The organism is Streptomyces sp. NPDC008086 (assembly GCF_042957325.1).
GTDB lineage: Bacteria > Actinomycetota > Actinomycetes > Streptomycetales > Streptomycetaceae > Streptomyces.
In genome coordinates this window covers 3,092-101,071 of record NZ_JBIBIA010000020.1, presented here as the reverse complement: position 1 = coordinate 101,071, position 97,980 = coordinate 3,092, and the positions used below count along the sequence as shown (strand labels likewise).

Annotated in this window: 86 protein-coding genes and 1 pseudogene; 27 read left to right on the top strand and 60 right to left on the bottom strand. The window is 71.1% G+C overall.

Annotation, left to right across the window (positions count from 1 at the left end; all coding sequences use genetic code 11):
* Positions 1–162: 162 nt before the first annotated feature.
* The 8 genes from ACFZBP_RS41465 (at position 163) to ACFZBP_RS41430 (ending at position 10,507) form a co-directional block, all read left to right on the top strand.
* Positions 163–3,738: a nitrate- and nitrite sensing domain-containing protein gene (locus ACFZBP_RS41465; protein WP_391421038.1), complete on the top strand. Its 3,576-nt coding sequence runs from the start codon at positions 163–165 to the stop codon at positions 3,736–3,738.
* 9 nt (positions 3,739–3,747) lie between these two features.
* Entirely contained in the window at positions 3,748–4,161 is a 414-nt protein-coding gene (locus tag ACFZBP_RS41460) for a roadblock/LC7 domain-containing protein (RefSeq protein WP_093910158.1), read from the top strand.
* Positions 4,162–4,273: 112 nt separating this feature from the next.
* A complete protein-coding gene (locus ACFZBP_RS41455) occupies positions 4,274–4,672 on the top strand; it encodes a DUF742 domain-containing protein (protein ID WP_003997626.1) in 399 nt (132 codons plus the stop codon).
* Entirely contained in the window at positions 4,653–5,228 is a 576-nt protein-coding gene (locus ACFZBP_RS41450; RefSeq protein WP_030051303.1) for an ATP/GTP-binding protein, read from the top strand. The genes ACFZBP_RS41455 and ACFZBP_RS41450 overlap by 20 nt, the downstream gene beginning before the upstream one ends.
* Before the next feature lie 391 nt (positions 5,229–5,619).
* A complete protein-coding gene (locus tag ACFZBP_RS41445; protein WP_391421037.1) occupies positions 5,620–8,847 on the top strand; it encodes a nitrate- and nitrite sensing domain-containing protein in 3,228 nt (1,075 codons plus the stop codon).
* A 10-nt stretch (positions 8,848–8,857) separates the two neighbouring features.
* Positions 8,858–9,271, top strand: a complete 414-nt coding sequence (locus ACFZBP_RS41440; RefSeq protein WP_004983065.1) for a roadblock/LC7 domain-containing protein — start codon at positions 8,858–8,860, stop codon at positions 9,269–9,271.
* A gap of 95 nt (positions 9,272–9,366) precedes the next feature.
* Complete coding sequence (locus ACFZBP_RS41435; RefSeq protein ID WP_234765771.1) at positions 9,367–9,945, top strand: DUF742 domain-containing protein; 579 nt, start codon at positions 9,367–9,369, stop codon at positions 9,943–9,945.
* Positions 9,926–10,507, top strand: coding sequence for an ATP/GTP-binding protein (locus tag ACFZBP_RS41430; protein ID WP_026248371.1), 582 nt, complete (start codon positions 9,926–9,928; stop codon positions 10,505–10,507). The genes ACFZBP_RS41435 and ACFZBP_RS41430 overlap by 20 nt, the downstream gene beginning before the upstream one ends.
* Positions 10,508–10,658: 151 nt before the next feature.
* On the opposite strand, the gene ACFZBP_RS41425 is transcribed toward ACFZBP_RS41430, so the two are convergent.
* From ACFZBP_RS41425 to ACFZBP_RS41415, 3 genes are all read right to left on the bottom strand, one after another.
* Complete coding sequence (locus ACFZBP_RS41425; RefSeq protein WP_383454244.1) at positions 10,659–10,853, bottom strand: acyl-CoA carboxylase subunit epsilon; 195 nt, start codon at positions 10,851–10,853, stop codon at positions 10,659–10,661.
* Positions 10,854–10,910: 57 nt separating this feature from the next.
* Complete coding sequence (locus tag ACFZBP_RS41420; RefSeq protein WP_391421036.1) at positions 10,911–12,494, bottom strand: carboxyl transferase domain-containing protein; 1,584 nt, start codon at positions 12,492–12,494, stop codon at positions 10,911–10,913.
* Positions 12,495–12,648: 154 nt separating this feature from the next.
* Complete coding sequence (locus ACFZBP_RS41415) at positions 12,649–14,979, bottom strand: polysaccharide lyase family 8 super-sandwich domain-containing protein (RefSeq protein WP_391421035.1); 2,331 nt, start codon at positions 14,977–14,979, stop codon at positions 12,649–12,651.
* A gap of 140 nt (positions 14,980–15,119) precedes the next feature.
* On the opposite strand from ACFZBP_RS41415, the gene ACFZBP_RS41410 reads away from it, so the two are divergent.
* Positions 15,120–15,674, top strand: a complete 555-nt coding sequence (locus ACFZBP_RS41410) for a YceI family protein (protein ID WP_391421034.1) — start codon at positions 15,120–15,122, stop codon at positions 15,672–15,674.
* 35 nt (positions 15,675–15,709) lie between these two features.
* Here the strand turns inward: ACFZBP_RS41410 and ACFZBP_RS41405 are convergent, their stop codons facing one another.
* Together ACFZBP_RS41405 and ACFZBP_RS41400 are read right to left on the bottom strand one after the other, a co-directional pair.
* Positions 15,710–16,261 carry a YdeI/OmpD-associated family protein gene (locus tag ACFZBP_RS41405; protein WP_391421033.1) on the bottom strand — a complete coding sequence of 184 codons (552 nt, stop codon included), beginning with the start codon at positions 16,259–16,261 and terminating at the stop codon, positions 15,710–15,712.
* Between the two features lie 37 nt (positions 16,262–16,298).
* Positions 16,299–16,895 (bottom strand): TetR family transcriptional regulator, encoded by a 597-nt coding sequence (locus ACFZBP_RS41400; protein WP_391421042.1) that lies wholly within the window; start codon positions 16,893–16,895, stop codon positions 16,299–16,301.
* 134 nt (positions 16,896–17,029) lie between these two features.
* On the opposite strand from ACFZBP_RS41400, the gene ACFZBP_RS41395 reads away from it, so the two are divergent.
* Together ACFZBP_RS41395 and ACFZBP_RS41390 are read left to right on the top strand one after the other, a co-directional pair.
* Positions 17,030–17,998, top strand: a complete 969-nt coding sequence (locus ACFZBP_RS41395) for an EamA family transporter (protein WP_391421041.1) — start codon at positions 17,030–17,032, stop codon at positions 17,996–17,998.
* Between the two features lie 229 nt (positions 17,999–18,227).
* Entirely contained in the window at positions 18,228–19,010 is a 783-nt protein-coding gene (locus ACFZBP_RS41390) for a S1 family peptidase (RefSeq protein WP_383454258.1), read from the top strand.
* Between the two features lie 95 nt (positions 19,011–19,105).
* Here ACFZBP_RS41390 and ACFZBP_RS41385 read toward each other — a convergent pair whose 3' ends face one another.
* The 10 genes from ACFZBP_RS41385 to ureA form a co-directional block, all read right to left on the bottom strand.
* A complete protein-coding gene (locus tag ACFZBP_RS41385; protein ID WP_391421032.1) occupies positions 19,106–20,458 on the bottom strand; it encodes a hypothetical protein in 1,353 nt (450 codons plus the stop codon).
* A gap of 75 nt (positions 20,459–20,533) precedes the next feature.
* Positions 20,534–20,968 carry a VOC family protein gene (locus tag ACFZBP_RS41380; RefSeq protein WP_391421031.1) on the bottom strand — a complete coding sequence of 145 codons (435 nt, stop codon included), beginning with the start codon at positions 20,966–20,968 and terminating at the stop codon, positions 20,534–20,536.
* Positions 20,969–21,032: 64 nt separating this feature from the next.
* On the bottom strand, positions 21,033–22,637 hold the full coding sequence (gene cimA / locus ACFZBP_RS41375) for a citramalate synthase (RefSeq protein ID WP_391421030.1): 1,605 nt from the start codon (positions 22,635–22,637) through the stop codon (positions 21,033–21,035).
* A gap of 317 nt (positions 22,638–22,954) precedes the next feature.
* Positions 22,955–24,208, bottom strand: coding sequence for a TolB family protein (locus tag ACFZBP_RS41370; RefSeq protein WP_391421029.1), 1,254 nt, complete (start codon positions 24,206–24,208; stop codon positions 22,955–22,957).
* A gap of 62 nt (positions 24,209–24,270) precedes the next feature.
* Positions 24,271–25,323: a protein TolB gene (locus ACFZBP_RS41365; protein ID WP_391421028.1), complete on the bottom strand. Its 1,053-nt coding sequence runs from the start codon at positions 25,321–25,323 to the stop codon at positions 24,271–24,273.
* Positions 25,324–25,466: 143 nt separating this feature from the next.
* Positions 25,467–26,015, bottom strand: a complete 549-nt coding sequence (locus ACFZBP_RS41360; protein WP_391421040.1) for a TetR family transcriptional regulator C-terminal domain-containing protein — start codon at positions 26,013–26,015, stop codon at positions 25,467–25,469.
* Positions 26,016–26,071: 56 nt separating this feature from the next.
* The gene (locus ACFZBP_RS41355; protein WP_391421027.1) at positions 26,072–26,509 is read right to left on the bottom strand and encodes a hypothetical protein; all 438 of its coding nucleotides are present in this window, start codon (positions 26,507–26,509) and stop codon (positions 26,072–26,074) included.
* A gap of 9 nt (positions 26,510–26,518) precedes the next feature.
* A complete protein-coding gene (locus ACFZBP_RS41350) occupies positions 26,519–27,568 on the bottom strand; it encodes an agmatine deiminase family protein (RefSeq protein ID WP_391421026.1) in 1,050 nt (349 codons plus the stop codon).
* A gap of 9 nt (positions 27,569–27,577) precedes the next feature.
* Positions 27,578–29,290, bottom strand: coding sequence for an urease subunit alpha (locus ACFZBP_RS41345; RefSeq protein ID WP_391421025.1), 1,713 nt, complete (start codon positions 29,288–29,290; stop codon positions 27,578–27,580).
* Entirely contained in the window at positions 29,287–29,997 is a 711-nt protein-coding gene (ureA, locus tag ACFZBP_RS41340; RefSeq protein ID WP_391421024.1) for an urease subunit gamma, read from the bottom strand. The genes ACFZBP_RS41345 and ureA overlap by 4 nt, the downstream gene beginning before the upstream one ends.
* Before the next feature lie 143 nt (positions 29,998–30,140).
* Here ureA and ACFZBP_RS41335 point away from each other — a divergent pair, with 143 nt between their 5' ends.
* Complete coding sequence (locus ACFZBP_RS41335) at positions 30,141–31,592, top strand: cytosine permease (RefSeq protein ID WP_383454281.1); 1,452 nt, start codon at positions 30,141–30,143, stop codon at positions 31,590–31,592.
* Here the strand turns inward: ACFZBP_RS41335 and ACFZBP_RS41330 are convergent.
* The gene (locus tag ACFZBP_RS41330) at positions 31,589–32,677 is read right to left on the bottom strand and encodes a branched-chain amino acid aminotransferase (RefSeq protein WP_383454283.1); all 1,089 of its coding nucleotides are present in this window, start codon (positions 32,675–32,677) and stop codon (positions 31,589–31,591) included. The genes ACFZBP_RS41335 and ACFZBP_RS41330 overlap by 4 nt on opposite strands.
* Before the next feature lie 274 nt (positions 32,678–32,951).
* Positions 32,952–33,995, bottom strand: coding sequence for a 3-isopropylmalate dehydrogenase (locus ACFZBP_RS41325; protein ID WP_383454286.1), 1,044 nt, complete (start codon positions 33,993–33,995; stop codon positions 32,952–32,954).
* 142 nt (positions 33,996–34,137) lie between these two features.
* Here ACFZBP_RS41325 and ACFZBP_RS41320 point away from each other — a divergent pair, with 142 nt between their 5' ends.
* Positions 34,138–35,706, top strand: coding sequence for a fibronectin type III domain-containing protein (locus ACFZBP_RS41320; RefSeq protein ID WP_391421023.1), 1,569 nt, complete (start codon positions 34,138–34,140; stop codon positions 35,704–35,706).
* Between the two features lie 2 nt (positions 35,707–35,708).
* On the opposite strand, the gene ACFZBP_RS41315 is transcribed toward ACFZBP_RS41320, so the two are convergent.
* Both ACFZBP_RS41315 and ACFZBP_RS41310 read right to left on the bottom strand, forming a co-directional pair.
* Positions 35,709–35,849, bottom strand: a complete 141-nt coding sequence (locus ACFZBP_RS41315; protein WP_107083653.1) for a hypothetical protein — start codon at positions 35,847–35,849, stop codon at positions 35,709–35,711.
* Positions 35,850–36,109: 260 nt separating this feature from the next.
* The gene (locus ACFZBP_RS41310) at positions 36,110–36,667 is read right to left on the bottom strand and encodes a GNAT family N-acetyltransferase (protein ID WP_383454294.1); all 558 of its coding nucleotides are present in this window, start codon (positions 36,665–36,667) and stop codon (positions 36,110–36,112) included.
* 93 nt (positions 36,668–36,760) lie between these two features.
* On the opposite strand from ACFZBP_RS41310, the gene ACFZBP_RS41305 reads away from it, so the two are divergent.
* Entirely contained in the window at positions 36,761–36,967 is a 207-nt protein-coding gene (locus ACFZBP_RS41305; RefSeq protein ID WP_217215044.1) for a DUF5988 family protein, read from the top strand.
* 18 nt (positions 36,968–36,985) lie between these two features.
* Here ACFZBP_RS41305 and ACFZBP_RS41300 read toward each other — a convergent pair whose 3' ends face one another.
* The 3 genes from ACFZBP_RS41300 to ACFZBP_RS41290 all read right to left on the bottom strand — a co-directional run bounded on the left by ACFZBP_RS41300 (position 36,986) and on the right by ACFZBP_RS41290 (position 40,488).
* The gene (locus ACFZBP_RS41300; RefSeq protein ID WP_391421022.1) at positions 36,986–37,810 is read right to left on the bottom strand and encodes an alpha/beta fold hydrolase; all 825 of its coding nucleotides are present in this window, start codon (positions 37,808–37,810) and stop codon (positions 36,986–36,988) included.
* A gap of 68 nt (positions 37,811–37,878) precedes the next feature.
* Positions 37,879–39,510 carry an L-glutamate gamma-semialdehyde dehydrogenase gene (pruA, locus tag ACFZBP_RS41295; RefSeq protein WP_391421021.1) on the bottom strand — a complete coding sequence of 544 codons (1,632 nt, stop codon included), beginning with the start codon at positions 39,508–39,510 and terminating at the stop codon, positions 37,879–37,881.
* A 51-nt stretch (positions 39,511–39,561) separates the two neighbouring features.
* Positions 39,562–40,488 (bottom strand): proline dehydrogenase family protein, encoded by a 927-nt coding sequence (locus ACFZBP_RS41290; protein WP_391421020.1) that lies wholly within the window; start codon positions 40,486–40,488, stop codon positions 39,562–39,564.
* 128 nt (positions 40,489–40,616) lie between these two features.
* On the opposite strand from ACFZBP_RS41290, the gene ACFZBP_RS41285 reads away from it, so the two are divergent.
* The 3 genes from ACFZBP_RS41285 to ACFZBP_RS41275 all read left to right on the top strand — a co-directional run bounded on the left by ACFZBP_RS41285 (position 40,617) and on the right by ACFZBP_RS41275 (position 43,101).
* Positions 40,617–41,804, top strand: a complete 1,188-nt coding sequence (locus tag ACFZBP_RS41285) for a helix-turn-helix domain-containing protein (RefSeq protein ID WP_391421019.1) — start codon at positions 40,617–40,619, stop codon at positions 41,802–41,804.
* Positions 41,805–41,870: 66 nt separating this feature from the next.
* Complete coding sequence (locus tag ACFZBP_RS41280; RefSeq protein WP_391421018.1) at positions 41,871–42,368, top strand: oligopeptide/dipeptide ABC transporter ATP-binding protein; 498 nt, start codon at positions 41,871–41,873, stop codon at positions 42,366–42,368.
* Positions 42,361–43,101, top strand: a complete 741-nt coding sequence (locus tag ACFZBP_RS41275) for an ATP-binding cassette domain-containing protein (RefSeq protein WP_391421017.1) — start codon at positions 42,361–42,363, stop codon at positions 43,099–43,101. The genes ACFZBP_RS41280 and ACFZBP_RS41275 overlap by 8 nt, the downstream gene beginning before the upstream one ends.
* On the opposite strand, the gene ACFZBP_RS41270 is transcribed toward ACFZBP_RS41275, so the two are convergent.
* Positions 43,088–43,666 (bottom strand): TetR family transcriptional regulator, encoded by a 579-nt coding sequence (locus tag ACFZBP_RS41270; RefSeq protein ID WP_391421016.1) that lies wholly within the window; start codon positions 43,664–43,666, stop codon positions 43,088–43,090. The two genes, ACFZBP_RS41275 and ACFZBP_RS41270, sit on opposite strands and share 14 nt — an antisense overlap.
* Before the next feature lie 98 nt (positions 43,667–43,764).
* Between ACFZBP_RS41270 and ACFZBP_RS41265 the strand changes: the two genes are divergently transcribed.
* A complete protein-coding gene (locus ACFZBP_RS41265; RefSeq protein WP_391421015.1) occupies positions 43,765–45,312 on the top strand; it encodes an MFS transporter in 1,548 nt (515 codons plus the stop codon).
* 62 nt (positions 45,313–45,374) lie between these two features.
* On the opposite strand, the gene serA is transcribed toward ACFZBP_RS41265, so the two are convergent.
* The 6 genes from serA to ACFZBP_RS41235 form a co-directional block, all read right to left on the bottom strand.
* Positions 45,375–46,964 (bottom strand): phosphoglycerate dehydrogenase, encoded by a 1,590-nt coding sequence (gene serA / locus ACFZBP_RS41260; RefSeq protein ID WP_383454321.1) that lies wholly within the window; start codon positions 46,962–46,964, stop codon positions 45,375–45,377.
* Between the two features lie 388 nt (positions 46,965–47,352).
* Positions 47,353–48,351 carry a ketol-acid reductoisomerase gene (gene ilvC / locus ACFZBP_RS41255; RefSeq protein WP_391421014.1) on the bottom strand — a complete coding sequence of 333 codons (999 nt, stop codon included), beginning with the start codon at positions 48,349–48,351 and terminating at the stop codon, positions 47,353–47,355.
* A 129-nt stretch (positions 48,352–48,480) separates the two neighbouring features.
* Positions 48,481–49,005, bottom strand: coding sequence for an acetolactate synthase small subunit (ilvN, locus tag ACFZBP_RS41250; RefSeq protein WP_030051183.1), 525 nt, complete (start codon positions 49,003–49,005; stop codon positions 48,481–48,483).
* Between the two features lie 21 nt (positions 49,006–49,026).
* Positions 49,027–50,880 (bottom strand): acetolactate synthase large subunit, encoded by a 1,854-nt coding sequence (locus ACFZBP_RS41245; RefSeq protein WP_391421013.1) that lies wholly within the window; start codon positions 50,878–50,880, stop codon positions 49,027–49,029.
* Between the two features lie 237 nt (positions 50,881–51,117).
* Positions 51,118–54,129, bottom strand: a complete 3,012-nt coding sequence (locus tag ACFZBP_RS41240; protein WP_391421012.1) for an EAL domain-containing protein — start codon at positions 54,127–54,129, stop codon at positions 51,118–51,120.
* 453 nt (positions 54,130–54,582) lie between these two features.
* Entirely contained in the window at positions 54,583–55,533 is a 951-nt protein-coding gene (locus tag ACFZBP_RS41235; RefSeq protein WP_391421011.1) for an NAD(P)-dependent oxidoreductase, read from the bottom strand.
* 154 nt (positions 55,534–55,687) lie between these two features.
* Here ACFZBP_RS41235 and ACFZBP_RS41230 point away from each other — a divergent pair, with 154 nt between their 5' ends.
* Complete coding sequence (locus tag ACFZBP_RS41230) at positions 55,688–56,686, top strand: aldo/keto reductase (protein WP_383454335.1); 999 nt, start codon at positions 55,688–55,690, stop codon at positions 56,684–56,686.
* 140 nt (positions 56,687–56,826) lie between these two features.
* Complete coding sequence (locus tag ACFZBP_RS41225) at positions 56,827–57,963, top strand: PQQ-dependent sugar dehydrogenase (RefSeq protein ID WP_391421039.1); 1,137 nt, start codon at positions 56,827–56,829, stop codon at positions 57,961–57,963.
* A 6-nt stretch (positions 57,964–57,969) separates the two neighbouring features.
* On the opposite strand, the gene ACFZBP_RS41220 is transcribed toward ACFZBP_RS41225, so the two are convergent.
* The 6 genes from ACFZBP_RS41220 to ACFZBP_RS41195 all read right to left on the bottom strand — a co-directional run bounded on the left by ACFZBP_RS41220 (position 57,970) and on the right by ACFZBP_RS41195 (position 65,898).
* Positions 57,970–58,197, bottom strand: a complete 228-nt coding sequence (locus ACFZBP_RS41220; RefSeq protein WP_391421010.1) for a DUF6191 domain-containing protein — start codon at positions 58,195–58,197, stop codon at positions 57,970–57,972.
* Between the two features lie 44 nt (positions 58,198–58,241).
* Positions 58,242–61,295: an AAA family ATPase gene (locus ACFZBP_RS41215; protein WP_391421009.1), complete on the bottom strand. Its 3,054-nt coding sequence runs from the start codon at positions 61,293–61,295 to the stop codon at positions 58,242–58,244.
* Between the two features lie 529 nt (positions 61,296–61,824).
* The gene (locus ACFZBP_RS41210) at positions 61,825–62,394 is read right to left on the bottom strand and encodes a hypothetical protein (RefSeq protein ID WP_383454346.1); all 570 of its coding nucleotides are present in this window, start codon (positions 62,392–62,394) and stop codon (positions 61,825–61,827) included.
* A 35-nt stretch (positions 62,395–62,429) separates the two neighbouring features.
* Positions 62,430–63,005, bottom strand: a complete 576-nt coding sequence (locus ACFZBP_RS41205) for a GNAT family N-acetyltransferase (RefSeq protein ID WP_391421008.1) — start codon at positions 63,003–63,005, stop codon at positions 62,430–62,432.
* Complete coding sequence (locus ACFZBP_RS41200) at positions 62,983–65,211, bottom strand: MMPL family transporter (RefSeq protein ID WP_391421007.1); 2,229 nt, start codon at positions 65,209–65,211, stop codon at positions 62,983–62,985. Before ACFZBP_RS41200 ends, ACFZBP_RS41205 begins: the two co-directional genes overlap by 23 nt.
* Positions 65,212–65,457: 246 nt before the next feature.
* Positions 65,458–65,898 (bottom strand): hypothetical protein, encoded by a 441-nt coding sequence (locus ACFZBP_RS41195; RefSeq protein ID WP_391421006.1) that lies wholly within the window; start codon positions 65,896–65,898, stop codon positions 65,458–65,460.
* 189 nt (positions 65,899–66,087) lie between these two features.
* Here ACFZBP_RS41195 and ACFZBP_RS41190 point away from each other — a divergent pair, with 189 nt between their 5' ends.
* Positions 66,088–66,891 carry an SAM-dependent methyltransferase gene (locus ACFZBP_RS41190; RefSeq protein WP_383454360.1) on the top strand — a complete coding sequence of 268 codons (804 nt, stop codon included), beginning with the start codon at positions 66,088–66,090 and terminating at the stop codon, positions 66,889–66,891.
* A gap of 49 nt (positions 66,892–66,940) precedes the next feature.
* Here the strand turns inward: ACFZBP_RS41190 and gatB are convergent, their stop codons facing one another.
* The 5 genes from gatB to ACFZBP_RS41165 form a co-directional block, all read right to left on the bottom strand.
* Positions 66,941–68,455: an Asp-tRNA(Asn)/Glu-tRNA(Gln) amidotransferase subunit GatB gene (gatB, locus tag ACFZBP_RS41185; RefSeq protein ID WP_383454363.1), complete on the bottom strand. Its 1,515-nt coding sequence runs from the start codon at positions 68,453–68,455 to the stop codon at positions 66,941–66,943.
* 15 nt (positions 68,456–68,470) lie between these two features.
* Positions 68,471–68,713, bottom strand: a complete 243-nt coding sequence (locus ACFZBP_RS41180) for a hypothetical protein (protein WP_079055846.1) — start codon at positions 68,711–68,713, stop codon at positions 68,471–68,473.
* Complete coding sequence (gene gatA / locus ACFZBP_RS41175) at positions 68,710–70,203, bottom strand: Asp-tRNA(Asn)/Glu-tRNA(Gln) amidotransferase subunit GatA (protein WP_391421005.1); 1,494 nt, start codon at positions 70,201–70,203, stop codon at positions 68,710–68,712. The genes ACFZBP_RS41180 and gatA overlap by 4 nt, the downstream gene beginning before the upstream one ends.
* Positions 70,204–70,209: 6 nt before the next feature.
* Positions 70,210–70,506, bottom strand: a complete 297-nt coding sequence (gatC, locus tag ACFZBP_RS41170; protein ID WP_030851400.1) for an Asp-tRNA(Asn)/Glu-tRNA(Gln) amidotransferase subunit GatC — start codon at positions 70,504–70,506, stop codon at positions 70,210–70,212.
* Positions 70,507–70,792: 286 nt separating this feature from the next.
* Complete coding sequence (locus tag ACFZBP_RS41165; RefSeq protein ID WP_383454372.1) at positions 70,793–71,164, bottom strand: DUF4267 domain-containing protein; 372 nt, start codon at positions 71,162–71,164, stop codon at positions 70,793–70,795.
* 87 nt (positions 71,165–71,251) lie between these two features.
* Here ACFZBP_RS41165 and ACFZBP_RS41160 point away from each other — a divergent pair, with 87 nt between their 5' ends.
* Positions 71,252–71,833 (top strand): TetR/AcrR family transcriptional regulator, encoded by a 582-nt coding sequence (locus ACFZBP_RS41160; RefSeq protein ID WP_383454375.1) that lies wholly within the window; start codon positions 71,252–71,254, stop codon positions 71,831–71,833.
* A 61-nt stretch (positions 71,834–71,894) separates the two neighbouring features.
* Here the strand turns inward: ACFZBP_RS41160 and ACFZBP_RS41155 are convergent, their stop codons facing one another.
* From ACFZBP_RS41155 to ACFZBP_RS41135, 5 genes are all read right to left on the bottom strand, one after another.
* Complete coding sequence (locus tag ACFZBP_RS41155) at positions 71,895–74,129, bottom strand: EAL domain-containing protein (protein ID WP_391421004.1); 2,235 nt, start codon at positions 74,127–74,129, stop codon at positions 71,895–71,897.
* A gap of 272 nt (positions 74,130–74,401) precedes the next feature.
* On the bottom strand, positions 74,402–76,597 hold the full coding sequence (gene ligA / locus ACFZBP_RS41150) for an NAD-dependent DNA ligase LigA (RefSeq protein WP_383454381.1): 2,196 nt from the start codon (positions 76,595–76,597) through the stop codon (positions 74,402–74,404).
* A gap of 15 nt (positions 76,598–76,612) precedes the next feature.
* The gene (locus tag ACFZBP_RS41145) at positions 76,613–77,614 is read right to left on the bottom strand and encodes a methionine synthase (RefSeq protein WP_391421003.1); all 1,002 of its coding nucleotides are present in this window, start codon (positions 77,612–77,614) and stop codon (positions 76,613–76,615) included.
* Between the two features lie 291 nt (positions 77,615–77,905).
* On the bottom strand, positions 77,906–78,595 hold the full coding sequence (locus ACFZBP_RS41140) for an SDR family oxidoreductase (protein WP_391421002.1): 690 nt from the start codon (positions 78,593–78,595) through the stop codon (positions 77,906–77,908).
* 27 nt (positions 78,596–78,622) lie between these two features.
* Positions 78,623–79,162: a TIGR00730 family Rossman fold protein gene (locus ACFZBP_RS41135; RefSeq protein ID WP_391421001.1), complete on the bottom strand. Its 540-nt coding sequence runs from the start codon at positions 79,160–79,162 to the stop codon at positions 78,623–78,625.
* A 51-nt stretch (positions 79,163–79,213) separates the two neighbouring features.
* On the opposite strand from ACFZBP_RS41135, the gene ACFZBP_RS41130 reads away from it, so the two are divergent.
* Both ACFZBP_RS41130 and ACFZBP_RS41125 read left to right on the top strand, forming a co-directional pair.
* Entirely contained in the window at positions 79,214–79,537 is a 324-nt protein-coding gene (locus tag ACFZBP_RS41130; RefSeq protein WP_383454394.1) for a DUF427 domain-containing protein, read from the top strand.
* Positions 79,538–79,574: 37 nt separating this feature from the next.
* Positions 79,575–80,357 carry an alpha/beta fold hydrolase gene (locus ACFZBP_RS41125; RefSeq protein ID WP_383454396.1) on the top strand — a complete coding sequence of 261 codons (783 nt, stop codon included), beginning with the start codon at positions 79,575–79,577 and terminating at the stop codon, positions 80,355–80,357.
* A 64-nt stretch (positions 80,358–80,421) separates the two neighbouring features.
* Here ACFZBP_RS41125 and mnmA read toward each other — a convergent pair whose 3' ends face one another.
* Positions 80,422–81,552, bottom strand: a complete 1,131-nt coding sequence (gene mnmA / locus ACFZBP_RS41120; protein WP_391421000.1) for a tRNA 2-thiouridine(34) synthase MnmA — start codon at positions 81,550–81,552, stop codon at positions 80,422–80,424.
* 59 nt (positions 81,553–81,611) lie between these two features.
* Between mnmA and ACFZBP_RS41115 the strand changes: the two genes are divergently transcribed.
* Positions 81,612–82,277 carry an N-acetylmuramoyl-L-alanine amidase gene (locus ACFZBP_RS41115; protein ID WP_383454402.1) on the top strand — a complete coding sequence of 222 codons (666 nt, stop codon included), beginning with the start codon at positions 81,612–81,614 and terminating at the stop codon, positions 82,275–82,277.
* Positions 82,278–82,305: 28 nt separating this feature from the next.
* Here the strand turns inward: ACFZBP_RS41115 and ACFZBP_RS41110 are convergent, their stop codons facing one another.
* The 3 genes from ACFZBP_RS41110 to ACFZBP_RS41100 form a co-directional block, all read right to left on the bottom strand.
* Entirely contained in the window at positions 82,306–83,475 is a 1,170-nt protein-coding gene (locus tag ACFZBP_RS41110) for a cysteine desulfurase family protein (RefSeq protein WP_383454405.1), read from the bottom strand.
* A gap of 207 nt (positions 83,476–83,682) precedes the next feature.
* On the bottom strand, positions 83,683–83,961 hold the full coding sequence (locus ACFZBP_RS41105) for a DUF4190 domain-containing protein (protein ID WP_391420999.1): 279 nt from the start codon (positions 83,959–83,961) through the stop codon (positions 83,683–83,685).
* A gap of 117 nt (positions 83,962–84,078) precedes the next feature.
* Positions 84,079–84,231 (bottom strand): hypothetical protein, encoded by a 153-nt coding sequence (locus tag ACFZBP_RS41100; protein WP_167366195.1) that lies wholly within the window; start codon positions 84,229–84,231, stop codon positions 84,079–84,081.
* Positions 84,232–84,379: 148 nt separating this feature from the next.
* Between ACFZBP_RS41100 and ACFZBP_RS41095 the strand changes: the two genes are divergently transcribed.
* Positions 84,380–85,006 carry a TetR family transcriptional regulator gene (locus ACFZBP_RS41095; protein ID WP_391420998.1) on the top strand — a complete coding sequence of 209 codons (627 nt, stop codon included), beginning with the start codon at positions 84,380–84,382 and terminating at the stop codon, positions 85,004–85,006.
* A 92-nt stretch (positions 85,007–85,098) separates the two neighbouring features.
* On the opposite strand, the gene ACFZBP_RS41090 is transcribed toward ACFZBP_RS41095, so the two are convergent.
* From ACFZBP_RS41090 to ACFZBP_RS41080, 3 genes and pseudogenes are all read right to left on the bottom strand, one after another.
* Positions 85,099–85,506: a hypothetical protein gene (locus ACFZBP_RS41090; protein WP_391420997.1), complete on the bottom strand. Its 408-nt coding sequence runs from the start codon at positions 85,504–85,506 to the stop codon at positions 85,099–85,101.
* Between the two features lie 239 nt (positions 85,507–85,745).
* Positions 85,746–86,200, bottom strand: a pseudogene (locus ACFZBP_RS41085) (helix-turn-helix transcriptional regulator); the annotation flags it as partial.
* A 48-nt stretch (positions 86,201–86,248) separates the two neighbouring features.
* Positions 86,249–87,121: a thioesterase family protein gene (locus ACFZBP_RS41080; protein ID WP_383454418.1), complete on the bottom strand. Its 873-nt coding sequence runs from the start codon at positions 87,119–87,121 to the stop codon at positions 86,249–86,251.
* A 132-nt stretch (positions 87,122–87,253) separates the two neighbouring features.
* Between ACFZBP_RS41080 and ACFZBP_RS41075 the strand changes: the two genes are divergently transcribed.
* On the top strand, positions 87,254–88,498 hold the full coding sequence (locus ACFZBP_RS41075) for an alpha/beta hydrolase (protein WP_383454420.1): 1,245 nt from the start codon (positions 87,254–87,256) through the stop codon (positions 88,496–88,498).
* On the opposite strand, the gene ACFZBP_RS41070 is transcribed toward ACFZBP_RS41075, so the two are convergent.
* The 8 genes from ACFZBP_RS41070 to ACFZBP_RS41035 form a co-directional block, all read right to left on the bottom strand.
* Entirely contained in the window at positions 88,407–89,063 is a 657-nt protein-coding gene (locus tag ACFZBP_RS41070; RefSeq protein ID WP_391420996.1) for a TRIC cation channel family protein, read from the bottom strand. The genes ACFZBP_RS41075 and ACFZBP_RS41070 overlap by 92 nt on opposite strands.
* 66 nt (positions 89,064–89,129) lie before the next feature.
* The gene (locus ACFZBP_RS41065; protein ID WP_391420995.1) at positions 89,130–90,404 is read right to left on the bottom strand and encodes a dipeptide ABC transporter ATP-binding protein; all 1,275 of its coding nucleotides are present in this window, start codon (positions 90,402–90,404) and stop codon (positions 89,130–89,132) included.
* Entirely contained in the window at positions 90,401–91,495 is a 1,095-nt protein-coding gene (locus tag ACFZBP_RS41060; RefSeq protein ID WP_391420994.1) for an oligopeptide/dipeptide ABC transporter ATP-binding protein, read from the bottom strand. Before ACFZBP_RS41060 ends, ACFZBP_RS41065 begins: the two co-directional genes overlap by 4 nt.
* Entirely contained in the window at positions 91,492–92,499 is a 1,008-nt protein-coding gene (locus ACFZBP_RS41055; protein ID WP_383454431.1) for an ABC transporter permease, read from the bottom strand. Before ACFZBP_RS41055 ends, ACFZBP_RS41060 begins: the two co-directional genes overlap by 4 nt.
* A 69-nt stretch (positions 92,500–92,568) precedes the next feature.
* Positions 92,569–94,305 carry an ABC transporter substrate-binding protein gene (locus ACFZBP_RS41050; protein WP_383454434.1) on the bottom strand — a complete coding sequence of 579 codons (1,737 nt, stop codon included), beginning with the start codon at positions 94,303–94,305 and terminating at the stop codon, positions 92,569–92,571.
* A 90-nt stretch (positions 94,306–94,395) separates the two neighbouring features.
* A complete protein-coding gene (locus ACFZBP_RS41045; RefSeq protein ID WP_383454436.1) occupies positions 94,396–95,394 on the bottom strand; it encodes an ABC transporter permease in 999 nt (332 codons plus the stop codon).
* A 362-nt stretch (positions 95,395–95,756) separates the two neighbouring features.
* On the bottom strand, positions 95,757–96,557 hold the full coding sequence (locus ACFZBP_RS41040; protein ID WP_383454478.1) for an enhanced serine sensitivity protein SseB C-terminal domain-containing protein: 801 nt from the start codon (positions 96,555–96,557) through the stop codon (positions 95,757–95,759).
* Between the two features lie 188 nt (positions 96,558–96,745).
* Positions 96,746–97,537, bottom strand: a complete 792-nt coding sequence (locus tag ACFZBP_RS41035; RefSeq protein ID WP_383454439.1) for an enhanced serine sensitivity protein SseB — start codon at positions 97,535–97,537, stop codon at positions 96,746–96,748.
* Positions 97,538–97,980: the final 443 nt, after the last annotated feature.

Genomic DNA, 97,980 nt, shown 5'->3' with positions numbered 1-97,980 from the left:
GGGACGTTTCAAGAGGGATGGCAGCGCTTCGGCGGAGCCGGAGCACGGCGGGACCGACCGAGGTCCCTCGACCCAGCACGCCCAGAACCAGGGGGCCCGGCCCTTTCCGTCGACGGCGGTGAGCGCTCCGGGCGCCCCGCCGTGTCGGCGTCCGCGGGGGCGGTGAGCCCTTCCGCGCCGGCCCCGAAGAAGGCCGCCAAGGGCACCGGTGGCCCGGGCACGCGAATAGCCCTGCGCAACTGGCGTATCTCCACGCGTCTGGTGGCGCTGCTGACGCTTCCGGTGGTCGCGGCCACCTCGCTGGGTGCCCTGCGCATCAGCGACAACATGGACGACATCCAGCAGCTCGACAACATGAAGCTGCTGACGGACATGACCAAGCGGGCCACCGAGCTCGCCGCCGCGCTCCAGGAGGAGCGCGACCAGTCCGCCGGCCCGCTCGCGCACGGCGCCAAGGCGACCGACTACACGGTCAAGGGCTACCGGGACAAGACCAACCGGGCCCGTGACAGCTTCATCGAGGCGTCCGAGGAGATCGACGACTCCAGCAAGGACGGCAATCTCAAGGGCGTCCGCGAGAACCTCGTCCAGCTCGTCGGCGACCTCGGCACCATCGAGAAGATCCGCAGCACCGCCTACGAGGCCAAGGACAACTCCACGCAGACCGTGGAGGCCTACCACCGGCTGATCACCAACCTGCTCGGTCTCTCGCAGGACATGGCGGAGGCGACCAGCAACCCGGAGATGATCCAGAGCACGCGTGCCCTGGCGGCCTTCTCCACCGCCAAGGAGTACGCGTCCATCCAGCGCGCGGTCCTCGCCGCGGCGCTGCCCGCGAACAACGACAGCGTCGGCGACCTCTCCGAGAACGACCGGCTCTACGCCGAGTCCGCGCTGGCGAGCCAGCGCTCCGAGCTGAAGAGCTTCCGGAGCATCTACGGCACCCAGGGCGCCGCCGACCTGCTCAAGTCGATCGAGAAGGGCAACCCGACGATCACGGCGAGCGACAAGTACGCCAACCGTGCGCTCGGCAACCCCAACGCCCTGGACGACCTGGAGAAGCGGTCGTACCGCGACTGGGTCGACGACAGCACCACCAAGATCCAGCAGATGCGCGCCATCGAGACGACGCTGCTGGAGGACATGGAGCAGAAGGCCCGCGAGCTGCGCAACGAGTCGGAGCGCGAGGCGATCATCTCCGGTGCGCTGATCCTGCTCGTGCTCGGTGTCTCGCTGGTCGGCGCCTTCGTCGTCGCCCGCTCCATGATCCGCTCGCTGCGCCGCCTGGAGGAGACCGCCACCAGGGTCGCCCAGGACCGGCTGCCCGAGCTGGTCAAGCAGCTCTCCGAGTCCGACCCGCAGGACGTCGACACCTCCGTCGAGTCGGTCGGTGTGCACTCCCGGGACGAGATCGGCCAGGTGGCCGCGGCCTTCGACGACGTGCACCGCGAGGCGGTCCGACTGGCCGCCGAGCAGGCCCTGCTGCGGGGCAACGTCAACGCGATGTTCACCAACCTCTCGCGCCGCTCCCAGGGCCTCATCCAGCGCCAGCTCTCGCTCATCTCCGAACTGGAGTCCCGCGAGGCCGACCCGGACCAGCTGTCCTCCCTCTTCAAGCTCGACCACCTCGCGACGCGCATGCGCCGTAACGGTGAGAACCTCCTCGTCCTCGCGGGTGAGGAGCCCGGTCGTCGCTGGACCCGCCCGGTCCCGCTGGTCGACGTGCTCCGCGCCGCCGCCTCCGAGGTGGAGCAGTACGAGCGCATCGAGCTGGCCTCCGTGCCGACCACCGAAGTGGCCGGACGCGTGGTCAACGACCTCGTGCACCTGCTCGCCGAGCTGCTGGAGAACGCGACGTCGTTCTCCTCCCCGCAGACCAAGGTCAAGGTCACCGGTCACGCGCTGCCCGACGGCCGGGTGCTGATCGAGATCCACGACACCGGTATCGGTCTCTCCCCCGAGGACCTCGCCGCGATCAACGAGCGGCTCGCCTCGCCGCCCACCGTGGACGTCTCCGTCTCCCGCCGCATGGGTCTCTTCGTGGTCGGTCGGCTGTCCCAGCGGCACGGCATCCGCATCCAGCTGCGCCCGTCCGACTCCGGTGGTACGACCGCGCTGGTCATGCTGCCCGTCGACGTCGCCCAGGGTGGCAAGAAGCCCGCTCCGGGCAAGCCCGGTCAGGGCGGTCCCGCCGGCTCCGGTGGTCCCGCCGCCGCGCAGGCCGCCGCGGGTGCGGCCGCCGCTCGTCGTCAGGCCCAGGGCGGAGGCGGCCCGCTCGGCGCGGGTGCGCCCGGTGGCGGTGCCCTCGGTGCCGGTGCCTCCGGCGGTGGCCGGCTCGGCGCCGGTCAGGGTCCGCGGGCCGCGCTGCCCGGACGTGACGGTGGCGGGCTTCCGGGCGGACCGGGTGCCCCGCGTGGACCGCAGGGCCAGGGCGGCGCGCCGTCGCAGGGCCGGCCGGCTCCCGCGGGTGCCGGTGCCGGCTTCGGTGGCCAGGCCCCGGGTGCTCCGCAGGGGTTGCAGGCCGCGGGCACGGGTCAGGACCCGTTCGGCGCGGGCCAGGACGCCTTCGGCGGCTCCCGTGGCGCGGGCCCCGGCCGCGAGCAGTCCCGGCCGGGCGGACCGTCGGCGCCGCAGTCCCCGCCCGTCGGCGGTGAGAAGGGCCGCCGTGGCCGTCAGCCGCAGCTTCCGCCGCGCGGTGGTCCGCGTGCCGAGCTGCCCGGCGGCAACCAGCCCTCCCGCCCCAGCTGGAGCGACGAGAACGCGCAGCCGCCGGTGCCGCGCGCCTCGCTCGACACCCCGCGCGGGCACGACGAGGACCCCTCGCAGACCTCGCGGATGCCGCGCGTCGACGACCGTCAGGGTCCCGGCTCGACGGCGGAGATCCCGGCGATCCCGCGCCCGGACTTCGACGCCGCGAGCCCGGCCTCGTACAACCCGCAGAGCACGGGCCAGTTCGCCCGCCCCGCCGCGAACGAGCCGCAGGGCACGGGGCAGTTCGTCCGCTCGGACGTCTTCGGCGCCCCGAACGGGCAGAACGCCCCGGCGCAGCAGGGCCGGCCGACGGCTCCGCAGGCGTACGACGGCAGCTCCACGGGCCAGCACGCGCTGCCCGGCCAGAACCCCGAGGCCACCGGCCAGTTCGAGCGGCCGCAGGTCAACGGCGCCTACGGCGGCAACGCCGGCTACGGCGCCCCGCAGCCCCCGGCCCCGGCGCGTCCGCAGCAGCGGCCCGCGCGGCAGGAGCCCGAGGCACTGCCGCCGGCGACGGGTCCCGGTGACGGGCGTACGCCGCTGTACGACACGTTGGAGACCAACTGGTTCCACGGCGGTCCGCAGGGGCGTCAGCCCGGTGCGGGCGGCCCGGCTCCGGCCTCCGCTCCCCAGGAGCCGCAGGCTCCCGCGGCTCCCGCGCAGTCGTCCTCCGCCTCCCAGCGGACCTCATCGACCGCCTGGCGCAGCTCGCCGAACGACGATCTCGTCCGGCAGGCGGAACGCGTCCGGCAGCCGGCCGCGGGCGGGGTCACCACCTCCGGCCTGCCGCGCCGGGTCCCCAGGGCGAACCTCGTCCCGGGTACGGCTCAGCAGCAACAGCACCAATCCGGTCCGCAGGTCTCGCGTGCGCCTGACGACGTACGCGGCCGGCTGACCAATCTCCGTCGGGGTATCGCGCAAGGTCGTGAGGTCCGCAACGGCCAGACCGGCAGCTTCCCGAACCCCACTCACCAGCAGGAGCGTTAGTTGAGCCAGATGAGCCAGGCGGCACAGAACCTCAACTGGTTGATCACCAACTTCGTGGACAACACCCCCGGGGTGTCCCACACCGTCGTCGTGTCCGCCGACGGCCTGCTGCTGGCGATGTCGGAGGGCTTCCCCCGCGACCGTGCCGACCAGCTGGCGGCCGTCGCGTCGGGCCTGACGTCGCTGACCGCGGGGGCCTCCCGGATCTTCGACGGCGGCAGCGTGGCCCAGACCGTCGTCGAGATGGAACGGGGATTCCTCTTCCTCATGTCCGTCTCGGACGGTTCCTCGCTCGCCGTCCTGGCACACCCGGAGTGCGACATCGGCCTCGTCGGCTACGAGATGGCGCTGCTGGTCGACCGGGCGGGCGCGGTGCTCACGCCGGATCTGCGCGCCGAACTCCAAGGCAGTCTGCTCCACTGATCACCCCCGGATCCACCCGTCTCACCAAATCACCGTTTGGCCGCCACAATCCCCCCACCGGCCCCGTCAGACGGCTTGACTGACCGACTTGCTGTCCCCGCCCGGAGGATTCATGACCCCGCCCACCGCCTCTCATGATCCGTACGCGGAGCCGTACGAGGATGAGGGCGACCAGCCGCTGGTACGTCCGTACGCGATGACCGGCGGCCGGACCCGGCCGCGCTACCAGCTGGCCATCGAGGCCCTGATCAGCACCACGGCCGACCCGGCAGCGCTCATGGGGCTCCTCCCGGAGCACCAGCGCATCTGCCATCTGTGCCGTGAGGTGAAGTCGGTCGCGGAGGTCTCCGCGCTGCTGTCCATGCCGCTGGGTGTGGCCAGGATCCTCGTCGCGGATCTCGCCGAGGCCGGCCTGGTCGCCATCCACCAGCCGGGCGGCGACGAGAACAACGGCGGCGCTCCGGATGTGACGCTGCTCGAAAGGGTGCTCAGTGGACTTCGCAAGCTCTGAACCAGGCCGGGCGACCACCTCCGCGAAGATCGTGGTGGCGGGTGGCTTCGGCGTGGGCAAGACCACGTTCGTCGGCGCGGTCTCGGAGATCAACCCGCTGCGCACCGAGGCCGTCATGACGTCCGCGAGCGCGGGCATCGACGACCTGACGCACACCGGTGACAAGACCACCACCACGGTGGCGATGGACTTCGGTCGTATCACCCTGGACCAGGACCTGATCCTGTACCTCTTCGGTACGCCCGGCCAGGACCGTTTCTGGTTCATGTGGGACGACCTGGTGCGCGGCGCGATCGGCGCCGTCGTGCTGGTCGACACCCGCCGGCTCGCCGACTGCTTCCCCGCGGTCGACTACTTCGAGAACAGCGGGCTCCCGTTCGTCATAGCCCTCAACGGCTTCGACGGGCACCAGCCCTACACGCCCGACGAGGTGCGCGAGGCGCTGCAGATCGGCCCGGACGCGCCGATCATCACCACCGACGCCCGGCATCGGGCCGATGCCAAGAGTGCGCTGATCACGCTGGTCGAGCATGCACTCATGGCCCGGTTGCGGTAGAGCAAGTCGGTAGCGCAATACGGCAGTTGTCGTAGATGTGCCGGAGCCGGCTGTGGCTTTTGACACGGTCGGCTTCGTTGTTCATAACGTTTCGGCAGAGGAATCGGGTGGTACGGCCACTCGTCGCGGTCGAGCGGTGTCGCTGCGTTCACAAATGCCCCGTCTTTTGACGGGGCTCGCTCTTTATGACCGTTTTATCTAGGGCTTACATCGCTCGGAATCTTCTCCTTCCACTGTTTGGAAGAGCGCAGGCCGACGTGCTGGAATGCGAGAACTGCCCAATAGTCAAAGACGTACTCAGCAGTACTGCGTACTACTCGATGGCGTACTGGGCTCTGAGACACAGCGGCACATACGTAGGTGCCGACCCCGCCGGAAGGTTGTTGGTCGAGTGAGGCGAAGCAAGAACAGTCCCGAGCCGTCGGCCCGGGGCAACTTCACCCCGCCGCCGCGCGGAGCGGCGCCCGCCCCTGTGCCCGGATCGGAACCGTCGGCGGCGCCCGCGCCGAGCGGCGGCCGTCTCTCGCCGCGCAACTGGCGCGTGCCGACCCGGCTGAACGCGATCCTGCTCATACCCGTGCTGGTCGGCCTCGTCATGGGCGGCTTCCAGGTGAAGAGCTCGATCGACACCTGGCAGGAGGCCGAGGACGCGGAGAACACCGCGCGTCTGGTCGCCGCCGCCCTCACCTACGGCGATGCCCTGCTGGAGGAGCGCGACTCGACCGCCGCTCCCCTGCTCCAGGGCAAGGGCGAGGACGACCCGACGGTCGTGGCCGCCCGCAAGAAGACCGACGAGGCCGCCGACGCCTTCGATGTCGCCGCCCAGAACATGCCCGACCGGCCGAACCTGGTGCGCCGTCTGGAGCGCTTCCGTGAGGTCGAGCCGGATCTGACGGACCTGCGCGCGGCCGCCTACACCACCAAGCTCGGCGGCGTGCAGACCGAAGAGGGCTACGTCGAGGTCGAGCACCGGCTGCTGGAGTTCTCCAACGAGCTGGGCCTGGGCACCGGCAACATCACCAGCTACGGCCGTACCGTCTACGCGATCTCGCTGACCAAGGGCGCGCTCTCCCTGGAGCGCTCCATCGGTATGCACATGCTGGTCAAGCCGGGCCCCAAGGCCACGGACCTGGCCAGGCAGCGCGTCGCCCTGTCCTCGTACGCCTACCTGGAGGGCATCGCCATCCAGGAGTACCAGAGCGGTGGCACCGAGGCGGACATCCAGAAGCTCCAGGACGCCACGACGAAGATCAAGGCCGAGGGCGCCGCCATGGCCGCCGCGGCCAAGCAGAAGAACCCGGACTACGTGGCGCCGCCGGCCGACCCCACCAAGATGGTCGGTGCGCTGTCCCAGCTGAGCTCCACGGACACCAGTGAGCGTGCGGCGCTCGCCCAGCAGGGCATCACCGCCGAGAACTGGTGGGCGGTCAACACCCTCAAGTACAACGCCTACCGGGACATCGAGAACGACCTCGCCAACACCGCGGTGAACGAGGCCTCGGTCATCTCCGACGACGCCAAGCGCGACGCCCTCATCACCGGTGCCGCCGTCGTGGTCGCCCTGCTCGCCGCGTTCATCCTGGCCGGCATGGTGGCCCGCCAGATGTCCCGCTCGATGCGCCAGCTGCGCAACGCCGCCTTCGGTATCGCCGAGCAGCGTCTGCCGATGCTGGTCGACCAGCTCTCGCGTACCGACCCGGGCCGCGTCGACACCCGCGTCCAGCCCATCCCGATCAACACCCGCGACGAGATCGGCGAGGTCGCCCGCGCCTTCGACCAGGTCCACCGCGAGGCCGTCCGGCTCGCCGCCGAGCAGGCCCTGCTGCGGGGCAACATCAACGCGATCTTCACCAACCTGTCGCGCCGCAACCAGTCGCTGATCGAGGGCCAGCTGACCCTGATCACGGACCTGGAGAACAACGAGGCCGACCCGGACCAGCTGGAGAACCTCTTCAAGCTGGACCACCTCGCGACCCGTATGCGCCGCAACGGCGAGAACCTCCTCGTCCTCGCCGGCGAGGAGCCCGGCCGCCGCTGGGACCAGCCGGTCCCGCTGGTCGACGTGCTGCGCGCCGCCTCCTCCGAGGTGGAGCAGTACGAGCGCATCGAGCTGTCCGGTGTCCCGGAGGCCGAGATCCACGGCCGCGCCGTGACCGACCTCGTGCACCTGCTCGCGGAGCTGCTGGAGAACGCGACGACGTTCTCCTCCCCGCAGACCAAGGTTCGCGTGACCGCCACCCGTCTCCCCGACGGTCGGGTCATGATCGAGATCCACGACAAGGGCATCGGCCTCACCGCCGAGGACTTCGCCGACATCAACCACAAGCTGGCCAACCCGCCGACCGTGGACGCCGCGATCTCGCAGCGCATGGGCCTGTTCGTGGTCGGCCGGCTGTCCGACCGGCACGGCATCCGCGTCCAGCTGCGCCCCTCCGGCGAGCAGGCCGGCACCACGTCGCTGGTCATGCTGCCGGACGCGATCACGCACGGCGGTGGCGGCGAGCAGCAGCCGGCCCAGGACGAGTTCACCGTCTCGCAGATCATCCCGGAGCAGCAGTTCCAGGGTGAGAACTTCAACCAGCCGCAGATGCGCACGGCCGCCGAGCTGGGCTTCGACGACAGCCGCTACGAGGTCCCGGACGACCTGCGCGACCTGGACCCCGTCGGCCGTTCCCTGATGCGTGAGGAGCGCCGGGCGGCCCTGGAGGCCCAGAGCCACGGCCAGCCGCCCGCTCTGGAGAACCCCGAGGCGTCGGCGTACGACGAGTTCACCGGTCAGCCGGCCTACGACGACCGGGGCGGCTTCCCCGAGCAGCCCGGCGGATACGACCCGCAGCAGGCGCAGCCGACGTACGAGGAACAGCGGCAGACGCAGTACGAGGAGCAGCAGCGTCCGTCGTACGACGACACGTACTACGCGCCGAACGGCGGCCTGTCGCAGAACGACACCTTCTCGTCCAACGGCGGCTACCCCGAGCCCTCCTATCCGGAGCCGGTCCGTGAGGAGCCCGCCGCCACGAGTGCCTCCGCCCCGGAGAGCTTCCCGGCCTTCGAGCAGCGGCGTCACCAGGACGACTGGCCGCAGCAGAACGGCTACCGCAACGGTTACCAGGACCAGTACGCTCCGGAAACGGAATCTGCGCAGGCCGATGACTCCAGCGAGCACGACCGCGTAGGCTTCGACCGTCCGGGACCGGCCTCCTCCGCCGCCCACGCACTGACCGACGCCGGCCTTCCGCGCCGCGGAGCCCCCGCGAGCGGCACCAACGGCGCCCGGCCGGTGCGGCAGGAATCGCCGGCCCCCACGCCGGAGAGCAACGGCGACAGCAGCTGGCGTTCGGCCAACGACGACCGCTGGCAGCAGGCCGCGCAGCTCCGGAAGCCCAAGGCGGGCGGGGTGACCTCCTCCGGACTGCCGCGGCGGGTGCCCAAGGCCAACCTGGTCGAGGGAGCCGCCGAGACCACCCCCCAGGGAGGTCCACAGATCTCCCGCGCTCCCGAGGACGTCCGGGGCAGGCTGAGCAACCTGCGCCGCGGTGTCCAGCGGGGACGCAGCGCGGGAAGTGAAACGAACGGTCAGGGCTTCGGTTCTGACAGCACCTACAACCAGGAGCGTTAGTGTGAGCCCGATGAGCCAGGCGGCACAGAACCTGAACTGGTTGATCACCAACTTCGTGGACAACACCCCCGGGGTGTCGCACACGGTGGTGGTCTCCGCCGACGGACTCCTTCTGGCGATGTCCGAAGGGTTTCCGCGCGACCGCGCCGACCAGCTCGCGGCCGTCGCCTCCGGTCTGACCTCGCTGACCGCGGGTGCCTCGCGGATCTTCGAGGGCGGCAGCGTGAACCAGACGGTTGTGGAGATGGAGCGGGGATTCCTGTTCATCATGTCCATCTCCGACGGATCGTCGCTCGCGGTTCTCGCACACCCCGAGGCGGACATCGGCCTCATCGGGTACGAGATGGCGCTTCTGGTCGACCGTGCCGGTACGGTCCTGACGCCGGATCTGCGTGCGGAGCTCCAGGGCAGCCTGCTCAACTAACAGACAGTCGGTGCGTTTTGGCGTCCCGTGGCCGTAAGGTTTCGGGACGCGGCTCCACATGATGGGTGCCAGGCACAGTCGGAGGAGGAGAGAAAGTGGCAACACCCCCAGGCGGTTCATCGTCGGGTAATTGGTCGTACGGCCCTGGCCAGGGTCAGAACGACGGTTCCCAGAACCCGAACCGTTACAACTTCCCCTCCACGCCCAGCCAGCGGCAGCCGTACGCTCCGCAGGGCCCCGGGCCCTCGCCGTACGACCAGCCGCCGGCGCCGCGCATCCAGCCCGTGCAGCCGCAACGACGCGCCCCTGAGCCGGCGCCCGCCGGGGCGTCGAACAACCCCCTGGTGCGCCCGTACGCCATGACCGGCGGACGGACGCGCCCGCGCTACCAGCTCGCCATCGAGGCGCTGGTGCACACCACCGCGCAGCCGCATCAGATGCAGGGCCAGTTGCCCGAGCATCAGCGGATCTGCAACCTCTGCCGTGAGATCAAGTCGGTCGCCGAGGTCTCGGCCCTGCTGACGATCCCTCTCGGCGTGGCCAGGATCCTCGTCGCCGACTTGGCGGAGGCGGGCCTGGTCGCCATCCATCAGCCGGGCGGCGACGAGAACGCCGGCGGCCAGCCAGACGTGACACTGCTCGAAAGGGTGCTCAGTGGACTTCGCAAGCTCTAGCGGCGGTCCTTCCCGCTCCACCACCTCCGCGAAGATCGTGGTGGCGGGCGGCTTCGGCGTGGGCAAGACCACGTTCGTCGGCGCCGTCTCGGAGATCAACCCGCTGCGCACAGAGGCCGTCATGACGTCAGCTTCGGCGGGCATCGACGACCTCACCCACACCGGAGACAAGACGACCACGACGGTCGCGATGGACTTCGGTCGCATCACCCTGGACCAGGACCTGATCCTGTACCTCTTCGGTACGCCCGGCCAGGACCGTTTCTGGTTCATGTGGGACGACCTGGTGCGCGGTGCGATCGGCGCGATCGTCCTCGTCGACACGAGGCGCCTTGCCGACTGCTTCCCGGCGGTCGACTACTTCGAGAACTCGGGGCTTCCCTTTGTGATCGCCCTCAACGGGTTCGACGGGAATCAGCCGTACAACCCGGACGAGGTGCGGGAGGCTCTGCAGATCGGGCCTGACACGCCGATCATCACGACGGACGCGCGGCATCGGGCCGATGCGAAGTCTGCACTTATCACCCTGGTCGAGCACGCGTTGATGGCTCGCTTGCGGTAGTCGGGTGCGGCTGCTGGGCTGCCGCGGACGGTCGTATGCCGTCCGCGGCAGCCCAGTGGCTTGTCGCGCAGTTCCCCGCGCCCCTGAAAGCCCAAAGCACTCAGGGCCCCCTCTCTTGAGAGAGGGGGCCCTGAGTCGTCGTTTGTGGGGCTTACCGCCAGCTGTGCGGGGCGCGGAAGCCGCCCTCTCGCTCCAGGCGGCGCCAGCCGGCCCGGGGGCGGCCTCGGTGGGCCGGGGTGGGGTCGGTGGGCTGGGCAGCGGCGCGGGCGAGGAGGATGGCCGTGATGGCGGCGACCTCCTCGGGCTCGGCGTGGCCCTTCTCGACGCGGATGTCAGGGGAGTTCATAGGTCACAGTCTCCGTGGATGAGGTTTCCGCGAGGGTGTCGCGGAGGGTCCGCTGGGTTACTGCGGGGGGTTGCCGTGCTTACGGGACGGCAGGTCGGCGTGCTTGGTCTGGAGCATCGCCAGGGACCTGGCAAGCACCTCGCGGGTCTCGGCGGGGTCGATCACGTCGTCCACCAGGCCGCGCTCGGCCGCGTAGTAGGGGTGCATGAGCTCGGACTTGTACTCCTTGACCATGCGGGCCCGCATGGCCTCGGGGTCCTCGGCCTCGGCGATCTGCCGGCGGAAGATGACGCCCGCGGCACCCTCCGCGCCCATCACGGCGATCTCGTTCGTCGGCCAGGCGAAGGTGAGGTCGGCACCGATGGACTGGCTGTCCATGACGATGTACGCACCGCCGTACGCCTTGCGCAGGATCAGCGAGATCCTCGGCACGGTCGCGTTGCAGTAGGCGTACAGGAGCTTCGCGCCGTGCCGGATGATCCCGCCGTGCTCCTGGTCGACACCGGGGAGGAACCCGGGGACGTCCAGGAAGGTGACGATCGGGATGTTAAAAGCGTCACACATCTGGACAAAGCGCGCAGCTTTTTCCGAAGCCTCGATGTCCAGGACGCCCGCGAGGACCTGCGGCTGGTTGGCGACGATGCCGACGACCTGGCCGTCGATCCGGGCGAGCGCGCAGATGATGTTCCGCGCCCAGCGCTCGTGGACCTCCAGGTACTCGCCGTCGTCGACGATCTCCTCGATGACCTTGGCCATGTCGTACGGACGGTTGCCGTCCGCCGGGACCAGGTCGAGCAGGGCGTCCGAGCGGCGGTCGGCGGCGTCGGCGGCCTCCACCCGGGGCGGGTTCTCGCGGTTGTTCTGCGGGAGGAGCGACAGGAGGTAGCGGACCTCGGCGATGCACGTCTCCTCGTCGTCGTACGCGAAGTGGCAGACGCCGGAGGTCTCGGCGTGCACGTCCGCGCCGCCGAGGCCGTTCTGGGTGATCTCCTCGCCCGTCACGGCCTTGACCACGTCGGGGCCGGTGATGAACATCTGGGACGTCTCACGGACCATGAACACGAAGTCCGTCAGGGCCGGGCTGTACGCCGCGCCGCCCGCGCACGGGCCGAGCATCACGCTGATCTGCGGGATGACGCCGGACGCCTTGGTGTTGCGCTGGAAGATGCCGCCGTAGCCGGCGAGCGCCGAGACGCCCTCCTGGATACGGGCGCCCGCGCCGTCGTTCAGGGAGACCAGCGGGGCACCGGCCGCGATGGCCATGTCCATGATCTTGTGGATCTTCGTGGCGTGGGCCTCGCCCAGCGCGCCGCCGAAGATCCGGAAGTCGTGGGCGTAGACGAAGACCGTGCGGCCCTCCACCGTGCCCCAGCCGGTGATGACACCGTCGGTGTACGGCTTCTTGGTCTCCAGGCCGAAGCCCTGGGCCCGGTGCCGGCGCAGCTGCTCGACCTCCTGGAAGGAGCCCGGGTCCAGGAGCAGCTCGATGCGCTCCCGGGCGGTCAGCTTGCCCTTGGCGTGCTGCGCCGTGGTCGCCTTCTCGCTCGGGCCGGCCAGCGCCTGCGCACGGATCTCGTGCAGCTCGGCGGTCCGCCCGCGGGCGTCGATCGGCTCACCCGGTGCCTCATCCAAAACGGTCATGTAGCGACCTTACGAAGGACACCAAGGAAAGCGAGCCGTTGACTCCGTACAGTCCTCGGACCCTTTTCCTGGTACCCCTGAACAGAACCATCGGGGCATGCAGCCTTTCCGACTGCTCAGAGGGCGTCCGCGTTGTGGAGGTCGAACAAAGGCGTCAGCCGAGAAGCACCTCACATCGATGGGTGGCACATACCATCCCCGGAGTGACACGGAGGCGCAGTCGGCGGCCCGTGGCGAGGATCTCGACCGTGTCGTCCTCGCGCAGGACGCCGCGTACGGGGTGGTCCCAGGTGATCTCCAGCGGCTCGCCCGTGCGCGGCGGCTCGCTGACGCAGAGCGTAGCGGTACGGCCCCGGTGGCGGAGCAGCACACTCGCCCCGGCGGACGCGGTGAGCGGGCCGGCCGCGCCCGGCTGCCAGAAGTTGGCGGCCGTGAGGCCCAGGGAGGGGACGCGCACCGCCTGGCGGGTGCGGTCGTTGGCCAGGACCGACATCCAGCGCCGGCCCTGCGCGGCCCGGACGGCGACCTCTCGGCGGCCGGCGCCGGGCATGAGCAGGTAGACGTAGGTGGCGTCGGCCGGGTCGGTGCCGTGGTCCAGCCAGAGAGTCTGCCAGCGCCGGGTGCGGGCCTCCGGGGTGCTGGTGGTGTCAATGTCGGCCCAGGCGCCGGTGCGGTCCTCGCGAAGGGTGCGCAGATCGCCGTACGGCACCACCCAGCCGCCGTGGCCCGCCAGGTGCGCCCAGCCCGCGCCGCGTACGAGGGCCTGGGTGCCGCCCTCCCCCAGGTTCCGGTTGTCGACGACGGTCTCGACGGGGACGCCGTCGGCGCAGCGGATCCCGGCGCCGAGGCAGATCACGGCGTCGTCGGCGCAGAACCACGACTTGCGGGCTTCGAGCGTCGATCCGAGGCCCTTCAGGTGCTGTCCGATCGCCGCGTACTCGCCGTCGGTCGTGCCGCCGACCCAGCGCACGTCGGGTTTGGGCTCGCCCCATTCGCCGCCGGCCTTGTCGGGGAGGCGGAGCGTGGAGACGGTCGTGCCGGGGAGGCGGTACCAGTCGACGGTCGGCCAGTACCAGTCCGTGTACTGATCACCGAGGCCGTCGGCCCACCAGGAGAGCATTCCGGCGCCGGTGTGCCAGCCGCGCGGGTTCTCGCCGTTGCCGCACTCGTAGTGGGCGATGCGGTCGCTGGCCATGGCGAGGTTCGCGACGAAGCGCGGGCGGCGGTGGACGGCTCGGTCCATGGCGGCGAAGAGGTGGTGGCCGGTCGGTTCGGGGGCGGCCGGGAGCGGTGACTCGGCGACGGCGTGCAGGCGGGCGAGGTCGGCCACGCCGAACTGAGGGGACGTCAGGATCGGGGTGACCGTGTCCCGTTGGATCCATCCCTTGACACGGCCGTACCAGCGTTCGCGTTCCGCCGCGCTCGCGCCGCCCGCGAGCAGGGCGATGGCGGCGATGACGCCCTGGCCGTGGAAGTGGTCGCTGCGCAGGACGTGGCGGTCGTCGCTCTTGAGGTAACCCCGGCTGATGGCGCGGCCGTTGACGCTGTCCATCATCAACCCGTCGTGGATGAGCGGGGCGTAGGCGTGCTCGACGCTGTCGAGGATGATCTGCCGGGCGGGGTCGGTCACCGCCCAGTCGGACCCGGCGAGCAGGGCGAAGAGGCGGCCGAGGCCGTCGAGGAGGACCTGGCCGTAGGTGCCGGAGTAGGCGACCCAGGTGTGCTGGACGAAGGAGCCGTCGGCGTAGAGGCCGTCGCCCTTGGTGACGTACGGGAAGACCGGGGAGAGCGCGTCGCGGGCGAGCGCGATCTTCGCGGGGGCGCGGCCGAGGATGCCGCGCAGGGCGACGCTGCGGCAGAGGTCGACGCGGTTGGCGCCGGTGGAGGTGCCGGAGTAGTCGGTGAGCATCGCGTCGGGGACGAAGTGGTCGACGGCCGCGCAGGCGGCGGCGATCTGGGCCTCGGTGAGGTGTTCGTACAGGGCGGCCGTGATGTCCATCAGCAGGCGCGGGCTGCCGATCTGCCATTCCCACCAGTTCCCGTAGCGGGTGGTGCCGGGGTGGTAGACCGTGGCGGAGAGGTGGTCCAGGCCGCGGAGGATGTCGGCGAGCAGGGCGGGGTCGGCGGTGGAGCCGGTGCCCTGCCGGACGTAGGCCTGGGTCATCGTCCACAGGCGGCCGTAGCTCTGGGTGATGCCGGCGGGCGGGTCGTAGGGGTGGCCGGGCCAGAGGGAGGTGGGGGTGGGGGCCATGGTGGTCCGGAAGCCGCGGGCGAGGGTGCCGGTCTCGGCGAGACGGGTGGCGTACGGCTCGGCGGCGGGGTCGTAGCCGCGGCCGAGGGCGATGTCGAGCCAGCGGAGGCGGAGGGTGTCGTAGGCGTCGGCCGGGGCCGCGGGGGCGGTGGTGGCGGTGGTGGCCAGGAGCGCCGCCGCGAGGAGGACGGCTCGGCGGGTGGGTCTCGTGAGCGCGGTGCGCTGAGAGGTCATGCCTTGGGCATCTACCACCTCTCCGTAATCACGCCAACACTTTGCGGATGATGTTGAATCCTGAACGGAATAGGTCTACGGTCGGTCGCGTTGATGTAGTTAAAGATTCAACATCACCGATTCTTCCGAAGGAGCACGCCATGACGAACACCGACCTGACCGCGCTGACCGGCGACTACACGGTCGACACCGCCCACTCCGCGATCGGCTTCACCGTCCGCCACGCCATGGTCACCAACGTCAAGGGCAAGTTCCTCGACTTCAGCGGCTCGCTGCACCTGGACGGCGGCGACCCGTCCGCGTCCACGGCGTCCATCGACGTCAAGATGGACAGCATCGACACCGGCTCCGCCGACCGGGACGGCCACCTGAAGAGCGCGGACTTCTTCAAGATCGACGAGTTCCCGACGATGACCTTCCGCTCGACCTCGGCCGAGGCCCTCGGCGACGACGACTACCGCATCACCGGCGACCTGACGATCCTCGGCACCACCAAGCCGCTCACCATCGACCTCGAGTTCAACGGCGCCGCGAAGGACCCCTTCGGCAACGAGCGCGTCGGCTTCGAGGGCAAGGCGGAGATCAAGCGCTCCGAGTGGGGCCTGACCTGGAACGCGGCCCTGGAGACGGGCGGCGTGCTGATCTCCGACAAGATCAAGCTGAACTTCGACATCTCGGCGATCCGGAACGCGTGACCTTCGCGCACAGGAGGCGCCGGTGAGCGAGTGACTCACCGGCGCTTATCCAACTCCCGTAGAATCGCTGCGACTTGAGCGTTCCGGCTGCGCGGGGCCCGGGCCTGGAGCAGGCCGAGCATGACCTGGTAGCGGTCCGTGCGGCCCAGCCGCGCGAAGACCTCCTTGGCCGCGGGATGCTCCTCCAGGGCCGCGGTCAGCTCGTCCGGGACCCGCGCGTTGCTCTGCGACTCGTACGCCGCCTCCCAACGCCCGTCGGCCTTGGCGGCGCCCACCTCGGCGAGGCCCGCGGGGTGCATACGGCCCTCGGCGGTCAGTTCCGCCACCCGCCGCACATTGACCATCGACCAGAGACTGCCGGGCCGGCGCGGGGTGATCCGCTGGGCGTAGTACGACGCGTCGATCCCCTTGCGCTGTCCGGTGATCCAGCCGTGGCACAGGGCCAGGTCGTTGATCTCGGCCGCGCTGACGGAGGGCACGCCGGAGCCCTTCTTGGCGACCTTGATCCAGAGGCCGGGGTGCGGGGCGGGATGTTCGGTCAGCCAGGCGTCGAGGGCGGGGGCGGACTCGAAGGCGAGAGGGTCCATGCGAGCACGGTAGGCGGGAAAGAGGTCGGATTCCGTCCTATAGGGCCGTCCCGTAGGGCTCGAGGAGAGCTTCGGCCTGTTCGCGGGCGTGCGCCAAGGGGTCCGGGAAGATCTTCAGGCCGTGGGCGACGAGGGCTCCCTCGTGCAGGAGCATGAGCGTACGGCCCAGGCGGTCCGCGTCGAGCCCGCCCTTCGGCGCATCCGAGGCGATGTCCTGGGCGAGGCCCGTGAACAGGGCCAGCATCCACCCCTTCTGGCCCGTGATGACCGGGTGGGCGGGGTGGGCGGGGTCGCTGATCTCGGCATGCGCGTTGACCATGCTGCACCCCTTGGAGGCCTGCTCCGACGACCAGGCCCGTGAGGCGTCGAACACGGCCAGGACGCGGCCCCGGGGCGTCGCATGCGCCGCGTCGAGGTGGTCGTCGACGTACTGCGCGAGGAAGGCCCGCCAGCGTTCGTCGCGGCCCGCCAGGTACTCCACGACGATCTGCTCCTTGGAGCCGAAGCGGTCGTAGAGCGTCTTCTTGGTGACCCCCGCCTCCGCCGCGATGAGGTCCACTCCGACGGCATGGATGCCGCGCTCGTAGAACAGCCGCTCCGCGGCCTCCAGGACGCGCCGCGCGGCGGGCGTCATCGCGACGCGCCGCGGCTGCTCCGCGCCGCCCGTTCTACTGCTCACGCCACTGCTCATGCTCGAAAGTATACCGATCTGTATAGTGGGAACCCGGAGCCAGGTATACCGATCTGTCTAGTGGGTGGGTGGTCCCCGTGGTCCCGGCGAACGCTCTGCTGTCGATCGCCTTCGTCCTCTGCTGGAGTTCCGGGTTCATCGGGGCCAAGCTCGGCGCGGGAAGCGCGGCGGCCGTCACGGTCCTGATGTGGCGGTTCCTGCCGCTCGCCGCCGTCCTGGTCGTCGTCGCCGCCACGGTGGGGCGCGCGTCCTGGCGGGGTCTGACGGCGCGGGACGCCGGACGACAGGCCGCGATCGGGGTGCTGTCGCAGAGCGGCTATCTGCTCACCGTGTACTACGCCATCCAGCTCGGGGTCTCCAGCGGCACCACGGCCCTGATCGACGGGGTCCAGCCGCTCGTGGCCGGCGCGCTGGCGGGGCCGCTGCTGCGGCAGTACGTCTCACCTCGACAGTGGCTGGGGCTGTGCCTGGGGGTGAGCGGGGTCGCCCTCGTCACGCTGGCCGACGCCGCGGCCACGAGCGGGGTCGCCCCGTGGGCCTATCTCGTGCCGTTCCTCGGCATGCTGTCGCTGGTGGCGGCCACCTTCCTGGAGAGCCGCTCCCCCGCGCCGGTCGCACCCGGGGTGGCGATGACCGTCCACTGCGCCACCAGCGCCGTGCTGTTCACCGCGCTCGCCGTGGGCACGGGAGCGGCCGCGCCGCCCGCCGAGGCCGGCTTCTGGGTCGCGATCAGCTGGCTCGTCGTACTGTCCACCTTCGGCGGGTACGGGCTGTACTGGATCATCCTGCGCCGCTCCGGAGTCACCGAGGTCAACGCCCTGATGTTCCTGATGGCTCCGGTCACGGCGGTCTGGGGCGCGCTCATGTTCGGCGAGCCGTTCGGCGTGCAGACGGCGCTGGGGCTGGGCATCGGGCTGGCCGCGGTGGTGATCGTGCAGCGCGAGCGCGGCGGGCGCGGAGGCGGGGGTGAGCGCGGGGGCGGGACGTCTCGCGTTCCTGCCCTACGGCGCCACCGGGAGGCGAAGGCCTGCGGCTCCCGTCCCTAGACAGGGCCCGAACCCCGTGCGACCGGTGTCCTGAAGCTGCCTGGCCGGATTTGGGCCCTTGTCCGGAGGCTCACAGGATCCACAATGGCCAGCAACCGAATTTGACCGGCGCATGCCATACGTAGGGGCTTCCGTCACCTCGCTCCCCCAGAGGCCCTGCATGTCATGCCCCTGACATCTCAGCGCTCCTCCACGTTCGCATGTCCAACCCCCCACGGAAGGCATCACGTTGAAGAAGCTCCTCACCGCGCTCAAGAGATGCGCGGCCCTCGCCGCCGCCGCTCTCGCGATCGTCAGCCTTCAGCCCGTCTCGGCCGCGCACGCCGCGGACTCGCGTGTCGTCGGCGGAACCCGTGCCACGCAGGGCGAGTTCCCGTTCATGGTCCGGCTCTCCATGGGCTGTGGCGGCGCGCTCTACACCCAGCAGATCGTGCTCACCGCCGCACACTGTGTGGGCTCGACCGGCCGCAACACCAGCATCACCGCCACCGCGGGCGTCGTGGACCTCCAGTCCACCAGCGGCCGGGTCCAGGTCCGCTCCACGTACGTGTACCGGGCCCCCGGCTACAACGGCGACGGCAAGGACTGGGCGCTCATCAAGCTCGCCCAGCCGATCAACCTGCCGACGCTGAAGATCGCCACCACGACGCAGTACAACACCGGCACCTTCACCGTCGCCGGCTGGGGCGCGGCCACCGAGGGCGGCGGCCAGCAGCGGTACATGCTGAAGGCCAACGTGCCGTTCGTCAGCGACGCCCAGTGCCGTTCCTACAGCGGCTACAGCGGCCTCATCGCGAGCGAGGAGATCTGCGCCGGCCTGCCGTCCGGCGGCGTGGACACCTGCCAGGGTGACTCCGGCGGCCCGATGTTCCGCCGGGACGCCGGCAACGCCTGGATCCAGGTCGGCATCGTCAGCTGGGGCATAGGCTGCGCCCGGCCGAACGCGCCCGGCGTCTACACCGAGGTCTCGACGTTCGCCTCCGCCATCGCGTCGGCCGCGTCCTCTCTGTGACCTGATCGCCCTCGCGCAACCGCGGGCCCGGTGTCTGAGGACGCCGGGCCCGCTCCGGTGTGCTGTGCTCCGGTACCCCGCGTCCGACGCGGGGCTCAGAAGCCCCCACCGTCGAAGCCTCCGCCTCCGAAGTCGCCTCCTCCGCCGAAGTCACCTCCGCCCCCGAAGTCCCCGGCGTCGAAGTCCGCCCCGGACACGTCGCCGCCCTCGTAGCCGCCGTCGCCATAGCCGTAGCCCGCGCCATAGTCGGCCGCGTAGGCGGGGCCCGCCATCATGCTGCCCAGCATCGTGCCGATGAGGAGGCCGGGCAGGATGCCGCCGCCGAAGTAGCCGCCCGCCCAGGGGCCGTAGGCCGGGCCGGCGTCCCAGTACGGTCGGCGGCCGTACTCCGTGTCGACCTCGCGGATCACGGGGTCGCGGCCCTCGGCCAGCCGGGTGCGGTCGGCCGCGCAGACCGGGACCTCGCGGGGGCTGCCGCCGGGCGGCGTCCAGGTCTCGTCGGCCACCGCGGTGCCGTGCCGGGGGTCGAAGAAGCACGGCGGGCGGCGCTCGGGAAGGGTCCGGCCCTCCCGGCGGGCGGCGAGCTGGGCGAGGGAGAAGCGGCCGTCCGCCAGAGCCTGGGTGACGGCCTTGACGTCCTCCGGTCTGCGCGCCGCGTCCATGAGCCGTTTCGCCTGGTCGTAGGCGTCCAGGGCGTGCTCGTAGTCCTCGCGCATCGCGTCGTCGGCCTCGGGCGCGCCCGGCTGGAAGTCCAGGCGATCCAGTTCCTCGCCGAAGGCGGTGATGTCCTCGTCGACCACGACCCGCAGCTTCTCCAGCGCCGCCTGCCGCTGCTCCTCGCGGCGCCGCCGGTTGCGCTTCACCAGTGCGTAGGCGCCCGCGCCGCCCGCCACCAGCACCGCGCCGGCCGCGATCAGCCCGCTGACGTCCACGCCGGAGCCGCCTTGGCCGTCGCTCCAGCTCGCGGGTGCCGTGCCGCCCACGTTGCGCAGCGCCGCGTCGACGAAGTCGTTCAGCTGGGCTTTGGGGTCGCCGGCGCTCTGCACCGAGGTGACCAGGTTGTCCACCGCCTGCCGGGACAGCACGGAGGCGTCGGCGGCGGCGTCGAAGCGATCGTCGACGCGGACGCCGTACAGGCCCGTGACACCGGTCTCCGTACGGAGGTTCAGCAGGAGGTTCTCGGTCGGCTGGTCGGCCGGGAGGACGGCGACGAAGACGGGCTTGTCGGCATCCTTGATCTTGTCGGCGAGCGCTTCGGCGTCGGCCGACGACAGTTGGTCGGAGGCGGCGGGGTCCACATAGACGGGTTCCTCGCGCAGCGCCTCGGCGACCTTCGAGAGGTCCGTGGCCGCATGTGCGCCGGGCGCGCCGGCCGTGAGCACCGCGACTGTCGCGGCGACCGGCACGATCAGCAGACGCATGAGACCCCGGGAGAGCGGAGTCCTCATACTTCGACGCTACCTGATGCACCGCGAAAAGGCGGCGGCCACGGTGACCGAGATCCTCTGGTCACCGGGGCCGGCTCAGACGTACGGCTCGCCGATGCCCAGCAGGTTGCCCTCGCTGTCGTGGAACCAGGCGGCCCGTTCGCCCCTGAAGCCCTTGGTCGGGTAGTGGCCCTCGATGTCGGCGATGCCGTTCGTGGTGTGGAAGCCGGGCACGTCGACCTCCTCGAACCGCACCCCGCGCCGCCTGAGTTCCGCCACCACCGCCTCGACGTCCTCGACCTGCCAGCCCATCTGGGTGAACGTGCCCGGGGAGGCTCCGGTCGATCGGTACACGGCGAACTCCGTGCCGCCGCAGCGGTACAGCAGCCCGCCCGGGCGTTCGTCGGCCGGTTCCAGGCCCAGTTTCTCGGAGTAGAAGCGCCGGGCCCGCTCCAGATCCTGGGCGGGCAGGCGGGTCGCCACCTGCCCGCGGGCGAGGAAGTGCCGGGCGTCCGTGTCCTTGTCGTCCATGGCTCCACTGTGCCGTGGACGACCGGCCCGGAGGCGGCGGCGGGTCCGTTCGGCCTACGCGTGCCTACTCGGCCGGCTCGACGCCGGCCCGCAGCAGCCCGTAGGCGTACGCGTCCTCCAGGGCCTGCCAAGAAGCGGCGATCACGTTCTCCGCGACGCCGACCGTCGACCACTCCCCCGAACCGTCCGACGTCGAGATCAGGACCCGGGTCGTGGACTGGGTGCCGTGGACGCCCTCCAGGATGCGGACCTTGTAGTCGACGAGGTCGAGCTTGGCCAGCTGGGGGTAGATCTTCTCGAGGGCGACGCGCAGGGCGCGGTCGAGGGCGTTGACCGGGCCGTTGCCCTCGGCGGTGGCGACGATGCGCTCGCCCTTGGCGAAGAGCTTGACGGTGGCCTCGTTGGCGTGGCTGCCGTCGGGGCGGTCCTCGACGATGGCGCGCCAGGACTCGACGTCGAAGTACTTGAGGGGCCTGCCCTCCACCTCCGCCCGCAGCAGCAACTCGAAGCTCGCGTCGGCCGCCTCGTAGGTGTAGCCCTTGAGTTCGCGTTCCTTGACGCGCTCGACGACCCGGCCGACCAGTTCGCGGTCGCCGCCCAGGTCGACGCCGAGTTCCTTGCCCTTGAGCTCGACGGAGGCGCGGCCGGCCATGTCGGAGACCAGCATGCGCATGGTGTTGCCGACCAGCTCGGGGTCGATGTGCTGGTAAAGGTCCGGGTCGACCTTGATCGCGGAGGCGTGCAGGCCGGCCTTGTGGGCGAAGGCCGATACGCCGACGTAGGGCTGGTGGGTGGAGGGGGTGAGGTTGACGACCTCGGCGATGGCGTGGGAGATCCGCGTCATCTCGCGGAGGTGGCCGTCGGGGAGGACCTTCTTGCCGTACTTCAGCTCCAGGGCCGCGACGACCGGGAAGAGGTTGGCGTTGCCGACGCGCTCGCCGTAGCCGTTGGCCGTGCACTGGACGTGGGTCGCGCCCGCGTCGACGGCGGCGAGGGTGTTGGCGACCGCGCAGCCGGTGTCGTCCTGGGCGTGGATGCCGAGGCGGGCGCCGGTGTCCGCGAGGACGGTCGCCACGACCGCCTGGACCTGGGCGGGGAGCATGCCGCCGTTGGTGTCGCAGAGGATGACGACGTCCGCGCCGGCCTGTGACGCCGTGCGGACCACCGATTTCGCGTACTCGGGGTTGGCGCGGTAGCCGTCGAAGAAGTGCTCGCAGTCGACGAAGACCCGGCGGCCCTGGGAGCGCAGGTGGGCGACCGTGTCCTCGATCATGGCCAGGTTCTCGTCGAGGGTGGTGCGCAGGGCCAGTTCGACATGCCGGTCGTGGGACTTCGCGACCAGGGTGATCACCGGGGCGCCGGAGTCCAGGAGTGCCTTGACCTGGGGGTCTTCGCAGGCCTTGGCGCCTGCGCGCCGGGTGGCGCCGAAGGCGACCAGCTGGGCGTGCCGGAAGTCGATCTCCTGCTGGGCGCGCGCGAAGAACTCGGTGTCCCTCGGGTTGGCACCGGGCCAGCCGCCCTCGATGAAGCCCACGCCGAACTCGTCCAGGTGCCGGGCGATGGCCAGCTTGTCCGCGACGGTGAGGTTGATGCCCTCCCGCTGCGCGCCGTCGCGCAGGGTGGTGTCGAACACGTGGAACGAATCGTCGAGCTCGCTGGTTGCGGTCATGGTGTCAAGGCTCCTGCTGTTGGATCCCGTCGGATCACGGTCGTTACCGGAATGACCGGCTCCACCGTCCCCAATGATCCCTCGCGCTTTACTCCCGGCTGAAGGTGGGCCAGAAAAGCGAAAAACCCCTCGCGGGTGCGAGAGGTCTGCGCGCGGGTCGAGGACGACGGTGTCCGCCCGTACCTGGTCGTACGTGGCGGTCACTGCGGACCGGCGCGCCTGCTGCCAATAATCATGGCGAACGAGAGCACGGGGGCAGTCTGGCACACACCGCCCCCGGGCTCACCGTCCGTCTCAGGATGCGAGCACTGCGTTGATCACCGCCGGCGGTGGACGAATCCGTCGTAGTGCCCGTTGGTGTCGTCCGGGACCAGCTGGGCGGAGCGGCTGCCGAAGCTGATCCGTCCGCCGATGCCCACCTCGTAGAGCGTGACGTACTCGTCGGTGACCGGTCCGCCGGTGACGGACGTGCTGATCAGACGGGTCGCTCCGGTGCGCAGGTCGCGGAGGTAGACGTTGTCCGGCCCGTACTGTCCGTCGGCCAGCCGCGGTTCCGCCTCGTAGGCCAGGTGACGGCCGTCCGGGCTGAGCCGCGGGTTGTCCGGCAGGCGTGCCCCGTCGGGGCCGGGGGCGATGCGGCGGGTCGCGTCGGCGCGCAGGTCCCGGACGTAGAGGTCGGTGCCGTCGCCGGGGGCGTCGTCCGGGAGCAGGTCGCCGCCGTCGTACTTGAACGCGACGGTCCTGCCGTCCGCCGAGAGGGAGACGGGCATCGCGTAGCGCCGGGCCGGGGTGCCGTCCGCCTTGACGTTGACCTGTTCCTCGGTGCCGGTGCGGCGGTCGAGCACCCAGGTGACGCCGTCCCCGCTGCGCGGCACCAGCTGGGTGTACGCCACATAGCGGCCGTCGGCGCTGATGTCCTCGAGGAGCGCGGGGTTGGTCGGGCGGTCGCCGTTGCTGATCCGCCGCGTGGTGCCGGTGCGCCGGTCGAGGACGTACACGGCGCCGAAGAGGTCGCGGGCGCCGGGCTCCATGCGGTCGGCCTTGGCGTTGAAGACGATGTGGCGGGCGTCCGCGGACATGTGGGCGCCGGCGGCGAAGGCCGAGCCGCCGTCGTGGGCCACGCTGATCCGCTCCGTCTTCCTGGTGCGGCGGTCGTGCAGGTAGACGTCCTCGGCCGCGTCGTTCGTGGGCGGCTGGTCCCAGTGGACCAGGTTGCGGGCGTTGGAGCGGAAGAGGACGTAGCGGCCGTCGGCGCTGATGGCGGCCAGCGTGGAAGGCTTGTCCGCCGGTGTGCCGTCCGACGCCACGCTGACCCGTTCCACCGTCCCCTTGCGCAGGTCGCGCACGAAGACGTCCGCCTGGCCGTTGGTGTCGCCCGGCACCAGGTTCGCCGCGTAGGCCGTGAAGGCGGCGAACCGGCCGTCCGCGCTGAACTGCGGGCCGTAGGAGTCGCCGTCGCCCTGTTCGCCCGTCGCCGAGAGCGTGATCCGCTCGGTGCCCCGCGGCGGTGCCGGTGCCGCCGCGGTGGCCGTCAGGGCGACCATCGCCCCGGCGAGGACGGCGACGGACATCCCGCGCATGGTTCTGAACACGTTTTCCCCCGTGGTTCGAAGTGGTTGCCGGCTGTTCCCGCTCACCGCGAGTGCCGTACGAAGACGTCGTACACGCCGTTGGTGTCACCGGGGACGACGTCGGTGTCCTGCGAGGAGTAGACGACCGAGCGGCCCCTGGCGGAGACCGAGCCGTCGACGGCGCTGCCGTGTCCGACGAGGACCTGGCGTGTGCCGTGGAGGTCGCGCAACCACAGGTTCGACTGCGCGTCCTGGACCAGGATCCGGCGCCCGTCGGGGCTGACGGCTCGCACGTCGACGCCGGGGAAGTGCTGGACACGGCCGGTGCGCAGGTCCCGTACGTACGAGCCGTCCGCCGAGTCCATCGCCAGGACGCGGCCGTCGGCGCTCAGTTGGATGACGGTCGAGAACGTGCCGTCGTCGGCCTCGGTCTGGGTTCCGGTGGTGCGGTCGGCCACCCACACGTCCCCGCTGCCCTCGTCCTCGTAGGCGACATAGCGGCCGTCGCCGCTGATCGACGCGTCGTCCATGTCCCGGCTCTCGTCGTCCTGCGGTCCGGCGCTGACGGTCTCGCGGGTGCCGGTGACCCGGTCGTAGAGGTCGATGCGGTTCGGGTACTGCGGGTGCCCGGACCAGGTGTGGACGACGTAGCGGCCGTCCGCGCTGATGTCCGGGGCGGACGCGCTGTCCCGGGCGTCGCCGCCGGCCCGGATCCGCGTGCCCGTGCTCAGGTCCGCCAGGAAGACGTTGATCTTGCGGGCGCCCCAGTCGGTGTAGGCCGCCCAACGGCCGCCGGCGCTGAGCCGGGGTGTGCTGAGCGCGGCCTCGATCTTGGTGACGTGGCCGGTTCTCAGATCGCGGATGTAGGAGTAGGTGCCCGGGTGGGTGATGCCCTCGGGCACGAGGTTGGTCGCCGAGGAACGGAACGACACGAAACGGCCGTTCGGCGTGGTGTAGGCGGCGCTGGAGGCACCGTCGCCCTGGGTGCCGTCGGCGGCGGTGCTGACCCGCTCGACGCGCGGTGCGGGGGGCGCGGCGGACACGGTCGTGCCGGTGAGCGCGAGCAGCAGTGCCGCCGCCAAGGAGCCTCCGGACACGCGCGCGGCTGTGGACATGGTCCCCCCTGTGGTCCCCGTGGACGCTTTTCCCCCGGCCCCCTTCTCTTCGGCTCGCTCGCTGCCGGGGGCTCCCACCGAAGGCAAACGCACCACGCGTGACAGGGTCAATCCGACGTATTGCGTACAACCCGGACGTGAGCTCAGGAGTCCGCGAGGAGGCTGTCGTCGAGGAACTCCCTTACGTGGCCGAGAACTTGTGCCCGGTCCGTGCCCCGCAGGCCGATCGCCACATGGATGGAGAACCCGTCGAGCAGCGCCCGCAGCCGGGCGGCGAAACGATCCGGGTCGACCGCCCGGAACTCCCCGCGCGACACGCCCTCCGCGACCAGCGCCACCAGGTCGCGGTGCCAGGCGCCCTCGATCGCGGCCTGCCGGTCGCGGGCGTCGTCGGCGGCGTTCTGCGAGCGGTTCCAGACCTCCAGCCACAGCGTCCAGTGCGGGTCGCGGTGGCCCTCGGGGACGTACAGGTCGACGTACGCCTCGACCCGTTCGCGGACCGTGGCGGACGCCCGCGTCAGCAGCCGGCCGCGCTCGGCGCCGAGCCGGCCCTCGCTCCACTCCAGGGTGCGCAGCAGCAACTCGTCCTTGGAGTGGAAGTAGTAGAGGAGATGGCCGCTGCTCATGCCGACCGCACGGCCGAGCGCGGCCATGGTCAGCTTCTCCAGCCCGCGCTCGGCGATCATCTCCATGGCGGCGGCGAGGACGTCCTCGCGGGGTGGGGCCGGGGTGCGGCGGCGGGCGGGCGTCACGCGGCGGCCTCCACGCGGACGGCGTCCGGGACGAGCCGGGTCTCGTAGCCGCTCGTGCGGTCGGCGCCTACGGCCACCTCGGCCCCGCAGCCGCAGACGTGGTTGACCCCGGCCGTGCCGTCCGGGCCGCAGCAGCCGATCAGACGGTACGGATCGGGGTGCGGGGTGAGGCCCACGGCGTCGTCCGGATGCAGGACGAAGGTGCCGCGCGGCCCGGCGGCGACCAGGAAGCCGCGCTCGTCGGACTTCCACATGCCACCGGGCACGATCCCGTCGTGATCCTCGTCGGGACCGATCGGCTCGAACGGCGCCCCGACCGGCAGCGGGTCCGGACCCGGCAGGCCGTCCCAGCCCGGGTACGCGGGCGTCTCGTCGAGCCGCCGGGCCGGCTCGGTCAGCCGTGTTCCGCGGGTGGCGCAGAGCAGTACGTTCACCCGTACGTTCTACCTGACCACGACCTTCGGCTGCTGCTGGGTTATGCAGTGGATGCCGCCCCCGCCCGCGAAGATCGTCCGCGCGTCGACGAGCGTCACCGTGCGCTCCGGGAACAGCCGGCGGAAGATGCCGGCCGCGATCTCGTCCCGCGGGTCGTCGAAGCCGCACAGGACGACGCCACCGTTGCAGAGGTAGTGGTTGATGTAGGAGTAGTCGGCCCAGTGGCCGTCGGCCTCCAGGACGGTGGGCGCCGGGACCTCGACGACCTCGAGGCTGCGGCCCCGCGCGTCGGTCTGCGCCCGCAGCAGCCCCACGACCTCCTTGGTCACCTCGTGGTCGGGGTGCGCGGGGTCCGGCTGCACATGGGCGACGACCACGCCGGGGCGGGCGAACGCGGCGACGATGTCGACATGGCCGAGGGTGCCGAATCCGTACGGCGGATAGTCGCCGGTCAGACCGCGTGGCAGCCAGATCGCCTTGCGGGTGCCGAGCATGCCGTGGATCTCGGCCTCGACCTCCTCCCGCGTCCAGTGCGGATTGCGCTCGGGGCCGAGCTGGACCGTCTCCGTCAGCAGCACTGTCCCCTCGCCGTCCACATGGATCGCACCGCCCTCGTTGACGAGAGTCGAGGCGTACGTCTTCGTCGAGCCCGCCAGGTCGGACACATACGCGGCGATCTTCGCGTCGTGCTCCCAGCGGGCCCAGTCCTGGGCGCCCCAGCCGTTGAACGTCCAGTCGACGGCGGCGAGTCGGCCCTTGCCGTCGGTCAGGAAGGTCGGACCGATGTCCCGCATCCAGGCGTCGTCGAGGTCCCGCTCGACCGTGTCGACACCGTCGCCGAGCAGCGCGCGGGCCTCGGCCGACTGCCCGGGCCCGCACACCACCGTCACCGGCTCGAAGCGGCGCACCGCACGGGCGACGGACGCCCAGGCCGCGCGGGCCTCGGCCAGGTCCCGTGGGTCCTCGAAGGTCGCGTTGGGGCCCGGCCAGGCCATCCAGGTGCGTTCGTGCGGGGCCCACTCGGCGGGCATGCGGAAGCCGTCGGCGGCTGCGGACATGAGTGATCCTTAGAGGAAGTAGAGGCGGTTGAGGGAGACGGACTCGGCCGGCTCGGAGCGCAGCGGCTCGCCGTCGAGGGTGACCAGACCGGTGCGCTGGTCGACGTCGACGGCTCCGGTACGGGAGTTCAGGCGCAGGTCGGCCGGTCCGATGCCCCGGGTGCCGCGGACGGCGACCCGCCTTCTGCGCGTGGGCATGGAGTCGCCCCCCTGGTCGACGGCGGCCTGCGCGACGAAGGCGACCGAGATGTCGGCGGGCGTGGCGCCGTACGCCCCGAACTGCGGGCCCAGGACGAGGGGTTCGCAGGTGTCGGTGGCGGCGTTCGGGTCACCCACCACGCCGTAGGCCGGGAAGCCGGATTTGAGCACCAGCTGCGGCTTGGCGCCGAAGTACTCCGGCCGCCACAGCACGATGTCGGCGAGCTTGCCGACCTCGATCGAGCCGACCTCGTGCGCGAGCCCGTGGGCGATGGCGGGGTTGATGGTCAGCTTGGCCATGTAGCGCAGGACGCGCTCGTTGTCGTGGTCGTCGTCCGGGGCGCCGAACTCGGCCTTCATCTTCCCGGCCATCGCGAAGGTGCGGCGGACCGTCTCGCCGGCCCGGCCCATGCCCTGCGCGTCCGACGAGGTGATGCCGATCGCGCCCAGGTCGTGCAGCACGTCCTCGGCGCCCATCGTCCCGGCGCGGATGCGGTCGCGGGCCATGGCGGCGTCGCCGGGCAGGTCGGTCTTGAGGTCGTGGACGGAGACGATCATGCCGTAGTGCTCGGCGACCGCGTCCCGGCCGAAGGGCAGGGTGGGGTTGGTGGAGGAGCCGATGACGTTCGGGACGCCGGCCATCTTCAGGACGTTCGGGACGTGTCCGCCGCCGCAGCCCTCGATGTGGAAGGCGTGGATGGTGCGGCCCTCCAGCACCCGCAGGGTGTCCTCGACGGACAGGCACTCGTTCAAACCGTCGCTGTGCAGGGCGACTTGGACGTCGTGTTCCTCGGCGACCCGAAGTGCCGTGTCCAGCGCGCGCGTATGGGCGCCCGTGTCCTCGTGCACCTTGAAGCCGGAGGCGCCGCCCTCGGCGAGGGCCTCGACCAGGGGCGCGGGTGACGACGACGAACCCCGGCCCAGGAAGCCGATGTTGACCGGCCAGGCGTCGAAGGCGTTGAAGGCGTGCCTGAGCGCCCACGGCGAGTTGACGCCGACGCCCCACACCGGCCCGAACTCCTGCCCGATGATCGTGGTCACGCCGGACGCCAGCGAGGCCTCCATGACGCGCGGCGACAGCAGGTGCACATGGGTGTCGACGGCTCCGGCGGTGGCGACGAGCCCCTCGCCGGACACGATGGACGTGCCCGTGCCGACGACGACGTCGACCCCGTCCAGGGTGTCGGGGTTCCCGGCCCGTCCGATCGAGCAGATCCGGCCCTCCCGGATCCCGATGGAGACCTTCCGGATGCCGAGGGCCGCGTCGATCACGACGACGTTGCTGATGACGACGTCACAGGTCTCCCGGACGGCTGCGGCCTTGAGGTGCAGTCCGTCCCGGGCGGTCTTGCCGAACCCGGCGAGGAACTCGTCGCCGTACTTCTGGGAGTCCGACTCGACGCGGACGGTCAGCCCGGAGTCGCCGAGGCGTATGCGGTCGCCGGCGCGGGGGCCGTGGGTGGCGGCGTACTCGTGCGGGGTGAGGCGGCGGGCCTCGGCCGGGTGGCCTCCGGGGCGGCTCATCGCTCGACCTCCTGCTTCTGATCCGGTGTTTCCATGACGCCGAGGTAGCCGCAGGCGGCGGCCCGGCGCAGTGCCTCCTCGCGGGCGCCGGGTGCGTCCAGCGCCCCGTCGACGAGCCCCGCGAACCCGATGGCGATCCGCTCGCCCCCGATCGGCACGAGCCCGACCTCGGCGCGCTCCCCCGGGCCGAACCGCTCCGAGGACCCGGCGGGCACGGCGAGCCGCATGCCGTAGGCCGCCGCACGGTCGAAGTCGAGCCGCGGGTTGGCCTCGAAGAAGTGGAAGTGGGAGGTCACGGAGACGGGCACGGTGGCGGTGTTGGTGACCGTCAGCCGGACGACCGGCTCCGGGTCGGTGTGTTCGGGCCCCGGCAGCAGCGCGCCCGGAGCCTGCGCTCCCAGCCCGGCCCCGAGGGGATCGGACACGACCGCGAGTCGCGAGCCGTCGTCGAAGACGGCCTCGACATGGACCTCGGTGACGACGTCCGCGACACCCGGCAGCACGTCGTCGGGGCCGAGCACGGACCGGGCGCGCTCGACGGCCTCCGCCAGCCGGGCCCCGTCGCGGGCGGCCTCGCACACGGTGTCCGCGATCAGCGCGGTCGCCTCCGGCACGTTCAGCCTGAGCCCGCGGGCCCTGCGAGCCCGGGCCAGTTCGGCGGCTCCGAAAAGCAGCAGCCGGTCACGTTCCGTGGGGGTGAGTCTCATGACGCGGGCACCTCCTTGCCTCTCCCGCATTAGAGCACCACTCTAAACACGAAATCCAGTGCAACGAAGTGTTGACTCGACACCATCGATTCCCGATATTGAACGTCGCTCTAACTCTGGCGGCCGATCGAAGGAGCCCAGCCATGCCGATGGAACAGCGCGGAGTCGACACCATCCCCGACGAGGAACGCACCAGCGGTCCCCGGGACCTCGTCTCGATCCTGCTGGGATCGAACCTCTGCCTCGGAGTGATCGTCTTCGGCTGGCTGCCACCGTCGTTCGGCCTGGACTGGTGGGCGTCGGTGAGCTCGATCGTGGTCGGCACGGTGGCCGGCACGGCCCTGACCGCCCCGCTCGCGCTGATCTCCCTGCGCACGGCGACGAACCTGTCCACGTCCTCCGGCGCCCAGTTCGGTGTGCGCGGCCGCCTGGTCGGCTCGGTCGTCGGCCTCCTGCTCGCCCTCGGCTACACGGCCCTGACCGTGTGGATCGGCGGCGACGTGATGGTCGGCGTACTGGGCCGGCTCTTCGGGCTGCCGGCGAGCGGGGTGTCGTACGGCGTGGTCTACGGGCTGCTGGCGGCGGCGACCGTCGCGGGCGCGGTGTACGGCTACCGGGTGCTGCTCGCCCTGTCCCGCGTCCTCGCGATCGGCATGACGGCCCTGCTCGTCCTCGGCGTCGTCGCCTACGCCCCGCACTTCACGACCGCCGCGCTGCCCGAGGCGGGCGGCTATCTGCTGGGCGGGTTCTGGCCGACGTGGCTGCTGGCGACGGTGGCCGCGGGCCTGTCCGGACCGATCGCCTTCATCACCCTGCTCGGCGACTACACCCGCTACATCTCCCCGGCCCGCCACACCTCACGCCGCGTGCTGCACGCGACCTGGCTCGGCCTGCTCCTGGGCCTGCTGGTCCCCCAGTTGTTCGGCACCTTCACGGCGTACGCGGCCCGGGCGGCCCTCGACTACGCCGGACCGCTGGTGTCCGCCTCCCCCACCTGGTACCTGGTCCCGCTCCTGCTGGCCGCCTCGGCCGGCTCGGTCGGCAACGCCGGTCTGATGCTCTACTCCATGGGCCTCGACCTGGACGCCATCCTCCCGCGCGCCTCCCGTGCCCGGGCCACCTACTGCGTCGCCGTCATCGCCACCGCCTGCGTGTTCGTCGGCCACTACGCCTCCAGCGCCCAGGACGCCATGACGTCCTTCGTGCTGCTGCTGACGGCGATCGGCACCCCATGGGCGGTCATCACCCTGATCGGCTTCGCCCGCTGCCGGGGCGTGTACGACGCGGAGGCCCTCCAGGTCTTCAACCGCCGTGCGCGGGGCGGGATCTACTGGTTCCGCGGCGGCTGGAACATCCCGGCGACCGTGGCCTGGGCGATGGGCGCGACGGTCGGCCTGCTGGCCGTCTCCCTCCCGTCGTACGAGGGGCCGCTGCTGGGGCTGACGGGTGGGGTGGACTGCAGCTTCCTGTTGTCGGGGCTGGTGGGGGGTGTGGCGTACGTGCTGCTGACGGTCGGTGACTCCGCTCCGGTACGCGAAAGGGTCGCCGCCGACTCCGAGTCCGCGGCGACCCTGACGGTCAGGGCCGAGAGTTAACCCAGCTTGTGCATCCAGCCGTGCTTGTCCTCGGCCTTGCCCCTCTGGATGTCGAGCAGAGCCCGGCGCAGCTTCAGCGTGACCTCGCCGGGCTCGCCGTCGCCCTGCTGCCACTGCGCGCCCGTGCGCTTGACGGTGCCGACGGGGGTGATGACCGCGGCCGTGCCGCAGGCGAAGACCTCGGTGAGGGTGCCGTTCTCCGAGTCGCGCTGCCACTGGTCGACGGAGACGCGGCCCTCCTCGGCCTCGTAGCCGAGGTCACGGGCGACGGCGAGGAGGGAGTCGCGGGTGACGCCCTCCAGGATGGAGCCGGTGAGGGACGGGGTGACGATCCTGTCGCCGTACACGAAGTACAGGTTCATGCCGCCGAGTTCCTCGACCCACTTGCGCTCGACCGCGTCCAGGTAGCAGACCTGGGCGCAGCCCTCGGCGGCGGCCTCGGCCTGGGCGAGCAGGGACGCGGCGTAGTTGCCGCCGGTCTTGGCGTCGCCCATGCCGCCGGGCACGGCGCGCACATGGTCCTCGGAGACCCAGATGGAGACCGGCTTGACGCCGCCCGGGAAGTACGCGCCGGCCGGGGAGGCGATGACGATGAAGAGGTACTCGCTGGCGGGCTTGACCCCCAGGCCGACCTCGGTGGCGAACATGAACGGACGCAGGTAGAGGGACTCCTCACCGCCGTGCGCCGGAACCCACGCCTCGTCCTGGCTCACCAGCGCGTCGCAGGCCTCGATGAACGTCTCGACCGGCAGCTCCGGCATGCCGAGCCGGCGGGCGGAGGCCTGGAAGCGCTTGGCGTTCTTCTCCGGGCGGAAGGAGGCGACGGACCCGTCGGGCTGGCGGTAGGCCTTCAGACCCTCGAAGATCTCCTGCGCGTAGTGCAGGACCATGGTGGCCGGGTCGAGAGAGAGCGGAGCGTACGGCACGAGCTCGCCGTCGTGCCAGCCGCGGCCCTCGGTCCACTTGATCGTCACCATGTGGTCGGTGAAGTGGCGTCCGAACCCCGGGTTGGCCAGTATCGCCTCGCGCTCGGCGGCGGAGAGCGGGCTGGCGGAGGGCTTGAGCTCGATCGTGGGCGTCGTCATGAGTAGATGTCCTTCACCGGTTTTGATTGTGACGGGCCGCGCTCACGCCAGTACTGCCAGTGGCCAGTGCTAGGACGTCCGAGCATTCCCTCAATCCGCGGCTCCGCGTTCGATTATCGCAAGCGGCAGCCGTGGAAGAAATCGGCCTGATCGGCGTGATCCGGAGTGAATCGCGACCCAGGGGTTGATGGTGTCACCCGACGGCGGACATGGGGAAGCCGCCGGGCGCTTCGGTGACCCGGCGGCTTCGAAGGGTGTTCGAGTGGCGGCGGGGTCAGCCGGCTACTCGTACGGCCAGCGCGTCGCCGATCTCCGACGTCGAGCGGGCGGGCTTGCCGGTGCGCTCGGCGAGGTCGGCGGAGACCGCCTCGTCGATGCGGGCGGCCTCGGCGTCGTAGCCGAGGTGGCGCAGGAGCAGGGCGACGGACAGCACCGTGGCGGTGGGGTCGGCCTTGCCCTGACCGGCGATGTCGGGCGCGGAACCGTGGACCGGCTCGAACATCGAGGGGAACTCGCCGGAGGGGTTGATGTTCCCGCTCGCGGCGACGCCGATGCCGCCGGAGACGGCCGCGGCGAGGTCGGTGATGATGTCGCCGAAGAGGTTGTCGGTGACGATCACGTCGAAGCGACCGGGGTCGGTGACCAGGTATATGGTGGCCGCGTCGACATGGATGTAGTCGGTGGTGACCTCGGGGAACTCCTCGGCCACCTTGTTGAAGACGTTCGTCCACAGGTGCCCCGCGAAGGCCAGCACGTTGTTCTTGTGGACCAGCGTGAGCTTCTTGCGCGGGCGGGCCTGGGCGCGGGCGAAGGCGTCCCGGACGACGCGCTCGACGCCGAAGGCCGTGTTCACGGAGACCTCGGTGGCGACCTCGTGCTCGGTGCCCTTGCGGATGGTGCCGCCGTTGCCGGTGTACGGGCCCTCGGTGCCCTCGCGGACGACGATGAAGTCGATCTCGGGCTGGCCGGCGAGCGGGGTGGCGACGCCCGGGAGGAGCTTCGACGGACGCAGGTTGACGTGGTGGTCGAAGAGGAAGCGGAGCTTCAGCAGGAAGCCGCGCTCCAGGACACCGGACGGGACCGACGGGTCGCCGATGGCGCCGAGCAGAATGGCGTCGTGCTTCTTCAGGGCGTCGACGTCCGCGTCGGTGAGGGTCTCACCGGTGGCGTGGTAGCGCTTGGCGCCGAAGTCGTACTCCTTGGTCTCCAGCTTCACATCCTGCGGGAGGACGGCGGAGAGGACCTTGAGGCCTTCGGCCACGACTTCCTGCCCGATGCCGTCACCGGGGATCACTGCGAGATTGAGGCTGCGAGACATGTCGGCACCCTACTCCTCGTCCCATGGGATGACACGCGATGTCCGCGATACGGACAGCCGGACGGGGGAAGGCGCTTGCGCTACGGTCGCCGTTCACCCGTATGTGGGGCGGGTGTTGGCCTCCGCTGGGAAGTTCCCTTTCATGGACCTCCCCGACTTCGGCATCCCGCCCCGGCTCGCCCGCCGCATGACCATGGCGGAACAGCACGAGTACCTGCGCACGAAACTGACCCGGCGCCGCACGCTGGTCACCGCCGGCGCGGTGGCGGGCGGCCTGCTGACGGGCTGCTCGGGGTCGGGCACGGGCGCGTCCGGTACGCCGGCCTCCGCGTCCGCCCTCACGCGGGTGCCGGGCTCCGCCGTCGCCCCGTTCGGCCGGCATCTGGCCTTCGGCGCCGACCCCAGGTCCCAGATGCGGATCTCCTGGCAGGTGCCGGCCGCGGTGAAGAAGCCGTACATCCGCGTCGGTCTGCGCCCCGACGACCTGAGCCGCAGGATCGAGGCCGAGGTCCGTGATCTGCGTACGCCGGAACTGCGGGGCGTCCGCGCGGCGCTGGAGCAGTACTACCTGCACGCCGCGCTGGACGGCCTGCGGCCCGGCACGACGTACTACTACGGCGTGGGCCACGAGGGCTTCGACCCCGCCTCCCCGCGGAACCGTTCGACGATCGCCGAGTTCCGGACCGCGCCCGCGACGCCGGAGACCTTCATCTTCACGGCCTTCGGCGACCAGGGCGTCAGCGAGGCGGCCGCCACCAACGACAAGCTCCTGCTGGGCCAGAACCCGGCCTTCCACCTCCACGCCGGTGACATCTGCTACGCGAACGCCAAGGGCCTGGGCAAGGAGTCGGACGCCTACGACCCCGGCTTCTGGGACGGCTACCTCAGGCAGACCGAGTCGGTGGCCAGGTCGGTGCCGTGGATGGTGACGACCGGCAACCACGACATGGAGGCCTGGTACTCGCCGGACGGCTACGGCGGACAGCTGGCCCGCTGGTCCCTGCCGGAGAGCGGCTTCGATCCCCGGACAGCTCCGGGCGCGTACTCCTTCGTCTACGGCAACGTCGGTTTCGTGGCGCTGGACGCCAACGACGTGTCGTACGAGATCCCCGCCAACCGGGGGCACACGGACGGCCGTCAGACCAAGTGGCTCGACGCCCGGCTCGGTGAGCTGCGGGCGGCGAAGGACGTCGACTTCGTCGTCGTCTACTTCCACCACTGCGCGTACTCGACGTCCACGCACGCGTCCGACGGGGGTGTGCGGGCCGAGTGGGTGCCGTTGTTCGCCCGGCACCAGGTGGACCTGGTGATCAACGGGCACAACCACGTCTACGAGCGGACGGACGCCATCAAGAACGGCGAGGTCGGCAGGCAGGTCCCGATCGGCGCGTCCACGGACCCGGCCCGGGACGGCATCGTGTACGTCACCGCGGGCGGGGGCGGCAAGGAGCTGTACGGCTTCCCGACGGGCGTCGAGGAGAGCTACGAGGGCCAGGTGGCGGACCGGGAGTCGGTCGCCACCTTCAGGTGGACCAGGTCACGCGACACCAAGGCGGAGAACGTGGAGTGGTCCCGGGTGCGGTACCGGGGCTTCTCGTTCCTCTCGGTGGAGGCACGGAGCGGCCCGAAGCCCCGGCTGAAGGTGTCGGCGCTGGCGCAGAGCGGGGAGCGCATCGACTACTTCGAGGTACGGCGCCAGGCGCTCCGCTGAGGTCACGCCGCCTGGTGACCTGTGGCGCCCCCGTTGTCCCTGCGGTCGAGGGCGCGCTGGAGGGCGGCGGCGGCGTTCTTGCGGTCGGACTCGCTCGTGCGGGAGAGGTGACGGACTCGACGGCGGGCGGTCGTCTCGGCCATGGGAAATCGACTCCTTCGTCAATCGGGAGTGACACAAGGGGGTTACGAGACGCCGGATGGGGCGGGGAGCGGTGCCGCAGGGGTTGCCTGCACGGGGCCCGGCTCACGACCGCCATTCGCTTGATCGAGCGAGACGTTCGGCTTCTACAAAGCTAAGGGAGGACGGCGCGTCTGTCTCCACAATTACTCGGACTTCCTACTATCTGAGACGGTGGAGTGGGTCACACCTCACTGACCTGCGATTTTCTCCGTCACCCCCGTCAGAGCAGGTCGCCGTCCCGCCAGTCGAAGACCAGCTCGAACGCCGGGTCGAGCGGACCGGCGAGCGCGGGCCGCAGGAAGGTGCTGCCCTCCTCGTCCGGCAGCTGGACGACGCCCTCCGGCCCCAGCGCGCAGATCCGCCCGCCCCACACCTGCCAGCCCCGGGCGGCGTACAGCGCGGCCCCCTCGTCGCTCGCGGACAGCATCCCCGCGTCGTACGCCCGGTCGATCACCCGCTCCAGTTCCGCCATCACCCGGCCGCCGAGCCCGGTCCGGCGCGCGTCGGGGCGTACGGCGACCGCCTCGACGTACCCGACCCGCAGCCACCGCTCCCGGTGCCGCACCCGGCGCATGACCACCGATCCGTGCGCGACGAGCCGACCGGCGGCGTCGTGGACGAGCGCGTGCATGCCGCCGAGCCCGTGGTCCCAGTCCTCGTCGGAGAAGTCCCCGTCGAAGGCGTCGTCCAACAGGGCGCGGACGGCGCGCAGTTCGGCGGCCGTGAGGTCGGCGGTGTGCGCGGTGCGGGGCGTGGCGGGGGACGTGGGTGTGGTCATCCGTCCAGTATCCGCGCGGCGGCGGATCGCCCACTCGGCTGATCCTCCGCGCGGTACGGGACAGTCGGCGGCCGCGAGGGGAACGGTGAGGTCATGAACGACACGGCGAAAGTGTTCCTCGAGGGCGGCCCCGACGACCTGCCCGAGCGGATCGTCCCGACCCCGTCCCCCGGCCCGGACGTCAAGATCAAGCTCCGCGGCGGGTACGAGCACTTCCGGCCGACCTCGCGGCAGTCGGACACGCCCGAGGGCGCGCTGCCCGTGTACGAGTGGTGGGAGCGTACGGAGATCGCCGAGTAGGCCGACGGCCGGCCGCGCTCAGCTCAGCGCGGCCGCCACCGCCTCCCGGAAGCCCTTCGGGTCCTCGACCCACGGCAGGTGCCCGGCGCCGGGCAGGATCACCCGCGTCACGTTCGGCAGCGCCCGCTCCAGGGAGTCGACCGCCGAGCGCGGCCGGATGTCGCACGCGCCGTCGACGATGAGCACGGGCACGTCGAGGGCCCGGCAGGCCGCGTACAGCTCGGGGGTGTCCAGTCCGCGCCGGTTCTCCGCGTTCACGGCGGCGTTGCACTCGATGTTGATGCCCAGCCACGGGTCGGCCATCCGCTCGGCGTGCTCCCGCGCCCGCTCCCGGTCCTCGAACTCCGCGGACCACTGGAGCACCGCGCCTTCCCGGTCGCCCGGGGGCAACTCCCGCCAGCGGGCGAGGCGTTCGGGGTCCTCGCCCAGTTTCGCGAGGAGGTTCTGCTGGTAGGCGGGGCGCCACTCGGACGTCGGGCCGATGCCGGTTCCGGCCACGTACACCAGCAGGCTCACCCGCTCCGGATGGGCCAGTGTGTAGGCGAGTGCCAGCTGGGCGCCCCAGGAGTGTCCGAGCAGTGCGGTCCGCCGCGGCGCGAAGTGCCGTCGTACGGCGTCCAGATCGGCCACGAACCGGTCGGTCGTCCACGGACCCGCGCACCGCTCGGACCGTCCGCAGCCGCGCTGGTCCCAGCGCACCACCGTGGCCAGGTCACCGAGCATCGCGGCCACGTCCCCGAACATGTCCCACAGCCCTGGCCCGCCGTGGCACAGCACCAGTGGCTCGCCCCGGCCGGAAGCGCTCGCCCACAGCCGTACGCCGTCGTCCGTCGTCACCGTCATGACCGCATTGTCGCAACACGAAAGGGCCGGGTCCGCTCAAGACCTGGCCCTTTACGCGTAGTTGGGCGTCAGCCCATGTGCGGGTAGCCGTAGTCGGTCGGCGGGACCAGCGTCTCCTTGATGGCGCGGGTCAGGGTCCAGCGCATCAGGTTCTGCGGGGCGCCGGCCTTGTCGTTGGTGCCGGAGGCGCGGCCGCCGCCGAAGGGCTGCTGGCCGACGACGGCGCCGGTCGACTTGTCGTTGATGTAGAAGTTGCCGGCGGCGTAGCGCAGCTTGTCCATGGTGTGGGCGGCGGCCGCGCGGTCACCGGCGATGACGGAGCCGGTCAGGGCGTAGGCCGACACCGACTCCATCTGCTCCAGCATCTCGTCGTACTTGTCGTCCTCGTAGACGTGCACGGCGAGGAACGGGCCGAAGTACTCGGTGGTGAAGACCTCGTTCTCCGGGTCGGTGCACTCCACGACGGTCGGGCGGACGAAGTAGCCGACCGAGTCGTCGTAGGAGCCGCCCGCGACGATCGTGCAGGTCGGGTCGGACTTCGCGCGGTCGATGGCGGCCTTGTTCTTGGCGAAGGCGCGCTCGTCGATGACGGCGCCGATGAAGTTGGACAGGTCGGTGACGTCACCCATGGTGATGTAGTCGACCTCGGCGGCGAACTCCTCCTTGAAGCCGGAGTTCCAGATCGACGCCGGGATGTACGCCCGGGAGGTCGCCGAGCACTTCTGGCCCTGGTACTCGAAGGCGCCGCGGGTGAGGGCGGTCTTCAGGACGGACTTGTCGGCGCTCGGGTGGGCGACGACGAAGTCCTTGCCACCGGTCTCGCCGACGATGCGCGGGTAGGAGCGGTACTTCTCGATGTTGTTGCCGACCGTCTTCCACAGGTACTGGAAGGTCTTGGTCGAGCCGGTGAAGTGGATGCCGGCGAGGTCGCGGTGCTCGAGGGCGACCTTGGAGACCTCGATGCCGTCGCCGGTGACGAGGTTGATGACGCCCTTGGGCAGACCGGCCTCCTCCAGCAGCTGCATGAGCAGCACGGCGGCGTGGGTCTGCGTCGGGGACGGCTTCCAGACCACGACGTTGCCCATGAGGGCGGGCGCGGTGGGCAGGTTGCCCGCGATGGCCGTGAAGTTGAACGGCGTGATCGCGTAGACGAAGCCCTCCAGCGGGCGGTGGTCCAGGCGGTTCCAGACGCCCGGCGAGTTCGCCGGGGGCTGCTCGGCGAGCAGGTCGCGGGCGTACTTGACGTTGAAGCGCCAGAAGTCGATCAGCTCGCAGGGCGTGTCGATCTCGGCCTGCTGGGCGGTCTTGGACTGCCCCAGCATGGTGGAGGCGGCCAGCGTCTCGCGCCACGGGCCGGACAGCAGCTCGGCGGCGCGCAGGATGATCGCGGCGCGGTCGTCGAAGGACATCGCGCGCCAGGCCGGGGCGGCGGCGAGGGCCGCGTCGATGGCGTCCTGGGCGTCCTGCTGGGTGGCGTTGCCGTAGCTGCCGAGGCGGGCCTTGTGGTTGTGCGGCTGCACGACGTCGAACCGCTCGCCGCCGCCCATGCGCTTGACGCCACCGATGGTGCACGGCAGGTCGATCGGGTTCTCGGCCAGCTCCTTGAGCTTGACCTCCAGCCGGGCGCGCTCGGGCGAGCCGGGGGCGTAGCCGTGCACCGGCTCGTTGACGGGGGTGGGGACCTGGGTCACAGCGTCCATGGGTTCCGTAACTCCTTACTGAGCGGTGTGTTGCGAGCCGTTGTGCGGGGCTCAGCCCTTGCTGACCATCGAGCGCAGGAAGAACCGCAGGTTCGCCGGCTTCTCCGCGAGCCGCCGCATGAAATAGCCGTACCAGTCGGTGCCGTAGGCGGTGTAGACGCGCATGCGGTGGCCCTCCGCGGCCAGCCGCAGGTGCTCGTCGGTCCTGATCCCGTACAGCATCTGGAACTCGTACTCGTCGAGCTTTCGGCCGACGCGGTGGGCGAGTTCCTGGGCGATCGCGATCAGGCGCGGGTCGTGGGAGCCGATCATCGGGTACCCGGCGCCCTCCATGAGAATGCCGAGGACCCGGACGTACGCCTTGTCGATCTCGTGCTTCTGCTGGTAGGCGACCTCGGCGGGCTCCTTGTAGGCGCCCTTGACCAGCCGTACGCGGCTGCCGTTCGCCGCGAGGCGGCGGGCGTCGGCCTCGGTGCGGAAGAGGTAGGCCTGGATGACGCAGCCGGTCTGCGGGAAGTCCTTCCGCAGTTCCTCGTGGATGGCGAACATCGAGTCGAGGGTGGTGTGGTCCTCGGCGTCGAGGGTGACCGTCGTGCCGATGGCGGCGGCGGCCTCGACGACCGGCCGGACGTTGGCGAGCGCCAGTTCGTGGCCGCCGTCCAGCGCCTGCCCGAACATCGACAGCTTCACGGACATCTCCGCGCGGGTGCCGAGCTCCAGCTCCTTGAGCCGGTCGATGAGTGCCAGATAGGCGTCCCGGGCGGCTTCGGCCTGCTCGGGGCGGGTGATGTCCTCGCCGACGACGTCCATCGTCAGCTCCAGGCCCCGGGAGGTCAGGTCCTGGATGATCGGCACGATCTCGTCGACCGTCTCGCCGGGGATGAACCGGTCGACGACCTGCTTGGTCACCGGGGCCGCCGAGATCAGGCGTCGCATCCGGTCGCTGCGCGACGCGGCAAGAATCACGGGACCCAGCACGGGGCACCTCCACAAACCAGCAGATAGAACCACCGTGAAACCTAAGGATCCCTCCGATCGTCGGCCATCGACAGCTGTCACGCATCCGTGCCGCAGATCTCAGACAGATGTATGAAGGGCCTGCGGAAATGCGGGAGAATGCCCGGGTGACGTCCGAATACAAGGGTGACTTCCAGGAGCTGGTCGACGAGATCTCGGAGCTGCTGGGCGTACCGGCGACGCTGGAGAACCGCGACTTCGAGCTGATCGCCTTCGGTGCCTACGACAGTGAGGACGAGCTCGACGCGTCGGCCCTGGACCCGGTCCGCGCCCGCTCGATCCTGACCCGCCGCTCCACGGCGGCCGTACGGACGTGGTTCGAGGGCTTCGGCATCACACGCGCGACGGGCCCGGTGCGGATCCCGCCGACCCCGGAGGCCGGGGTGTACCGGGGGCGGATCTGTCTGCCGGTACGCCATCGGGGGGTCGTACTCGGTTACGTCTGGCTGCTGGACGACGATCCGGGGCCGACCGAGCAGCAGCTGGCGGCCGCGATGGAGGTGACGGCGCGGATCGGCGCGCTGCTCGCGGACGAGGCGCAGCACGGGGCGGATCTGAGCCGGGAGCTGCGGGCGGCGCTGATCGCGGAGCCGGGCTGGCAGGGCGACATGGCGGTGGCGGCGCTGCGCACGGCCCTCGGCGCCCGCGGCGACGGCCCGCACACCGTGGTCTGCGTCGCCCCGTGGCCGTCGGCCGACCCCGACGACGCCCCGTCCGTGCGTACGGTGCCGCACGCGACGGCGCTGTGCACGGTGCCGTGGGGGGCGGGCGGGCAGAGCCTCGCGGTGTTGGTGCGGCTGCGCTCGGCGGAGGTGCGGACGCCGGCCCAGGCGGCGGCGTCGAGGCTGCTCAAGGACGACGCGGCGCGTTCGGCGGCCGGCGTCGGCGCACCCCGCACGGGCCTCGGCGAACTGCCCGCCGCCTGGCGGGAGGCCTCGGCCGCGGCCCGCGCCGCCCTCGCCGAACCCCGGCTGGGCCCGATCGCCGAGTGGGCGCACATCGGCCCGTACCGCCTGCTGACGTCCCTGCCCCCGGAGGTCACCCGCGACCCCGCGGTCGCCCTCCTCCTCTCCCCCGCCCACCACGAGCTCGCCCGCACCGCCGAGACCTACCTCGACCGCGCGGGCCAGGCCGGCCGCACCGCCGCCGAACTGGGCATCCACCGTCAGACCCTGTACTACCGCCTCTCCCGCGTGGAGCAGCTGACGGGGCTGGAGCTGGACGACGGGGAGGACCGGCTGCTGCTGCACATGGCACTGAAGGGGGCAAGGCTCTGAGGCGGTCGAGTGGCGCCCCGAGCGCAGGTCAGTACTCCGGCGGCATGCGGCAGCGCGCCGATCGCGATGACGACGATCAACGAACCCGACGTCGTCGTCGCCGACGAGCCGACCACCGCCCTGGACGAGGAACGCCGCGACCAGGTGCTGCGCGTGCTCGCCGAGCAGCGGGAGGCCGTGGGCGCCGCGCTCGTCCTGGTCACCCACGACATGGACGTCGTACGGGACCACGCGGACCGCGTGCTGGTCATGTACGCCGGCCGCCTCACCGAACTCGGCCCGGCGGACGAGGTGCTGCCCCGCCCCCGGGCCCCGTACACGGCGGGCCTGCTGGCCTCCCTCCCCCAGCACGCATCCCCGGGCCGTCGCCTCCCGGCCCTCCGCGGCACCCCGCCCGCCCCGGCCGCGCTCCCGCCCGGCTGCGCCTTCACGCCGCGCTGCCCCCTCGCGGCGGACGTCTGCGCCACGGCGGAACCGGAGCCGCAGGAGGTGGAGAAACGCCTGGTGTCCTGCCACCGCTGGCCCGAACTCCCGCACCCGGCAACGGAGTTGTTCCATGAGTGACACCGCGCCCGACACCCCGGTCGGCGCCCTGCCCGACAGTCCGGCCGGCGCCCCGCCCGACGCCCTGCTCGACGTCCGCGACCTCGTCGTCCGCTACGGCGACGTCACGGCCGTCGACCACGTCTCGTTCACCCTGGCCCCCGGCGAGACCCTCGCCCTCAACGGCCCGTCCGGCTGTGGCAAGTCCTCCACCGCGCTCGCGGTGCTCCAGCTGCACCGCCCGGACGCCGGTGAAGTCGTCTTCGAGGGCCGGGAGTTGACGACCCTCGGCGAACGCGAGCTGCGCCCGCTCCGCCCCCGCATGCAGCCCGTCTTCCAGGACCCGTACGGCTCCCTGAGCCCCCGCCACCGCATCCGTGACGCGGTGGCGGAACCGCTGAAGGTCCAGGGCCGCTGGAGCGCGGCCGACGGCCCGGCCCGCGTGGCCGAACTCCTCGACCGGGTGGGCCTCGACCCGTCGTACGGCGACCGCCTCCCGCACGAGCTCTCCGGCGGCCAGTGCCAACGCGTCGGCATCGCCCGCGCACTGGCCTCCGATCCCCGCCTGCTGGTCCTGGACGAGCCGGTGTCGCCCCTCGACCCCTCCGTCCGGGCCGGCGTACTGAACCTGCTCGCCGACCTCCAGGACGACCTCGGCCTCGGCTACCTGTTCATCTGCCACGACCGGGCCGTCGTACGGCATGTCGCGGACCGGGCGATCGAGATGCGCGAGGGGCGCGTCATCTCCGGGTAGCGGCCTCGATCACCTGCCGCAGCCCTTCCGCCAGTTGGTCGGCCTCCGGCGCGGTCTTCGGGTCGAAGGTCCACTGCGCCATGACGCCCATCATCAGGGTCAGGTAGAAGTAGCCGAGGGTGTCCACGGTCTCCTCCGGGACATCCTCCTCGCGCCCCCCGTGAAAGAGCGTCACGATGCCGCGCGCGCCCCCGCGCTGGGCCCGCGCCAGATGCTCCCGCACCTCGGGCAGCTGATCGCCCATGACCACGATCTCCATGCTGAGCCGCCACATCGAGCCGGGGTCCCGCATGGTGCCGATGATGTTCGACCACACCTCGGCGAACCGCTCGATCGAGCCGGGCTCCCCACTGAGCTCGCCGCCGCCCTCGAAGGCGTCCGACATGCCCTCCACCATCTCGACGTACGCCTGCGCCAGCAGCGCGTCCTTCGAGCCGTAGTGGTAGCCGATCGACGCCAGGTTGGTCCCCGACTCCTTGACGATGTCGCGCGCGGTCGTGCGCGCGAACCCCTTCGCCAGCAGGCAGCGCTTGGCGCCCTCAAGCAGATCCTCACGGTGTCCCATGACGACCCACCCTACCGCCGATCCATACAGCCGTCCCATACGGTCGTTCTATACGTTCGTCATATACAAGCGTTTAATACGCGCGTACATTCACCGCCATGACAACGAACCCGATGAGCCCGTCGACGGGCACCCGAGCCGGCCGTCGTGAATGGACGGCCCTCGGCGTCCTGATGCTTCCGCTGCTGCTGGTCTCGATGGACGTCTCGGTCCTGTACTTCGCGATTCCGGCGATCAGCGCGGACCTGGAGCCGAGCGGCACCCAGCAGCTGTGGATCTTCGACATCTACGGCTTCGTCCTGGCCGGCCTGCTGATGACGATGGGCTCGCTCGGCGACCGCATCGGCCACCGCCGCCTCCTGCTGACCGGCGCCACCGCCTTCGGTACCGCGTCGCTGATGGCGGCGTACGCGAACAGCGCCGAGATGCTGATCGCGGCCCGCGCGGTCCTCGGCGTCGGCGGCGCGACCCTGATGCCGGCGACCATGGCCATCCTCCGCACGATGTTCACCGACCCGGCGCAGCGCGCGAAGGCGATCGGCACGTGGTCCGGTGTGATGACGGCCGGCGTCGCCCTCGGGTCGGTGATGAGCGGCGTCCTCGTCGAGCACTTCTGGTGGGGCTCGGTCTTCCTGGTCAACCTGCCCGCGATGGCGCTCCTGCTGCTCCTCGGCCCGCTCCTGCTCCCCGAGTCGCGCAACCCCGCGGCCGGCCGCTTCGACTGGCCGAGCGTCCCGCTGTCCATGGCGGCGGTACTGCCCGTGGTCTACGGCCTGAAGGAGATTCCGTCCGAGGGCTGGAACGTCCTCTACGTCGTCTCGATCACCGTCGGCCTGCTGTTCGCGGCCCTCTTCGTCCACCGCCAGCGCACGGCCGCGGCCCCGATGATCTCGCCGGCCCTGTTCCGCGGACGAGGCTTCGCGCCCTCCGTGGTCCTCAACCTCGTCTGCATGTTCGGCGTGCTGGGCTCGTCCTACTTCACCACCCAGTACCTCCAGTCGGTGCTCGGCATGGGCGCGCTGGAGGCGGCCCTGTGGGCGCTGCTGCCGTCGGTACCGATCGGCGCGGCGGGACCGCTGGCGACCCAGCTGGTGCAGCGCGGCGTCAACCGCGCCTACGTCGTCACCGGCGGCTTCGCGGCCTCAGCGGCCGGTTTCGCGCTGCTGTCCCTCGCCGGCACGGACTCGCTCTGGCTGGTGCTGACCGCGTGTGCGGTGATCGCCGTCGGAGGCGTCACGGTGATGTCCCAGATCATGGACCTCGCGATGGGCTCCGCCCCGGTGGAACGGGCGGGCTCCGCGTCCTCCCTGCTGGAGACCGGCGCCGAGTTCGGCGGCGCCCTCGGCATGGCCGTCCTCGGCTCGATCGGTACGGCGGTCTACCGCCACGAGATCCCGGCGTCGGCCCCGGACGCGGCGCACGAGACGCTCGGCGGAGCACTGGCGGTCGCCGATCGGTTCCCGGGCCTGGCCACCGCCGCGCGCGAGGCGTTCACCAGCGGGATGCAGGGCGCGGCGATCGCGGGAGCGGTGCTGCTCGCGGGGGCCGCGGTGCTGGCGGCGCTGACGCTGCGGCGGGTCGAGGTGCGCGAGCAGGCATGCGAAACGCCGGACGAGCCGAGTCACCTCAGCCCGTCCGGCGTGTGAGAACGAGGCCCGTGAGGGCCGATGTGGGGGGCCGGGGGCCGGCCGCCCCCGGTCGCGGCGGCCTAGGCCAGGTTCACCGCACGAGCCGACGTGGCCCCGATCTCCTCGGCGACCTCCGTCAGCACCCCGGAGGGCACCGTGTCATCGACGGTCAGGACGGCCAGCGCCTCACCACCGGCGACGGCACGCGAGACCTGCATGCCGGCGATGTTGATGCCCGCCTCGCCGAAGACACGGCCGACGGTGCCGACGACACCGGGACGGTCCTCGTACTTCAGGACGACCATGTGGTCGGCGAGCGCGAGGTCCACGTCGTAGTCGCCGACCGCGACGATCTTCTGCAGGTGCTTGGGGCCGGCCAGCGTGCCGGAGACCGACACCTCCTCGCCGCCCGAGAGCGTGCCGCGCACGGTGACGACGTTGCGGTGGTCGCTCGACTCCGAGCTGGTCGTCAGCCGCACCTCGACGCCGCGCTCCTGCGCGAACAGCGGGGCGTTGACGTACGACACCGTCTCGTCGACGACGTCCTCGAAGACACCCTTGAGGGCGCTGAGCTCCAGCACCTTCACGTCGTGCTGGGTGATCTCGCCGTAGACCTCGACGTCGAGGCGGACCGCGACCTCGCCCGCGAGCGCGGTGAAGATCCGGCCGAGGCGCTCGGCGAGCGGCAGGCCCGGCTTGACGTCCTCGGCGATGACACCGCCCTGGACGTTCACCGCGTCCGGCACGAGCTCACCGGCGAGGGCGAGGCGCACCGAGCGGGCGACGGCGATACCGGCCTTCTCCTGCGCCTCGTCGGTGGAGGCGCCGAGGTGCGGGGTGGCGACGACCTGGTCGAACTCGAAGAGCGGGGAGTCCGTGCAGGGCTCCTTCGCGTACACGTCGAGACCGGCACCGGCGACCCGGCCCTCCTTGAGGGCGGAGTACAGCGCCTCCTCGTCGACGATCCCGCCGCGCGCGGCGTTCACGATGCGCACGCTCGGCTTGACCTTGCGCAGCGCCTCGTCGCCGATGAGACCGACGGTCTCGGGGGTCTTGGGCAGGTGGACGGTGATGAAGTCGGAGACCTCGAGCAGCTCGTCCAGCGACAGCACCTTGACGCCCATCTGGGCGGCGCGCGCGGGCTGGATGTAGGGGTCGTAGGCGACGACCTTCATGCCGAAGCCGGACATGCGCTGGGCGACCAGCGCGCCGATGCGGCCGAGGCCCACGACACCGAGGGTCTTCTCGGCGAGCTCGACGCCCGTGTACTTGCTGCGCTTCCACTCGCCGTTCTTCAGCGCGGCGTTGGCCTGCGGAATGTGGCGGGCGGTGGCGACGAGGAGACCGCAGGCCAGCTCGGCGGCGGTCACGATGTTCGAGGTGGGGGCGTTGACGACCATCACGCCGGCCTTGGTGGCGGCGGAGACGTCGACGTTGTCCAGGCCGACGCCGGCGCGGGCGACGACCTTCAGCTTGTTCGCGGCGGCGATGGCCTCGGCGTCGACCTTGGTGGCGGAGCGGATCAGGATCGCGTCCACGTCGGCGATGGCCGGGAGCAGTTCGGCTCGGTCCGCTCCGTTGCAGTGGCGGATCTCGAAGTCGGGGCCAAGCGCGTCCACGGTCGCGGGCGACAGCTCTTCAGCGATGAGTACGACGGGTTTCGAGCTCACGTGAGTCCTCACAAGTCCAATGCGGACGGCCGTCCCGACGGCCGCAGGCGGTGGAGGGAGCGGCGCCGGGGAATTTCCGGTGCGCTCCCGCGCCCGCCGCGGCAGCGGCTGTGAGTCACAGCCGGTGCGTGCTCTTGGTGTGCCGGGCGGCGCGGGGGTGTGCCGGAAATTTCTCGGTGTCGCATAGCCGCGTGGAAGACGCACGACGTTGTGGGCCTGACGCGTATGTAGTACGGCAGTGTAGTGCCGTGGCGGAGGGCGTCTTGCGCCTCTACGGAAGGATCACCCGGACGAGAAACGCCATTTTGTAGAGGGTTTCCGTGCGAGGTCCGGGGCGAAGCCCCGTGGCGGTACCCCCAGCCGAGGGTACCGCCACGGAAGGCGTGGCTCACGCCTCTTCGTCGACCCAGCTCATCAGCTTGCGCAGCTGCTTGCCGGTGGTCTCCAGCAGGTGCTCGGAGTCCTGCTTCTTGTACTCGTTGTACTTCTTCAGACCGCCGTGGTACTCGTCCATCCACTGCTGGGCGAAGGTGCCGTCCTGGATCTCCGCGAGGACCTTCTTCATCTCGGCCTTGGTGGCGTCGGTGATGATCCGCGGGCCGGTGACGTAGTCGCCCCACTCGGCGGTCTCGGAGATCGACCAGCGCATCTTCTCCAGGCCGCCCTCGTACATGAGGTCCACGATCAGCTTCAGCTCGTGCAGGCACTCGAAGTACGCGATCTCCGGCTGGTAGCCGGCCTCGGTCAGCGTCTCGAAACCGGCCTTGACCAGCGCGGCCGTACCACCGCAGAGAACGGCCTGCTCACCGAACAGGTCGGTCTCGGTCTCCTCGGTGAAGGTGGTCTTGATGACGCCGGCGCGGGTGCCGCCGATGCCCTTGGCGTACGACAGGGCGAGCGCGAAGGCGTTGCCGGAGGCGTCCTGCTCGACGGCGGCGATACACGGAACGCCGCGGCCCTCCTCGTACTGGCGGCGCACCAGGTGGCCCGGGCCCTTCGGGGCAACCATGCAGACGTCGACGCCGGCCGGGGGCTTGATGAAGCCGTAGCGGATGTTCAGGCCGTGGCCGAAGAACAGCGCGTCACCGTCGTTCAGGTTCGGGGCGATGTGCTCCTCGTAGACCTGGGCCTGGATCGGGTCCGGGACGAGGATCATGATGACGTCGGCCTCGGCGGCGGCCTCCGACGGGGTCACCACGCGCAGGCCCTGCTCCTCGGCCTTCGCCTTGGACTTGGAGCCCTCGTGCAGACCGACACGGACGTCGACACCCGAGTCACGGAGCGACAGCGCGTGGGCGTGGCCCTGGCTGCCGTAACCGATGACCGCGACCTTGCGGCCCTGGATGATGGACAGGTCGGCGTCGGCGTCGTAGAACAGCTCGGCCACTTTGGGTTCTCTCCTTGTGTGCAGGTGTTGCGTCCCACCGTATGACGGCGGGGGGAAGGGAAGTTTCGGGGTCTCGCTATACGGGCGGAATCCGGACGGCCGGTGTCACCCGACCGTCCGAACGCGTCCTTACGCCGACCGGTCGAGCGCGCGCAGCGAGCGGTCCGTGATCGAGCGGGCGCCGCGGCCGATCGCGATGGTGCCGGACTGGACGAGCTCCTTGATGCCGAACGGCTCCAGCATCTTCAGCATGGCCTCCAGCTTGTCGCTGGAGCCGGTGGCCTCGATGGTGACGGCCTCCGGGGAGACGTCCACGGTCTTCGCGCGGAAGAGCTGGACGATCTCGATGATCTGGGAGCGGGTCTCGTTGTCGGCGCGGACCTTCACCAGGACGAGTTCGCGCTGAACGGCCGAACCCGGCTCCAGCTCGACGATCTTCAGCACGTTGACCAGCTTGTTGAGCTGCTTGGTCACCTGCTCCAACGGGAGGTCGGCGACGCTCACCACGATGGTGATGCGGGAGATGTCGGGGTGCTCGGTGACACCGACCGCGAGCGAGTCGATGTTGAAGCCGCGGCGGGAGAACAGGGCGGCGATCCGGGCGAGGATGCCCGGCGTGTTCTCCACCAGGACGGAGAGCGTGTGCTTGGACATGATCTTTTACGTCTCTCTCGCTCAGTCGTCTTCGTTGTCGCCGAAGTCGGGGCGGACGTCCCGGGCGGCCATGATCTCGTCGTTGGAGGTGCCGGCGGCGACCATCGGCCACACCATGGCGTCCTCGTGGACGATGAAGTCGATGACGACGGGGCGGTCGTTGATGGAGTTCGCCTCTTCGATGACCTTGTCGAGGTCCTCGGGCCGCTCACAGCGGATGGCGTAGCAGCCCATGGCCTCCGACAGCTTCACGAAGTCGGGGACGCGGGTGCCGGCGCTCGGCTGCTTGCCGTCGGCATCGGGGCCGGAGTGCAGCACCGTGTTGGAGTAGCGCTGGTTGTAGAAGAGGGTCTGCCACTGGCGGACCATCCCGAGGGCGCCGTTGTTGATGATGGCGACCTTGATCGGGATGTTGTTCAGGGCGCAGGTGGTGAGCTCCTGATTGGTCATCTGGAAGCAGCCGTCGCCGTCGATCGCCCAGACCGCCTTGTCCGGCGCTCCGGCCTTGGCGCCCATCGCGGCCGGGACCGCGTAGCCCATCGTCCCGGCGCCGCCGGAGTTCAGCCAGGTGGCGGGCTTGTCGTACTGGATGAAGTGCGCGGCCCACATCTGGTGCTGGCCGACGCCCGCCGCGAAGACCGTGCCTTCCGGGGCGAGTTGGCCGATGCGCTCGATGACCTGCTGCGGGGAGAGCGAACCGTCCTCGGGCTGGTCGTAGCCGAGGGGGTAGGTCTCGCGCCAGCGGGACAGGTCCTTCCACCAGGCGCTGTAGTCGCCCTGGTGGCCGTCGGCGTGCTCCTTCTGGACGGCCTGGACCAGGTCGGCGATGACCTCGCGGGCGTCACCGACGATCGGCACGTCGGCGGCGCGGTTCTTGCCGATCTCGGCCGGGTCGATGTCGGCGTGGACGATCTTGGCGTACGGGGCGAAGCTGTCCAGCTTGCCGGTGACGCGGTCGTCGAAGCGGGCTCCGAGGGCGACGATCAGGTCGGCCTTCTGCAGCGCGGTGACGGCGGTGACCGCACCGTGCATGCCCGGCATTCCCACGTGCAGCGGGTGGCTGTCGGGGAATGCGCCGAGCGCCATCAGGGTGGTGGTGACGGGCGCTCCGGTGAGTTCGGCGAGGACCTTCAGCTCGGCGGTGGCGCCGGCCTTGATCACGCCCCCGCCGACGTACAGGACCGGCCGCTTGGCGGCGGTGATCAGCTTGGCGGCCTCGCGGATCTGCTTGGCGTGCGGCTTGGTCACCGGGCGGTAGCCGGGCAGGTCCATGGTGGGCGGCCAGGAGAACGTCGTCTTCGCCTGGAGGGCGTCCTTGGCGATGTCGACCAGGACCGGGCCCGGGCGGCCGGTGGAGGCGATGTGGAACGCCTGCGCGATGATCCGCGGGATGTCCTCGGCCTTGGTGACCAGGAAGTTGTGCTTGGTGATCGGCATGGTGATGCCGACGATGTCCGCCTCCTGGAAGGCGTCCGTACCGATCGCCTTGGAGGCCACCTGCCCGGTGATCGCCACGAGCGGCACCGAGTCCATGTGCGCGTCCGCGATCGGCGTGACCAGGTTGGTGGCACCCGGCCCCGACGTCGCCATGCAGACGCCGACCCGGCCGGTGGCCTGCGCGTAACCGGTGGCGGCGTGACCGGCGCCCTGCTCGTGCCGGACCAGGACGTGACGCACCCGGGTGGAGTCCATCAGCGGGTCGTACGCGGGAAGGATCGCACCGCCGGGAATGCCGAATACCGTGTCGGCGCCGACCTCCTCGAGCGAACGGATGAGGGACTGCGCACCCGTGACGTGCTCGGGGGCGGACTGGTGTCCTCCGGATCGGGGCCGCGGCTGCGGGTGAGCCCCGGTGGCCTGCTCGGTCATCGGCATTCTCTTCTCGATGCTGAGGGTTTTTGCGAGGTTTGAGCGGAGTTTCGGTGCTGCACGCCTGGTGCCTGTGCAACAAAAAACCCCTCGTGCCAAAAGGCAAGCGAGGGGAGCGCGCCGGGTGGGGTCGCTGGGAGTTCCGGGTCTGTCCGGACGTCACCAGCTTCAGCCGACGCGCTTTCCAAGTACGAGAATTCGGGTGCGCATGGCACTGACCCTCTCCCCGGCGCACACCCACTGTCAAGTAGGTGGGACGGGAGTCTCATTATGTGAACGCAGGGCACTTCCGCCTCCCAGAACGGCGGCCACACCACTGGTGTACACCTCCGCGCCCCCGCCCGCGAACGCTGGCTCCACCGGCCCGTGCGGCACCGGATAGCGGCCGGCGCCGATCGCCCGGCGCAGCCGGTACTCGTCCAGCGGCCCGGAGAACGCCATCCCCTGCCCGTGCGTGCACCCCATCGCCCGCAGCGCCACGACCTGCTCCGGCAGGTCCACGCCGTCGGCCACGGACTGGAGCCCGAGGTCACCGGCGATCCTCAGCAGCCCTCCGGTGATCTTGTGCAGCCGCGCGGACTCCACGACCCCCTCGACCAGACCGCGGTCGAGTCTGAGTACGTCGACGGGGAGCCGGCGCAGGGCCGTGAGCGCCGCGTACCCGCTGCCGAAGCCGTCCAGGGCGATCCGGACGCCGAGTCGGCGCAGACCGCTCAGACGGCGCTCCAGCTCGTCCAGCGAGACACGGGGGTCGAGGTCGGACAGCTCGATGATCAGCGACCCGGGCGGCAACCCGTGCCGGGTGAGCAGCGCCTGGATCGAGCCGAGCGGCATCGACCGGTCCAGCAGCCGGCGCGCGCTCATCCGTACGGCCACGGGCACGGCGAGCCCGGTCGCGGTGCGCTCGGCGGCCTGCTCGACGGCCTCCTCCAGCATCCAGCGGCCCAGCTCGGCCGTCTTGTCGCTGTCCTCGGCCACCCGCAGGAACTCGGCGGGCGTGAACAGCACCCCTTGCGAGGACCGCCAGCGCGCCTGGGTGGCGACCGACGTGATCCGGCCGTTCTCCAGGCACACCACCGGCTGGTGCAGCAGCGCGAACTCGCCGTCGTGCAGCGCGGCACGCAGCCGCGTGGCCAGCTCCGCCTTGCGTACGACGTCCTGCTGCATCTGCGGCTTGTACAGCTCGACGCGGCCCTTGCCGCCCGCCTTGGCGCGGTACATCGCCAGGTCTGCGTTGCGCAGCAGCTCCCCCGCGCCGAGGCCCGGCTCGGCGAAGGCGACGCCGATGGAGGCGTTGACACGGACATCGTTGCCGTCGATGAGGTAGGGCTGGGACAACGTCAGCCTGAGGCGGTCGGCGAGCTCCAGGATGTGTCGTTCTCGTGCGGTGCGGTCACGGGTGCCGTCACCGGCGATCAGGGCCGCGAACTCGTCGCCGCCGAGCCGGGACGCGGTGTCCCCGCCCCGGACGGCGTCCTGGAGTCTGCGGGCGGCCTGGACGAGCAGCTCGTCCCCCGCCTGGTGCCCGATGGTGTCGTTGACGCCCTTGAAGCCGTCGAGGTCGATGAACAGGACGGCCGTGTTGCGCAGGGCGGGGCCCCGGTCGGAGGCGCGGCGGCCGGACAGGGCCTGCTGGACGCGCTTGGTGAACAACGCGCGGTTGGGCAGGTCGGTGAGCGGGTCGTGCTCGGCGTTGTGCTGGAGCTGCGCCTGCAGGCGCACCCTTTCGGTCACGTCCCGGCTGTTGAAGATGAGGCCGCCGTGGTGCCGGTTGACGGTCGATTCGACGTTGAGCCAGCCGTCGTCGCCGGAGCGGAAGCGGCATTCGATGCGCGTAGTGGGTTCCTCGAGTGGGCTGGCGGCGAGGAAGCGGCGCACCTCGTGCACCACGCAGCCCAGGTCCTCCGGGTGGATGAGATTGGCCAGTTCCGTGCCCACCAGGTCCTCGGCGGAGCGGCCGTAGACCCCGGCGGCGGCCGGGGAGACGTAGCGGAGGATGCCGTTGGGTGCGGCGATCATGATGACGTCGCTGGAGCCCTGCACCAGGGAGCGGAAGTGGTTCTCCTTCTGCGCCAGTTCCTGGGTGAGGGTGATGTTGTCGAGCAGCATGATGCCCTGGCGCATCACGAGGGCGAGCACGACCGTGCCGCCGGTGATGAGCACGACGCGGTCGACGCTGCGGCCGTTGAGGACGTTGTAGAGGATCCCCAGGGTGCAGACGGCGGCCGCGAGGTACGGCGTGAGCGCGGCCAGGGAGCCGGCGATCGGCCGGGTGACCGGGTACCGGGTGTGGTCACCCACCTGAGCGGGCGGCGGGTGGTGGTGGCTCGCGCCGCGCTGTCCTGGCACGTGCTCGTGCACCACGCGCGTGTGCCCGGTCCCGTCGTGCCGTTCGCCGTCCGCGGTCCTCGGCGCGGCCCACGGGGCGTACGCCAGGAGCAGCGAGCCCGCGAACCAGCCCGCGTCGAGGAGCTGGCCGGAGCGGTAGCTGTTGTGCAGCAGCGGCGAGGTGAACAGGGCGTCGCACATCACGGTCAGGGCGAGGGCACCGATCGCGGTGTTGACCGCGGTGCGGTTCGCCGAGGAGCGGCGGAAGTGCAGGGCGAGCACCATGCTGACCAGGGCGATGTCGAGCAGCGGGTAGGCGAGCGAGAGCGCGGAGTGCGCCACGCTCTCGCCGCCACCGGCGTCGATCTTGGCGGCCTGGGCGAGGGCCAGGCTCCAGGCCAGCGTCAGCAACGAGCCGCCGATCAGCCAGGCGTCCAGGCCCAGGCAGACCCAGCCGGCCTTCGTCACCGGACGCTTGGCGAGCACCAGGAGTCCCACGATGGCGGGCGGCGCGAAGCAGAGGAAGAACCCGTCGGCGTAGGAGGGGCTGGGCACGGGCTGCTGGAGGACGACCTCGTACCACCCCCAGACCAGGTTTCCGAGGGCCGCCATCGCGGAGGAGAGGGCGAACAGCAGCCAGGCGGGTCGAAAGCGGATACGGCGGCTGCGGGCGTAGTGGAAGCAGGACACGGCGGCTGCGCCCGCCGCGGCCGCCAGCCCGAAGTCGCCCATGATCAGCGCGACTTGGTCCGAGCCCCAGCCGAGCGCGGAACCGACGGCGTATCCCGCGCACACCAGGGCCAGAACGAGTTGCGGGACGAATCCCGTGCCGCCCCCGAACGAGGGGCGGGGCAGTGTCGCCGCCGACGAGGGCTGTGCCCGCAGCCCCGCGTCGAGCGTGCTCGTGGAGGGCGGTGGCGAGCTCACCGGATCCTCCCGGTCCGCGCGGCTCGCGGGTCCCGAGGGTCCCGGTGCGCCGGGTGCGCATGCCGTCCGCGGCCGCTGTGCCCGCGGTGGTGGTGGGTGTGACGGCAGCTGTGAGTGCCGTGGCGGCCGCGTCTGCGCGCGGCCGTCCGCCAGGGTCGCCGTCGACGGCCCCGCCGCGTCGGATCGCTCGTCCATAGGCCGTGCATCGCCCGTCGCCCCCCTCACAAATCTGAAATGTCCATCCCAAGGCGCCGATCAGTGCGCGGCGCAGCCCCTGTCGGGACGATACACCAGTCTCGTCACTCAGGGACATAGCACCTCTACGCTCCGTGACGACCAGCGCATATGCGAGTACGGACCGCTTCCGAGAGGTCGCGGACGGTACTCGAACCGGATGTCCGGCTTGTTGCGCGCGGCGCACACGACACGCGCCCGATGGTCAGCCGATGAGCGTCACGCGCGTGTCGCGCCCGTCGTGAGGATCACGTTGCGCAGGGGCTCGCGGTTCACGAACCGCGTCAACTGGTCCACCAGGAGCCGCTTGGCGCGGGGCAGGAACGCGGAGGTCGGGCCGCCCACATGCGGGCTGATCAGCACGCCCGGCGCACGCCACAGGGGGTGGTCGCGGGGCAGCGGTTCGGGGTCGGTGACGTCGAGGGCGGCGGTGAGGCGCCGGGTCTCCACCTCGGCCAGCAGGGCCTTGGTGTCGACGACGGGACCGCGGGCGACGTTGACCAGCAGCGCGCCGTCCTTCATGCGGGCGAGGAAGCCGGCGTCGACCAGGTGGCGGGTGGTCTCCGTCAGGGGTGTGGAGAGGATGACGACGTCCGCTTCCGGCAGCAGGGCGGGCAGTTCGGTGAGCGGGTGCACTTCGCCGCGCGCCGTGGTGCGCTCAGAGCGCGCGACGCGCGCCACCCGCGCGAGTTCAAAGGGCGCGAGCCGGTCCTCGATGGCGGCGCCGATCGAGCCGTATCCCACGATGAGGACGTTCTTGTCCGCCAGCGCCGGCCGGAATCCGCCGAGCCACTCCCCCTTGTCCTGGGCCCGGACGAAGTCGGGGACGCCGCGCAGCGAGGCGAGGACCAGCGTGAGCGTGAGCTCGGCGGTGCTCGCCTCGTGCACCCCGCGCGCGTTGCACAGTCGCACGCCGGGCCGCAGGTGCTTCAGGCCCGGCTCGACGTGGTCGATGCCGGCGGAGAGCGTCTGCACCACTTCCACGGAGCTCAGCTCCGGCAGGGGACGCTGCCCGAGTTCGGGGGCCTTCATGTACGGCACGACGTAGAAGACGCAGTCGGCCGGGTCGGCGGGAAAGTCCTCGGCGCCGTTCCAGTAACGGTAGGCGGGGCCCTCGGGAAGGCCCTCGATCTCGTCCGGCGGGATGGGGAGCCACACGTCAGCAGTCATGCCTTGGAGGCTAGAGCCTTCCTGTCCGGACAGGCCGGTCGGGCCGGAGGAACGTGACGGCGCCCGATCATGATCCATGCGCCGGGCCCTTGGTCGGCCGAACAGGTGTGCAGAGGTTAGGTTGGGGTGCCGGAAGAGGGAGGGTCACGGCCAGGTGGAGCGCAGGACGATCGGCGCGGCGGCACTCGCGGTGGGAGCCGTCGGGCTCGGGTGCATGCCGATGAGCTGGGCGTACAGCTCGTCGCGGCAGCGGGGCGAGGAGTCGGTCAGAGCGGTGCACCGGGCGCTCGATCTGGGCTCGACGCTGCTGGACACGGCCGACATGTACGGCCCGTTCACCAACGAGCTGCTCGTCGGGCGGGTGTTGAAGGAGCGCCGGCAGGACGCGTTCGTGTCGACCAAGGTCGGTCTGCTGGTGGGCGAGCAGCACATCGTGGCCAACGGCCGCCCCGGCTATGTGAAGCGGGCCTGCGACGCCTCGCTGCGCCGCCTGCAGACGGACGTGATCGACCTCTACCAACTGCATCGCGCCGACCCTGAGGTCCCCGTCGAGGAGACGTGGGGCGCGATGGCGGAGCTCGTCCAGGCCGGAAAAGTACGGGCGTTGGGGCTGTGCGCCGTCGGCGCGCGCGGTGGCCGCCGCTCCGGAACCCGGCTGCACGACGCGACGATCCGCCAACTGCAGCGCGTGCAGCAGGTCTTCCCGGTGAGCGCCGTGCAGGCCGAGCTGTCGGTGTGGTCGCCCGACGCCCTGGAGGCCCTGCTGCCGTGGTGCGAGGCGCGCGGCGTGGGCTTCCTCGCGGCGATGCCCCTGGGCAACGGCTTCCTGACCGGCACCCTCACCCCCGGTCAGGGCTTCGAACCGGACGACGTCCGCGCCCGGCACCCCCGCTTCACCGCCGAGATGATGGCGGCCAACCAGCCCATAGTCGCCGGCCTGCGCCGCGTCGCGGCCCGCCACGGCACCGGGACCACACCGGCGCAGGTCGCGCTGGCCTGGGTGCTGTCCCGGGGCCGCCACGTGATCGCGCTGCCCGGTACGAAACAGGAACGCTGGGTCACCGAGAACGCGACGGCCGCAAGCCTGCGGCTGACGCCGGAGGACCTGGCGGAGGTGGCGGAGCTGCCGGGGGCACTGGGGTCCTGGGACTGACGTCGCGCAGCGCGGTCACCGGGCGGGGTGATTCAAGATTCACAGATCGGGAACCTGTGAGGCTCGAGCGGTGTAAGAAAAGTAGAACCTGCCGCGTCGAAGGGACCGTGATCGTGCAACGTCGAGTTGTGACGGCCGTAATGGCCGCGGCCGTACTGGTGCTGACGGCCGGATGTTCCTCCGACGACGGGGGATCACCGGATGGCGGCGGGGCCGCGGCGTCGAGCAGTGACAAGGGGGCGTCGTCGCCCACCGGGCGGCCCGCCGAGGAGACACCGCCCGCGCAGGGGTCCGTGAAGGTGGTGCGTACGGTCGCCGAGGGGCTGGACACCCCTTGGGGCCTGGCCCCGCTTCCCGGCGGCGATCTGCTCGTGTCCTCCCGCGACGACGCCACGATCACGCGGGTCGACGGGAAGACCGGCGAGAAGACCGAGCTGGGCGAGGTGCCGGGGGTGTCCCCGGCGGGCGAGGGCGGCCTCATGGGCCTGGCCCTGTCGCCGGACTACGCCTCGGATCGCATGGTCTACGCGTACTTCACCTCGGCGTCGGACAACCGCATCGTCCGCATGCTGTACGACGACCGGAAGCCGAGCGGCGAGCAACTGGGCGCACCCGACACCGTCTTCAAGGGCATCCCGAAGGGCTTCATCCACAACGGCGGCCGGATAGCGTTCGGCCCGGACAAGATGCTGTACGCGGGCACGGGCGAGAGCGGTGACACGGGCCTGTCCCAGGACAAGGACTCCGTCGGCGGCAAGATCCTCCGTCTGACACCGGAGGGCGAACCGGCCCCGGGCAATCCCTTCACCGACTCCCCCGTGTACGCGTACGGCCATCGCAATGTGCAGGGCCTGGCCTGGGACTCCGAACAGCGCCTGTTCGCCGCGGAGTTCGGCCAGGACACCTGGGACGAGCTGAACGCGATCAAGCCGGGCGACAACTACGGCTGGCCCGAGGTGGAGGGCAGGTCCGACGACGCCAAGTACCACAATCCGCTGGCCCAGTGGGGCACGGACGACGCCTCCCCCAGCGGCATCGCCTACGCCGAGGGGTCCGTCTGGATGGCGGGGCTCAAGGGCCAGCGCCTGTGGCGGGTCCCTCTGAACGGCACAGAGGCGTCGGCGGACCCGCAGGCCTTCCTGGAGGGTGAGTACGGCAGGCTGCGGACGGTCGTCGCGGCCGGCGGCGACAAGCTGTGGGTGACGACGAGCAACACCGACGGGCGGGGCGACCCGAAGGACGGGGACGACCGGATTCTGGAGGTGCGGGTGAGCTGAGCGGCCTCAGTCCGGCCCGTTGGTCTTCCTCGCCCTCCCGCTCTCGCCCCCGGCGGCGTCCTCGTCGGCCGACGGCTCCGGCATCCGTACGACGACCTTCCCGGACGCGAGGTCTATCGGCCCGCGCACGGGATCGTTGTCCCCGACGTCCTCACGGGTCAGTTCCAGACGGTTCTGTTCGTCGCGGGTGTGCTTGCGGCCGGGCGCGAAGAGTTCCTCGAACGCGTTGAACACGGAACCTCCCAGGACCGATGTCCCTTACAGCGTAAACCTCGGGCTCATGCCCCCGAGGGGAGCGATTCGGACACGAACAGCCCCATCCGATGCGCCAGCGCCGCGGCCTCGCCCCTCCCGGAGACGCCGAGCTTGCCCAGGATGTTCGACACATGGACGCTGGCCGTCTTCGGGGAGATGAAGAGTTCCTCGGCGATCTGGCGGTTGGTGCGGCCTGCGGAGACCAGACGGAGGACGTCGCGCTCCCGGGTGGTGAGGCCGAGGGCGTCGGCCGGGTCGGTCGGGGGCGGGGCTGGGGCCGTCGTGAGGGTGAGGCGGGCTCGCTGGGCCAGGCGGGTCGTGGCGTCGGCGAGCGGGCGGGCACCCAGATGGGTGGCGGCGGCCCGGGTCAGCCGGAGCAGCTCCGTGGCGCGGGCGCGTTCCTCGTCCCCGCCGATCGCCAGCAGCGCCTCGGCCAGGCGGTGGCGGACCTGGGCGAGGTCGTGGGGGCGCTCCAGGGCTTCGAAGGCGGTGACCACGTCCGACCAGGTGTCGGGCTCGGGGTTCCGGCTCGCGGCCCGGTCGAGCTCGGCTCGGGTCCACTTCTCGTACGCCAGCCACAGGGGCGCGCCCGTGGTGAGCTTGCGGACGGCCTCGAAGAGCCGGTCCAGGAAGGCGGCACGGCCCTCCAGGGCGGCGGGCAGCGCGTGGGCGCGGGCATCGGACTCGGCGATGGCGGCGGCCAGCAGCAGGGGCCAGGCGTAGCGCTGGGTGCCGGGCGGGAAGCCGGCGCTCAGGGCCCGGTCGGCCTCCGCGCGGGCGTCGAGGAGGCGGCCCTCGGCGGCGGATATGCCGAGGGCGACGTAGGACATCGGCAGGTTGTTCTGCGGCATGGGGTCGTGGGTGCCGTAGAAGGCGCGGGCGGCGGCCAGATGACGTCCGGCCTCGGCGATGTCGCCGCGGGCGAGCGCGAGGCGGGCCAGGCTGTTCGAGCCGCCGCCGCGCGGCTTCGCCGCCTGGCCCGTGCGCTGCGCGTTCATCGCAGCGTCGGTGGCCTCGTCCCAGCGGCCCAGGGAGACCAGTGACTCGGCGAGGTTCGCCCAGACCCACGCCTCGGAGTCGCGCAGGCCCCACTGCTGGGTGAGCCGCAGGCCCTCGCGCAGGATGCCGACGGCGTCCTCGGAGCGGCCGACGCCTTCGAGGACGGACGGCAGGTTCACATGGCTGCGGCCGACCACGGCGGTGAGGCCGCGGGCCAGTACCTCGTCCCTGACCTCGTACATCTGGGCCAGCCCGGCCTCGGTGTCCCCGGCTTCGACCATGAGGCCGCCGAGGGTGAGGCGCGCGTTCAGTTCGATGCCCTCGGCGCCGACCATGCGCGCGTACTCGACTGCCCGTTCGGCGGCCGACATGGCGTCGGGGCCGGGGTCGCGGAGCATCGACCAGTTGGCGGCGGTGGCCAGCACCTCGGCGTGCACCTCGGACGGCGGCAGGCCCCGGACCAGTTCCTGCGCGGTGCCCAGTTCCTTCCAGCCGTCGCCGCGGGCCTGCGCCTGGACCAGCCGGGAGCGCTGGACCCAGAACCAGGCGGCGCGCAGGGGGTCGCCCTCGTCCTCCAGCAGGTGCAGGGCACGCTTGGTGATCTTCAGGGCGCGTTCGCGCTCCCCGCAGAGCCGTCCGGCGACGGCGGCCTCGGCCATGAGGTCGAGGTAGCGCAGGGGTGTCGTGGCGGGGTCGCAGCCGCAGGGCGGGTAGACCTCGGTGTAGTCGACGGGGCGCAGGGTGGCGCGGATGTCCTCGGGGGCGGAGTCCCACAGCTCCATCGCGCGTTCCAGCAGCCGTAGCTGCTCGGAGTGGGCGTGTCGGCGGCGGGCGGTGACGGAGGCGTCCAGGACGGCGGGCAGGGCCTTGGCCGGGTCGTGGGCGTGGTACCAGTAGCTGGCCAGCCGCATGACGTGCTCACCGGCCGGGACGAGCGTCGGGTCGGCCTCCAGGGCCTCGGCGTAGCGGCGGTTGAGGCGGGAGCGTTCGCCGGGCAGCAGGTCGTCGCCGACGGCCTCGCGGACCAGCGAGTGGCGGAAGCGATAGCCGTCGCCGCCGGGCGCCGCGGTGAGGATGTTGGCGTTGACGGCGGCCCGCAGCGCCTCGATGAGGTCGTCCTCGGCGAGCCGGGCGACGGCCTCGATCAGCCGGTACTCGACGGTGGAGCCGCCCTCGGCGACGATCCGGGCGACCCGCTGGGCGGCCTCGGGCAGCCGTTCCACCCGGACGAGCAGCAGGTCGCGCAGGGTGTCGGTGAGTCCGGCGCAGCAGCCCTCGTGGGTGGCGACGGCGAGTTCCTCGACGAAGAAGGCGTTGCCGTCGGAGCGTTCGAAGATCTCGTCGACCTGGGCCGGGTCGGGTTCGGTGGCGAGGATGCCGGCGATCTGGCGGCCGACCTCGGCGCGGTTGAAGCGGCCGAGCTCGACCCGGCGCACCGTGCGCAGGCGGTCGAGTTCGGCGAGGAGCGGGCGCAGGGGGTGGCGGCGGTGGATGTCGTCGGAGCGGTAGGTGGCCAGGACGACGAGGCGGCCGGTGCGCAGGGTGCGGAAGAGGTAGGAGAGGAGGTGGCGGGTGGAGGCGTCGGCCCAGTGCAGGTCCTCCAGGGCGACGACGACCGTGCGGCGGGCGGCGACGCGTTCCAGGAGGCGGGCGGTGAGTTCGAAGAGGCGGGCCATGCCCTCCTCGTCGGAGCGGTTGGCTCCGTGGGCCGGTGCGGTTTCGGCCAACTCGGGCAGCAGCCGGGCCAGTTCCTCCTCCTGGCCGGCCGCTGCCGCGGCCAGTTCCTCGGGCAGCTCGCGGCGCAGGGCGCGCAGTGCGGTGGAGAACGGGGCGAAGGGCAGCCCGTCGGCGCCGATCTCGACGCAGCCGCCGAGCACGACGACGGTGCCCTCGCGCGCGGCGGCGGTGGCGAACTCCTCGACGAGACGCGTCTTGCCGACGCCGGCCTCGCCGCCGATCACCAGCGCCTGGGGCTCTCCTGCGGCGGCTCGGGCGAGGGCGTCGTGCAGCGTCTCCAACTCGGTTGCGCGGCCGACGAACACGGGGCTGACGGACTTGGTCTCCACGGGGGCGAGCATCGCACGTGCCGCTGACAGTCCGGCATCGGTTTTCTGGGGGCCGCCGCCCCCAGACCCCGGCCTCGGCCCCGAAAGGGCCTCGTCCTCGAACGCCGGACGGGCTGGAAGAGACCGACCGGCATCCACCGTCACGCGGTGCGTGGGTGCCGGTGTCCACGGGAGCGGGACGTATGTTCCTCCGTCGCCGCACCCTCAGCGGAGCGTTCCGCGGTCTCCCGGCGGGCGGCGCGGCGCAGGCGCAACGCCTCGCGGGCCAGGCGTTCGTGCTCGGCCCGGCGGATCAGTTCGGCGGAGCGGAGGTGGTGGAGTTCGTAGCCGTGCATGGCGGGTCCTCGTTTTCCCTGGTGAGAAGGTGGTGTCGGCGTCGCTTCGCCGATGCCTCAACCTTCGTCCGTCAGGGGGTCCCGCCGCATCGGGAGAGTTCCGCATCTTCGCGCGGACGGGGGGCCTTAGACGCGCGTGAGGGGCCTCAGGGCGCCGTCCGATGTGCTTACGGCGGCCCTGAGGCCCCTCACGGGAATGCGGTGGTTCAGCCCACGGACGGCACGCCGAGCAGGACGTCGGTGTACTTGAGCACGGCCAGCAGCAGGCCGATGACGCCGAGGGCGACACCGCCCCAGGCGACCGACTTGATCCATGCGGGCTGCGGCTTGCCGGGCGCGCCGAACGCGGGGCGGGCGAGCACGACGACGCCGACGATCAGCGCGGCGAGCGCGAAGACACCGGCCCACAGGGCGGTGGCGTGCCAGGCGGCCCCGTAACGGTCATCCAGCAGCTTGGCGACGTCCGGGGACTGCGACGTCGCGGATTCCAGCTGGGCGAGGACGTCCTGCCGCGCGGAGGCGATCGTGCCCAGCCAGCTACCGCTCAGGGAGACGAGGCCGAGCGCCGCGGAGACGACCGCGCCCGCGCCCTGGCCGACGCCGGACGGCGCCGCTTCCGTCGCCTCGGCGGCCACCTCCTCCTCGTGCTCGTCACCCTCGACGGCCTCGGCCTCGGCCTGGGGCTCGGCCTCGGTCGCCTTGGTGACGTCCACGTTCTCGTCGTCGGTCTTGGTCGCGGTCTCGGTCGCGGTCTCGTCCACTGTCTTCGTTCCCATGTCTCGCACCGTACGGACGCTCTCTGAGAAGTGTCTTAATGATCCTTGTGCTCGGCACGCGCGCGTGCGTCACGCCAGTGAGGGGCGAGGATCGACCACACCTCAAGGTCGTGCCGCACCCCACCATAGGGGTGGGCCTCGCGGCGGACGCCGTCGCGGGTCATGCCGAGCCGCCGGGCGACGTTCAGACTGGGCGTGTTGCCGGACGCCGCCACCCATTCGACGCGGTGGATGCCGCGCTCCTCGACGGCCCAGTCGATCAGTACCCGCATCGCCCGGGTGATCAGCCCGCGTCCGGTCGCGGCGGGCTCCAGCCAGCACCCGACCTCGCAGTTGCCGGTCGCGGCGTCGAAGTTCAGCGTGAGGACCCCGCCGACGAGTTTTCCGTCCAGCCAGATGCCGTGGTACGACGCCGTGTCCGCGGCGCGCATGTCGGCGTAGCGCTGGAGGGTCTCGCGTGCCGACGCCGGGTCGGTGGCGTTCGAGCCGAACGGGATGTACTGCCCGATGAACTCCCGCCCCCGCTCCAGGTGCGCCAGGAACTCCTCGGCGTGCCACGGCTCCAGCGGCCGGAGCTCGGCTCCGTCGTCACCCAGCGGTATCGCGTACATCGCCCCGTTGCTCCTTCTCCAGTTCCGACACGACGTCGGTGAGCCTCTCATGGGCGGCACGGGACTCGGGCGGTTCGATGCTGATGCGGGGCAGGCGCTGGTCGAGCCAGCGGGGCAGCCACCAGTTGGCGCCGCCGAGCAGGTGCATCAGGGCGGGGACGAGGAGGGTGCGCAGGACGAAGGCGTCCAGGGCGACCGCGGCGGCCAGCGCGATGCCGAACATGGCGATCACACGGTCGCCACTGAGGACGAAGGCGAGGAAGACCGAGATCATGATGACCGCGGCGGAGTTGATCACCCGGCCGGTCTCGGCGAGGCCGATCCGGACGGCCCGCCGGTTGTCGCCGGTCTCCAGCCACTCCTCGTACATCCGGCTGACCAGGAAGACCTGGTAGTCCATGGAGAGGCCGAAGAGGACGGACACCATGATGACCGGGAGGAAGGGCTCGATCGGGCCCGCGCGGCCGAGGCCCAGCAGCTCGCTGCCCCAGCCCCACTGGAAGATCGCGACGACGACACCGAAGGCGGCCGCCACGGCGGCCACGTTCATCGCGGCGGCCTTCAGCGGGATACCGACGGACCGGAAGGCGAGCAGGAGCAGCAGACAGCCGAGGCCGATGACGACGCCGACGAACAGTGGCAGTTTGCCGACGATCACCTCGGCGAAGTCGTCGTAGCCGGCCGTCATGCCGCCGACCTGCACATCGAGCGAGGTACCGGTCTCGGCGCGCGGCAGGACCTCGTCGCGCAGCCGGTCGACGAGGTCACTGGTCTGCCGTGACTGCGGAGAGGAGTCGGGGACGACGGTGAGGTACGCGGTGTCGCCGCCGGTGTTGTACGTCACCGGGGTCACCGCCGCGACGCCCTCGGTGGTGCGCAGGGTGGCGTCGAGGTTGTCGAGGGCGAGCTTGTCGTCGCCGCCGTCGACCTCGGTGACCAGGGTGAGCGGGCCGTTCACACCGGGCCCGAAGCCGTCGGCGAGCAGGTCGTAGGCCTGGCGGGTGGTGGCGGACTCCGGGTTGTTGCCCTGGTCGGAGGTGCCCAGGCGCAGGCCGAGGGTGGGCAGGGCGAGGACGGTGATGACGGCCAGGGCGATCACGCCGAGCGTCCTGGGGTGGCGCTCCACGAACGCCGACCAGCGGGCGGCGAACCCGGTCGGCAGCTCGGGCTGGGGGCCGTGCTCCGTCAGCCGGCGCCGCTCGCGGCGGCTCAGGGCGCGCATGCCGATGAAGGACAGCAGGGCGGGCAGCAGGGTCACGGAGGCGGCGACCGTGAGGACCACGGTGAGGGACGCGGCGATCGCGACGCCGTTGAGGAAGCCGAGCCTGAGGATCAGCATCCCGAGCAGGGCGATGCACACGGTCGCGCCCGCGAAGACGACGGCTCGTCCGGTGGTGGCCACGGCGTTGGTGATCGACTCGGTGACGGACAGCCCGCGTTTCAGGCCGCGCCGGTGCCGGGTGACGATGAACAGGGCGTAGTCGATGCCGACGCCGAGTCCTATGAGCATGCCGAGCATGGGCGCGAAGTCGGCCACGGTCATGGCGTGCCCGAGCAGCGCTATGCCGGCGTACGCGGTGCCGACGCTCACCAGCGCGGTGGCGATGGGCAGCAGGGAGGCGGCGAGCGACCCGAAGGCGAGGAAGAGCACGACGGCGGCCACGGCCACGCCTACGACCTCGGCGAGGTGCCCCTCGGGCGACTCGGTGAGCCCGACGGCGCCGCCGCCCAGCTCGACCTGGAGCCCGTCGGCCTCGGCGGACCTGGCCGCGCTCACGACGGCCTGTGCCTCGCCCTTGTCGAGGTTCTCGGGGCCGGCGTCGAAGGTGACGGTGGCGTACGCCGTGTGTCCGTCCGCGCTGATCTGGGCGGCGCCCTCCTTGTCGTACGGGCTGCTGACGGCGGCGATCCCGGGGAGTTCCGCGATGTCGGCGAGGGTGCGTGTCATGGTCTGTTCGACGTCGGCGGCGCGGACGGTGCCGGACGCGGTGTGCCAGACGACGGTGTCGCTGTCGCCGCCGAGTCCCGGGAAGCCGTCCTGCAACAGCTGGGTGGCGCGGCCCGATTCGGTGCCGGGGACCTCGTAGTCGTTCGAGTACGCGGAGCCGGTCACGGTGGCGGCCGCGGTCACCCCGCCGAAGGCGAGGAGCCAGAGCAGTACGGCGACGAGGCGGCGTTGGACACACCAGCGTGCAAGGGCTGCCACGAACGTGCTCCCGGGAGGCGATATGTGGATCTTTGACCGGGAGACGCCGAAACGTCGTTCATGAAGTGAACAGCCCGCAAAGAACGCATGAGCGATGTGAGGCAAACTCTCGCAGGCGCCAGTGATCGTTTGCCCCGTTCGTGGGTTTATTCACACAAGTGGGAGGCAGATCACAGGACAGTAACGGCCACTCTGTCGTCGCAGGTGGCGACTCTCACACAAGCGCGCCCTCGCACCGGGAACTTCTCAGTCGAACTGGTCCCCCAGCGCCATCACCATCACCCCGGTGACAAGCAGCCACAGCGCCCGCCGGGTACGCCCGCGCGAGCCGAGGAACGCGGCGAGCGCGCAGACGGCGGCGCCGAGGCCGTAGGCGGCCGGGACGAGGGCCGGAGCGGAGCCGGTGGCCCGGAGCGTCGAGGCGGCCAGCCCGGCGAGGGCGAGGAGCACCCCGGTCACGGCGGCCGTCCAACGGGCCCGCCGCGCCACCTGCGCCGGGTCGTCGAGGTCTTCTTCGTCGTCCGCCGGGTCTTCGGTGTCCTCCGCCGCGTCTTCTCCGTCGCCCGCCGGGTTCTGTACGTCGTCCAGGGTCTCGGCGTCCGCCGGAACCTCGGCGTGGTCGCCCTCGGGTGTCTCGGACCGCTCCTTCCGCGTCTCGGATATCTCGGAATCACCGCGTCCACTCATGGCGGGCGAGCGTAGCGCGTAGCGCCGGGAAATCGGATGCCGGTCCGAGGGGCGGGCTGCTAGCGTCCGAAGGTCCGCCTTTCCCGCGGCACACCGCCGCCGACCTGGGCAGGTGCATTGTTTGAGCGTCCGGCCGAGCTCCTCCGTATCCCTTTTCCGCTTCCCCGGACTCAAGGAGCCCGTTCACCGATGCCAGACATCACCCCGAGGACCTCGGATGAGGAACTCACCCAGCGGCTGACCCACGCCCGCTACCCGCGCAGCAACAGCTACGACGTCCGCTGGGTCATCGAGAACCAGATGGGCCCGAACGCGCTGTGGCTGCTGGAGTGGCTGGCCCCCGCCCTCGGCCTGGACGCCCTGCGCCCGTGCGCCCGCGTCCTCGACCTGGGCTGCGGCCGGGCCATGACCTCCGTCTTCCTGGCCAGGGAGTTCCACGCCCAGGTCACAGCCGCCGACCTGTGGGTCAAGCCCGACGAGAACGCCGAGCGCGTCGCCGAGGCCGGCTTCGCCGACCGGGTGCTGCCCGTGCACGCCGAGGCGCACGACCTGCCGTTCGCCGAGGCCTGCTTCGACGCGATCGTGAGCATCGACGCGTACCAGTACTTCGGCACGAACGATCTGTATCTGCCCACGCTGACCCGGCTGTTGAAGCCGGGAGGGCGGATCGGGATCGTCGTACCCGCGGTGCGGGAGGAGATCGAGGGCACCGAGCCGCCGCAGCACCTCAAGGAGTACTGGGAGCCCGACTGGTGGGTCTTCCACTCCGCCGACTGGTGGCGGCGCCACTGGACCCGCAGCGGGGCCGTCGAGGTCGAGACCGCCGACTGGCTGGACGACGGCTGGCGGGACTGGCTGCTGTGGTGCGACGTCGTCGCCGAGGAGAGCCCGGAGGAGTTCCATCGCACGATGGCCCGCCGGGTCGGCAAGGCGGTACGGGCGGACGAGGGCCGCTCGCTGGGCTTCGTACGACTCGTAGGACGCCGTAAGTAAGCGGACGGCCCCGGAGGCAGTGCCTCCGGGGCCGTCCGCAGGTCAGGGCTCAGCCCTCGCTGACGCCCAGCTTCTGCAGGATCAGCTCCTTGACGCGGGCCGCGTCCGCCTGACCGCGCGTGGCCTTCATGACCGCGCCGACCAGGGCACCGGCCGCGGCGACCTTGCCGGAGCGGATCTTGTCGGCGATGCCCGGGTTGCCGGCGATGGCCTCGTCGACGGCGGCACCCAGGGCGCCCTCGTCGGAGACGACCTTGAGACCGCGCTTGTCGACGACCTCATCCGGGGTGCCCTCACCCGCGAGGACGCCCTCGATGACCTGGCGGGCCAGCTTGTCGTTCAGGTCGCCCTTCGAGACCAGCTCCGAGACACGGGCGACCTCGACCGGCGTGATCGACAGCTCGTCCAGCGCCTTGCCCGACTCGTTGGCGCTGCGCGCCAGTTCGCCCATCCACCACTTGCGGGCGGAGGCGGCGTCGGCACCGGCGTCGATCGTGGCGACGATCGGGTCCAGCGCACCGGCGTTGAGGATCGCCTGCATGTCGGTGGCCGAGATGCCCCACTCCGCGAGGAGTCGGGTACGCCGGGCCAGCGGCAGCTCGGGCAGGGCCGCCCGGATCTCCTCGACCCACTCGCGCGAGGGGGCCACCGGAACGAGGTCCGGCTCGGGGAAGTACCGGTAGTCCTCGGCCTCCTCCTTCACGCGGCCCGAGGTCGTCGACCCGGTGTCCTCGTGGAAGTGCCGGGTCTCCTGGATGATCGTCCCGCCGCCGCTCAGCACGGCCGCGTGACGCTGGATCTCGAAACGGGCCGCGCGCTCCACGGACCGCAGCGAGTTGACGTTCTTCGTCTCCGAGCGGGTACCGAACTTCTCGGTGCCGTTCGGGCGCAGCGACAGGTTAACGTCGCAGCGCATCTGGCCCATCTCCATGCGGGCCTCGGAGACGCCGAGCGCCTTGATGAGCTCGCGCAGCTCACGGACGTACGCCTTCGCGACCTCGGGCGCACGCTCGCCCGCGCCCTCGATCGGCTTGGTGACGATCTCGATGAGCGGGATGCCGGCGCGGTTGTAGTCCAGCAGCGAGTGCGAGGCGCCGTGGATACGGCCCGTGGCGCCGCCGACGTGGGTCGACTTGCCGGTGTCCTCCTCCATGTGGGCGCGCTCGATCTCCACGCGGAAGGTCTCGCCGTCCTCCAGCTGCACGTCGAGGTAGCCGTTGAAGGCGATCGGCTCGTCGTACTGGGAGGTCTGGAAGTTCTTCGGCATGTCCGGATAGAAGTAGTTCTTCCGGGCGAAGCGGCACCACTCGGCGATCTCGCAGTTCAGCGCGAGACCGATCTTGATCGCGGACTCGACGCCGGTCGCGTTGACGACCGGGAGCGCGCCGGGCAGGCCGAGGCAGACGGGGCAGGTCTGCGTGTTGGCGTCCCTACCGAGCTCGGTCGAACAGCCGCAGAACATCTTGGTCTTGGTGCCGAGTTCGACATGGACCTCGAGGCCCATGACGGGGTCGTACGACGCGAGTGCGTCCTCGTACGACACCAGGTCGGTCGTGGTGGTCACGGTGAAACTTCCCTCTCAGCCCAGCAGGACGTCGTCGTCGCCCAGCCGCTTCAGCTCGCGGTAGAGGATGGCGAGGCCGGTGACGATCGCGGTCGCGGACACGGCCGCGTCGATCAGACGCAGCGTGTCGCTCTCCACGCGGGCCTTCTTGGCCTGCTTGACGACGTTGACCGCACCGAACGCGGTGGTGGCCATGGACAGGTACAGACCGGACTTGGAGTTCTTGAAGCCCTTGGCCTTGGACATTGCCTTACTCACAGCGACGGAGCCTCCTCGATCAGCGGGTGACCCCACTTTTCCACGAAGGCCGCCTCGACGGCCGCCCCGACCTTGTACAGCCGGTCGTCCTTCAGCGCCGGGGCGATGATCTGGAGGCCGACCGGGAGGTTGTCCTCCGGTGCGAGACCGCAGGGCAGCGACATGGCCGCGTTGCCCGCGAGGTTCGTCGGGATGGTGCACAGGTCCGCGAGGTACATCGCCATCGGGTCGTCGGCGCGCTCGCCGATCGGGAAGGCGGTGGTCGGCGTCGTCGGCGAGACGATCACGTCGACCTGCTCGAAGGCCTTCTCGAAGTCGCGGGTGATGAGCGTGCGGACCTTCTGCGCGGAGCCGTAGTACGCGTCGTAGTACCCGCTCGACAGGGCGTACGTGCCGAGCATGATGCGGCGCTTGACCTCGGGGCCGAAGCCCGCCTCACGGGTGATCGACGTGACCGCCTCGGCGGAGTTGGTGCCGTCGTCGCCGGTACGGAGGCCGTAGCGCAGGCCGTCGAAACGGGCGAGGTTGGACGAGCACTCCGAGGGCGCGATCAGGTAGTACGCCGACAGCGCCAGGTCGAAGGACGGGCAGTCCAGCTCGACGATCTCGGCGCCCAGCTCCTTGAGGAGGGCGACGGACTCGTCGAAACGCTGGATGACGCCGGCCTGGTAGCCCTCGCCGCGGAACTGCTTGACGACGCCGACGCGCATGCCCTGGACGCTGCCGTTGCGGGCGGCCTCGACGACCGGCGGGACGGGCGCGTCGATCGACGTCGAGTCCATCGGGTCGTGCCCGGCGATGACCTCGTGCAGCAGCGCCGCGTCGAGGACCGTACGGGCACAGGGCCCGCCCTGGTCGAGCGAGCTGGAGAACGCGACCATGCCGTAGCGCGAGACGGCCCCGTACGTCGGCTTCACGCCGACCGTGCCGGTGACGGCGGCCGGCTGGCGGATGGAGCCGCCGGTGTCGGTGCCGATGGCGAGGGGCGCCTGGAACGAGGCCAGCGCGGCGGAGGAGCCGCCGCCGGAGCCGCCGGGGATCTTGGTCAGGTCCCAGGGGTTGCCGGTCGGGCCGTAGGCGCTGTTCTCCGTCGACGACCCCATGGCGAACTCGTCCATGTTGGTCTTGCCGAGGATGACGACGTCAGCGGCCTTCAGCTTCTTGGTGAGGGTGGCGTCGTACGGCGGGATCCACCCTTCCAGGATCTTCGAACCGACGGTCGTCGGGATGCCCTCGGTGGTGAAGATGTCCTTCAGCGCCAGGGGAACACCGGCGAGCGGTCCCAGCTTCTCGCCCCTCTCCCGCTTCTCGTCGACGGCACGCGCCTGGGCGAGGGCGCCCTCGCGGTCGACGTACAGGAAGGCGTGCACCTTCTCGTCGACGGCCTCGATACGGGCCAGGTGGGCCTCGGTGACCTCGACCGCGGTGAGCTCGCCGGAGGCGATCTTCGCGGCGGTCTCCGCGGCAGTGAGCTTGATGATGTCCGTCATGACTTCTTAGTCCTCCCCCAGGATCTGCGGCACCTTGAAACGCTGCTGCTCCTGGGCCGGGGCGCCGGAGAGCGCCTGCTCGGGGGTGAGCGAGGGACGGACCTCGTCCTTGCGCATGACGTTCGTCAGCGGGAGCGGGTGCGAGGTCGGCGGTACGTCTTGGTCGGCGACCTCACTGACGCGTGCGACCGCGCCGATGATGTCGTCCAGCTGTCCCGCGAAGTGCTCGAGCTCTTCGGGCTTCAGCTCCAGACGCGCCAGCCGGGCGAGGTGGGCGACCTCCTCGCGCGTGATGCCAGGCATGCAGCGATCCTCTGGGGTGAGAGTTTGTGGTTTGGGGCTGGGGCTAGTCGTCCCATTCCCGTCGTCCGCCCGAAGGGCGGGTCGCGCGGCATCTGGTGCGTGCGATCGCAAGGCGCCGGAGCGGCCTCGTGGCGGAGCCACGTGGACGATTCGGCAACGCGGCGAGCGTGCGTGCCAGGCGTCGCGCGACAGACGGGAAGGGGACGACTAACCCCAATCCTATGGGGCGGGGACCGATGCCCGTGAAACGGTTTCCCCGGCTCCGTTCGCGGACCCCGCGCCGGCCTCAGACGAGGAAGAGCAGGACGGCGCTGATGAGTACGACGACCGCCGTGGCGAAGTGAATGCCGAAGGCGACGGCCTTCGCACCGCCGTGCCGCAGCACCGTCAGCGTGTCGGCGAGCGGCACGATCGCCACGACGAGCATGAACCAGGCCTCAGCGCGGGCGCCGACGAAGAACAGCAGCGCGAGGCCGAGCAGGCCGAAGGTGCCGTCGCGCACGCCCTTGATCGAGAGGTAGGCGCCGGCGTCGCCGTCCGGCCGGGCCGGGACACCGTAGCCGGTGGCGGCCGAGGCGGGCTGGAACAGGAACCGGTAGCCGAGGAACACACAGAACAGATCGAGCACCACGGCCAAGGCGTACGCGGTCACGGTCATGCCTTCACTCCTTGCTAGCAGCGCTAGGGACAAGAGCGAAGCTAGCAGAGCGCCGACAGGATGGCTAGCGCTGCTAGAATTTCTGGTATGTCGATCCAGACGCGCCGGGAGCGCGAACGAGCGGAGCGCGAGCGGCTGATCGTCACGGCCGCGCGGGAGCTGGCGGAGGCCGAGGGCTGGGACGCGGTCACCACGCGCCGACTGGCGGCCGAGATCGAGTACAGCCAGCCCGTCCTCTACAGCCACTTCAAGGGCAAGACCGCGATCATGGCGGCGGTCGCGGTGCAGGGCTGCGCCGAGATGGCCGTCGAGTTGCGTACGGCCCGGACGGAGGCGAAGGGCAGACAGGGGGCGCTCGCGGCGGTGGGCGAGGCCTACACGGCGTTCGCACGACGCCGACCGGCCCTGTACGACGCGATGTTCACGCTCCGCGTGGACCTGCCGTTCGCCACGCCCGAGGCCCCGGCCCCCCTCCAGGAGGCCTTCGCCGAACTGCTGGCGGCGGTCGAGCCGATCACCGCCGAGGGGGAAGACCCGGCCCTGCTCACGGAGACGTACTGGGCCGCCCTGCACGGCCTGGTGACCCTGATGCGCAGCGGCCGACTACCGGAGCGGGCGCGTCAGCAGCGACTGGAACTGCTGACGCGGCACTTCACGGCGGGGGTGTAGCGGGCCGGCGTGGAGCGGGCTGGGGGTGGAGCGGGCTGGGGGTGTCGTCCGTCGGCGGACGTCACTCGGCGGCAGGCAGTGCGGCGCGCGGCCGCTGCCAGCCCCGGGAGCCTCGGGCGCGCAGCCAAGCCGTCGTCTCCTCCGGCGGCATCGCCGCCGCGACCAGCCAGCCCTGTACGGCGTCACAGCGCAGGTCCCGCAGGCGCTCCCAGGTCTCGTCGTCCTCGACGCCCTCGGCGACCACGAGCAGGCCCAGGGAGTGCGCCAGGTCCACGGTGCAGCGCACGATCTCCGCGTCCTCGTTGTCCACCGCGAGCCGTGCCACGAACGAGCGGTCGATCTTCAGCTCGCTCACGGGCAGGCGTCTGAGGTGCACGAGGGAGGAGTACCCGGTGCCGAAGTCGTCCAGGGACATCTTCACGCCGTGGCCGGTCAGCCCGGCGAGCGTGTCGGCGGCGCGCTGCGGGTCCTCCAGCAGGACGTGTTCCGTTATCTCCAGTTGGAGCGCTCCCGCCGGGACGCCGTGCCGGGCGAGCCGCGCGGCGACGGAGCCCGCGAACCCGGGGGTGTGGACGTCACGCGGAGAGACGTTGACCGCGACCGGCACGTACAGCCCCTGGGCACGCCATCGCGCCACCTGCCCGAGCGCCGTCTCCAGCACGTACTCCGTCAGCTGCGGCATCAGCCCGGACGACTCGGCGATCGCTATGAACTCGTCCGGCGGCACCTTCCCGCGCTCCGGATGCACCCAGCGGACCAGGGCCTCCAGGCCGGCGACCTGACCGTCGAAGCGGACCTTCGGCTGGTAGTGCAGCTCGACCTCGTGCGCGTCCAGGGCCCGGCGCAGATCCCCCAGCAGGCCCAGCCGGTCCGGGGTGTTGGAGTCCCGCTTCGACTCGTAGACCTCTACGCCCGTACGGTCCCGCTTCGCCTGGTACATCGCCACGTCCGCGCGCCGCAGCATCCCCTCGGCGTCGAGGGCGTGGTCGGGGAAGACGGCGACGCCCGCGCTGGCCTCCAGGACCAGGGTGAGGCCGTCGAGGTCGAGCGGGGAGCTGAGGGCGGCGACCAGGCCGCGGGCCACCCGGGTCGCGGACGTCGTGGAGTCGGCGACCGGCAGTAAGACGGCGAACTCGTCGCCGCCGAGCCGCGCGGCCTCCGCTCCGCGCGGCAGGGCGAGGCGCAGACGATCGGCTATCTGCAACAGCAACCGGTCTCCGGCGAGATGACCGAGCGTGTCGTTGACCGATCGGAAACGGTCGAGGTCGATCAGCATCAGGGCGGACCGGGCGCCGATGCGCTCGGCGTCGTCGAGCGCGGTCCAGATCCGTTCCAGCAGCCACTGCCGGTTGGGCAGTCCGGTCAGCGGGTCACGCAGCTGCTCCTCCGCGCGCGCCCGGGCGATCCACAGGGTGGAGTCGAGGGCGATGAGCGGGATGGCGAACAGCGGCAGCAGCAGGGGCTTGGCGAGGGTGACCACGCACACCAGCGGTGCGATGCCGAGCAGCGCGACCGCGACCAGGCCCTGTCGGACCAGGGCGGTGCGGGCGACGGTGGGCAGACCGCCGCGTGGGGCGTTCAGATACCAGAGCAGCACCCGGGTGACCGCGAGGTAGGCGGCGGCGACGAGGACCACTCCGGGGGCGGTGTAGAGGGTCCAGGTGTCCGGGTCCCAGGGGGTCTCGACGGTCGGCACCCGGCCGAAGGCGGCCAGCACCAGGGCGCCGGCGGCGATGCCGAGGATGTCCACCGCGCCGTGCAGCACGCCCTGCCGCCAGCGGCCCCGGCGGGCGACGCCGACCAGCACGACCACGGTGAGGCTGACCATGCCGGCGGGGACCCAGCCGTACAGCATCAGCACGGCGAGGGTGAGGGCGGCGCCGGAGCCGGTGCCGCCCCACCAGCGGGCGCGGCCGAGGGCGACGAGATGGCCGACGATGATGCCGGTCAGCACGGCCAGGGACCAGCCGACGGTGCCGGACGGGAAGAGCGCGTGGTCGCCGGTGAACGCCCGGTAGAACCCGGCGCCGAGGACGAATCCGGCCGCCGCGACGACCGCCGCGGGCAGCGCGGGCCAGGACAGGTGCCGTTCGTGGTCGGCGTCGGGCAGGCCGGAGGTGTGCTCGGCGTCGAGCCGCACCGCGGTGTGGCCGTCCGCGGCGGTGCGCCGGCCGGCGCCGCTCGCCGGGTCTCTTTCCGAGCGCGAACGCTCCGCGCTGCGCGCCGCCCACCCTAGCCACGCGCCGGCCATCCGGCGCAGCCGTGAGTCGGGGGCGGCGCTCTCGGTCGGTTCCATTCCCGTCCCTCTCACAGCCGGCGGTGCCCACGCCACGCGGCCCGATGCCCGACAACAACCTTCAACGGCGCCGCGTTGGAAAACCCTTCCCCCGGCCCTTCAAGGCTCGCGAAGAGCAAGGGGATGCCCCAACCGCAGCTGGGCACGGCAGGCGCACACCTCAACAGTAGGCCGCAGAAGGCTTCCACGGGCAGCGGTCGTCGACGGTTGCCCGAATGCGCCCCAGGCACCCGTATGCATCTGGTATGCGCCGATCAGGGGGCCTTCAACCGCTACTCCTCCACGGAGAGGGCAACTTCGGCCGCCGCGTCGGGTCCCTGCTCCAGCAGGACGGTGAAGCCGTCCTCGTTCAGAACAGGCACCTTGAGCTGCATGGCCTTGTCGTACTTGGACCCAGGGCTGTCACCCACCACCACGAAAGATGTCTTCTTCGAAACGGAACCGGTCACTTTCGCTCCGCGACTCTGCAACGCCTCCTTGGCGCCGTCACGGGTGAACTGCTCCAGCGTGCCGGTGACGACGACGGTAAGCCCTTCCAGCGGACGGGGGCCTTCGTCCTCGCCCGTGGACTGCTCCTCCAGCGGGACCCCGGCCGCCTTCCACTTCCGGACGATCTCGCGGTGCCAGTCCTCGGCGAACCACTCCTTGAGCGCGGCGGCGATGATGGGCCCCACGCCGTCGGTCGCCGCCAGCTCCTCCTCCGTGGCCTGTTCGATGCGGTCCACCGAGCGGAACTCCCGCGCGAGGGCCTGCGCCGCCACCGGCCCGACATGCCGGATGGACAGCCCGTTGAGGAACCGGGCGAGCGGGCGCTGCTTGGCCGCCTCGATGTGCTCCAGCAGGGCGAGGGTGTTCTTCTTCGGCTCGCCCTTCTGGTTGGCGAAGACCGTGACGACCTTCTCCTCGCCCGTCCTGGGGTCCCGCTTGGGCAGGCCGCTGTCCGGGTCGAGGACGTAGGCCTTGATGGGCAGCAGCTTCTCCACCGTCAGGTCGAACAGGTCGCCCTCGTCGACCAGCGGCGGATCGGCCGGCTCCAGCGGGCGGGTGAGCGCGGCGGCGGCCACGTCACCGAAGTGCTCGATGTCCAGGCACTCGCGGCCCGCGAGATAGGAGACCCGCTCCCGCAACTGAGCCGGGCACGTACGGGCGTTGGGGCAGCGGAGGTCGATGTCGCCCTCCTTCATGGGCCGGAGCGCCGTACCGCACTCGGGGCACTCGCTCGGCATCACGAACTCCCGCTCGCTGCCGTCGCGCAGGTCGACGACCGGGCCGAGGATCTCCGGGATGACGTCGCCGGCCTTGCGGATGACCACGGTGTCGCCGATGAGCACGCCCTTGGCCTTGACGACCTCCTGGTTGTGCAGCGTCGCGAACTCCACCTCGCTGCCGGCCACGGTGACCGGCTCGACCTGGGCGTACGGCGTCACCCGGCCGGTGCGGCCGACGCCCACCTTGATGTCGACGAGCCTTGTGTTGACCTCCTCCGGCGCGTACTTGTAGGCGATCGCCCAGCGCGGGGCGCGCGCGGTGGAGCCGAGGCGGCCCTGGAGGCGGATCTCGTCGAGCTTGACGACGACTCCGTCGATCTCGTGCTCCACGGAGTGGCGGTTCTCGCCGTAGTGGGCGATGAACTCCCGTACGCCGCCGAGGTCGTCGACCACGCGGTTGTGCCGCGAGGTGGGCAGGCCCCAGGTCTTGAGGAGGTCGTAGGCCTGGGAGAGCCGGGTCATGCCGGTGAAGCCCTCCAGCGCGCCGATGCCGTGGACGACCATGTGCAGCGGGCGGGTGGCGGTGACGCGGGGGTCCTTCTGGCGCAGCGAACCGGCGGCGGCGTTACGGGGGTTGGCGAAGGGCTTGTCGCCCGCCGCGACCAGGCGCTCGTTGAGCTCGAGGAACTTCTCCATCGGGAAGTAGACCTCACCGCGGATCTCCACCAGGTCGGGGACCTCGTCGCCCTGGAGACGGTCGGGGATCTCCGTGATGGTGCGGACGTTCGGGGTGATGTCCTCGCCGGTGCGGCCGTCGCCGCGGGTGGCCGCGCGGGTGAGGCGGCCATTCTCATAGGTGAGGTTGACGGCGAGGCCGTCCACCTTCAGTTCGCACAGGAAGTGGTACTCCTGCTCGCCCAGCTCCCGGGCGATGCGGTCGACCCAGGCGGCCAGTTCGTCGTCGTTGAAGGTGTTGTCGAGCGACAGCATCCGCTGGCGGTGCTCGACCGCCGTGAACTCCGTCGCGTAGGACCCCGCGACCTTCTGGGTCGGCGAGTCCGGTGTACGCAGCTCCGGGTGCTTCTCCTCCAGCGCCTCCAGCGTCTTCAGCAGCTTGTCGAAGTCCGCGTCGCTGATGACGGGCGCGTCCTTCACGTAGTACCGGAAGCGGTGCTCCTCGACCTGCTCCGCCAGCTGCGCGTGCTCGTCGCGGGCCTCGGCGGGCACCGCCGTCGTCTCCGCCTGCTTGTCGCCGGCCACCGTATCGTCCTCCCGTTACTCTGGGTTGTCCGCGAGGGATCTCGCCGCCTGGACACAATGGGCGAGTGCCCTGCGCGCGTAATCCGGGGACGCCCCCGCGAGTCCGCACGACGGCGTGATGGTGACCGCCTCCGCGAGAAGCCCCGGTGCCAGCCCCAACCTGCGCCACAGCGTCCTGACACCCATGACGCTACCGGCAGGGTCTGACAATCGGCCGTCCGTGCCCGGGACGACACCGGCGAAGAGCCGCGTCCCCGCTTCCACCGCCTCGCCGACCGCGTCGTCGTCACGCTCGGTGAGGAGGGCGAAGTCGAAGGAGATCGCCGTCGCGCCCGCCCGGTGCAGCAGGGCGAACGGGACGTCCGGTGCGCACGAGTGGACCACGACGGGGCCGTCGCCGTGAACCCCGACGACGTCGCGCAGGCCCGCCTCGACGATCTGCCGGTCCACGGCGCGGTGGGTGCGGTAGCCGCTGGCCGACTTGATCTGTCCGCGGAGTACGGCGACGAGGGAGGGTTCGTCGAGCTGGAGGACGAGTTGTGCGCCGGGGACCCGGCGGTGGACCTCCGCCAGGTGCTGGCGCAGGCCCTCGGCGAGGGAGGCGGTGAGGTCGCGGCAGGCGCCGGGGTCGGAGAGGGCCACCTCGCCGTTCCTCAACTCCAGTGCCGCCGCCAGGGTCCAGGGGCCGACTGCCTGGATCTTCAGCAGGCCCTCGTACCCCTGGGTGAACTCCTCCAGCGCGTCCAGGTCCTCGCCCAGCCAGGAGCGGGCGCGCCTGGTGTCGCGGCCCGGGCGGTCTCCGATGCGCCAGCCGCTGGGCTCCACGCGTGCGTACAACTCGACGAGGAGTCCCGCGGTGCGGCCGATCATGTCCGCGCCGGGGCCGCGGGCCGGGAGCTCGGGGAGGTGCGGGAAGTCCTCGAAGGAGCCGGTGACGGTCTTGGCCGCCTCCCTGGCGTCGGCGCCGGGCATGGAGCCGACTCCTGTGGCTGGGCCGAACCGAATATCTGCGTTCACACCAGCACCCTATGTTTTCGTCCCCGCCGCCCCTACCCGTCCCAACCCTGGGGCTGCGCCCCCAGGCCCCCGCTGTCGGCCCTCCGGGCCTCGTCCTCAAACGCCGGACGGGCTGAACGACTCAGCCCCTCCGGCGTTTGAGGAGGGGGTCTGGGGCGGAGCCCCAGAAGGGGGAGCGGGGAACGGCGCGACCAGCCCCCACCGGCCCGCACCCGAGGACCGACCCGGGGTCGAAGGGGCGGAGCCCCTGGGATGGGACGGGTAGGGGCGGCGGGGGCGAGGAAAAGGTGGTTACCTGCCCGGCCGTACCGTCAGGTCGTTGACCTCGGCGTCTCGCGGGAGGTCCAGGGCCATGAGGATCGTCGTGGCCACGGACTCGGGGTCGATCCAGCGGGAGGGGTCGTACTCCTTGCCCTCCTGCTGGTGGACCTTGGCCTGCATGGGGCTCGCCGTGCGGCCGGGGTAGACGGTGGTGACCCGGACGCCGTTGGCGTGCTCCTCGTGCCGCAGGGAGTCCGCGAGGGCCTTAAGGCCGTGCTTGGAGGCGGCGTACGCGGACCAGTCGGCGTGCGCGTTGAGCCCGGCTCCGGAGTTCACGAAGAGCACATGACCGCGGGCGGCGCGCAGCTGTGGGAGGAAGTGACGGGTCAGCTCGGCCGGCGAGATCAGGTTGACGTTCAACTGGTGGCGCCAGGACTTCGGGGTCAGGTCACCGACCGGCCCGAGGTCCACCACTCCCGCGATGTGCAGCAGGGAGTCCACCCGGTCGGGGAGCGACTGGTGGGAGAAGGCCCACGACAGCTTGTCCGGGTCCGCGAGGTCGCCGACCAGCGTCCTCGCGCCGGGGAACTGAGCGGCCAACTCCTTCGCACGACCCGCGTCGCGCGCGTGGAGGACGAGATCGTCCCCGCGCGCGTGCAGACGGCGGGCGACGGCCGCGCCGATGCCGGAGCCCGCTCCGGTGATCACATGTGTAGCCATGCCCGCCATGCTCGCATCAGGCGGCGGTCAGGCCACGCCCCGGCTCTCTTCCAGGTAGGCCAGCGCCCCGACCGGCTCCTCCGCGAAGAACACCAGGTCGCCCAGCGGGCGGGGCAGGAAGCCCTCGTCCTCCATGCGGCGGAACTGTTCCTTCAGCCCGTCGTAGAACCCCGCGGTGTTGAGCAGGACCACCGGCTTGTCGGTGTGGCCGTGCTTCTTCAGCTCAAGGATCTCGGTCGCCTCGTCCAGCGTCCCGGTGCCGCCGACCATGATGACCACGGCGTCGGCCTTCTCCAGGAGCAGCTTCTTGCGCTCGGCCAGGTCCTTCGCGATCACCATCTCGTCGACACCGGGGCGCACCTTGGCCGCCAGGAACTCCACGGAGACCCCGGCCAGGCGCCCGCCCGCCTCCTGCACGCCGTCGGCCACGACCTTCATCAGACCGACGTCGGAGCCGCCCCACACGAGCGTGTGCCCGCCCTTGCCCAGCAGTTTCGCGAACTCGCGCGCGGGGATGGTGTAGCGGTCGTCGAGGTCGGCGGCGGAGAGGAAGACGCAGATTCGCATGGAGCCACCGTACGCGGGAAGAACCGGGCGCCCGCGAGTGCTTTTCCCGATATGGCTGACGGACACACGATCACGATCGAGCAGGGCACGCGGCGCGTACGCGTCGTCCACGGCGACCAGGTCCTCGCGGAGAGCGAGCGACCGCTCGTCCTCCGGGAGACGGGCTGTCCGCCGCGGTACTACATCCCGGCCGAGGACGTACGCCTGGACCTGCTGACCCCCTCCGACACGCACACCTACTGCCCGTTCAAGGGAACCGCCTCCTACTGGTCGCTGCCGGACGCGGCCGACCTCGTCTGGGCGTACCCGGACCCGAAGCCGGACGTGTCCGCGATCAAGGACCACCTCTGCTTCTACGAAGTCGAAGTGTCGTGAACGATTAGTTCCGCCCTGTACGGCAATCTCCACAGACATGGACAAGAACACCAATTCGTCCGACGGCACCTCCATCGCGTACGAGACCAGCGGGGACGGCCCGGCGGTGATCCTCGTCAGCGGGGCGATGTCCACGGGGGGCACGGTGGCGCCGCTGGCCGTGCCCCTGGCGGACCGCTTCAGGGTCGTCTGGTACGACCGCCGAGGGCGCGGTGAGAGCGGGGACACGCAGCCGTACGCGGTGGAGCGCGAGGTCGAGGACCTCGCGGCGCTGATCGGGGCGGTGGGCGGCGAGGCGGCCCTGTGCGGCGTCTCGTCGGGCGGGGCGCTGGTGCTGGAGGCGGCGGCGAGCGGGCTGCCGGTACGTCGGGTCGCGGTGTACGAGGTGCCGTTCGCGGACTTCGTGGAGGGGGGCGCGGCGCAGCGCTCGGAGTACACGGCGAACCTGACCGAGGCGCTCGCGCAGGGCCGGCGCGGGGACGCGGTCGAGCTGTTCCTGCGGCTGACCGGGATGGCCGAGCAGATGATCCAGGGCGCCCGCCAGTCCCCCATGTGGCCCGGCATGGAGACCATCGCGCCGAGTCTCGCCTACGACGACGCCGTGCTCGGCGACGGCCTGGTGCCCCGGGACCGGCTGGCCTCGATCGGCGTTCCGGTGCTGTCGGTCGCGGGCGGCGCGAGCCCGGCGTGGATGCGGGAGGCGGCGCGGGCGGTCGCGGAGGCCGTGCCCGAGGGGACGTACCGGAGCCTCGCGGGGCAGACCCACATGGTGGAGCCGGAGGTGCTGGGCCCGGTGCTGGCGGAGTTCTTCGGCGGGTGACCGGCGCCGGGTGCGCGCGCGTGCCCGGCGCTCGCCCGGCGAGACGGCCCCGTCCAGCTCCGCCTCAGACGGTCGTGGGCGTCGCCCGCACCGTGGACGCGATCGTCGCCGAGCCCACCACGCGCGTGCCGTCGTACAGGACGACCGCCTGGCCGGGGGCGACGCCGCGGACGGGCTCGGTGAAGGTGACCTCCAGGGAGCCGTCGACCAGCTCGGCACTCACCTCGGTCTCGCCGCCGTGGGCGCGCAGCTGGGCGGTGTAGGTGCCGGGGCCGGTCGGGGCGGCGCCGCACCAGCGGGGCTTGATCGCGGTGAGGGCGCTGACGTCCAGGGCGGACGCCGGACCGACCGTGACCGTGTTGTTCACCGGCGAGATGTCGAGGACGTAGCGCGGCTTGCCGTCGGCGGCCGGGGTGCCGATGCGCAGGCCCTTGCGCTGGCCGATGGTGAAGCCGTACGCGCCCTCGTGCGTGCCCAGCTTGGCGCCGGACTCGTCGACGATGTCACCCTCGGCCTTGCCGAGGCGGTTCGCGAGGAAGCCCTGGGTGTCGCCGTCGGCGATGAAGCAGATGTCGTGCGAGTCGGGCTTCTTGGCGACCGCGAGGCCCCGGCGCTCGGCCTCCGCGCGGATCTCGTCCTTCGTCGTCACCGTGTCGCCGAGCGGGAACATGGCGTGCGCCAGCTGCTTGTCGTCCAGGACGCCGAGGACGTACGACTGGTCCTTGGCCATGTCGGAGGCGCGGTGCAGCTCGCGGGTGCCGTCCTCGCGCAGGACGACCTGCGCGTAGTGGCCGGTGCAGACGGCGTCGAAGCCCAGCGCCAGCGCCTTGTCCAGCAGGGCCGCGAACTTGATCTTCTCGTTGCAGCGCAGGCAGGGGTTCGGGGTGCGGCCGGCCTCGTACTCGGCGACGAAGTCCTCGACGACGTCCTCGCGGAAGCGGTCGGCGAGGTCCCACACGTAGAACGGGATGCCGATGACGTCGGCGGCACGGCGCGCGTCCCTGGAGTCCTCGATGGTGCAACAGCCCCGCGCGCCCGTGCGGAAGGACTGGGGGTTCGCGGAGAGCGCGAGGTGGACGCCGGTCACGTCGTGGCCCGCTTCGGCCGCGCGGGCGGCGGCGACGGCGGAGTCGACCCCGCCGGACATGGCGGCGAGGACGCGGAGGGGGCGGGAGGGCTGCGCGGTGTCAGTCATAACCCTTCCAGGGTACGGGGCGCGGGAACCAGGGCCAGCGAGTATCCGTTGACGATCACATGGGACAGCGGAAGGCTCCGAAGGACGGCGACCGGAAGGTCGGGCGCCGCGCGTTGCTGATCGGCGGGACGGTGGCAGCGGCGGGCTCGGCCGTGCTGGCCCGCGACGAACTCGCGCGCCTGTGGTGGCGGGTGCCCGGCGTGGAGAAGCCGCGCAAGGCGGGCGAGGTCGACTTCGCCGGGGCCCGCTGGGTGGCGGCGTCGGACGCGAACTGGCGGCGGGCGGACCGCCCCGACGACTACGGCGTGGACATGGTGATCATCCATGTCACCCAGGGCAGCTTCGACAGCGCGGTGAAGGTGTTCCAGGACCCGGAGCACGGCGCGGCCGCGCACTACATCGTCCGCAAGGACGGCCACATCACGCAGATGATCCGCGAGCTGGACGTGGCGTACCACGCGGGCAACCGCGACTACAACGAGCGCAGTGTCGGCATCGAGCACGAGGGCTTCGTGGACCGGCCGCAGGACCTCACGGACGAGATGTACGAGGCCTCGGCCCGGCTCACGGCCCGAATATGCGCCCGCTACGACATCCCCGTCGACCGCGAGCACATCATCGGGCACGTGGAGGTGCCGGGGACGGACCACACGGACCCCGGGAAGCACTGGGACTGGGACCGGTACATGAAGCTGGTGCGCGCGGCGCGTACGGCGCGAGCGTGACCCCCGGGGCGGTCGCCCTCGACGGTCCTCAGGTGAGGCCGGCCGCCCGTGCCCGCTCCACCGCCGGGCCGATGGCCTTGGCGACCGCCTCCACGTCGGCCTCCGTGGAGGTGTGGCCGAGGGAGAAGCGCAGGGTGCCGCGGGCGAGGTCCGGATCGGTGCCGGTGGCCAGGAGGACGTGGCTGGGCTGGGCGACACCGGCGGTGCAGGCGGAGCCGGTGGAGCACTCGATGCCCTGCGCGTCCAGGAGCAGCAGCAGGGAGTCGCCCTCGCAGCCGGGGAAGGTGAAGTGCGCGTTGGCCGGCAGGCGGCCGCCGGGTGCGGGGTCGCCACCGAGGATCGCGTCCGGGACGGCCGTACGGACCGCCTCGACCAGGGCGTCGCGCAGGGCGCCGATCTCGGACGCGAACCACTCGCGCTGCTCGGCGGCGAGTCGGCCCGCGACGGCGAAGGAGGTGACGGCGGGGACGTCGAGGGTGCCGGAGCGCACGTGCCGTTCCTGGCCGCCGCCGTGCAGGACGGGGACGGGGGTCTGGTCACGGCCCAGGAGCAGCGCTCCGATGCCGTACGGCCCACCGATCTTGTGGCCGGAGACCGTCATCGCGGCGAGGCCGGAGGCGGCGAAGTCGACCGGGACCTGACCGAAGGCCTGGACCGCGTCGGCGTGCAGCGGGACGCCGAACTCGCTTGCCACGTCGGCCAGTTCACGGACCGGCATGACGGTGCCGATCTCGTTGTTGGCCCACATCACGGTGGCCAGGGCGACGTCGTCGGGGTTGCGGGCGATGGCTTCGCGCAGGGCCTCGGGGTGGACTCGTCCGTAGGAGTCGACGGGGAGGTACTCGACCGTCGCGCCCTCGTGCTCGCCGAGCCAGTGGACGGCGTCGAGGACGGCGTGGTGCTCGACGGGGCTGGCCAGGACGCGGGTGCGCGCCGGGTCGGCGTCGCGGCGGGACCAGTACAGGCCCTTGACCGCGAGGTTGTCGGCCTCGGTGCCGCCGGAGGTGAGGACGACCTCGCTGGGGCGGGCGCCGAGCGCTTCCGCGAGGGTCTCGCGGGCCTCCTCGACGGTGCGCCTCGCACGACGGCCGGACGCGTGCAGGGAGGAGGCGTTGCCGGTGACGCTCAGCTGGGCGGTCAGCGCCTCTGCCGCCTCCGGAAGCATGGGAGTCGTCGCGGCGTGGTCGAGGTAAGCCATGGTGGCGACGATTCTACGGGGCCGCTGCGGGGGCGCTGCGCTGGGCTTGAGCGGGGTGGCACCTTGCCTGTGTCGAGCCTGACGTCGTTGGCGTGTCCCCGGCGCTGCAGGCCGTGTCCACCCGTTCCGCCCTGCGGAACGTTCGCCCACGGTGGTGGGCGGTCCCGTCGGCGACGGTGGCGACGGGGGCGACGGGGGCGACCGGGACTAGAAGCTCCAGGACAGCGTGTTGTCCATCTGCACGAACGCCAACAGGACCAGCAGGTCGGCGACGCCCAGGCCCATGCCCAGGTAGGCGCGGCCCTTGCGCTGGGTGCCGCGCCACAGGGACGCCCCGGCCAGGACGATGGCGGTCGGGCCGAGGAAGAGGTTGAAGACGAGGAGGCCCAGGAGGCCGAGGATGAAGGACGCGACGGCCATGCCGTCGGCGTCGCGGGTGCGCGGGCGGGTGGCGGGACGGCCGGTGGCCGGGGCGGTGAGTTGCATGGGTGTCAGCTCCTGAGAAGTCGGTGCCGTGCGATGGCGGGTCGGCTGCGCCGGACGGGGAGTCGGTCGCGATGGACGGCGTCGCTCGCGACGGACCGAGTCGGTCGCGAGCGTGGGTCAGTTGCGGCGGGCGCGGCGCTCGCGGGCGGCGAAGATGCCCAGCCAGACGGCGATGACGGCGGCGGCCACGGCGGTGAAGGCGAGCGGTGCGTGGGCCACGGTGCCCAGCAGCACGCCCAGCAGCAGAAGCGCGGCGACGAGGAACAACATTGGGATCGGATCCCCCTCTGAGATCTCTCTCGTTGATCTCACTCGTTACGTTTTGGTGAACAGTTGTAGTTACAGTTGTTCACTGACTTCAGAGTCTAGCGCGCCCCACGGCTTTTCAATTCCAGAGAACAGTTGTTAACTGCATGGTATGAGTCACACCCTCGGCATCCGGCAGGCCCAGAAGCAGAAGACCCGGCAGGCCCTCCTGGACGCGGCCCTGGGACTGCTGGAGGAGCAGAGCCTGAGCAGCCTGGGCCTGCGCGAGGTCACGCGCGCCGTCGGCGTCGCGCCGACCGCCTTCTACCGGCACTTCCGCTCCACCGCCGACCTCGGCGTCGCCCTGGTCGAGGAGGCGCTGGGCAGTCTGCACCCCATGATCCGTACGACCGTCTCCTCGGCCGGCGACAGCGACCAGCGCATAGAGCGGGCCGTCGGGTTGATCGCCCACCACGTCGAGACGCACCCGGCCCACGTCCGCTTCATCGCCCGGGAGCGGCACGGTGGGGTGCAGTCGGTGCGGCAGGCCATCCAGGACCAGCTGGCCCGTTTCGCCGAGGAGGTCAAGGCGGCGTTGGCCAAGGACCCGGTCTCCGAAGGCTGGAACGACGACGATCTCCTCATGCTGGCCCACCTCTACGTCGACCAGATGCTGATGACGGCCTCCCTGTTCCTGGACGCCCTGGAGGCGCCGGAGGAGGAGCGCCGACGCGTCGTGCAGGTCGCCACCCGCCAGATGCGGTTGATCAGCATCGGCCGGGAACACTGGCTGGATTGAGCCCCTCCAGGACACGGCAGAGGGCGGCACCCCCGATCACCGGGAGTGCCGCCCCCTGCGTACGGCTGCCGCACCGCGCCCTGCGGCCCGCGTCAGCTCTTGGTCGCCGTGGCCGCCACGCTCGGCGCTCCGCTCGGGGCGCCGCTGGGCGCCGCCCCACCGCCCTGGCCACCGCCCGGGCCGCCACAGCCGCCACCCTGCCCGCCACCGGGAGCGCCCTGACCGCCCTGTGCGCCCTGACCGCCCCCGCCCGGCGCACCGGACGGCGCACCGCTGGGCGCGCCGGACGTGCCGGCCGACGGCGCGCCGCTCGGCATGCCCGAAGGTGCCCCGCTCGGCGCACCGCTGGGAGCGCCCGACGGCTGCCGGCACGACGACGACTGCTGGCCGGAGTTGCCGCTGTTCGAGCTCGACGACGAGTCGCTGGACCCGCAGGCCGCCAGGGCCAGGGGCGAGAGCGCCAGCAGGGCCACGGCGGGGAGAAGACGCGCACGCTTCATGAGAAACAGCTCCATGGAAGATGAGGAAGTCCTGGGCCGGGCACTCAACCAACGCCGCTTAGGGCTTCCTTGAGGCCCCGCTGTCGACGGCCTGTGCGCCGGGCAAAGCGCACCTCAAGGCACCTCGCTGACCTGCCAGTTCACCTGAACGATCAGCCAACTCGCTGGTACAGGGCCGTGACAGAAGCAGCCGCTCGCGCCAGTTCGTCCCGCACCTCCGGCGGGGACACGACCTCCACCCGGTCCGCGAAGACCGCGTCCTGCAACACGTCCACGTCCACGGCGGGTTGGGGGCCGCCCTTCCAGCGCGTGGCGTCGACGAGGATGCGGCGGGAGGTCACCTCGGCGGCCGGGCGGTGCGGGGCCGGCAGGGCGGCCATCACCTTGCGCGGGGCCGAGCCGAGTGCCGCGTCCAGCCCCAGCGCGGCGTGCGCGCCCTGGGCGGCCAGGATGAACAGCGCGCGGGACTCGTCGGCGGTCAGGCCGGTGACGTCCGTACGGAACCCGGCGAGCAGCTCGACACCGCCGTGCCGACCGCGCTCGGCGTAGACCGGGACGCCGGAGGCGGACGGGGCTGCCACGTCCCGGTGGGCGGTGCGGACCGACACCTCCAGCCGCTCGGCGAGTTCCCTGGCAGGCACCCGGCCCCGGGTCTGCAGGAGCGGCAGACCCAGAGCAGTCGGCCGGACTTCACCCCACCACGATCTCAGCCCGCCCAGGCGTCAGCCCAGCCGCACCCGCGTCAGCTCAGCCGCACCCGGGCCAGCTGCCTCGACTGCGCCACCAGCCGGTCCGCGCTGTCCCAGACCTCCGCGTCCTCCTCCAGGAAGCCGCCCGCGAGGTTGCGGGTCGTGATGGACACCCGCAGCGGGCCCGGCGCCGGGCGGCAACGTACGTGGACGGTCAGTTCGACCGTCGGGACCCAGCCGGAGATACCGATCTCGAACGCGGTCGGGGGCAGGGCGTCGACCGCCAGCAGCAGCGAGAGCGGATCGGCGTCGCGGCCGTCCGCGAGACCGAACCAGGCCCGCATCTCACCCTTGCCGGAGGGCCGCCCGAGCGCCCAGCCCAGGGTGGACGGGTCGAGCCTGAGCATCAGACGGTCGGTGATGGCCGAGCTGCCGTCGACTGGGGCAGGACCATCCTCGGGGCCGAAGCAGTGCTCCATGGGCGGGAACGCCGGCGGCTTGGCCGTCGTACGGACGTCGTCCGGGAGGGCGTCGAGGTCGCCGTAGGAGGCGAGGACGCGGATCCGCTCGACCTCGCGGCCCTGGTCGTCGTACTGGAAGAGCGAGGCCTGGCCGGTCGACAGGGTGCGCCCCGTGCGCACCACGTCCGTACGGACCACCGCGGGGCCGGGCTGGGACGCCGTCAGATAGTGCGCGGAGATCGTGAACGGGTCGCTGTGCGGCAGGGCGTCCGCGAGGGCGCGGCCGAGCACGGCCAGCAGATAGCCGCCGTTGACGGCGCTGATGATGGTCCAGCCGGCGGACAGGTCGATGTCGTAGACGCCGGGCTCGCGCGGTGTGAGCGCGGTGTCGCGGTCGAACTCGCTGTCGCCGATCGTGGCCCGCGGGGCCGCCGGGACGGTCGGGGCGGGGGCTGCTTCTGGCATGGGTGAACGGTACAACAGCTAACTACTAAGCGGTAGCTTTTTCGCTCTGGCCGGGACGAGATGTGAGCAACTTTTCGGTAAGTGTCCCCGCCCGTCCGAAACCCGGAGACCCATCTCCCCCTCTATGAGGACATGAGCCTCACCGGGACCCCGTTCCTCTACACGCTGATCGCGCTGTGCGTCGTCGCCGTCGCGCTGCCGCTGGTCCTCTGGTCGCGGGTGCGCGGACCCCAGGTCGTGCGGGCCGCCGCCCGGGTGCTGATGCTGCTGTTCGCCCAGGGCACCGCGGTCGCCCTGGTCTTCACGATGGTCAACAACTCCAACCAGCTGTACGACAACTGGGGCGACCTGCTCGGCACCAGCGACCATGTCCACGAGGCCGCCGACCTCGGCACGAGCGGCACCGGCGGGATTGCGCTGGAGAAGCTGCCCAAGGTGCGGCAGGTCTTCAAGCCGGCCAAGGGGCCGGGCATGCGCTCGGAGGGCGGCGTGCTCGTCACCCAGCTCAAGGGCCGGGTCTCCGGTGTCCACGCGGAGGTCAACGTCTGGCTGCCGCCGCAGTACCACGACCCCGCCTACCGCGATCACAAGTTCCCGGTCGTCGAGGTGCTGCCGGGCTACCCGGGCTCCTCGAAGGCCTGGTACGGGACCATGGACGCGCCCGAGCAGCTGGCCCCGTTGATGCGCAGCGGCCAGATCGAGCCCTTCATCATCGTCTCGCCGCGCACCACGCTGCTGCCGGGCGAGGACACCGGCTGCGCGAACATCCCGGGCAAGGTGAACGCCGACAGCTGGCTCAGCATCGACGTGCCGAAGATGGTCATGGACAACTTCCGGGCCCAGGCCGCGCCGGACGGCTGGGCGGTGGCCGGGTACTCGGCGGGCGCGCACTGCGCGGCGAAGCTGGCCGTCGCCCACCCCGACCGCTACCGGGCCGCGGTGAGCATGTCCGGCTACAACGACCCGATCGCCGTGCCCCAGTCGCTGGCAGGCAAGTCGCCCGCGTTGCGGGCCGCCAACAACCCGTACGTGATCCTCGAGGAGTCCCGGGTCCCGCCGCGCGTGGCGCTCTATCTCTCCGGTCAGCCGAAGGACGGGTACGAGGCTGCGATGGCGCTCCAGCGGGTCGCGGAGGCGCCTACGACCGTCAAGGTGGTGTTCATCCCGAAGAGCGCGGGCGGTCACACCATGGCGCTGTGGAAGCCGCAGGTGGTTCCGGCGTTCCGCTGGCTGACCGAGGTGATGGGGGCGCACCGGACCCGGACGGCGCCGGGCTCCGGCGGCACTACTCCTCTCGCACCGTCGACCGTCGGTTCCAGGCACGCGGAGCTCGCCAGTGGTAGCGCATCGCCAGCAGCCGCAGCACGAAGGCCGTGACGGCCGCGAGGGTGCTGGTGAGCGGGGTCAGGGCGTCGTAGTGGATGCACAGGACGGTCATCGTGGCGCCGACGATCGCCGGGACCGCGTACAGGTCGCGGTCCCAGCGCAGCAGTGACGGCACCTCGTTGGCGAGGACGTCGCGCAGCACACCGCCGCCGACGGCCGTCGCGAGGCCGAGGGTGGCGGACGCGGTGAGGTTGAGGCCGTAGTCGTACGCCTTCGCCGTCCCGGCGACGCAGAACAGACCGAGGCCCGCCGCGTCGAAGACGTTCACGCCGGTCTGGATGCGCTCCACGTGCGGGTGGAGGAAGATCACCAGCAGCGCCGCGAGCAGCGGGGTCAGGAAGTACCCCAGGTCCGTGAAGGCCGCCGGCGGTACGGCGCCGATGACCACGTCCCGGAACAGCCCGCCGCCCAGGGCGGTGACCTCGGCGAGCACGGCGATGCCGAAGACGTCGAAGTTCTTGCGGACCGCCAGCAGGGCGCCGGAGATGGCGAAGACGAAGATGCCGATCAGGTCGAGCGTGTGCTGGACGGACGGGCTGAACAATTGCTGGAGCACTCGTACATTCTTGCGCAGCGACAAGCCCCCGCCTTGCAAAGGAAGGCGGGGGCTCGATGCCGTTGATTACTTCTCGGTGGACTCGTCCGTGGTGGACTCGTCGGTAGCGGAGTCGGACTCCGTCGCGGGCGTCTCGGCATCCGCCTTGGAAACCTTCCCGGTGGCCTCGGGCTGCTTCGCCGAGGTCTGCGCCGCCACCGCGGCCGATGTCTCCGCCGACTCCGCCAGCACCTCGTCGGAGACCAGCTCGGCGGCCTCCTTGGCCACGGACAGCAGCACCGTGTCCTGGGGCTGCTGGTCCTCGAAGTCCTCCGGGTGGTGGCAGGCCACGCGCTGCCCCGGACGCAGCTCCGCCAGCGGCGGCTCCGTGGTGCGGCAGATCTCCGTCGCCTTCCAGCACCGCGTGTGGAAGCGGCAGCCGCTCGGCGGGGCTATCGGCGAGGGCACGTCGCCGCGGAGCAGGATGCGCTCGCTCTTCTGCGTGCGCCGCTTGGGGTCCGGGATCGGCACCGCCGACAGCAGGGCCTTGGTGTACGGGTGCATCGGCGACGCGTACAGCGAGTCCCGGTCGGCCAGCTCCACGATCTTGCCGAGGTACATCACCGCGATCCGGTCCGAGACATGCCGTACGACGGACAGGTCGTGCGCGATGATCACGTAGGTGAGCCCGAGCTCGTCCTGGAGGTCGTCCATCAGGTTGACGACCTGCGCCTGGATGGACACGTCGAGCGCGGAGACCGGCTCGTCGGCCACGACCATGCGGGGCTTGAGGGCGAGCGCGCGGGCGATGCCGATGCGCTGACGCTGGCCGCCGGAGAACTCGTGCGGGTAGCGGTTGTAGTGCTCGGGGCTCAGGCCCACCAGTTCGAGGAGGCGCTGGACCTCCTTCTTGACGCCGCCCTCGGGCTCGACGCCCTGGAGCCGGAACGGCGCCGAGACGATGCTGCCGATGGTGTGCCGGGGGTTCAGCGAGCCGTACGGGTCCTGGAAGATCATCTGCACGTCGCGGCGCAGCGGGCGCATGCCGCCCACGCCCAGGTGCGTGATGTCCGTGCCGTCGAACTCGATCCTGCCGCCGCTCGGCTCCAGCAGCCGGGTGATCAGCCGGCCCATGGTCGACTTGCCGCAGCCCGACTCGCCCACGACGCCGAGGGTCTCGCCCCGGCGCACCTCGAAGTCGATGCCGTCCACGGCCTTGACCGCCCCGACCTGCCGCTGGAGCAGGCCCTTCTTGATGGGGAAGTGCTTGACCAGGCCCTCGACCTTGAGCAGCGGTTTCTCGTCGCCGGACGGCGCGGCTTTCACGGCCGCCGCCGCGGCCCCGGTCTCAGTCTCGCTCACAGCTTCGGCGCAATCTCTTCGGTCCAGATCCGGGTGCGGTCCTCCTGCGACAGGTGGCAGGCGGTGAAGTGCCCGCCGCCGACCTCGTGCAGCTCGGGGCGCTCGGTGCGGGTGATCCCGCCCTTGGGGACGTCCGCGTAGGGGCAGCGCGGGTTGAAGGCGCAGCCCGAGGGGACGTTGATGAGGCTCGGCGGCTGCCCCTTGACCGGGATGAGCCGGTCGGTCTGCGCGCGGTCGATCCGCGGCATGGAACCGAGCAGGCCCCAGGTGTAGGGGTGGGACGGCTCGTAGAAGATCCGGTCGACCGGGCCGCGCTCCACGCAGCGTCCGCCGTACATCACGAGGATGTCGTCGGCGATCTCGGCGACCACGCCGAGGTCGTGCGTGATGATGACGACCGCGGAGCCGAACTCCTTCTGCAGATCCCGGATCAGGTCGAGGATCTGCGCCTGCACGGTCACGTCGAGCGCCGTGGTCGGCTCGTCCGCGATCAGCAGTTCGGGGTTGTTCACCAGCGCCATGGCGATCATCGCGCGCTGGCGCATACCGCCGGAGAACTCGTGCGGGTACATGTCCACGCGCTTGTTCGGCTCCGGGATGCCGACGCGGTCGAGGAGTTCGACGGCCCGGCGGCGGGCGGTCTTCTTGTCGACCTTGTTGTGGACCCGGTAGGCCTCCACGATCTGGTTGCCCACCGTGTAGTACGGGTGCATGGCGGACAGCGGGTCCTGGAAGATCATCGCCATCTGCCGGCCGCGCATCCGGCGGACCTCGTCGGGGCTAGCCGAGACGAGCTCCTTGCCGTCGAGCCAGATCTCGCCGGACATCTGCACGTTCTTGCCGCGGTTGCCCAGGCGGTGCAGGCCCATGACGGCCAGCGAGGTCACGGACTTGCCGGAGCCGGACTCGCCCACGATGCCGAGGGTCTTGCCCTTCTCCAGCTGGAAGGAGAGACCGTCCACGGACTTGACCAGGCCGTCGTCGGTCGGGAAGTGCACCTTGAGGTCGCGCACTTCGAGGAACGCCCGGGGCGGCTCGCCGGCACGCACGGGCTCGCCCACGGCGGCCCCGGTCTTGGACAGGTCGGTCACGAGAGCCTCACCCGCGGGTCGATCGTGGCGTACAACAGGTCCACCACCAGGTTCATGAAGACGACGAAGAACGCCGCGAGCAGGGTCACCCCGAGGATCGGCGGCAGGTCGTTGGCGGTGATCGCCTGGACCGCGTACTCGCCGATGCCGTGCAGGGAGAACACCGTCTCGGTGATGACGGCGCCGCCGAGCAGCAGGCCGATGTCCATGCCGAAGACCGTCACCAGCGGCGTCAGCGCGGCCCGCAGACCGTGCCGGACGACGACCTTGCGCTCCCGCAGGCCCTTGGCCCGGGCGGTGCGGATGAAGTCCTCGCTCATGGTCTCCAGCATGCCCGAGCGGGTCAGCCTGGCGTAGATCGCCGAGTAGAGCAGCGCCAGCGAACACCACGGCAGGAACAGGGTGTTGGCCCACTGGGACGGGTTCTCGGTGAAGGGGACGTACGTTCTGCCGAAGATCTCCAGCTTGTAGCTGAACAGCAGCAGGGCCAGCTGCCCCGTGAAGAACATGGGCAGGGAGACGCCCGCCAGGGCCACGCCCATGGCGGACCGGTCGAAGAACGAGCCCGGCTTGAGGGCGGAGACGACACCGGCCGCGATACCGCCGACCAGCCACAGCACGGCGGCGCCGACGGCCAGCGAGAGGGTGACCGGCAGCCGTTCGGTCAGCTGGGGCCAGACCTCGATGTGGTCCTTGAAGGAGTAGCCGAAGCACGGGGCGTCACAGCGGACCGTGGTGGGGCCGAGGTCGTAGGTGGCGCCGGAGACGATCCCCTTGATGAAGTCCCAGTACTGGACGTACACCGGCTGGTCGAGACCGAGGTTCGCCTTGACCGCCGCGATGTCCTCGGGAGAGGGGTTCTTGCCGATGTACTGCTGCGCCAGCTGGTCGGCGGTCTGCCCGGCGAGCTTCGGCAGGATGAAGAAGATGCCGAAGGTGACCGCGGTGACGACGAGCAGCAGGATCAGTGCCGCGATCGTCCGGCGGATGATGTACGAGATCACGAGGACCGGCGCCGGCGCCCGCGGATGACTTGGTCCGCGGGCGCCAATGCCTTCACCTGCCTTCCGGGGCTACTTCTCGGCGGTGCCGACGTTGAGGTAGTCGTACTGACCGCTGAAGGCGGACGTCGACACCAGGTTGGTGGCGTGCGGCGTGCGGTACAGCAGGACCTTGAAGTAGGTGAGCGGCACGATGGCGGCCTGCCCCATGATCTTCTGGTCGACCTCGGTGTACGCCTTGGTGCGGGCGGCCTCGTCGGTGTTGCCGATCGCGTCGTCGAGCAGCTTGTTGATCTCGGGGTTGTCCAGCTCGGACAGGTTGGTGTTGCCGGACTGGCTGATGGCCTTGCCGTGCGCGATCTGCTGCAGGAAGCCGTAGCCGGTGGGCCAGTCGGCGCCCCACTGCATCATCATCAGACCGATGTTGTTCTTCTCGTTGAACTTGGGCACGCCCGCGTAGTCGGAGAAGTACTTGCCGGACGGGTACTGCTTGATGTCCGCGTCGATGCCGACCTTCTTCAGCGCGCCGACGATCGCGGTGGCCGCGTCGACCTCGCCCTGGCGGTCGGTGCGGGCCGAGATGGAGGTCTTGAAGCCGCCCTCCTTGCCGCAGGCCTTCAGGTGCTCCTTGGCCTTGGCGACGTCACCCTTGTTGCCCGGGGTGGCGTACTGGTCGGCCTTCTCGTAGCCCGAGACGTCGGTCGGCAGGACCGTGGTGGCGATGTCACCGCGGATCGGGCCGCCCATCGCGGTCTGCACGGCGGTCTTGTCGATCGCGTACTCGACGGCCTTGCGGCACTCGAGGTTGTTGAACGGCGCCAGCTTGGTGTTGATCGCCGCGTAGATGAGGCGACCGCCCAGCGCGTTGTCCGTGTTGGCCATCTGGGCCTTGTCGTTCAGGATCTGCGCCTGGGTCTGCGCGTCGACACCCGTTCCCTGGATGTCGATCATCGTGTCCCCGGACATCACGTCCTTGTCGATCGTGGCCTTGTTGACCTTGAGGTTCACCACGATCTTGTCCGGGTACTGCTTGCGCAGCGGGTCCGTCTTGGCGTCCCACTCGGGGTTGCGGACCAGGACGATCTGCTTGCCCTCCTCGTACTTCTCGAACTTGTACGAGCCGGAGGAGACGACCTTCTTGGTGTAGTCCACACCCGTGTCCTTGGCCCGCGGCACGGGGGCCGTCTGCGGGGCGCTGACCAGGTAGTCGAACTCGGCGAAGGCCTTGTTCAGGTGGAAGACGACGGTCTGGTCGTCCGGGGTCTCGATGGACGAGATGCCCTTTTCGCTCTTGTCCTTGTAGGGGCCCTTGTAGTCGTCCGGGTTGTCCAGCAGGTTCTGGAAGTAGTTGGGGCCGAGGGAGAGCACGTCGCGCGCGAAGTTCGAGCGCTCCACCGCGTACTTGACGTCCTTCGAGGTGACCGCGGTCCCGTCCTCGTACTTGACGCCCTGACGGATCTTGTACGTCCAGGTCTTGCCGCCGTCGCTGGGCGTGCCCGGGCCCTCCGCTAGGTCCGGGACGAGCTCGTTGCCCGCCTCGCCCGGGGCGGGCTTGAAGGTCATCAGGGGACGCGCGTAGAGGCGGCTGAAGTTGTAGCCGTAGGCGTAGTACATGTTGCCCGGGTCCAGCGACTCGGGAGCGTCGGAGCTGGCGTAGGTGACCGTTCCACCCTTGTGGGTGGAGGCGTTCACCACTCCCTTGGTCGCGGCGTTCGCGCCGGCGCCCTTGGGCGTGTCGGCGCCGTCGTCGGCCTTGCTGCAGCCCGCGAGAAGCAGGCCGGCGCTACTGGCGACCGCAATCGCGGCCATTGCTGACCTTCGCATGATGGTCGGATTCCCCTTCGTAGGTGGACACTTGGGTGGGACGTCGGGTCGCATCGGGTGTCGCGACCGCGGACGTCAGCGGCTGCGGGGGTCGAGTGCGTCCCGGAGGCCGTCACCGAGGAGGTTGAAGGCCAGCACCGTGATGAAGATCGCCAGGCCGGGGACGATCATGTACTGCGGGTCGACCTCGAAGAAGTCGACGGCCTGGTTGAGCATTCCGCCCCAGGAGGCCTGGGGCGGCTGGATGCCCACACCGAGGAAGCTCAGCGAGGCTTCGAAGAGGATGTTCGTCGGGATGAGCAGCGTCGAGTAGACGATGATCGGCGCGACGAGGTTGGGCAGCAGTTCCTTGAAGAGGATGTACGGGCCGCCGGCCCCCATCCCCCGGGAGGCGTCGACGAACTCCCGCTCGCGCAGGGCCAGGGTCTGGCCGCGCACGATGCGCCCCATGTAGGGCCAGTTGAAGAAGCCGATGACGAAGATCAGAACGGAGATGTGCAGGGGCAGTCCTTCGAGGCCGAAGGCACCGCCCTGGAGCGTCGCCGAGATGGCGATGGCGAAGAGGAGCAGCGGGAACGCCAGGAACGTGTCCATCAGACGGCTGACGACGGTGTCGACCCGGCCGCCGTAGTAGCCGGCGACGAGGCCCATCACGGTGCCGATGACGACCGACAGCAGCGTGGCGCCGAAGGCGACGACCAGGGAGACCCAGGAGCCCTCCAGGATGCGCGCGAGGATGTCCCGGCCGAACTTCGGCTCGACGCCCAGCGGGTGGTCCCAGCTCATCCCGCCGAAGTCGCCCTTGGGCAACGACGTGTTGGGGTCGATCAGGTCCTGGTGGAAGGCGTTGGGGTCGAGCCCGAGCAGCGCCTGGAGCGGACGGGACAGTGCCGCCACGAGGATGAGCAGCACGACAACGATGCCGCCGACGACCGCTATCTTGTCCCGCTTGAAGCGGGTCCAGGCGATCTGCCCGAGTGACCGGCCCTCGATCCTGCGGGCCTCGACCCCCTTCAGCACGGCCTCCGGCTGGGCGTCGGCCTGCGATCCGGTGGTCTCGATCGGTGCCGTCACGGTGAGTCTGACCCCTCTCGGCCGACGGTCGTCGGCCCCCCTGGCTGCCGCTGTAGCGGTTGCTCCAACTCGCACACAGGGCCTACCGGCCCGTGTCTTGCCGGGAGTCTTCAACGCTTTGGCGATCTGTTGCCAGAGCTGACGAGGAAAGTATGCGCAACCGTGATGCTGTCTGCGGGGTTCCGTTATCCGAACAACGGGTAACGGCGGTCGGACGCGCGCCAGTTGGGGCGTATGAGGACGGACCGGGACCTTCCGTTCGCATCTACGCGCGGAGATTCACCTGGGAAACAGAAGCCGCAGGCGCTTTGCGCCTACGACAGCCGGGGCGCCGACCGCTCGGCAGGTCAGCCCACGAATGATCAGTAACGGCCCTGTGGCGGTGGGTAGCCGTAGCCGGCCGCCGGGGCCTGCGCCGGAGCGGTGGCGTGGGCCTCGCGGTCGTAGAACGGGCGGGCGGTCGCTCGCATCCACATCGCGACCGGGTCGTCCTCGTCGGACATCGCCACGGTCGAGACGGGCAGTCCGTCCGGGACCGCGCCGATCGACTGGAGCATCATCGAGCGCACCGAGTCCACGGCGGGCGGGCTGGTGTCGTACACGTCGAGCCCGATCGCGAGATACGGCGCGCCGAGCGCCGGCTGCACCCAGGCGCGGCGCAGCGAGCGGACGGCGGGCGTGCGGTGGGCGTTCTGCGCGAGCAGGGCGTAGAACTGCGGGATCTCGATGCCGGGCTCCGACAGGCGGAGCGGGCCCGCGGGCTGGCGCTCCAGGCCGGTGGCGATGCGGCGCAGGTCGAGCCACGGGATGCCCACGCCGCCGCCCGGGGCGTGCGGGTTCAGCCAGAGGCCGAAGTGGTCCGGGTAGAGGGTGCGGGCCACGTCGATGCCGTCGACGACCTCGTAGGAGCGGTTCCAGCCGCTGGCCGACAGTTCCTGGGCGGAGGTGACGCAGGGGGCGTAGCCGTGGCCCTCGACCTCCATGTTTCCGTACTGGGCGTCCGGGGAGCCGGCCTGGCCGTGCCACAGCAGCATCCAGACCTGGCCGGAGTTCGGGGTGGCGAGGGCGCGGAGGAGCGCCTCGTAGGCGTCGTAACGCCCCGGCGTCACCTGGCGCAGCATGTGCTCGACCTGGCCGGTCGCCGCGGTGCCGCTCGCGCTCACCTTTTACCGCCCCTTCGGGAAACGTGGGTTTCGAGCCCAGCTTAGGCGCTCCGCTCGGGGAGCCGCTGAGAGCTCGGGACTTGATGTCGGTCGTCGGGTGCGGGTTGATTGTGGCTGGTCGCGCCCCGCGGCGGAGCCGCATATGTCACAGCCCCGCGCCCCCGAGGGGCGCTGCCCGTCACCGGCTCCTAAAAATCCCGCTGATAAAACGGGCGTACCTGCTGCCTCATCCAGTCGATCACCGGGTCCTGGGCCACGTCCAGGAGGACCAGGTTGACCGGCCAGGGGGCGGGGGTGCGGCCCAGGGCCCGGGCGAGGGCGTTCATGGGGGCGGCGCGCAAGTCGCCTTCCCAGTGGGAGAGTTCCACGCCGACGAACATCACCGGGTGGGCCGTCTCGATCGCCGCCAGGCAGCGGCGGGCCGTGGTGACGACGCCGGTCTCGGCGAACTCGGCCGAGGCCGCCGCGAGGAAGTCGACCGGGTCGTCCTGCCAGTCGGGTTCGTAGAGCTTGACGCGGCCGCCGGTGGTGAGGCCGTCCAGCGGGGTGCGGCCCACCCGGCAGAGCTCGGCGACCGCGGCCGGGGGCAGCGGGACGCCGACCGTGCCGTCGGGGTTGACGGCGATGCCCACCTGCGGGGGCAGGCCGCGGGCGAACTCGACGGCGGGGGCGACGGTGTACGACATGTGGGCGCCGACGACCTGGCGGAACTGTTGCTCGGAGCTGAAGACCGGGACGTAGGCCTGGCCCGCCATCTCCACGGTCGGCAGGTCCAGCGGGCCGCTGGCGGGGCCGCCGCCGTTGGGCAGCGGCACCCAGACGAAGCTGCGGCCCAGCACCTCGATGATCCGGCCGCCGGCCGAGGGCAGGCCGAGGGAGGCCGAGAGCACCTCCTCCAGTTCGTTGCCCGGCCAGCCGCCGTGCGCGTGGAGGTGTGCCCCTGCCGGGAAGTCCGCGGGGAGATCCGCTGCGAAGTCCATCTGTCTGACCGCCTGCTGTGAACCACGTCTGTGGCTCAGAAGGCTATCCGGTGTCCGCCCCGCCCGACCCCGCCCCCGCTCAGCCCGCGAAGCCGACCCGGCGCAGGGCACCCGCCGCCTCGCGGTCGAGCAGCACCGCCGAGCCGCGGCCCAGCCCGGCTCCACCAAGCTCAACAGACGGCCTGCACATCACCGCCGAGGCCACAGACAGCCATCCGTGTCCCCCGGCCAACCCCCGCGGCCGCTCAGCCCGCGAAGCCGACCCGGCGCAGGACGCCCGCCGCCTCGCGGTCGAGCACCACCGCCGAGCCGCAGCCCCGGAGGCCCGCACACCACCGCCGAAGCCGCAGACAGCCATCCGTGTCCCCCGGCCAACCCCCGCGGCCGCTCAGCCCGCGAAGCCGACCCGGCGCAGGACGCCCGCCGCCTCGCGGTCGAGCACC

Coding starts and splice junctions, on each gene's coding strand:
- ACFZBP_RS41460 (WP_093910158.1), top strand. CDS start 3,748: ATGAGCCAGGCGGCACAGAACCTCAACTGGTTGATCACCAACTTCGTG.
- ACFZBP_RS41455 (WP_003997626.1), top strand. CDS start 4,274: ATGACCCCGCCCACCGCCTCTCATGATCCGTACGCGGAGCCGTACGAG.
- ACFZBP_RS41440 (WP_004983065.1), top strand. CDS start 8,858: ATGAGCCAGGCGGCACAGAACCTGAACTGGTTGATCACCAACTTCGTG.
- ACFZBP_RS41425 (WP_383454244.1), bottom strand. CDS start 10,853: ATGAACTCCCCTGACATCCGCGTCGAGAAGGGCCACGCCGAGCCCGAG.
- ACFZBP_RS41420 (WP_391421036.1), bottom strand. CDS start 12,494: ATGACCGTTTTGGATGAGGCACCGGGTGAGCCGATCGACGCCCGCGGG.
- ACFZBP_RS41415 (WP_391421035.1), bottom strand. CDS start 14,979: ATGACCTCTCAGCGCACCGCGCTCACGAGACCCACCCGCCGAGCCGTC.
- ACFZBP_RS41410 (WP_391421034.1), top strand. CDS start 15,120: ATGACGAACACCGACCTGACCGCGCTGACCGGCGACTACACGGTCGAC.
- ACFZBP_RS41405 (WP_391421033.1), bottom strand. CDS start 16,261: ATGGACCCTCTCGCCTTCGAGTCCGCCCCCGCCCTCGACGCCTGGCTG.
- ACFZBP_RS41400 (WP_391421042.1), bottom strand. CDS start 16,895: ATGACGCCCGCCGCGCGGCGCGTCCTGGAGGCCGCGGAGCGGCTGTTC.
- ACFZBP_RS41385 (WP_391421032.1), bottom strand. CDS start 20,458: ATGAGGACTCCGCTCTCCCGGGGTCTCATGCGTCTGCTGATCGTGCCG.
- ACFZBP_RS41380 (WP_391421031.1), bottom strand. CDS start 20,968: ATGGACGACAAGGACACGGACGCCCGGCACTTCCTCGCCCGCGGGCAG.
- cimA (WP_391421030.1), bottom strand. CDS start 22,637: ATGACCGCAACCAGCGAGCTCGACGATTCGTTCCACGTGTTCGACACC.
- ACFZBP_RS41370 (WP_391421029.1), bottom strand. CDS start 24,208: ATGTCCGTCGCCGTCCTCGCCGGGGCGATGGTCGCCCTGACGGCCACC.
- ACFZBP_RS41365 (WP_391421028.1), bottom strand. CDS start 25,323: ATGTCCACAGCCGCGCGCGTGTCCGGAGGCTCCTTGGCGGCGGCACTG.
- ACFZBP_RS41360 (WP_391421040.1), bottom strand. CDS start 26,015: ATGGAGATGATCGCCGAGCGCGGGCTGGAGAAGCTGACCATGGCCGCG.
- ACFZBP_RS41350 (WP_391421026.1), bottom strand. CDS start 27,568: ATGTCCGCAGCCGCCGACGGCTTCCGCATGCCCGCCGAGTGGGCCCCG.
- ACFZBP_RS41345 (WP_391421025.1), bottom strand. CDS start 29,290: ATGAGCCGCCCCGGAGGCCACCCGGCCGAGGCCCGCCGCCTCACCCCG.
- ureA (WP_391421024.1), bottom strand. CDS start 29,997: ATGAGACTCACCCCCACGGAACGTGACCGGCTGCTGCTTTTCGGAGCC.
- ACFZBP_RS41335 (WP_383454281.1), top strand. CDS start 30,141: ATGCCGATGGAACAGCGCGGAGTCGACACCATCCCCGACGAGGAACGC.
- ACFZBP_RS41330 (WP_383454283.1), bottom strand. CDS start 32,677: ATGACGACGCCCACGATCGAGCTCAAGCCCTCCGCCAGCCCGCTCTCC.
- ACFZBP_RS41325 (WP_383454286.1), bottom strand. CDS start 33,995: ATGTCTCGCAGCCTCAATCTCGCAGTGATCCCCGGTGACGGCATCGGG.
- ACFZBP_RS41320 (WP_391421023.1), top strand. CDS start 34,138: ATGGACCTCCCCGACTTCGGCATCCCGCCCCGGCTCGCCCGCCGCATG.
- ACFZBP_RS41315 (WP_107083653.1), bottom strand. CDS start 35,849: ATGGCCGAGACGACCGCCCGCCGTCGAGTCCGTCACCTCTCCCGCACG.
- ACFZBP_RS41310 (WP_383454294.1), bottom strand. CDS start 36,667: ATGACCACACCCACGTCCCCCGCCACGCCCCGCACCGCGCACACCGCC.
- ACFZBP_RS41305 (WP_217215044.1), top strand. CDS start 36,761: ATGAACGACACGGCGAAAGTGTTCCTCGAGGGCGGCCCCGACGACCTG.
- ACFZBP_RS41300 (WP_391421022.1), bottom strand. CDS start 37,810: ATGACGGTGACGACGGACGACGGCGTACGGCTGTGGGCGAGCGCTTCC.
- pruA (WP_391421021.1), bottom strand. CDS start 39,510: ATGGACGCTGTGACCCAGGTCCCCACCCCCGTCAACGAGCCGGTGCAC.
- ACFZBP_RS41285 (WP_391421019.1), top strand. CDS start 40,617: ATGCGGGAGAATGCCCGGGTGACGTCCGAATACAAGGGTGACTTCCAG.
- ACFZBP_RS41280 (WP_391421018.1), top strand. CDS start 41,871: ATGACGACGATCAACGAACCCGACGTCGTCGTCGCCGACGAGCCGACC.
- ACFZBP_RS41275 (WP_391421017.1), top strand. CDS start 42,361: ATGAGTGACACCGCGCCCGACACCCCGGTCGGCGCCCTGCCCGACAGT.
- ACFZBP_RS41270 (WP_391421016.1), bottom strand. CDS start 43,666: ATGGGACACCGTGAGGATCTGCTTGAGGGCGCCAAGCGCTGCCTGCTG.
- ACFZBP_RS41265 (WP_391421015.1), top strand. CDS start 43,765: ATGACAACGAACCCGATGAGCCCGTCGACGGGCACCCGAGCCGGCCGT.
- ilvN (WP_030051183.1), bottom strand. CDS start 49,005: ATGTCCAAGCACACGCTCTCCGTCCTGGTGGAGAACACGCCGGGCATC.
- ACFZBP_RS41245 (WP_391421013.1), bottom strand. CDS start 50,880: ATGCCGATGACCGAGCAGGCCACCGGGGCTCACCCGCAGCCGCGGCCC.
- ACFZBP_RS41235 (WP_391421011.1), bottom strand. CDS start 55,533: ATGACTGCTGACGTGTGGCTCCCCATCCCGCCGGACGAGATCGAGGGC.
- ACFZBP_RS41225 (WP_391421039.1), top strand. CDS start 56,827: ATGGCCGCGGCCGTACTGGTGCTGACGGCCGGATGTTCCTCCGACGAC.
- ACFZBP_RS41215 (WP_391421009.1), bottom strand. CDS start 61,295: ATGCTCGCCCCCGTGGAGACCAAGTCCGTCAGCCCCGTGTTCGTCGGC.
- ACFZBP_RS41210 (WP_383454346.1), bottom strand. CDS start 62,394: ATGGGAACGAAGACAGTGGACGAGACCGCGACCGAGACCGCGACCAAG.
- ACFZBP_RS41205 (WP_391421008.1), bottom strand. CDS start 63,005: ATGTACGCGATACCGCTGGGTGACGACGGAGCCGAGCTCCGGCCGCTG.
- ACFZBP_RS41195 (WP_391421006.1), bottom strand. CDS start 65,898: ATGAGTGGACGCGGTGATTCCGAGATATCCGAGACGCGGAAGGAGCGG.
- ACFZBP_RS41190 (WP_383454360.1), top strand. CDS start 66,088: ATGCCAGACATCACCCCGAGGACCTCGGATGAGGAACTCACCCAGCGG.
- gatA (WP_391421005.1), bottom strand. CDS start 70,203: ATGACGGACATCATCAAGCTCACTGCCGCGGAGACCGCCGCGAAGATC.
- gatC (WP_030851400.1), bottom strand. CDS start 70,506: ATGCCTGGCATCACGCGCGAGGAGGTCGCCCACCTCGCCCGGCTGGCG.
- ACFZBP_RS41165 (WP_383454372.1), bottom strand. CDS start 71,164: ATGACCGTGACCGCGTACGCCTTGGCCGTGGTGCTCGATCTGTTCTGT.
- ACFZBP_RS41160 (WP_383454375.1), top strand. CDS start 71,252: ATGTCGATCCAGACGCGCCGGGAGCGCGAACGAGCGGAGCGCGAGCGG.
- ACFZBP_RS41155 (WP_391421004.1), bottom strand. CDS start 74,129: ATGGAACCGACCGAGAGCGCCGCCCCCGACTCACGGCTGCGCCGGATG.
- ACFZBP_RS41140 (WP_391421002.1), bottom strand. CDS start 78,595: ATGGCTACACATGTGATCACCGGAGCGGGCTCCGGCATCGGCGCGGCC.
- ACFZBP_RS41135 (WP_391421001.1), bottom strand. CDS start 79,162: ATGCGAATCTGCGTCTTCCTCTCCGCCGCCGACCTCGACGACCGCTAC.
- ACFZBP_RS41130 (WP_383454394.1), top strand. CDS start 79,214: ATGGCTGACGGACACACGATCACGATCGAGCAGGGCACGCGGCGCGTA.
- ACFZBP_RS41125 (WP_383454396.1), top strand. CDS start 79,575: ATGGACAAGAACACCAATTCGTCCGACGGCACCTCCATCGCGTACGAG.
- mnmA (WP_391421000.1), bottom strand. CDS start 81,552: ATGACTGACACCGCGCAGCCCTCCCGCCCCCTCCGCGTCCTCGCCGCC.
- ACFZBP_RS41115 (WP_383454402.1), top strand. CDS start 81,612: ATGGGACAGCGGAAGGCTCCGAAGGACGGCGACCGGAAGGTCGGGCGC.
- ACFZBP_RS41110 (WP_383454405.1), bottom strand. CDS start 83,475: ATGGCTTACCTCGACCACGCCGCGACGACTCCCATGCTTCCGGAGGCG.
- ACFZBP_RS41105 (WP_391420999.1), bottom strand. CDS start 83,961: ATGCAACTCACCGCCCCGGCCACCGGCCGTCCCGCCACCCGCCCGCGC.
- ACFZBP_RS41100 (WP_167366195.1), bottom strand. CDS start 84,231: ATGTTGTTCCTCGTCGCCGCGCTTCTGCTGCTGGGCGTGCTGCTGGGC.
- ACFZBP_RS41095 (WP_391420998.1), top strand. CDS start 84,380: ATGAGTCACACCCTCGGCATCCGGCAGGCCCAGAAGCAGAAGACCCGG.
- ACFZBP_RS41090 (WP_391420997.1), bottom strand. CDS start 85,506: ATGAAGCGTGCGCGTCTTCTCCCCGCCGTGGCCCTGCTGGCGCTCTCG.
- ACFZBP_RS41080 (WP_383454418.1), bottom strand. CDS start 87,121: ATGCCAGAAGCAGCCCCCGCCCCGACCGTCCCGGCGGCCCCGCGGGCC.
- ACFZBP_RS41075 (WP_383454420.1), top strand. CDS start 87,254: ATGAGCCTCACCGGGACCCCGTTCCTCTACACGCTGATCGCGCTGTGC.
- ACFZBP_RS41050 (WP_383454434.1), bottom strand. CDS start 94,305: ATGGCCGCGATTGCGGTCGCCAGTAGCGCCGGCCTGCTTCTCGCGGGC.
- ACFZBP_RS41035 (WP_383454439.1), bottom strand. CDS start 97,537: ATGGACTTCGCAGCGGATCTCCCCGCGGACTTCCCGGCAGGGGCACAC.